The following is a 113,143-nucleotide window of genomic DNA, read 5'->3' as shown; positions in this document are numbered from 1 at the left end:
CTCGCCGCGGTCATCGGGTAGTCGCGCGGCAGACCCCATTTCTCGCGATAGGCTTCGGGCGAGAGCCCACGCAACGTCAGGTGCCGACGCAGGGTCTTGTACGGTTTGCCGTCCTCGAAGCTGACGATGTGATCGTGCGTGATCGACTTTCGAATCTGAGCCGGACTCAGCTTTTCGACCGCCGACTTCGACGTCCGTCCCGCAGTAGAGAGACTGTCTAGAGCGGCGTGGATCACGCCGATCAGGCCCGCCAGCTCCGACGACGGCACCGAATTGTTCGACACATAGGCCGCGATGATATCCACCGCGAGCTCAACATGCTCAGCGTGTCCGCCTTCTGCATTTTCACTCACGGCCCACCTCTGTCTTTGTAATGATTCGGACCGATCAATCCCTCGCGGATGCGATCGAATTCTCAAAGACAGTATCTGATTGTAGAACAAATCTCAATCGGTTCTGTCGTGACGACGGTAGGTGGTCCGGCAGACTGCAAGTGCCCACAGCCTCGGCCGTTGACGCTGCATTAACCATGAGTCCGCTAGCCTTCATTAACCATACCGATGACCTGTTTGGCTTCGGCGTGACCAGTGGATCCCAGCGATCGGTGCTCGGGACTTTGGCGGGGACCGTGATCAGGTGCGGACGGCTGGGGCTGACCGGCGGGAACGACAGGAGATGCGGCTCGCTGTCGCGGTGTTGGCGCTCGCATGCGCGGCCTCGTCGGCGCATGCCCAGCGATTCGACGCGACGAGTCCCGTCACAGGGCAGCCCGACAACCCGGGGGTCGGCCAGGACACCGCGCCGAACGGCTTGCCCGCGCTGCGGCGGCGGATCCCGGACGGTCTCTCGCGCGACGACGGCCGCGGTTCTCCGGGCGGCGACGCGACAAGCGGCGACCAGACCGGCGGCGACAGCCTGAGTTCGCCTCCGACGATCCCGACGCAGACGCAGGGGCAGCCGGGCGTTTCGCAGCTCAACACACGCATCACCAGCGGCGGTCAGCGGACCGGTGGAAGCGGCACGACCCCGAGCAATCTGGCTCCCTCGAATCTTCTCCGGACCCGGGCGGCGCCGCCGCGGCGGATCGGATCGGCGACCCGCAGGATCACCCAGGAAGTCACCCAGGTCCCGAGCCCGGCCTTACGGCTGACACCGATCATTCAGCAGCCCGTGGTCGGGGTTCCCCTGCCGCCGGCTACGGCGCCCGTCCGGACGATCCTTCCGCTCCTGGCGATCTCACCGGCCCTCGGCCTTCTGACGCCGGGCTTCATTCTCGGCACCGACTTGGCGCGCGCGATCCCGACGGATCCCGCCTACGCGCCGATCGGCTACCAGTTCGGAAGCTTCACCGTGCTGCCGACCTTCGGGCAGAGCCTCGGCTACGATTCGAACCCGGACCAGACGACCCGGCAATTCGCCAAGGGCTCGGTGGCGCTTCGCACCGACGCCTCCCTCGATTTCCAGAGCAACTGGTCCTCGAGTTCGTTCCAGGGCTCCTTGCGCGGCTCATACCTCGAGACGCCCCAGAACGAGGCCGCGAGCCGCCCGGCTGCCGACGGGGTCGTGCGCCTGCGGATCGACGCCAACCGGGACCTGCACATCGACGCCGAGGGACGGTTCCTCGTCGATACGCAGCGGACGGGAAACCCCAACCTGCTGGCCGCGACCGGCAATGTTCCGGTCGCGACCGCGACCAGCCGACCGCTGCTTGCCGTCTACGGCGCGTCGCTCGGGGCGACCGAGACCTTCAATCGACTGTCGGTCACGCTGCGCGGCTCGGTCGACCGGTCGGAATTCGACAATGCCCGCCTCTCGGACGGGACAATCGTCAACCAGTCGGACCGAAACCTGAATCAGTACAGCCTGCAGCTTCGTACCGCCTACGAAGTCAATCCGGATTTCAGCCCGTTCGTCGATGTCACCGGCGATACGCGAGTCTACGATCTCCGCCGCGATACGACTGGCGTCCAGCGGGATTCCGACGGAATTTCGCTCGCGGTTGGCGCAAGCTTCGGGCTTGCCCGTTCCCTGACGGGCGAGATCTCGGCCGGGATCCAGCATCGGACCTACGTCGATCCGACCCTGCGCGACATCAACGCGCCGCTGATCAACGCCGCCCTGGTCTGGTCGGCGAGCCCGCTCACGACGGTCCGGCTGACCGCCGCGACCGGTGTCACCGAAACGACGATCCCGGGCTCCAGCGGCATCTTCACCGATGTCGCGACGCTGGAGGTCCAACATGACCTGCTGCGCAACCTGTCGCTCGTGGTCGGCGGCTCGTTCCTGCAAAACGTTTATCAAAACAGCACGATCCGGGAGAACGGCTTCTCCGCGACCGCGCGGCTCGACTATCATTTCACGCGGTGGCTGACGCTGCGGGGCACCTACATCTACCAGCAGATCAACAGTACGCAGGCAGGTTCGAGCTTCCGGGACAACACGTTTCTGCTGGGATTGCGGGTCAACCCGTAAGCCGGATCAGAACCGCTCCACCCAGGGGCGCAGCTCGAGCTCCGACGTCCAGGCGCTTCGATCCTGGCGCAGCAGGTCGCGGTAGCAGCGCGCGATGGCATCCGGATCGAGGTGGCTGTCGGGTGCGTCTGCAGGCGCGCCGCGGTCAGGGTTCCGGATCGCGCCGTCGATGACGATGTGGGCGACGTGGATGCCCTGTGGTTGCAATTCGCGGGCAAGGCTTTGTCCCAGCCCCCGCAGGCCGAATTTGCCCATGGCGAACGGTGCCGATCCCGCGAACCCCTTCACGCTGGCCGACGCGCCGGTCAGGAGAATCGCTCCGTGGCGGTGCGGCAGCATGCGGCGCGCCGCGGCCTGCGCCACCAGGAAGCCGCCATAGGCGGACACCATCAGCGACCGGGCGACCGCCTCCGGATCCAGATCCACGATGGAGCCGCGCAGCCGTCCGCTGGCATTGTAGATCACGACGTCCGGAGCGCCCCCGAGGGCGGGCTCCAGCCGCGCGAACAGGGCCTCGACCTCGGCGGGCCGGCTCGCGTCGCAGGCATGCACGGCCGCACCGGTCTCGGCAGCCAGGGCCGCGAGCTTCTCGACGTTCCGGGCCGCGAGACCGATCTTGAGGCCGTCCGCCGCCAGGAGCCTGGCGAGCGAGGCACTCAGGCCGGAACCCGCGCCGACGATCAGGGCACGCGCATAGGTCGGAATCATCGGGCTGGCCTCCGGTTGTCCGGGAAGGTGGGGCCAGGGCCGGAAACCGCCAGGCCTATTCCCGTCTCTCCGCGAAGAACGCGCGGAGCAGCGCAGCCGCCTCGCGCTCGCGAAATCCGCCATAGACGTCCGGCGCATGATGGCAGGTCGTCTGGTTGAAGACCCGCGGACCGTGCTCGACGCCGCCGCCTTTCGGATCGGCCGCTCCGTAATAGAGCCGCCGGATCCGCGCGAAGGAAATCGCGCCCGCGCACATCGGGCACGGCTCCAGGGTAACGTAGAGGTCGCAACCGACCAGACGCTCGTCGCCGATCGCCGCGCAGGCGGCGCGGATGGCCAGGATCTCCGCGTGCGCCGTCGGGTCCAGGAGGCGCCGCGGCTGGTTATGGGCGACGGCCAGGAGGACGCCATCGCGCACCACTGCGGCACCGACCGGCACCTCACCGGCGGCGGCCGCGGCCCGCGCCGCCGCGAACGCGTGATCGAGCGCGGTCAGCGAACTCGATGCTTCCACATCCCGAGCGTGGATCGGATCAGCTGCCACGGTGTTCCTATCCCGTCGCCGATGCGGGTCTGTGCCAATGCCGCTGCTTAACACAGGGCAATGTTAAGGCCTGGAACATTCGAGCGACCGTGACCGTTTGTTGGATGAAGGCGGCGCCGCCGCAGCAACCACAAGAAGGACATCGCCATGAGCAGCACCACCGACAAGATCAAGGGCGTCGCCAACGAGGCTCTCGGCAAGGCCAAGCAGGGCATCGGCGACGTGTCCGGCAATGACAAGCTGAAGGCCGAGGGCGCCGCTCAGGAGCTCAAGGGCAAGGCCCAGGGCACCGTGGGCGATGCGAAGAGCGCTGTGAAATCGGCGACCGACAAGCTCTGATCATAGCATCAACTGGAACGGGACCCGCTTTCTGCGGGTTCCGACCATGGATCGACTTGAATAAAGCGAGGATGCCATGATCGGCTGGGCAGTCACATTTCTCGTCGTCGCCTTGATCGCCGCTCTGCTCGGGTTCGGCGGCATCGCCGGCACCGCCATGGAAGCGGCCAAGATCGTCTTCTTCGTGGCGATTGCCCTGTTCCTCATCTCGGCCGTGTTCGGCGTGATGCGCGGTCGTTCGCCCAGACTCTGACAGCAGCGCTCCATCATTCGCTGCGGGGCGGACCTTCGGGCCGCCCCTTTTGCGTTCAGGCTCGGTCCGAAGGCGGCTGCAGAACCCGTCTCGCCTGACGGTACGGGCTCTGATAAGGCCCTGGCATGAACGACGTGCCGAACGACACTACGCCGGAGGCTTCCGACCGTCCGGACCCCGAGATCACGCGCGGTAAAGGCTGGACGCCTGCAACCGACGCTGGCAGCGACGACGGTGACCGCCCCAAGGCCGGTCCGCGCAAGGTCGCCGCTGAGCCGAGGGTGCCGCGGCCCGAGCCGGAGATTTCGGCCGTCGCGGAGGCATCCGCGTCGACCCCGCCGGGCGAGCGCATCGCCAAGGCGATGGCGCGGGCCGGCATTGCCTCGCGGCGCGACGCCGAGGCGATGATCCTGGCCGGCCGGGTGAGCGTCAACGGCGAGACCCTGACCTCACCGGCCCGCAACATCACCGAGGATGATCAGGTCCTGATCGATGGCGAGCCGATGCCCTTGCGGGAGCGGAGCCGCCTGTGGATCTTCCATAAGCCGCGCGGGGTCGTCACGACGGCCCGTGATCCCGAAGGGCGGCAGACGGTCTTCGACATCCTGCCCGAGGATCTGCCCCGGGTCGTCGCTATCGGGCGCCTCGACATCAATACCGAGGGGTTGCTGCTGCTGACCAATGACGGCGGTCTCGCCAAGGTGATCGCGCATCCGGACACCGGCTGGCTCCGCCGGTACCGCGTCCGCGCGCACGGGGACACCGACCAGGCCCAGCTCGACCGGCTCGCCAAGGGCGTGACCATCGACGGCATGGAGTACGGCCCGATCGAGGCCACCCTCGACCGCGTCCAGGGCGACAATGTCTGGCTGACGCTCGGCCTCCGCGAAGGCAAGAACCGCGAGGTCAAGCGGATCCTCGAGCATCTCGGCCTCTCGGTGAACCGGCTTATCCGGCTGTCCTTCGGGCCCTTCCAGCTCGGCGACACGGAGGTCGGTCTGGCCGAGGAGGTGCGCACCCGCGTGCTCAAGGATCAGCTCGGCAAGGCGCTGTCCGAGCAGGCCGGCGTCGATTTCGAAAGCCCGGTGCGCGAGCCGATCACCCCGTTCGGCGGACCGAAAAGGTCCGATTCGGCCGGCAAGCAGGCGCAAACGCCAGCGGCTGGCCGGCGCAACGCCGCGCGGCCGGCACCGGCGCCGCAGGTTTCCACGGGCGGGTCCGGTTCCAATCCGCGCAACGCGACATGGCGGGATGAGGAACCCACGCGGCCCCGGGGGACGCGCGTGCCGCGTCGGGGTGCCGATCCGCGTGCCGCGCAGGCGAGCTCCGCGGAACGGGGCCGCGAGCGGGTCGGCTCGATCCGCGCCGGCGAGCGTCGGGTCGTCGTCGAGCGACTTTCGGCGACACCGGTCGAGGCCGCGCCCGCGGCCAAGCAGCGTCGCCGCTACGCCGAGGACGGACCATCCGAGCGACCGCAGCGTCGGGAGGGCGGTCGCCCGGGACGGGAGGCGGGGCCTTCCGGCGAGCGCGGCTTCGCGCCCCGCGGCGAGCAACGATCCGGACCGCGCAATGACCGCCGACCCGAATCGCGCGGCGAGCGCGGCGAGGGCGAACGCCCACGTCGTGACATGGCGCGGTCCGCCGAGGGTCCGCGGCCCCAGGTCCGACAGGACGAGCGCCGCGGACCGAAGCCGGAGGGTCGTCACGGGAAATCCTTCGGGGCTGCCGCATCCGAGGGTCGGCCGCGGGCCAAGGACGGTTTCCGGCCTCAGAGGTCGGAATCGCCGGGCGGCAAACCGCGCTTCGGCGGTGCCAAACCGGGCGGAGCCAGGCCGGGCGGCTTTGCCGGCAAAGGTGGCGGCGCGGGTGGCGGCAACGCGCGCCCAGGCGGTCGGCCCGGTTCGCCTCGGGGTGGTGCCAAGCCCGGCGGTGGACGACCGCCACGCGGGACACGATGAGGATCGTCGGCGGGGCGTGGCGGGGCAGACGGCTCGCCACGCCGCGCACCGATGCAATCCGGCCGACCTCGGATCGCCTTCGCGAGGCGCTCTTCAACGTGCTGCTGCATGCCTATGACGAGACCCTGGCGGGAGCGCGGGTCCTCGATCTTTTCGCCGGCACCGGGGCGCTCGGCTTCGAGGCGCTCTCGCGAGGCGCCGCCTACGCCCTGCTGGTCGATGAAGGCGCCGAGGCCCGCGCGGTCATCCGCGCCAATATCGAGGCGCTGGGCGCCGAGGGCGTGACCCGCCTGTTCCGCCGGGACGCCACGCGTTTGGGGCCGGCGGGATCGGCCGGACAATTCTCGCTCATGTTCTGCGATCCGCCCTACAGCCGCGATCTGGCGCCGCGCGCTCTCGCAAGCGCGGCCGCAGGGGCGTGGCTGGCACCTGGCGCTCTGGCGGTGGTCGAGGAGGCCGAAGGCGCGACGGTCACGTGGCCGGAGGGATTTACCGAACTTGAGCGCCGCGTATACGGCGAGACCGCCGTCGGCTTCGCCCGATTCGCTGCCTGAATCTGGTTCAGTCCGTGTCCACCGGCGCGCCGAGAGGCCCAAAATGGATCGCGAGCCAGATCGTCGGCGACTCTGTCCGCTCCACGCGATGCCGGCGATGCGCCGCGATCAGGACCGCGTCGCCCACGTTGAGGCATCGAGGCTCTGCCTCGTCGGCGAATCGCAGCTCGGCTGAGCCCACCAAGACCGTCACCCACTCAGCCTGCGGCTGGTCATAGTAGAAGCCGGGAGGGCTCGCTTGGCCGGTCGAGACGATGCGCTCCACGCGCAGCCCCGGTACGGCGAGCAGAACCGACACGATCTCCTCGGGAGAGTCGACGGGCACATCGGCCAGGAGGTTGACGACGGTCGTCGGCGACTTCATCGCCCTACCCTAGAGCAATCCGCCGATCCGGCGCGCCCGAAGCTGATCCGGCCCAAGCGGCTCGGCACAGGGCGATCAGGCGCCTTTCGCCTCGTTCTGGTCGGATTGCCGAGCCGGCGCCTCCTCGGCTGCCCGGCTCTGGCCGACACGAGCCGCAGACTTCACCAACGACAGCACGTCGCGACGCATGTGTTCGTCGGCGATCTGATTATAGGCGCGCAGCAGCTCGACGGCGCCGGAGACGCGCAGCAGAGCGGGACCGCTGTCGCCCGCGACTTCCGGCTCGGGCTCGAAGAAGCTCGACACCGGGACGCCGAGCCGCTCGGCAATCGCCTGGAGGCGGCCCGCTCCGACCCGGTTCTTGCCCGTCTCGTACTTCTGAACCTGCTGGAAGCTCACGCCCAGCGCGCTGGCCAGCGCCGACTGGCTCAGTCCGTTCGCGGCGCGCAGGAATGCGATGCGGCTGCCGACCCCGTGATCGATGGCCGTGGTCTGCTTCGGCTTGAGGGTGGGATTGGCCATGAGAGGTAGTCCGAAGGTCGTATCAGTTGGAAGGCATGCTCGGCTGGACCAAAGCCGCCGATAACAACCCTCAGGTGCTTCATCGCGCGGCTGGGATCCCGGCCTGACATCCTTTGATGCCACAGTCCCGCCGCGCGCGCAACGAATGGTTACGCTTGTGAAATCTGAGGTCACCAGCATATCCGCGCTGCCCACGATGGGGTGGACCGAGCGGCCCATGAAATCCCTGCTTGATGCTTATGGAAAACGCGCGAAAGTACGCAGAAACTGACTATCGAACATTTGATCGCGCGGAAAAAATGCGACGGCATCCGCGTGAGTGTTGAGAGATCGCTTGCTATCAACCGCGGCCTTCCCTGGACCGACTGCACGAATCCTCGAGCGGGCCGCGTCCGGTGCCGCGCTCACGCTGTCGGGCCGAGCCAATCGGTCACGATCTTGAGTTGATCGTCATCCAGCAGCGCGGGCGCGTGGCCGCAATCAGGGATTTCGATGCGCTCCGTCGGCGGGCCACGCCGCGTCATCTCATCGGCGGTCGATGCCAGGAGCAGTTCCGATTGGGCACCGCGCAGAAGCAGGACGGGACAGGTGATCGCGTCCCAGTCGCGCCACATGCTGACGCTGTAGACCCGACCGGGCCGGAACGCGTCCCCGATGCCGGGATCGTAATGCGGGCGCCAGCCGCCATTCGGCTCGCGGAAGAAGCTGTGCTTGGCGATGTGACGCCACTGCTCGTCGGTCAGCGCTCCGAATGCGGCCAGCACGGTGCGCAGACGTGATTCGCCCGAGGCGAGGTTGTGGTGCAACCGCGGCGCGTCGCGCAGGCGCGAGCCGATATGGCGGATGGGCGCCCAGGGCAGGAACGGGCCGATGTCGTTGATGACCATGCGGCGGATCGGCGTGTTGGCCGCTGCAGCCAGGACCATGCCGGTGAGGCCGCCGAGCGAGGTTCCGACCCAATCGATCTTCCCGGGGACGCGCAGATGGGCGATCAGCGCCGCCATGTCGGCGGCGTATTGCGGCAGGCCGTAATGTTCCGGATCCTTCAGCCAACCGCTGAGTCCCCGGCCTGGCAGGTCCGGGCAGACGACGCGGTAGCCCATCTTGGCCAGCCGGTAGCCCAGAGGATCGAAGTCGCGGCCCTGCCGACTCAAGCCGTGGACGCAGACGACCACGTGCGGGCTGTCCGGGTCTCCCCATTCCACATAGGCGATCCGGTGAAAGTCGTGCGGCGCGTAGGCCCAGAACTGCCCGGTCCGGAACGGCACGTCGGCGCTGCTGAGATCGTCGAGACGCGGCATCGCTTCGGCCGGACTCGCCGCGGCCTGCCCCCCCGAGAGCAAGGTCACGGTGTTTCGGTACGGGCGGCGGCCTCGCGGGCGAGGCGGCTGGTCGTCTGGTGGAGATCGACCATCTGTTCCGTCAGCCGGCGCGACTGTTCCTGCATGAAGGTGATGTTCAGCGCAGCGACTTCCCTGGCATCGGCCGCCTTGGCGACGCGCTCGGCAAAATCCAGCGTGGCGCGGACATTCGTGTCGGTCGCCACCAGCATCCGGTGTCCGATCTCGCGCATCGCCGCCATGGCATGGACGGCGTTATCCTCGAAGGCGTTGTAGAGCCGCGCGCCGGCCGCGTCCCACTGCTCGCGCACCTTGCGGGCGCCGGTGACGTTGCTATCGGTGAGCTGATGTGCGGTCTCGCGACTGGACCCCATGACCGAGCGCCAGCCCTCGAAACTCTGGGCCATCGACGCCTCGAATGCGTTGAGCGCCATCTCGCCGGCCTCCGCGAGGCGCTCATAGGACTCGCGCGCCCGCGCAACGCCGCCCTCGGCCATTGCGCGCCCGGCCTGGCCGGAGATCGCCGGCAGGTTGTCGTTGCCCAAGATCGTCCCCCGTTGCTCGCGAGACACCGGCGGCTCGCACCACCGGCATCCGTCAGCGGCGTCCTGGCGTCAACCATGCCCTGTGACAGAAGGGGACCGCGGCACGCGCTGCGGCGGCATTCGTGATTGACAGCCGGCTCTGCCGCGAAATCATCTCCGTTCGGGAGCGAACGCCACGCCCGCAGCCCGACAGAAGGCAGAACGATGCCGGAGACCTGCCCGCCGTCTTCCCAGCCGAGAGACGCCGGCCGTCATCCCTTCGAGACGGGATTGGACCGGACGCCCGCCAATTACGTGCCGCTGACTCCCGTGAGTCTTCTGGCGCGCGCCGCCGCTGCATCGGGGGCCGGGACCGCCATCATCGACGGGAGCCGGCGCCTCACCTATGCGGAGCTCTACACACGCTGTCGCCGCCTCGCCTCCGGCCTCGCCCGTCTCGGAATCGGGCGGCTCGACACTGTGGCGATCCTCGCGCCGAACGTGCCCGAGATGATCGAGGCCCATTTCGCCGTGCCGATGCTCGGCGCCGTGCTGAACCCGCTTAACACCCGCCTCGATCCGGCGACGATCGCCTTCTCCCTCGCGCATGGCGGCGCCCGGGTGCTGATCGTCGAGGCCGAGTACGGCGCGCTGGCGGCGCGGGCCCTGGCCGATCGGGCCGAGCCCATTCGCGTGGTGACGATCGGCGAGACCGGCTTGGCTGGGGCGATCCCGTACGAAGGTCTGCTTGATGCGGGCGACGCCGATCACGTCTGGACCGGCCCGGAGGACGAATGGCAATCGCTCTGCCTCCTCTACACGTCCGGCACGACCGGCGACCCGAAGGGCGCGGTCTACAGTCACCGCGGCGCCTATCTTCAGGCGCTCGGGAATGCCGTCACCTTCGGCCTGACGGCGGAGAGCGTGTATCTCTGGACCCTGCCGATGTTCCATTGCAGCGGCTGGTCGTATCCCTGGGCGAGCGTAGCCGCCTGCGCCACGCAGGTCTGCCTGCGCAAGGTCGAGCCGGCAGCGATCTTCCGGCTCATCGCCGAGCACGGCGTGACGCATCTCTGCGGCGCCCCGATCGTGCTCTCGATGATCGCACACGCGCCGGCGACGGACCGGCTGGCCTTTCCGCAGCGGGTGCGCTGCGCGGTCGGCGGCGCGGCCCCCTCATCGACGATCATCCGGACGATGGAGGAGCTCGGCTTCCAGGTGACGCATCTCTACGGCGCGACCGAGAGCTACGGGCCGGCCACGGTCTGCCTCGCACAGCCGGATTGGGTCGATCTGGCGGACGACGACCGCTACGCCCGCATGGCGCGCCAGGGCGTGCCGCTCGCGACGCTCGAGGGCGTGTCGGTCGTCGATGTGGCGACCGGCCGGCCCGTCCCGCAGGACGGCACGGCGGTCGGCGAGATCTGCCTGCGCGGCAACACGGTGATGAAGGGCTATCTCGGCAATCCCGACGCCACCGGGCGGGCGCTCGCCGGGGGCTGGTACCGGACGGGCGACCTCGCCGTCTGGCATCCGGACGGCTCCGTCGAGATCAAGGACCGGGCCAAGGACATCATCATCTCGGGTGGCGAGAACATCTCAAGCCTGGAGGTGGAGGAGGTGCTGATGCGCCATCCCTCCGTGATGCTGGCGGCGGTCGTGGCGCGGCCGGATCCGACCTGGGGCGAGAGTCCCTGCGCGTTCCTCGAAGTGAAGCCGGGCTCCGACGCACCGACCGAACAGGATGTGATCGCGTTCTGTCGCGACCGGATGGCGCGGTTCAAGCTGCCGAAGACGGTCGTGTTCGGACCGTTGCCGAAGACTTCGACCGGCAAGATCCAGAAATTCGTGCTGCGGGAACAGGCTCGGGCGCTGTGACGGGGCGCCCCGGGCCTTTCTGCCCCTTCACCCCTTCGAGGCGGCGGGCTTCCACACCCGCGCGGCATTCTCCGCTGCCGCCGTGAGGGCCGCGTGCAGATCGGGATCGGCATCGCGCATGCCTGTGCGGATCGCCTGGACGAGAGCCTCGACCGGCTCGCCGGCCAGGACGCGCTCGGCCGTCGCATTCAAGGCGTCGGACTCGACGATCTCGCGCGCGGCGATCCCGATCGCGTTGGCCACCATCAGCGCGACGTAGCGCGGTCGGCCGGTCAGGGCCGGGAGAACCTCATCGGTGAGGGCCCGGCGGGCGGCGTCGAGAAGGGCGGCGCCGGAAGGCTCGTCCTGCATGATCAGCTCCAGGCCCCGGGGGCGGTTGCCCGCAGGATGGTTCGTTCCAGGTCGGGGACCATCCGGCCGGTCAGCGCCAGCTCAAGGGAGAACTCGCGGCCGGAGACGTGGCGGGCGCCCTGCTCCAGGGCGATCACCGCCCAGCGCAGATGGGCCAGCACCTCCCAGTACGCCACGCGGTCAGGATCGATCGCGCGACCGCTCGCGGCCGTGTAGCCGCGGTAGAAGGCCCTGCGCGATCCGATCCCGCCAGCCTCCAGGTCCGGTCTGCCGAAACGCCAGCAGGCGGCACAGAACCAGCCCAGATCCTGAGCGGGATCGCCCCAGCCGGCGAATTCCCAATCGAGCACGGCGGTCAGGCCCGAGCCGTCGACCATGTAGTTGCCGGTGCGGAAATCCCGATGCACCAGGGTCGGGTCCGGGCAATCGGGGGCGCGCACCGCGCCCCAGCGCAGGCCCCATTCGATCGCCGGCCGCCGCGCGCCGATCCCGTCGAGATTCGCGCGGAGCCGCGCGATCTCGGCGCGGGCCGGGTTCGCCTCCGGCGCGCCCAGGAAGGCGAGCGCGGCGGGCAACGGCTGACGGGCGTCGAGGCTCGCGTGAATCCGGGCAAGCTCGCGACCGAGATCCTCCGCGAGACGCTCCCGGTCACCCCCGAGGCTCAAGTCTTTGGCAATCCGCGGCCCGAGGCCGACGCCTTCGACCAAGCCCATGAGCGCAAAGGGCGCGCCGACCACGGCCGGGTCGGTACAGAACCCGACCGGCTCCGGCACGCGCACGCCGGCGCTCCAGACGGCTTCCAGAATCCGGAATTCTTCCGCGCGCGAGCGGCTCGACGCGATGGTCGCGGCCGCATCCATGCGCAGCACGTAGGCCCGGACGCCGTCCCCGAAGCGGCAGCGCACCAGCCTGTTCTCCTGGATCGAGCCGCCGCCGAGTGGGCGGATCTCCTCGATCGCGAGGTCCGGGCAGCCGAGATGGTCGGCCATCCAGGCGCGCAGGCGGTTCGCGTCCATCCGCTACAGGCCCGAGACGAGGTGGCCGCCATCCACCGCCACGACGCTCCCGGTCATGTAGGCGCCGGCATCGGAGGCGAGGAGCATCAGCGGGCCGTCCAGTTCGGCCGCCTCGCCGAGCCGGCGCTGCGGAATGCGCTTGATCAGCGCCTTGCCGGCATCGGACTCGAAGAACGCGTCGTTCAGCTCGGTCTTGATGTAGCCCGGCGCCAGGGCGTTCACCCGGATCCCGTGGCGCGCCCATTCGAGAGCCAGGCTCTTGGTGAGCTGCACCACGCCGGCCTTCGAGACCGCGTAGGGCGCGAGCCCTCCGGTGACACGCAACCCTAAGATCGACGCGATGTTGACGATGCTGCCGCCGGCGCCGTGGCGGGCCATGCGCCGACCGGTCGCCTGGGCAACCAGCCACACGCCCTTCAGGTTCGTGTCGAGCACCGCATCCCAGTCGTCCTCGTCGAGGTCGAGCGCGGCCTTTGTCGCGGTGACGCCGGCATTGTTGACGAGCACTCGGACCGGACCGAAGCGCGCTTCCGCGGCCTTCAGCGCCTGCTCGATGCTCGCTGCGTTGGTCACGTCCATCACCACCGCATGGGCCTGCCCCCCCTTACCTTCGACGCGGGCGACCGTCTCGGCGAGGGCGTCGGCCCGTCGCGCGCAGAGGGTCAGCCGCGCCCCGGCCCGCGCCAGGGTCCCGGCGAAGTGGCGGCCGAGTCCGCTGGATGCCCCGGTCACCAGGACGTGCCGGCCGGCGAGATCGAAGGGGTTCGTCATCTCAGTGCAGCCGCTCGACGGCCAGAGCGATCCCCTGGCCGCCACCGATGCACATGGTCACCAGCCCATAACGCCCGCCGCTGCGAGCCAGCTCGTAGAGTGCCTTCACGGTGATGATCGCGCCGGTGGCGCCGATCGGATGGCCCAGCGCGATGGCGCCGCCGTTCGGATTGACCTTGGCGGGATCGAGATCGAGTTCGCGGGACACCGCGCAGGCCTGGGACGCGAAGGCCTCGTTCGACTCGATGACGTCGAAATCCGCCGCGCGCAGGCCCGTGCGCTTGAGCAGCCGTCGCACGGCCGGAACCGGGCCCATGCCCATCTCGGACGGATCGACGCCGGCATGGGCGTAGCCGACGATGCGGGCGAGCGGCGTGCGGCCGTCGCGCTCCGCCTTGGTGGCGCTCGACAGCACGAGGGCGGCGGCGCCGTCATTGAGGCCCGAGGCGTTGCCGGCCGTGACGCTGCCGGTCTTGGAGAAGGCCGGGCGCAGCTTGGCGAGATCCTCGGCGCGCGTGGATTTCGGGTGCTCGTCGGTATCGAACGCCACCGTCTCGCGCCTGCGCTGGATCTCGACGGGCAGGATCTGCTCGCGGAACCGTCCCTCCCGGATCGCCCGGGCGGCCCGAGCCTGGCTCTCGGCGGCGAAATCGTCCTGCGTCTCGCGGGGGATGCCGTAGCGCTCCGCGATGTTCTCGGCGGTCACGCCCATATGGCCGTTGCCGAACGGGTCGCTCAAAGCACCGAGCATATAATCGACGAGTACGGCGTCGCCCATGCGCTGGCCGGTTCGCCCGTTCTTCAGGAGATGCGGCGAACGGCTCATGCTCTCGGTGCCCCCGGCCACTGCCGTGTCGGCGTCGCCGAGCAGGATGGACTGCGCCGCCGAGACGATCGCCTGGAGGCCGCTGCCGCAGAGCCGGTTGACCGTCATGGCCGGCACCTCCTTGGGGAGGCCGCCCTCCATGGCTGCGACGCGGGCGATGTAGGCGTCCCGCGGCTCTGTCGGGATCACGTTGCCGAGGACGACGTGCCCCACAGCCTCGGGTCGCGTGCCGGACCGGCGCAGCGCCTCCGCGATGCACTGGGCCGCGAGGTCCGACGGCGGGATCGCCGCCAGCGCGCCCCCGAAAGTGCCGATCGCGGTCCGCACCGCGCCTGTGATCACGACGTCGGTCATGCTCGTCATCTCTCGCTTACGCGCCCACCGGCCACGACCAGAAGGCGTCGCCCTCGGCGTCCAGGTTCCGGTTGAGTACCATCTTGTGGACCTCGTCGGCCCCGTCCACCAGCCGCGCCTGCCGGGCGTAGCGGTAGATCCATTCGAGCGGCGTGTCGGTGGAGTAGCCCCGGGCGCCGTTGATCTGGATCGCAACGTCGGCGGCCGCGTGGAGCAGGTTGGCCACGTGGACCTTGGCCATCGAGACTTCCTTGCGGGCGAAGCTGCCCTGGTCGAGCGCCCAGGCAGCCTTCATCACAAGCAGACGGCCGATCTCGATCCGCATGGCGAGGTCGCCCAGCATGAGCTGGATGCTCTCGCGGTCGGCCAGGCGGATGCCGAAGCCGTGGCGCTCGGCCGCGTAGGCCCGGGCGATCTCGACGCAGCGCTTGGACAGGCCGAGCCAGCGCATGCAGTGGGTCAGCCGCGCCGGGCCGAGGCGGATCTGCGTGAGCTTCAGGCCGTCGCCCTCGTTCATCAGGACGTTCTCGGCCGGAATCTCCAGCCCCTCGAACAGCAGCTCGCAATGGCCGCCATGCTCCTCCGGCCCCATGATCGGGATGCGGCGCAGGATTCGCCAACCGGGCTGGTCCTTGTGGAACAGGAAGGCGGTCAAGCCCTTGCGCGCGTCGTCCGAGGTGCGCGCCATCAGGATGAAGTGGTCGGCCTCCTCGGCGCCGGTGATGTACCACTTGCGGCCGGCGACCACGTAGGTGTCGCCGCGGCGCTCGGCGCGGGTCTGGATCATGCCGGGATCCGAGCCGCCGCCGGGATGCGGCTCGGTCATGGCGAAGGCCGACCGGACCCGTCCGTCCACGATCGGCGCCAGCCAGCGTTCCTTCTGGGCGGAAGTCGCGACCTTCTCGAGCACCATCATGTTGCCGTCGTCCGGCGCGGCCGAGTTGAACACGACCGGCCCGAAGATCGAGCGGTTCATCGCCTCGTAGCAGACCGCCATGCCCACCTTGTCGAGCCCGGCGCCGCCGGTCTCGGGCTTCAGCTGGAGGCACCACAGGCCCTGCTCGCGCGCGAGGCCGCGCAGCCGCGCCAGCTCGGCGAGGCTGATGTTGCCGTGCCCGTCATAGGCCGCCGGCTCGGATTCGAGCGGCACGATGTGGGTATCCACGAAGTCGGCGATCCGGGCGCGATACGCCTCGACGCGTGGAGCGATGGTGAAATCCATGGTCGCGGCCTCCGACGGATGCCCGTGCGCGGTCGGGGGCCGCCCACCGGGCCGGGCACACCCGCTCTCGTCCGTTCTCTCCACGATCGAGACCCGGTCAGGCAACCGCCCGGCGAAACGAAGTGCCGCGGCTGTTCGGCGCCCATGCGGTCCGCGGCGGTGCTCAGCGTCGGCCGAACAGCCGCTCGATGTCGGAGAGCTTCAGCTCGATCGATGTCGGGCGCCCGTGATTGCACTGACCGGAATTGGGCGTCGCCTCCATCTCGCGGAGCAGGGCATTCATCTCCTCCGGGCGGAGGCGCCGCCCGGCGCGGATCGAGCCGTGGCAGCTCATCCGCGACAGGACGGCGTCGAGACGCCGCCCGAGCGGACCGCCCTCCGTGGCCGGCGCGCCGCCCTCCTCGTCGCCGCTCGCCTCCAGCGCGTCGAGGATGTCGGTGACGAGGTCGCGCACCGAGGCGCCGATCAGCGCCGCCGGTACCTCGCGCACCAGCACGGCGCCAGGGCCGAAGGCCTCGATCGCGAGCCCGAGCCGGTCGAGATCCGGCGCGGCCGCGACGAGCCGCTCCGCTTCCTCCGGACTCATCTCGACCACGTCGGGGATCAGCAATCCCTGACGGGCGATTCCGCCCTGCGCCCGCTCGGCCTTCATCCGCTCGTACACGAGCCGCTCATGCGCGGCGTGCTGGTCGACGATCACGAGGCCGTCGCGGGTCTGAGCGAGGATGTAGGTCTCGTGGATCTGAGCGCGTGCCGCGCCGAGGGGGTGGTCGACGGCTTCCGCAGCCTCGGAGAAGGACCGGACATCCGCATGGGGCGGGGCCTCGATCTCCGGCCCCGCGAACGGAGCCTGGGCCGCCTCGGCGAAACCGGGCGCGTCCGACAGGACGAAGGCCGGATCCGGCGCGCGCGTCGCGGGGGCGGGCCGCCAGGCGTCCGACCTGCCGTAACCCGGAGGCGCCCCGACCGACGGCGTACCGGCCGCAAACGGGCTCGGGCGCGCGGGTTGGAACAGGCTCGGCGCGGCAATCCCCGTATGGGTCGCGAGCGGTGGCCCGGCCGGCCGCAGGGCATCGAGGGTCCGGGCGGCACCGGTCGTGGCCGAACGGGCGCCGCCCCGGCGCAAGGCGTCGTGGATGGCGCTCACCACCAGGGCGCGCACGAGGCCGGGCTCTCGGAACCGCACCTCCGTCTTGGCCGGGTGGACGTTGACGTCGACGAGCTCCGGATCGCACGTGATCGTGAGGCCGAGCACCGGGTGCCGGTCGGAGGCCAGCGTGTCGGCGTAGGCGCCGCGCACCGCCCCGAGCAGCAGACGGTCGCGCACCGGGCGGCCGTTGACCGTGAGGTGGATGTGGGTCGCCGCAGCCCGGTGGTAGGTCGGCAGCCCGACATGGCCGGTCACCGCGAAGCCCTCGCGGCCGAGAGACGCCGGCAGGGCATTGGCGGCGAAATCCGGTCCCAGCACCGCAGCGAGCCGGCGCAGTTCCGCCTCCGGCCCGCTCTCTGCCGGGAGAACCAGCGGCTGCCCGGCATCGGCGCGCAGGGTGAAACGGATCCCCGCTTGCGTAACGGCGAGCCGGCGCAGGATCTCGGCGATGGCCGCGTTCTCGGCGCGGTCGGATTTCAGGAACTTGAGCCGGGCCGGCGTCGCGGCGAACAGCTCGGTCACCTCGATCCGCGTGCCGCGCTGCGCCGCCGCCGGGCGCACCGGTCCCTTCAGGCCGGCTTCCACGGTGAGGCTCGCCCCCGCCTCGGCGTCCGGGGTCCGGCTGACGATGGCGAGCCGCGACACCGCGCCGATCGACGGCAAGGCCTCGCCGCGAAATCCCAGCGTGTCGATCGCCGTGAGATCGCCTCCGGGCAGCTTGGAGGTGGCGTGGCGCTCGACCGCGAGGTCGAGGTCGGCCGGCGTCATGCCGATCCCGTCATCGACGACGCGGATCAGCCGCCGGCCGCCGGCCTCGACCGTGACCTCGATGGCTCGCGCTCCGGCATCGATGGCGTTCTCGACGAGCTCCTTCACGGCCGAAGCCGGGCGCTCCACGACCTCGCCGGCCGCGATGCGGTCGACGAGCACGGGATCGAGGCGGCGGACGGGCGGCGCGGCGGAGGTCTTGGACATCTGTCGCCACGATAAGCCCTGGGCGGCCCCGAACCAATCGGGCGCCGGCAGAGGTCCGGCGCTCAGGCGCGCCGCTTGGCTCCGCCCAGAGAGATCCGGCCGGCGCTGCCGGTCCGCGTTCCGTGGCTGGGTGCCGCGTAGGGCCGGCGGGACAAATCGTAGAGGACGTTGCCGACGAGCCCGGCCGCGCGCCGCAGGGTCGTGCCGTCGCAGGTCGCCGCGACCCGGACCCCGATCTCGTGCGTGTGGCTGCGGCCGTAGAGCCAGACGGCCAGCCGCGCCCGGGTGGTCTCCGGGATGCCTTCGAGCAGATAGGTGGCGCCCTCGGCATCGGACTGAATCAGTCGGCCCACCGTTTCGGGCGAGACGGGGCAATCGTTGGCGGGATCGTCAATGCTGAGCGCGGGGGCCTTCGTCATGTCGGAACCTGACCGTTCTGGAACTTCAGGTTGAACGTTCTTGGTTAACGAAGGGTGACCAGGAATGGCGGTCGGCATAATCCTCTGACGGCACGGGCTGCTCCAACGCGTTGCGCGGCGCAGCCCGGATCCGCAACTGCAGACCCGCTGTCAGAGCGGTCTGCGGATCATGCGTGCGATCAGGCCGACGATCCCCTCGCGGAACAGCAGCACGCAGAGGACGAAGACGCAGCCCTGGATGATCGTCACCCAGGCCCCGAACTGGGCGAGGTAGGTCTCCATCGTGACGATCACCAGCGCGCCGACGATCGGCCCGAACACCGTGCCCATCCCGCCGACCAGCGTCATCAGCACCACCTCGCCCGACATCGCCCAATGGACGTCGGTCAGCGAGGCGAGCTGGAAGACGATCGCCTTGGTGGAGCCGGCGAGCCCCGCCAGTGTCGCCGAGAGCACGAACACCGCGAGCTTGTACTGGCTGGCCCGGTAGCCGAGCGAGATCGCCCTCGGCTCGTTGTCGCGGATCGCCTTCAGCACCTGCCCGAAGGGCGAGTGGATAATCCGATAGATCAGCAGCATCCCGGCCAGGAAGATCACGGCGACGACCGCGTACATTGCCCGGTCGTCCGCGAGGCTGATCACCCCGAACAGCGCACCGCGCGGCACCGCCTGGATGCCGTCCTCACCGCCGGTGAACTTCGCCTGCAGCGCGAAGAAGTACGCCATCTGGGCGAGCGCCAGGGTGATCATCGAGAAATAGATGCCCTGCCGGCGGATCGCCAGCGCGCCGAAGACCAGCCCCAGCAAGGCCGCCGTCGCCGTGCCGGCGAGGATCGCAACCTCCGGCGTGAAGCCGAGATGCTTGGCCGTGTAGGCGCAGAGATAGCTTGCCATGCCGAAATAGGCGGCGTGGCCGAACGAGAGCAGGCCGCCGTATCCGAGGAGCAGGTTGAAGGCGAGCGCGAACAGCGCGAAGCACAACACCTTCATCAGGTAGACGGGATAGAGGATCAGCGGCGCCACGATCAGCAGGACGGCGATGCCGACGAAGATCAGGCGATGAAGCGCCTTGTCATCCCGGCTCGTCGGCAAAGCGGCGGCGATCGGGGCGGCGTCGATGGCGGCGGTGTCGGCCATTGGGGGATGCCTCAGTTCGCGGTCAGGCCGTGCGCCCGAACAGGCCGGCAGGTTTGACGAGCAGCACCAGCACCATGATGACGAAGATCACGGTGGCCGAGGCTTCCGGATAGAACACCTTGGTCAGTCCCTCGACCAGGCCAAGGGCGAAGCCGGTGATCACCGAGCCGATGATCGAGCCCATGCCGCCGATCACCACGACGGCGAAGACGACGATGATGATGTCGGCGCCCATGTTGGGGTTCACCGAGTAGATCGGTGCGGCCAGCACCCCGGCGAAGCCCGCGAGCGCCACGCCGAAGCCGTAGGTCAGCGTCAAGAAAAGCGGCACGTTCACCCCGAAGGCCTGGACCAGGGTCGGGTTCTCGGTGGCGGCGCGCAGGTAGGCGCCGAGCTTGGTCTTCTCGATCACGAGCCACGTGGCGATGCAGACGGTGAGCGACGCCACGACCACCCAGGCCCGGTAGTTCGGCAGGAACATGAACGGCAGGCGCTGGCCGCCGGACAGCTCGGCCGGAATCGCGTAGGGCAGTCCCGAGACGCCGTACTGGTTGCGGAACAGGCCCTGGATGATCAGCGCCAACCCGAAGGTCAGCAGCAGGCCGTAGAGGTGATCGAGCTTGTAGAGCCGGGCGATCAGCACCTGCTCCAGCACGATTCCGAACGCGCCCACCACCAGCGGCGCGAGGCCCAGCGCCCACCAATAGCCGAGCCCGACATAGGTCAGCAGCATCCAGGCCACGAACGCGCCCATCATGTAGAGCGCGCCGTGGGCGAAGTTGATGATGTTCAGGAGCCCGAAGATGATCGCCAGCCCCAGCGACAGGATCGCGTAGAACGAGCCGTTGATCAGGCCGAGCAGCAATTGCCCGAACAGGGCCTGCGTCGGCACACCGAAGATCGTCGTCATGGCCGTTCTCCGCGCCCCGATCGCATGCTCAGCCCTTCACGAGGGGGCAGTTGCCCTCGTTGAGCGGCCGGAAGACCTGATCGCCCGGGATGGTCTCCAGCTTCTTGTAGAGGTCCCACTCGCCCTTCGATTCGGCGGGCTTCTTGACCTCGAACAGGTACATGTCGTGGATCTTGCGGCCGTCGGCGCGAATCGTGCCCTTGCCGAACAGCGGGTCGTCGGTCGGCATCGACTTCATCTTGGCGACCGTAGCGGCGCCGTCAGCCGTCGACTTCAATTCGGCCACCGCCTTCAGGTAGTGGAGCACGTCCGAGTAGACGCCGGCATGGTTGGCGGTCGGCTTCGAGCCGCCCTTCATCTGCTTGGCGAACCGATCCGAGAAGGCGCGGGTCTGGTCGTTCAGGTCCCAGTAGAACGGCTCGGTCAGCACCAGCCCCTGGGCGACCTTGGTGCCGAGGGAATGCACGTCCGAGGAGAAGACCAGGAGACCGGCGAGCGCCTGGCCGCCCTCGGTGATGCCGAACTCGCCCGCCTGCTTGATCGAGTTGATCGTGTCGGTGCCGGCATTGGCCAGCCCGATCACCTTGGCGCCCGACCCTTGGGCCTGCAGCAGGAACGACGAGAAATCCGAGGTCGGGAACGGCGTCTTCACCGAGCCCACGACCTTGCCGCCGTTCTTGGTGATGACCGCGCTGGTGTCGCGCTGGAGGGTCTGCCCGAAGACGTAGTCGGCGGTGAGGAAGAACCACGTGGTGCCGCCGCGCTTCACCATGGCGCCGCCGGTGCCGTTGGCCAGCGCCACCGTGTCGTAGACCCAGTGGATCGTGTTCGGCGTGCATTGCGGGCCGGTGAGGTCGGCGGTGCCGGCGCCGGTGTCGATGAAGACTTTGTTCTTCTCCTTGGTGACCTGGCTGATGGCAAGCGCCACCGAGGAGGTCACGCCGTCGGTGATCATGTCGACGGCGTCGCGGTCGTACCATTGCCGGGCGATGGCGGCCCCGACATCCGGCTTGTTCTGATGATCGGCCGAGACGATCTCGACCTTGAGGCCGTGCTGCTCCGGCTTGAAATCTTCGACGGCGAGCTTGGCGGCGACCACCGAGCCTTCGCCGCTGATGTCCGAATAGGCACCCGAGCGGTCGCCAAGGATGCCGATCTTGACGTTCGTCTGCGCGGCGGCGGTGCCCATCATCAGGGCGCCGGCGAGGGCGGCGAGGGTCGCGGGCCGGGCGATACGTCCGAACATGTTCGTTTCCATCCTTGATCTTAACCCACCCACTCACGCCCACCCGGTATTCGGACTGACGGGGAGTGATAGTATTGTCTAACGTCGTCGTTCTTCTGAATTGAAGACCGCCGCCGTCACTCCGGGGCCGCGCAGCGGAACTCGAAATCCAGATCCGCCATGAGGCTGAACCGGAGCGCGACGTGCCGAACCCGCGGTGTCTCTGGATTCCGGGCCCTCGCTTGCGGCGAGCCCCGGAACGACGGCGCCTTCATCTGCCAAGATCCGTTGCTTGGACCGATCCCAGCCATGTTGTCAGACGCCGAGATAGGCGTGAAGCTTGTCGATATTGGCGTCAAGCTCGGCATTGGGGATCATGTCGACCACCCGGCCCTGCTCGATCACGAAATGCCGGTCCGCCAGCGTCTGGGCGAAGCGGAAGTTCTGCTCCACCAGAACGATGGTGTAGCCTTGAGACTTCAATTGCTGGATGGTGCGGCCGATCTGCTGGACGATGACCGGCGCGAGACCTTCTGTCGGCTCGTCGAGCAGGATCAGCTTGGCGCCGGTGCGCAGGATCCGGCCGATCGCCAGCATCTGCTGCTCGCCGCCGGACAGCTTCGTGCCCTGGCTGCCGGCACGCTCCTTCAGGTTCGGGAACAGCGTGTGGATCTCCGCCACCGACATGCCCCCCGGCTTCACCCGCGGCGGCAGCATCAGGTTCTCGTGGACCGTGAGGCTCGCGAAGATGCCGCGCTCCTCCGGCACGTAGCCGAGCCCGAGCCGGGCGATGTTGCGCGATGCCATCCGGATGGTCTCGACGCCATCGTAGACGATGGACCCGGAGCGCCGGCCGAGGATGCCGATGATCGCCCGGAGCGTCGTCGTCTTGCCGGCGCCGTTGCGGCCGAGGAGGGTGATCACCTCGCCGGCCCGGACGTCGATATCGATGCCGTGGAGCACGTGGCTCTCGCCGTACCAGCCCTCCAGGCCGCGGACGGTGAGAAGCGCGCCGGTTGCGGCCGCCGGAGCTGAAGTCTTCAGGGCCGCCTCAGGCATGTCCAGCCCCGATATACGCTTCGACCACGCGCGGATCCTTGGAGACGGTGGCGTAATCACCTTCGGCCAGCACTTGGCCGCGGGCCAGGACGGTGATGCGGTCCGACAGCGACGCCACCACCGAGAGGTTGTGTTCGACCATCAGGATGGTCCGGTCCTTCGACACCCGGCGGATCAGCTGCGCCGTCCGCTCGACATCCTCGTGGCCCATGCCGGCCATCGGCTCGTCGAGGAGCAGCATCTCGGGATCGAGGGCGAGCGTCGTGGCGATCTCCAGCGCGCGCTTGCGGCCGTAGGACAGTTCCACCGCCAACACGTCGGACAGGTCGGAGAGCCCGACGGCCTCCACCAGCGCCAGCGCCTCGCCGTTGAGACCCCGCAGAACCCGCTCGGGTCTCCAGAAGTCGAACGAATCGCCCCGCAGCCGCCGCTGGAGTGCGATGCGCACGTTCTCCATGACCGTCAGGTGCGGAAACACCGCCGAGATCTGGAAGGAGCGCACCAGCCCGAGCCGCGCGACATCGGCTGCCTTCATGCCGGTGATGTCGCGGCCCTTGAAGCGGATCGTCCCGGCCGTGGGGATGAGGAACTTCGTCAGAAGGTTGAAGCAGGTGGTCTTGCCGGCGCCGTTCGGCCCGATCAGCGCGTGGATCGTCCCGCGCTCGACCTGCAAGGCAACGCCGTTGACGGCCCGGAATCCCTTGAATTCCATCGTCAGGCCATCTGTCGCCAGGATCACGTCCTGTGCCAAGCGTCTCCCTCCCGGGGTATGAATTCTTGCCCGCCATATCGCCGATGCCGATAGGGCCAGTCCATCGCAAACGCTCGATGCAGCGCGACAATCCCCCGGGAGTGATATTCAAATGCCCGCACGGCCGACGGCCCGGATGCACCGCTTGACCGTCGGCAAACCCGCGATTAACTCAGACAAATAGCGACTGGGAGGTCCGGATGGCCGATCGCGCGGCCTACATCGCCATCGATTGGGGCACGACGAACCGTCGCGCCTACGCGATGACGCGTGCGGGTGTGGTGCTGGACAGCCTGCACGACGACCGCGGCGTTCTGGCGCTGAAACCCGGCGCGTATCCGGCCGAGATCGCGGCTCTGCGGGAGCGTCTGGGTGCCTATCCGGTGCTCGCCGTCGGGATGGTGGGCTCCAACCGCGGCTGGCTCGAGGCCCCCTATGTCTCCGCTCCGGCGACGCTGGACCGGCTCGCGGATGCCTGTACCGAGGCCGCCCCAGGCGTGCACATCGTCCCCGGCATCGCCCTCCGCAACGGCAAGCGGCCGGACGTGATGCGGGGCGAAGAGATACAGATCCTGGGCGCGATCCGTGCCGGCGCGGCACCGCCGACCGCGTTGTTCTGCCAGCCCGGCACAAACAACAAGTGGATCGAGACCGTGGACGGCGCGATCACCGACTTCACCACGGTCATGACCGGCGAGATATACGCGCTTCTTCGCGGCCAGGGCGTGCTGGCCGGGATGCTCGACGGCCCGGTCGCGGACGGCGCACCCTTCCGGAGGGGGCTGCGCCGCGGGATCGCCTCGCACAACGTCGCCGCCACCCTGTTCGAAGTCAGGGCCGGCGTCCTGCTCGGCCGGCTGGCGCCCGATGACGCCGCGGCCTATGCGAGCGGGATCCTGATCGGCGCCGATATCGGCACCCGGGAGGATCTCGCCCGCCGCTCGGTCCACGTGGTCGGCAGCGGGGCTCTGAGCGCGCTCTACGCCGTCGCCATCACGGAGGCTGGCGGAACGCCGGTGCTCGTGCCGGACGGGTCTACGACCGCCGGTATTCACGCCATCTGGAGTTTGCGGGCATGACCATCCGCGATCGGTTCGAGACCGCCTTCTCCGCCTGCCCGCTCGTCGCCATCCTGCGCGGTCTGACGCCCGATGCGGCGCCGGACGTGGGCGACGCGCTGGTCGAGGCCGGGTTCACGCTCATCGAGGTTCCGCTGAACTCGCCCGAGCCGCTGCGGAGCATCACGCTTCTTGCAGAAAGGCTGGCCGGACGCGCCCTCGTCGGCGCCGGCACGGTCCTGACACCGGCTCAGGTTGGGGCGGTCGCCGACGCCGGTGGGACCCTGGTGGTCTCACCCAATACCGATGCCGCCGTCATCGGCGCGACGGTCGGGGCGGGGCTCATCGCGCTGCCGGGCTATCAGACGCCGACAGAAGCCTTCGCGGCGCTGGCGGCCGGCGCGACGGCGCTCAAGCTTTTCCCGGCGGACGTCGCCACACCCGCTGCGCTGAAGGCGCACCGGGCGGTGCTTCCGGCGGACACGCGCGTTCTCGCGGTCGGCGGTGTCACGCTCGACAGCATCGCCGGCTGGCGTCAGGCCGGCGCCGACGGTTTCGGCCTCGGATCGAACCTCTACCGCCCTGGAAAGGCGGCGGCCGACGTCGCCCGTGATGCGGCCGCCTTCGTCGCGGCCAGCCGGCACTCCGGCTGAGTGACCGGCGCCACCCGCTCCCGTCCGGATCCCGGCTTTTACCCGGATCCTGGGCAGCCTATCAGGCTGCTGCGTCAGCGAGGATAGGAGCGGGTCGATGATCGGTAAGAGCGGGACAGGTACGGAGCGCGACGGGCTCGGCGGTCTCGACACGCCCTGCCTCGTCCTCGACGCCGACAAGCTGCACGCCAATATCGACCGGATGCGCCGGCATCTCGATGCGATGCAGGTCACCCTGCGTCCGCATCTCAAGACGGCCAAATCCCTCGACGTCGCGCGCGTCGCCATGCCGAGTCCCGGAGGGCCAGCCACCGTCTCGACCCTGCGGGAAGCCGAGTATTTCGCCGAGGGCGGGGTCCGCGACATGATCTACGCGGTCGGGATTGCGCCGCACAAGCTCGATCGGGTCGGTTCGATCCGCCGACGCTGGAACACGGACCTTGCGATCATCCTCGATTCCGTCGCGCAGGCGGAAGCGGCGGCGGCGTGGAGCCGGCAGAACCGGGACGCCCTGCCGGTGCTGATCGAGGTTGACGCCGACGGTCACCGCTCCGGCGTCGCGCCGCAGGACGCCGACACGCTCATCGCCATTGGCCGTGCGCTGTCCGACGGCGCAGCCTTGCGCGGCGTCCTGCTCCACGCGGGCGACAGCTACGGGCTGAGCGACCCCGCCGCGCTGCGTGCCGCTGCGGAGGCCGAGCGCAGAGCCGCCGTCGCGGCCGCCGCGATCCTTCGCGAAGCCGGTCTGCCCTGCCCGATCGTCAGCGTCGGCTCGACTCCGACGGCCCGCTACGCCGGGACCCTGAACGGCGTCACGGAGGTGCGCGCCGGCGTGTTCATGATCGGCGACCTGTTCCAGGCCGGCGTCGGATCCTGCACGGTGGACGACATCGCCCTCACGATCCTCACCACGGTGATCGGGCACCAGCGCGATAAGGGCTGGATCATCACGGATGCCGGCTGGATGGCGCTCTCGCGGGATCGGGGCACGGCGCGCCAGGCAGTCGACCAGGGCTACGGTCTCGCCTGTGATCGGGCCGGTCAGCCCTATCCGGATCTGATCGTGCAGGACGCCAATCAGGAGCACGGCATCCTGGCCCTGCGAAAGGGCTCGTCCGCTGCGCTGCCGGACCTGCCGATTGGCACGCGCCTGCGGATCCTGCCGAACCATGCCTGCGCGACCGGGGCCCAGCACGACCGCTACCACGTGATCCGCGGCGGCGAGGCCACCGGCGAGGTCTGGCCGCGCATCAACGGTTGGTGAAGCGGCGACGCGCGCTCAACGGCGGGCTGTCACGGACCGCACCGGAGCGGCGGATTCCGCCATGACGGTTCGGCATCCGGGGCCGAGGGTGGCGCGGCGCTCACGCAGACAGGCCGTGATCGCCCCGGCATTCGGCATCTGCGCGGCGCACAGGCGCAGAACCTCGGGTGTGCATGCGGCGCGCTCGGCCGACGTCTCCGCAAGCGCCGGCACCGCTCCGGCGGCGACGGCCAGCAATGCGAAGGTGGCGGATTTCATCGAGCCGCATCCTCACGAGCGAAGCGGCCGGCGCATGCGCGCAGGTCGGGGAGCCGGGCCAGAACGCCGGTAACCGCCGAGGTTACCGTCGAACCGACGTCCACCCTGGCGCAGAGCTTCGGTGCGCCTGCGGGCGAGCTTCAGGCTCACGGGCGCCCGGCGGGCGCGATCGCTCCGGTGATAGCGGGCTCGACCACCGCCGCGCCGAGCACTGGCGCCGTGCGCTGTCGGTCGAGCTTGTCGGCAGACACGAGTGCGGCGGCGATCAGGGCCGACACGGCGAGCGTCGCCTTCACCACGTCCCAGACCCGCGCAAGCATGGCCAAACCTCAGGGGCGTCACTGCGTGAATGCCGCGGATCCCCTTCGCAGGTCCGCGGTGCCGCCATCCTCTGGCGCAGCCCTTCCCAAAACCTTTCCGGAGTCACGGGTGGACGATGTCGGGCCCGACCTGATGCATCCAGGCCTCACCTGTGGGGTGGGCGCGTCGCGGCCTCAGCCGCCAGGGCCTCGAAGACCAGGGCGTGCCTTCGGGCCAGCGCTTCCACGTCCGACGTGTATCCGCCGCCGATCACCGCCACGATCGGAATGCCGCGGGCGCGAGCCTGCGCGACGACGAAGCGGTCGCGGGTCAGCAGGCCCGCGTCGGAGAGGGAGAGCCGCCCGAGACGGTCATCCCGGTGGGGATCGACACCGGCATTGTAGAAGACGAGATCCGGAGCGATCGCATCGAGCAGCGGCGGCAGGCGCGTTTGCAGGACATCGAGGTAGCCGGCATCATCGAGCCGGTCCGGCAGACCGATATCGAGATCGCCGGCAATCTTCTGGGCGGGGTAGTTGTTCTCGCAGTGGATCGAGAGCGTGAACAGCTCCGGACATAGGGCGAGGCAATCCGCGGTGCCGTCGCCCTGATGGACATCGAGGTCGACCACGAGGGCACGCCGGATCAAGCCTTCGGCCTGAAGCGTGCGGGCCGCGACCGCGACGTCATTCAGCACGCAGAAGCCGGCGCCCTGCTGTCGCCGGGCATGATGGCTGCCGCCGGCGGCGCTCCCGGCCAGGCCCTCCGACAGCGCCAGGCGCGCCGCCAGCAGGGTCCCGCCCACGGACGCGCGCGAGCGCCGGACAACGGCCGGATCGACCGGCAGGCCGATCGCCCGCTCAACCTCCCGCGAAACAGAGCCGGTCAGAACCGCCTCCACGTAGCTGCGATCGTGCGCGCGGACGAGGATATCGGCGGTGGCCAGTTCCGGTGTCACGAAACCGAGCGGCGCGAGTCCTTTGGCGATCAGCGTTTCGGCCAGCAGGCCGTATTTGCGCATCGGGAAGCGGTGCCCGGCCGGCAGGCTCGCCTCGTAGGCCGGATGGAACGCGATCGGGGGGATCATGCGGCCCCGTTCAGGTCGGCCACGATCGTCCGGGCCAGCGCCGCTCCGCTGTCGTAGGCGGCTTCGATCCGCGCGCCGAGGCACCAGTCGCCGGCCGCGCCGAGACCGAGAGCCGCGTCGTACAGGCTGGCCACGCCGAGGGCGGTCTCAACCTGTGCGTAGCGCCAGCGATGCGCTTCCGCATAAATCGGCCGGAGCGAAACGCGAAGATGCCGCTCTGCAGCTTCGAGAAGGCTGCCGGTGATCGACGCGCGCGGCTCCTCCAGATGGCGACGCGACCACGCGGCCGTCGCGTGTATCGTGAGGCGAACGCCTTCAGGGCGACCCGGCTTCGACGCGTCGAGGGCGATAAGGCGGATCGGATCCTCGTGCGGCTCGATCAGGTCGCCGGTCGACGCGCCCTCGGCGGCCACCATCACCGACCAGCAGGGCGCGAAGGCGGCCCGCCCGACATCGGGGAGCGCGTATCCGGATCCGTCGAGCAGCGCAGCGCTCTGCGGCGCCGGAAAGGTGATCGCCACCGCACCGAACGGGCCGTGCACCGCAGCCGCAGCGTCTTCGAGATACCAAGCCCCGTCGTCCCGTCGGATCCGCGTGATCGTGGTGGCACTGTGTACGGAGAGGTCGCCCAAGAGATCGCGAACCGGCGCGGTCATGTCGGGGACGCCGACCCGGCGCCCTGCCCCCGCCCAGGGGGCGACGATCCCCCGCCGCTCCCACGCCGCAAGGCGCGCCGCGAAGGCGGATCCGTGCGCCCGCATGAACTGGGCACCGTGGTCGAACTGCAGGGACGCGCTGCGGCGGGTCGCCATGCGGCCGCCGACCGCCCGCCCCTTGTCGAAGACCTGGACCGGCAGGCCGGCATCGGCGAGCACCCGGGCGGCGCTGGCGCCGGCCATGCCGGCCCCGAGGATCGCGACGGTTCGGCGCTTCTTCACACCCTCGATCCACTTCCCAGGTCGGCCCGCTCAGGCGCGCGCATCAGGAAGTAGGAGGATCGCGAGCAAAGTCAGGATAAAAGTCTGGATGGATGCGCCGCACCGACAAGGAGGCCTGCCGCAGACCTATCCCGATCACAGAGGCGGATGGTGCGGGTAGAGGGAATCGAACCCCCACGCCTTTCGGCTGGCGATTTTGAGTCGCCCGCGTCTACCAATTCCGCCATACCCGCGCGCCCGGCGCTCTTCGCACGAACCGGCCGCGCGGGCCAAGTGTGTTTTTCGGGCCTGCGGCCGATCTGGCCAAGAGCGGGCACCTATGCTCAAAGGACCACCGGTCTTCCCATCCAGGATGTTGAATGCTCCGCCGGCTCTACGCGTGGATCCTGGCCCTCAGCAGCCGGCCCTCCGCGCCCTACGCGCTCGGCGCCGTGGCATTCGCCGAAAGTTCGTTCTTCCCGGTCCCGCCCGACGCCATGCTGGTGCCGATGGCGGTCAGTCGTCCGGACCGGGTCTGGTTCTACGCGACCATCGCCACGATCGCGTCCGTTCTCGGGGGCCTCGTCGGCTACGCGATCGGCGCGCTGCTGTTCGATTCCCTCGGCGAGTGGCTGATCCGCCTCTACGGTCTGCAGAACTCAGCCGCGACGTTCCAAGACTCGTACGCCCGTTACGGCCATTGGGTGATCCTGCTGAAGGGACTGACGCCGATCCCGTACAAGCTCGTCACGATCACCTCGGGCTTCGCCCATTACAGCCTGTTCTGGTTCACGGTGCTGTCGATCGTGACCCGCGGCGCGCGGTTCTTCATCCTGGCCGGATTGCTCGGACGCTACGGCGTCCAGATCCGGGGCGTCCTGGATCGGCATCTCAATGCGGTGGCGGCGATTTCCGTCGCCGTCATCGTCCTCGGCTTCCTCCTCTTCAAAGTGATTCTGTAACGATGAACACGGCGGCAGCACTCCGTTTGAAGACGGCTGGCCTGTGGGTCGCGATCTTCTCCGCCATCACTGTGGGGGTCGTCCTGGTGCTGCAGTACGGGTACGGTTACGCGCCGTGCAAGCTCTGCCTGACCGAGCGTCTGCCCTTCTACGCAGCGCTGCCACTCGGGCTCGTCGCCCTGCTGGCACCAGAACGGGTCGGCCGGATCGCTCTCGGTCTTGCCGCCCTCGGCCTCCTCTACGGTGCGGGTGTCGGGGTCTATCACGCCGGCGCCGAGTGGGGGTTTTGGCCGGGACCGTCCGATTGCGGCGGCGGCACTGGCGCCAACCCCAATCAGGTCGGCGACTTCCTCAACGCGCTGGGATCAACGAAGGTCGTCGATTGCTCCGTCGCCGCGCTCCGGGTGCTCGGGATCTCCCTGGCCGGCTGGAACGCGCTCGTCTCCTTCGCGCTCGCCTCCCTCGCCGGCACCGCGGCTGCGCGCCCCTGATGGGATGCCCGACGCACTCGGGATGAGATCCGGACGGGCCTGCGCCTGAGTGGGGCCTCGACCGCCACCCCGGTACAGGCCGCGCGGGTTCAGTTTCGGTCGTCCGGCAGGATGGGAATCGCGGCCACCTCGATGCCCTCTTCGAGAAGCGCGCGGGCCTCTGCGGGGCTCGCCTCGCCGTAGATTGAGCGGCCTTCCGCCTCACCGTAGTGGATCTTGCGGGCTTCCTCGGGGAAGCGCGCACCCACATGTTCCGAATGGGCCACGACATGTTCGCGCAGCGCCCGCAGCATGGCTCGCACCTGTCGTTCCGGCTCCGCGATCACAGTCACGGATGGGTCCGACGGCGCCGGTACAACCGCAGACGAACGCTCGCGATCGGTGCGGGCGACACGCGGCACCATCAGCGCCTTGGCGACCTTGGCGCTGTCGCAGACCGGGCACGTCACGAGCCCGCGGGCGACCTGTTCGTCGTAGGAATCCGAGGACGGGAACCAGCTCTCGAAGCCGTGCCCGGCCTCGCAGACGAGACTGTACCGGATCATTCTCTTGCTTGCTGTTCTGTCTACTGTGCGGCCCGGATCTGAGGACCGACCCGTTCGACCGTGAAGGCACGGCCGTGCTTCAGCGAGGGGATACGCGCCCGGGCATCCGCGACCTGCGCGAGGTCGATCTCCGCCAGGATCACACCCGGCTCGGAGCCGCCCGCGTCGGCGAGGACCCGGCCCCAGGGATCGACGATCAACGAGTGGCCGAAGGTTTCGCGGCCGTCCTCATGGAGGCCGCCCTGGGCCGCCGAGATCACGAAGGAGCCGGTCTCGATCGCCCGCGCCCTTTGCAGGACGTGCCAGTGCGCCTCGCCGGTCTGGCGGGTGAAGCAGGCCGGCGCGGTGAGCACCTCCGCCCCCGCCTCGGCCAGTGCCCGGTACAGGCCCGGAAAACGGATGTCGTAGCAGATCGTCAGGCCGAGCAGGCCCCAGGGCGTCGCCGCGACAATGGCGCAGGCGCCGCCGGTATAGGTCGCCGATTCCCGCCAGCGCTCGCCGCTGGGCAGGTCGACGTCGAACAGGTGAAGCTTGTCGTAGGACGCGAGGATCTCGCCGTCCGTGCCGATCAGGTAGGCGCGGTTGGCGATCTTGTCGCCCGAGCGCACCGCGATCGAGCCGATCTGGACCACCGTGCCCGTCGCGCGCGCGGCCTCGCGCAGGGCAGACAGCGTCGGGTCCTGATCTTCGCCGGTCACCAGCGCGAACAGCCGCTCGCGGCTCCGCTCGACCAGCGACGTCATCTCGGGCGTCTGCACGTATGCCGCGCCGCGCGACGCTGCCTCACGGATTCCGGCCACCGCCGCATCGCGGTTCGCGCCCGGATCCCGACCGGAGCGCATCTGCACGCAGGCGGCCGTGAAGCGCGCGTCAGGCATCGGCGGTATCCTTCAGCAGCCGATCCAGCTTGCCCGCCCGATCGAGCGCGTAGAGATCGTCGCAGCCACCGACATGCGTGCCGCCGATGAAGATCTGCGGCACGCTCGTGCGGCCGCCGGCCTTCTCCACCATGGTGCCGCGTGCGCCCTGCACGCGCTCGACGTCGATTTCCTGGAAGGTGACGCCCTTCTCCTTCAGCAGGCTCTTGGCCGCCGAGCAGTAAGGGCACCAGGCCGTGGTGTAGATGGTGACCGGCTGCATGGCGTTCATCGTCCCGCGCGTGATCTCCCGCCATATAGGAGCGCGCGATCCGAATTGCCTATGCTCGTGTGGTCACAGGAGGACTCGTCCTCCTGCCGCACCGTTCCAAATGCCGGGATTCCGCTCCGCCGGACCTGCCGTCAGGCCGCCAGCAGCTTCTCGACCTCGTTGACGAGGTCGCGCAGATGGAACGGCTTGGACAGGACTTTGGCGTCCTTAGGCGCCTTGGAATCCGGATTCAGCGCGACCGCCGCGAAACCGGTGATGAACATGACCTTGATGTCGGGGTCCAGTTCGGTGGCCCGGCGCGCGAGCTCGATGCCGTCCATCTCCGGCATCACGATGTCGGTCAGCAGCAGCTCGAACGGCTCCTCGCGCAGCCGGTTGTACGCCGAGAGGCCGTTGTCGAAGGACAGGACGTCGTATCCCGCATTCTGCAGCGCCTTCGCCAAGAACCGGCGCATGTCGTTGTCGTCTTCCGCCAGCAGGATTTTCATCGGCCGGATCCGAGCCTTCGAGTCGCGTTGTTGATCCCATAAAGGGAGGCGATGGTAAACAAGGTGTTAGGATGAGGTCCGCAGCGCGTGCCGCGTGACCCTTTGGCGACGGCAACCGTCGCCGGCGCCGAGTGGACAGGCGGTCGATCGCGCCGCACAGTACGGACCTGCCGTGCTTTCACAACTGCCGGGGTGTCCACCAGCCGATGATCGCGCCCGTATCGGTCGAGCCAGACGTCTTCGGATTTGCCCCAGCCTTCGCGGTCGACGAGCCGGCGGCGCACATCCTGCCCTTCGTCTTCAATACCGGCCATTCCGGTGCCGTCTACCCCCCCGACTTTGTCGCGGCATCCCGGCTCGACGCACTCACGCTCCGCCGCTCAGAAGATGCGCATGTCGATCGGCTGTTCGCATCGGTGGTCGCCCTCGGCGCGCCGCTCTTGCGGGCAAACTTTCCGCGCGCGTTCCTCGATGTGAACCGCGAGCCCTTCGAACTCGATCCGCGGATGTTCGAAGGCCGGCTGCCGTCGTTTGCCAACACGCGCTCCATGCGGGTCGCCGGCGGGCTGGGAACGGTGCCGCGGGTGGTTGCAGATGGGCAGGAAATCTACGCGCGCAGATTGCCGGTGACCGAGGCGACCGCGCGGATCGAGGGGCTCTACAAGCCCTACCACCGCATGCTGCGCGGCCTGATCCAGCGCACGGCCCGCAGCCACGGACATTGCGTGCTCATCGATTGCCATTCGATGCCGTCCTCGAGCCTCGGGCGGGATCCTGAGATGAAGGCCGACGTGGTGTTGGGCGACCGCTACGGGACCGCGTGCGCTCCCGGCCTGATCAACGGTTTCGAGACCGCTTTTCGCGCGCGCGGTTTCCGGGTGGTTCGCAACAAACCATATGCGGGCGGCTTCATCACGGAGCATTACGGCGAACCAAATCTCGGGCGCCATGCCTTGCAGATCGAAGTCAGCCGCGGGCTCTACATGAACGAAGGTAGCCTCGCGATGACAGCGGGCTTCTACGATCTGGCAGAAGCGCTGAAATCGATCGTCGCCGAGGTCGCGTCCGATCTGGGCGATCTCACGCCCCGTAGAATGGCTGCGGAGTAGAGGCTGGACGCCGCGCATTCACCGCGAGACGGCAGCGACAAAGAAAAAAGGCCACTCCCGAAGGAGCGGCCCGAAGTCTAGGGAGGAAACGCCCAAGAAGGGCTGCGTGACCGCGACGCCATCGCGATCCCGCAATGCACAAAATAGAGTGCGCCGCACCAAACGCAAGGACAATCTGGGCTCGGCCTCCGCTCCCACTGCATACCTGAACCGCGTGCCGAATGTCGTCGCCAGTTTCCGGCGCTTACCGCGAACGCACAAAGCTTGCGGAATGGCCGCGTCGTGTAACGGGCAATGCCGACTGAGCGTCACCCAACCGCGTGCCGAGAGCGCTCTGGCCCTCTCGGCGAAACACGCGGGCGAGGATGTCGGGCGCCCGGTTCGCCGCCTTAGCCCTGCCCCTTCAGAAGCTTGGCGATCTCGGCACGCAGAGGCCCTGCGAGATCCTTCCGCTCCAGCGCGTATGCCAAGTTCGCCGTGAGGAATCCGAGCTTGGAGCCCGTGTCGTAGGTTCGTCCCTCGTAGCGCATGCCGAAGAAGTCCTGCGTCGCCATCAGGTCGATCATGGCGTCGGTCAGCTGAATCTCGCCCCCGGCCCCCTTCTTACCGTGCTCCAGGATGCCGAAGATCTCGGGCTGCAGGATGTAGCGTCCGGAAATGATGAAGTTCGAGGGGGCCGTGCCCTGCTTGGGCTTCTCGACCATGCCGGTGATCTGGAAGGACTGCCCGTAGGTCTCGCCGACGCTCACGATCCCGTACTGGTGGGTCTCCTCGGGCGCGACCTCCTCGACGGCGATGACGTTGCCGCCATGACGTTCGTAGGTAGCCAGCATCTGCTGCATGCAGCCGCGGCTCAGCATGTCCGGCAACAGCACGGCGAACGGCTCGTCGCCGACGATCTCGCGGGCACACCACACCGCGTGTCCGAGACCGAGGGGAGCCTGCTGGCGGGTGAAGCTGGTCTGACCGGCTTTGGGCAGGTCTTTCTTCAACTCCTCGTAGGCCGCCGTCTTTCCACGCTCCTGCAAGGTGTGATCGAGTTCGAAAGCGATGTCGAAATGGTCCTCGATGACCGCCTTGCCGCGACCCGTGACGAAGATGAAGTGTTCGATCCCGGCTTCGCGCGCTTCATCGACGACGTGTTGAACCACGGGTCGGTCCACAACCGTGAGCATCTCCTTGGGGACTGCCTTGGTCGCGGGCAGGAAGCGCGTGCCCAGGCCCGCGACGGGCAGGACGGCCTTGCGGATCGGTTTCATCGAAAGGTAACCCCGGCAACGGAACGGAAGAACGTGGTCAACGGTGCGGCCTGTCAGATAGGCTATCGCGAAGCGTCGCAAGAACGCTGCAGCGATAGTAAGAGGCAATCGGCCGTAAATATACCGTCTGCATGGGCGTGCGCGGGCGTGGCGAGAACGGCACCGGAGGGGGTGACATGGCGGTCCTTGTGACGGGAGGCGCCGGCTACATCGGCAGCCACATGGTTCTGGCACTGCTCGATGCCGGCCATGAGGAGGTCGTCGTCTTGGACGATCTGTCGACGGGCTTCGACTGGGCCGTCCCCGAGGGCGTCAAGCTCGTGGTCGGCGACGTGGCGGACCAAGCGCTCGTCACGCAGACGATCCTGCAGCACAGGATCGATGCGCTCGCCCATTTCGCGGCCCGGATCGTGGTGCCGGACTCCGTGTCCGATCCGCTGGGCTACTATCTCGCCAACACGGTGAAGACGCGCTCCCTGATCGAGGCCGCGGTACGTGCCGGCGTGCGGCATGTGATCTTCTCCTCGACGGCAGCGGTCTACGGTGAACCGGAGGTCGTGCCCGTCCCAGAGGATCTGCCGCTGAAGCCGATCAACCCCTACGGACGGTCGAAGCTCATGAGCGAGTGGATGATCGCCGACGCGGCGGCCGCCCACGGCTTCTCCTACGTGATCCTGCGTTATTTCAATGTGGCCGGCGCCGACCCGGCTGGCCGCTCCGGACAGTCGACCCCCAACGCCACGCACCTGATCAAGGTCGCCACGCAGGCTGCCCTCGGCCAGCGCGAGCGGCTTGACGTGTTCGGGACCGATTACGCGACGCCCGATGGCTCCTGCCTGCGCGACTACATCCAGGTCTCCGACCTTGCTGCAGCCCACAGCGTGGCGCTCGATCACCTCAGAGCGGGCGGCGAGAGCCTGACGTTGAACTGCGGCTACGGCCGCGGTTACTCGGTGCTCGAGGTCATCGACGTGGTGAAGCGGCTGTCCGGCCGTGATTTCGAGGTGCGTCTCTGCCCGCGCCGGCCCGGAGATCCGGCGCGCATCATCGCCGAGGCCGCGTTGATCCGCGATCGGCTGGGCTGGGAGCCTCGCCACGACGACCTCGACGCCATCGTCGCCCAGGCACTCGCCTGGGAGCAGCATCTCGGCAAACGCAATCGGCTCTGACCGGATGCCGTCGCGCAGAACGCTGCTTGCCGCCAGCCTCTACCTCGCCGCCGGCCCGATCCGGGGCACGGCGGCTGCGGGCAAGGAGGACGCGTTCCGAGCCTTCATTGACGCCCTGCGTCCCGACGCCGCGGCGCGCGGAGTGTCCGCACAGACGTTCGATGCGGCCTTTCGCGGGATCTCTGCGCCGGATGAGACGGTCCTGGCGCGAACCCGACGTCAGACTGAATTCGTGCGGCCGGTCTGGGACTATCTCGTCGGTGCCGTGACCGCGGGACGGATCAGTCGGGGGCGGGCGCGAGCCGCGGCGCTCGCAACGACCCTCAGGCAGATCGAGGCGCGGTACGGCGTGCCGGGACCGGTGATTCTGGCGTTCTGGGGCATCGAATCCGATTTCGGAGCGAGTGCGGGCAGCGTCTCCACGGTTCGAGCCCTGGCGACGCTCGCCCAGGCTCGGCACCGAGGCGATCTGTTCCGGGACGAGCTTCTTGCCGCGCTGACCATTCTTCAGCGCCAGGACATCACCCCCGATCGCATGAGCGGCAGCTGGGCGGGCGCCATGGGTCAGGTCCAGTTCCTGCCCACCACATATCTGGCCCATGCGGTCGATTTCGACGGCGACGGTCGTCGGGACATCTGGACGAGCGACGCGGATGCGTTGGCCTCCATCGCTGCCTATCTCAAGGATCTGGGCTGGAATCCGTCCGTATCCTGGGGCTACGCGGTGTCGCTGCCGGAAGACTTCGACCTGTCCCGCTACACGGACGACCTGAGTGCTTTTTCGCAAAGAGGCGTTCGCCGCGCAGATGGGACACCATTGCCGGCCGGCGGGCGCGCCAGCCTGTTCCTGCCGGGCGGATTGAACGCGCCGGCTTTTCTGATCACCGACAATTTCGAGGTGATCCGCGGTTACAACACGTCGGATTCGTACGCATTGGCGGTGGGTCACCTTGCCGACCGCCTGGACGGCGGTCCGCCGCTCGCATCCCCGTGGCCGGCCGCGGCAGCGCGACTCGATGGCGCGGGATTGCGGGCGCTTCAGACTGGCCTCGCCCGCGCCGGGTTCTACGATGGACCGACGGACGGCCGCGCCGGCCCGAAGCTGCGCGAGGCGGTTCGGCGCTACCAGATCAGCGTCGGCCTGCCGGCCGACGGATACGCCACGCCCGCCCTTCTCGCGCAGATTCAGGGCGGCTCAGCGGCCCGCCCGTAAGAGCGAGCGCAGGCTCTCGGCCGGAAGCCGAACCGATTTCGCTCAGCACGTTCCGCAATGTCGCCGTTCGGGATAGAGTTGCAGGATGCGCATGAAAGTCGCTGATCGGCGTCCCACGATCCGCCCCGTGCTTCACGGCCTGGCGATCCTGCTTTGCTTGGCCTGTCTGCCGCTGATCGGCAGCGCGCCGGCGCTGGCGCAATGGGGCGACGGCTACCAGCAGCCCGGGGGTGGCGCCAATTACCAGGCACCGCCGCGGCGGCGGGCCCGCGACGCCTATTACCGGGACGATGGGACCTACGGCCGCCAACCCCGCTACGCACCGCAGCCGGAGGCACCACGCCAGTTCTATTGGCCTTGGGAGGATCGGCCGCAGCCGGTCGCCCCGCAGCCTGAGCGAACCTACCGGGCACCGCGCCCGCGGCCGAATTACGCTCCGTCCGAAGCCCAGCGCCCCGCGCCTGTGGTCAAGCGCCGCGTCCGCCCGGCCCGGGCGCCGACCCCGCCCAAACCCGCCATCGCCAAGAGCGAGCCGAACGTCCAGATCGCCGTGTTCGGCGATTCTCTGGCCGATAATCTGGCGAAGGGCCTCGATAATATCTTTGAGGACAATGCCGAGGTTGCCGTCCTCGATCGCGCCAAGGGCGATAGCGGCCTGGTCCGAAAGGACGTGGTCGACTGGCCCAAGGTCGCGCAGGATTCCCTGCAGGGCAATTCCAAGATCCGCTACGCGCTGGTCATGCTGGGCGCGAACGACCGGCAGCCGATCCGGGACGGCGATGAGACCGTCGAGCCGCTGACGGATCGCTGGCGCGCCCTGTACCACGCGCGTGTCGACGCCCTCCTCAAGGTCTTCACCGACAAGAAGGTGCCGCTTATCTGGGTCGGCCTTCCCCCCGTGCAGAGCGAGGCCCTCAGCCGGGATCTCGCCTCCATCAACGACATCATCCGCGACAGCGTGACCAAAGCCGGGGCGACCTACGTCGATATCTGGCCCGGCTTCGTCGATGACCGCGACAGGTATGCCGCCTCGGGGCCGGACCCGGAGGGTCAAATTGCCAAGCTCCGCACGGCCGACGGCGTCCATTTCACTAAGGCCGGCGACCGGAAGCTGGCGCATTTCGCCGATGTCGAGCTGAAGCGGCTGATGGGCACGACGCCGCCGCCGGCCGATCAGCCGCCAACGGCCACGATCGCGCCGAGCGCGCCGCCCACGACCACAGGTCCGAGCCTTGACGGGACCCCGCAGCTCACCGACACGGCCGCGATCGACCGCCAGATCACCGCGATGCTGCCGAGCCTGCCGGAGCCTCCGGGCGTTCCGGCGCTGCCGGTGAAACCGGCAGCCGGCCCAGTCGTGCCGCTCAGCCGGGCGGAGGTCTCGCCCGGCGGCACGCTGCTGAACGGCCGGCCGCGCGAGCCGGATAATCTCGGCACGGTCGAGCGGACGCTCCAGCGCGGGAACGCGCCCATGCCGCAACCCGGCCGGGCCGACGATTTCCGCTGGCCGCCCGGTTGACGCCGGACGGCTCTGCGGATCGGCGATCGCCCTAGCGCGGCAGGACGCTCGAACCCATCAGCGTCTCGTCGATGGCGCGCGCCGCCTGCCGTCCCTCCCGGATCGCCCAGACCACCAAGGACTGGCCGCGCCGCATATCGCCGGCCGCCCAGATCTTCGAATCCGAGGTCCGGTAATCGTCCTCGTTTGCCTCGACGTTGCCGCGCTTGCTGACGCCGACGGCGGATTGCTCGAGGAGGCCCTTCTGCACCGAGCCGGCGAAACCGATCGCCATGAAGACCAGATCAGCCGGCAGAACGAATTCGGTCCCCGCGATCGGCTGGCGCTTGGCGTCGACCCGGGCGCAGACCACGCCGGTGAGTTTCCCCTTCTTGTTGCCTTCGAGGCGGAGCGTCGCTGCCTGGAACTCGCGCTCGGCGCCCTCAGCCTGGCTGGAGGAGGTCCGCATCTTCGTCGGCCAGTAGGGCCACACGGTCAGCTTGTCCTCGCGCTCCGGCGGCCGCGGCCGGATGTCGAGCTGCGTCACTGACAGGGCGCCCTGGCGGAACGCCGTGCCGACGCAGTCCGAAGCCGTGTCACCGCCACCGATGACGACGACATTCTTGCCGCTGGCCAGGATCGGCACCTCGCCGTTGCCGCGCATCGGCTCGTTGTTCACGCGTCGGTTCGACTGGACGAGGTACGGCATCGCATAGTGGACGCCGTCCAGTTCCTGTCCGGGCAGCTGCGGGTTGCGGGGATCTTCGGCGCCCCCGCAGAACATCACGGCGTCGAACTCGGCCTTGAGTTCGTCCACCGACTTCGTCACGCCGATGTTCTGGTTGTAGTGAAAGACGACCCCTTCGGCCTCCATCTGGCGCACGCGCCGGTCGATGTGGCGCTTCTCCATCTTGAAGTCCGGAATGCCGTAGCGCAGCAGGCCGCCGGCCTTCGGCTCGCGCTCGAAGACGTGAACGTCGTGCCCGACCCGGGCAAGCTGCTGGGCGGCCGCCATGCCGGCGGGCCCCGAGCCCACCACCGCTACGCGCTTGCCGGTGCGGGTCTGCGCCGGCTCGGGCTTCACCCAGCCCATGTTCCAGGCGCGGTCGGCGATGGCCTGCTCGATCGTCTTGATGGCGACCGGCTGGTTCTCGAGGTTCAGCGTGCAGGCTTCCTCGCAGGGCGCTGGGCAGACTCGGCCTGTGAACTCCGGAAAGTTGTTGGTCGAGTGGAGGTTGCGCGAGGCCTCCTCCCAATCCGACTGGAAGACGAGGTCGTTCCAGTCCGGGATCTGGTTGTGGACCGGGCAGCCCGTCGGCCCGTGGCAGAACGGGATACCGCAATCCATGCAGCGGGCCGCCTGCTTGGTGAGGTCGTGCTCGTCGAGCGGAAGCGTGAACTCGCGGAAGTGCCGAACCCGGTCGGCGGCGAGCTGGTATTTCTGCTCCTGCCGGTCGAACTCGAGGAAGCCTGTGATCTTGCCCATTAGTCAGCCCCTGGGCCGGCCAGTCTGTGACTGCGCTGCCCGCGTCGTCTCGTCTCGTGTGTCCGTGACCGGGCGGCTCACCGCCCGGCCTTGAGCGCCGGCTACTCCGCGGCCACCGGCATCCGCGCCATCTCCATCTCGCGCAGCGCTCGGCGATACTCCACCGGCATCACCTTCACGAACTTGGTACGATAGCCTGACCAATCGTCCAGGATCGCCTTCGCCCGGGGACTGCCCGTATATTTGAGGTGGTTCTTGATGAGCTGCGTCAGCCGCTCCTCATCGTGGCCGGACATGTCCGCCAGGATGTCGACCCGTCCCTTGGTCTCCAGATCGCCGTCCTGGTGGAAGCGACGCATCAGGTCGTCCTCCTCCTCGACCGGTTCCAGATCGACCATCGACAGGTTGCAGCGCGCCGAGAACGAGCCGTCCTCGTCGAGCACGTAGGCGATGCCGCCCGACATGCCGGCCGCGAAGTTGCGCCCGGTCTCGCCGATCGACACGACCACGCCGCCGGTCATGTACTCGCAGCCATGGTCGCCCATGCCCTCGACCACAGTGATCGCGCCGGAGTTGCGCACGGCAAAGCGCTCGCCCGCGGAGCCGCGGATGTAGCACTCACCGGCGATCGCGCCGTACAGCACGGTGTTGCCGACCATGATGGTCCGGTCCGGAGGCGACTTGAGCGCGTCGCTCGGCCGGATGATCAGCTTGCCGCCCGACAGGCCCTTGCCGACATAGTCGTTGCCGTGGCCGGTCAGCTCGAGGGTGACTCCTGCCGCGACCCAGGCGCCGAAGCTCTGGCCGGCGGTGCCGGAAAGCTTCACCACGATGGTGTCGTCAGGCAGGCCCTCGTGGCCATGCGCCTTCGCGACCATACCGGACAGCATCGCCCCAGCGGCACGGTCCGAGTTGCGGATCGTGTCGGTGAGGACAACCGGCTCGCCAGTCTCGATGGCGTGCCGGGCTCCCTCGATCAGGCGCCGGTCGAGGACCGTGTCGATCGGGTGGTGCTGCACATCGACATGGCGGATCGCCGTGCCCTCGGCGACCTTCGGCCGATGGAACAGTTTGGTGAAGTCGAGCCCGCGCGCCTTCCAATGGGCAATGGCCTCGACCTTGTCGAGCACATCGGAGCGGCCGACAGCTTCCTCCAGCTTCGTGAAGCCGAGCGACGCCAGGATCTCCCGCACCTCCTCGGCTACGAAGAAGAAGTAGTTCACCACGTGCTCGGGCGTGCCCTTGAAGCGCTTGCGCAGCACCGGATCCTGGGTGGCGACCCCCACCGGGCAGGTGTTCAGGTGGCACTTGCGCATCATGATGCAGCCGGCCGCGATCAGCGGAGCGGTCGAGAAGCCCATCTGGTCGGCGCCGAGCAAAGCCGCGATGATCACGTCACGCCCGGTCCGGATGCCGCCGTCGGCCTGCAGGGCGACGCGTCCGCGCAGGTTGTTGAGCACCAGCGTCTGCTGAGTCTCGGAGAGCCCGGTCTCCCAGGGTCCGCCCGCGTGCTTCAGGGACGTGAGCGGTGCCGCGCCGGTGCCGCCGTCAAATCCCGAGATCGTGATGTGGTCGGCCCGCGCCTTGGCCACGCCGGCAGCCACCGTGCCGACGCCGACCTCGGAGACGAGCTTCACCGATACGTCCGCCGACGGGTTCACGTTCTTCAGGTCGAAGATCAGCTGGGCCAGATCCTCGATCGAGTAGATGTCGTGGTGCGGCGGCGGCGAGATCAGGCCGACGCCCGGCGTCGCATAGCGGACCTTGGCGATCTTGGCGTCGACCTTGTGGCCGGGCAGCTGACCGCCCTCGCCGGGCTTGGCGCCCTGAGCGACCTTGATCTGCATCATGTCGGAATTGACGAGATATTCCGTCGTGACGCCGAAGCGGCCTGAGGCGACCTGCTTGATCGCCGAGCGGCGCGAGCGCCCGTCGGGCAGCGGCTTGAACCGCTCGACCTCCTCACCGCCCTCGCCCGAGTTCGAGCGACCGCCGAAGGAGTTCAGCGCGATGGCAAGCGTCTCGTGCGCCTCCTTGGAAATGGAGCCGTACGACATGGCGCCCGTGGCGAAGCGCTTCACGATCTCGGAGGCCGGCTCAACCGACTCGAGCGGGATCGGCGCACGTCCGATTTCGGCGGCAGACTTGAGGCGGAACAGGCCGCGCAACGTCTTCAGCTGGTGCTCCTGCCGGTTCACCAGCGCGGCGTATTCCCGGTAGCGCTCGGGTACGTTGAGGCGTACCGCGTGCTGCAGCGTCGCGACGGTATCGGGCGTCCAGGTATGGACCTCGCCGCGCAGCCGGTAGGCGTACTCGCCACCGACATCGAGCGCGTTCCGGTAGACCGGCGCGTCGCCGAAGGCGTCGCGGTGACGCCGGGCCGTCTCCTCGGCGATCTCCGCCATGCCGACTCCCTCGATGGTCGTCGCCGTGCCGAAGAAGTCGCGGCCCACGAAGGTCGAGTTCAGGCCGACCGCATCGAAGATCTGCGCGCCGCAATAGGACTGGTAGGTGGAGATGCCCATCTTGGACATCACTTTCAGCAGGCCCTTATCGATCGCCTTGATGTAGCGGTAGATGATCTCGTCGTCGGTGAGATCCGGCGGGAACTCGTCCTTCATCTCGAGCAGCGTCTCGAAGGCGAGATACGGATTGATCGCCTCGGCGCCGTAGCCGGCGAGGCACGCGAAGTGATGCACCTCGCGCGGCTCGCCCGATTCGACCACGAGGCCGACCGAGGTCCGCAGACCCTTGCGGATCAGGTAGTTGTGCACGGAGGCCGTGGCGAGCAGTGCCGGGATCGGAATCCGGTCCGGCCCGACCGCCCGGTCGGTCAGCACGATGATGTTGTAGCCGCCGCGCACCGCCGCCTCGGCGCGGTCGCAGAGGCGATCGAGCGCCCCGTCCATGGCCGCTGCTCCGGTCTCGGCCGGGTAGGTCATGTCGAGGGTCTTGGTATCGAACCGGTCCTCGAAATGGCCGATCGAGCGGATCTTCTCCAGATCCGCGTTGGTGAGAATCGGCTGGCGGACCTCCAGGCGCTTGCGCCTGGATGCGCCCTCCATGTCGAGCAGGTTCGGCCGCGGCCCGATGAACGAGACGAGGCTCATCACGGCCTCCTCGCGGATCGGGTCGATCGGCGGGTTCGTCACCTGCGCGAAGTTCTGCTTGAAGTAGGTGTAGAGCAGCTTCGACTTTTCGGAGAGCGCCGAGAGCGGCGTGTCCGTGCCCATGGAGCCGACCGCCTCTTGGCCGGTCACCGCCATGGGCTGCATCAGCAGCTTGAGGTCTTCCTGCGTGTAGCCGAAGGCCTGCTGGCGATCGAGCAGGCTGACATCGCCGCGCGACTCGCGCGGCTGGACCGGACGCAGCTCCTCCAGGACGATCTGGGTGTTCTTGACCCAGTCGGCATAGGGGTGCGCGGCGGCCAGCTCGCCCTTGATCTCTTCGTCGGAGACGATGCAGCCCTTCTGCAGGTCGATCAGCAGCATGCGGCCCGGCTGGAGGCGCCAGGATTGGACGATCTTCTCGTCCGGGATCGGCAGGGTGCCCATCTCGGAGGCGAGCACCACGAGGCCGTCGTCGGTGACGATATAGCGGGCCGGGCGCAGGCCGTTGCGGTCGAGCGTCGCGCCGATCTGGCGGCCATCGGTGAACGCCACGGCGGCGGGGCCGTCCCACGGCTCCATCAGGGCGGCGTGGTACTCGTAGAAGGCGCGCCGCTCCTCGCTCATCAGCGGGTTGCCGGCCCAGGCCTCCGGGATGAGCATCATCATCGCGTGGGCGAGCGGGTAGCCGCCCTGCACGAGGAACTCGAGGGCGTTGTCGAAGCAGGCGGTGTCGGACTGGCCCTCGTACGAGATCGGCCACAGCTTCGAGATATCGTTGCCGAACAGGTCGGAATCGACGCTCGCCTGACGGGCCGCCATCCAGTTGACGTTGCCGCGCAGCGTGTTGATCTCGCCGTTATGGGCGACCATCCGGTACGGGTGCGACAGGCGCCAGGTCGGGAAGGTGTTGGTGGCGAAGCGCTGGTGGACGAGGGCGATCGCCGAAACGAACCGCTTGTCCTTCAGGTCGAGGAAGTAGCCGCCGAGCTGCGTGACCAGCACCATGCCCTTGTAGACGATGGTCCGGGTCGACACGGAGACCGGGTAGAACTCCCTCACCCGCGGGTCGTCGAGGCCGTAGACCTTGTTGGAGATCACCTTGCGGGCAACGTAGACCCGGCGCTCGAACGCGTCCTGATCGGCAACCGAGGTCGGACGGCCGATAAAGACCTGACGGTGATGGGGCTCGGTGGCCTTCACGGCCGCGCCGAGATCTTCCGAATCGACCGGAACGTCGCGCCAGCCGAGCAGCGGCAGGCCCTCGGCGGCGAGGACCGACTCAACGATCTCCTGAATGATCGCCCGGGGCTCCTCGGCCTTGGGCATGAAGAACTGGCCGATCGCGTAGGCGCCGGCCGGCGGAAGCTCGAAGCCGAGGCGCGAGCATTCCTCGGCGAAGAACCCGTGCGGGATCTGCGTGAGGATGCCGCAACCATCGCCCATCTTGGGATCGGCGCCGACCGCCCCGCGATGATCGAGGTTCTCGAGGATCTTCAAGCCCTGCTCGACGATGGCGTGCGTGCGCCGATCGTGCATGTCGGCGATGAAGCCGACGCCGCAGGCATCGCGCTCGTTGGCGGGATCGTAGGCACCCTGCGCTTGCGGCAAGGCGGGATCGCGCACCGTGAGCGGCATCGGGCCGCCGCGCGGAGCGACAGACTGGACCGTGGAAGCAGCAAACTCTTCAGAGGGTCTGCGATGTGACATGCTTCGTCTCGTCCCTAACCTCGACACCGTCCGCCGAACCTTCGGCTCACGAGCACGTTTCGTGCCCGCCTGCCGTCGGTGCCCGCCGCTCCGACCTCATGTCGCAGGCCATCCGGCCGGTCCCTCCCGGGGCACGTCCGCCAACCCGCGTTCATCGAGGACCCAGACCGCCCGAGGAGCGGTGCGCTGGCGCGCCCTTATCCGTCTGCCGGATTTCTCGCTCGCGCGCGAGACGGCGACGGCCGGGATGCACGGCCGATGGGACAGTTCTGCTGTCCTAAGTCGCGAAATTGCCAGATTGAAATGTTTTCAGCAAGTGACCGCGAGACGCAGCGGAGCGGTCGCTGTCGATCGTGGGTCCGGCCCTGCCTTTCCGCCTCCGTAATCTCGCCCGAATCGCAGGTTCTACCCGGCTCGCCGAGCACAAGCGGCATGCGGGGCAACGACCTCGCCGGCATGGTCGTGGTCCGGATCAACCGGTCCGGGCCATGCCGGAACCGGGTACTCTGCCGGGTCTCCAGAACGGGAACGCACCAGAGTGACAATGACGCTCAGAACGGCTTCGACGCTCAGAACGGCTTCACGCTTTCGGATCGCCGCGCGGACGGCGGTCTGTGCTGCCCTCGTGTCGGGCGCAAGCGTTCTTGGGTTTTGTCAAAGCGCGAACGCCCAATTCGCCTTCGAGGAAGAGGTTTTGCCGCCGCGGGTCGTGGCCTGGCGCCTCGCCGACCGCGGCTTCACGGGTGTGGGTCGCCCGCGCTTTGACGGGCGAGTCTACGTGGTCGATGCGGTCAGTCCGACCGGCGTGCCCGTAAGGCTGTTGGTCGATCCGGGCATGGGAGCGATCGTGGGCCGGCAGCGTCTCGGCGCTCCGGAGACCTATGCCAGGCTCGAGCGTCCGGCTCCCGGCTTCGGCTGGACCGAGGAGGAGGCCGGACCACGGGGCGTGGCGAGGCCGCTGTCCCCGGAGAACAACCCGGCCCCGCGACCTCAGCGCCGGCCCGCGGGCGAGGCCCTGCGTCCTGAGCCCAATCCCGATGGTGTGAACCCCGACAATATCGGACGGTCCGCGCCGCCGCGGAAAACCGTCCGGGCGAACCCGGTCCGCCCCCTCGAAAAGCCAGCCCACCGCGTCAGCCCCGAGGCACCGGCTCCGAAACTGGCGCCCGCCGAATCCGCCAAGACCGAGCCGGGCACGGATGCGAAGCCGGAGACCAAGTCGGCTGCCATCGACAAGGCGGCGCCGGCTACGCCCGCCCCCGCCGCGGCGGCCAAGACCTCCGAAAGCACCTTGGCCGCCGCCTCGAAGCCGCCGGCTCAGGACTGGAAGGATCCGCCGCCCGACAAGAAGCCCGTGCGGGTGATCGGGGGCGCCACCATCGTTCCCGGTACCGCCGAGAAGGAACAGGGCGCGGCACAGTGATCTGCTAAGGCAGGAGCAGACGTTCCGCGCCGGTGAAGACCGTGACCGTGTCGGCGCGCGCGATGGCGCAAAGCGTGATCCCGTTGGCCCGAGCGCGTTCGAGCGCCAACGCGGTCGGAGCCGAGATGGCGACGATGACCGCCGCGCCCAGGCTGGCCGCCTTCTCGACCATCTCGAACGAGCAGCGGCTGGTGATCACCAGGAAGCCCTGATCCACCGCCGCGCCGGACCGCATCAGAGCGCCGATCAGCTTATCCAGAGCATTGTGTCGGCCAACATCCTCCCGGACGGCCTCCACGGAGCCGTCGAGCCGCGCCCAGGCAGCCGCGTGGACCGCCCTGGTCTCGGCGCCGAGAACCTGCGCCGCATCGAGGCTCGTGAGCGCGGCGGCGATCGCCGGCAGCGGGACTCGGATATCGGGAGCATTCCGCAGCTGTGCCTGCGGGAGCTGCGCCAGATCCTCGATCCCGCAGACACCGCAGCCGGTGCGGCCGCTGATCGCACGTTTGCGCGCCAGGTGTTCGCGGAGGCGGCCTGGCGCCAGCTCGACATGCAGTCGCAAACCATCGGCGCCGACCTCGATGCGTGTGGACCGGATCTCCGACGCGCTCTCGATGATGCCTTCCGTCAGGCTGAAGCCGTAGGCGAAATCCTCCAGATCGGCCGGCGTGGTCATCATGACGGCATGCGGGACGCTTCCGTAGACGAGATTGACCGGCGCTTCGGCCGCGAGGGCCCGCGTGTCGGAGCGCGGCGGTGCGCCGGTATAGGCCACGATCTGCATGGGGACTCGCACCGAGGCGGGGGGCAGATCGGTGGGCTGGCTGTCGGCAACCGTCGACATTAGAAACTCCGATGGCGGGCATGAACCGTATTCATCAGCCGTTCGGCGACGCAACGGCCGGGGTACGCATTGCACACTATGCCGGTGCGACCACGCCACGGACGGTCTTGAAGTGCCTGGAAAGCGCGTGATGCGACGCTTGTGCGGTTGCACCGCGTCGGCCCTTGTGGTCTGAAGCGCCGGTCGGATAATGCCGGGTGACACAACCGGTACTCCGTCACGTCGGTACAATCCCGCGCGCAATCAAGACGGGAAGGTCCGGCGTCGGCCAGATTGTCAGGGGAGCCACGAGAGGCAGATGCGGACGGTGCGGACGATAAACCGGTCACTCTGGAGCCTCGCCGCCTTTGGCGCCCTGCTCTCCCCGATATCCCTCGCCCATGCCGCGGGCTTCGGTCAGCCCGAGCCGTGGGAGATGAGCCGCCAGGTTCAGGTGACCGAGAACGGTCGCGACATCCTCAGCTTCGAGATCGGCCTGCACTGGCTCTCGCTGGCCATTTCGGTCTTCGTTCTGGGCCTGATCCTGTGGTGCGTCTTCCGCTTCGGCGAGAAGCGCAACCCGACGCCGTCGCGCACCACCCACAACACGGCCATCGAGGTCGCCTGGACGATCGTTCCGGTGCTGATCCTCGTCGCGGTGGCGATTCCCTCCTTCCGTCTGCTGCGCACGCAGCTCTCGGATCCGAAGGCCGACATGATCGTCAAGGTCATCGGCCACGCATGGTACTGGTCCTACGAGTACCCGCAGACCGAGGCCGGCGGCGGCTTCACCTTCGACGCCAACCTCGACGAGGACAAGCAGCCGCGCCTGCTTCAAACCGACAACGAGATGGTGGTCCCGATCGGCAAGATCGTGAAGATCCAGGTCACCGCCGCGGACGTCCTGCATTCCTGGGCGATGCCGGCCTTCGGCTTCAAGATCGACGCCGTGCCCGGCCGCCTCAACCAGATGTGGTTCAAGGCCGACAAGGAAGGCACCTTCCACGGCCAGTGCTCCGAACTGTGCGGACAGCGCCACGCCTACATGCCGATCGTCGTCCGCGTGGTCAGCGAGCAGGCTTACGCCGACTGGCTGAAGGAGGCGAAGACCAAGTACGCCCGCATCGACAACGGCACGAGCTTCGCCGAGGCGCGCTGAGCCCCGGCTGACCGAACCGCACCCATCCGATTCACAAGGCACCCGAATCCATGGCTACAGCCGCAGCCCATGCCGAGGCCCACGAGGTCCACGACCACAAGCCCTCGTTCTTCGCCCGGTGGTTCCTGTCGACGAACCACAAGGACATCGGCACCCTCTACCTGCTGTTCGCGTTCTGCGCCGGCATGATCGGCGCCTTCCTCTCCTTCGGTATCCGGATGGAGATGGAGCAGCCCGGCCTGCAGTACTTCTCGAACCCCGCGACCTACAACGTGTTCGTCACGGGCCACGGCCTCATCATGGTGTTCTTCATGGTGATGCCTGCGCTGATCGGCGGCTTCGGCAACTGGTTCGTGCCCCTCATGATCGGCGCGCCCGACATGGCGTTCCCGCGCATGAACAACATCTCGTTCTGGCTGACGGTGGCGGGCTTCTGCTCCCTGCTCTGCTCGCTGTTCGTCGAAGGCGCGCCCGGCGCGTCCGGCGCCGGCACCGGCTGGACCGTGTACCCGCCGCTCTCGACCGCTGGCCACCCCGGCCCGGCCGTCGACTTCGCGATCTTTGCCCTGCACCTCTCCGGCGCGGGCTCGATCCTCGGCGCGATCAACTTCATCACCACCATCCTGAACATGCGCGCCCCCGGCATGACGCTGCACAAGATGCCGCTCTTCGCCTGGGCCGAGCTGGTGACCGCGTTCCTGCTGCTTCTGTCGCTGCCGGTGCTCGCGGGCGCGATCACGATGCTGCTGACCGACCGCAACTTCGGCACGACCTTCTTCGATCCGGCCGGCGGTGGTGACCCGATCCTGTACCAGCACCTGTTCTGGTTCTTCGGTCACCCCGAAGTCTACATCATGATCCTGCCGGCCTTCGGCATCGTCTCGCACATCATCGCCACGTTCTCGCGCAAGCCGGTCTTCGGCTACCTCGCGATGGCCTATGCCATGGTGGCGATCGGCGTGGTCGGCTTCGTCGTGTGGGCTCACCACATGTACACGGTCGGCCTGTCGCTGCAGACCCAGTCCTACTTCGTGTTCGCCACGATGGTGATCGCGGTGCCGACCGGCGTGAAGATCTTCTCGTGGATCGCCACGATGTGGGGCGGCTCGATCCGCTTCACCGCCGCGATGCACTGGGCGGTGGGCTTCATCTTCCTGTTCACGGTCGGCGGCGTCACCGGCGTCGTGCTGGCCAACTCTGCCGTCGATAAATACCTGCACGACACCTACTACGTGGTCGCCCACTTCCACTACGTCCTGTCGCTGGGCGCTGTGTTCATCATCTTCGCCGGTGTCTACTACTGGTTCCCGAAGATGACCGGTCACATCATCCCGGAATGGGCCGGCAAGCTGCACTTCTGGCTGGCCTTCATCGGCGCGAACGTCCTGTTCTTCCCGATGCACTTCCTCGGCTTGGCCGGCATGCCGCGTCGTTACGCCGACTATCCGGACGCCTTCGCCCAGTGGCACAAGGTCTCGACCTACGGAGGCCACATCTTCGGCCTCAGCATGTTCGTGTTCGTCATCGGCGTGGTCCTCGCCTTCCGTTCCAAGGAGCGGGCTGCGGACAACCCGTGGGGCGAAGGTGCGACGACCCTGGAGTGGACGCTCCCCTCGCCGCCCCCGTTCCATCAGTTCGAGACGCTGCCCCGCATCGTCGACGAGCCGGGCGTGCACTGATACATCACCTGCGAGGGCCGCGTCGGCGGCCCTCGCCCTTCCCCGGAGGCCGGATCCCGACCTCCCGGCAAGGGCGAGCGATAAGGGCGATACGCCCGGGCCGCACGAAACGCGCGCGCCCACCCTTGGAACAAGTCGATTTCGAGAGACGACTCGGCCGTGACGCGCGCGGCCGGGCGCCGGCACAGCAGCGGCAGACGCGATGACAAGCCTCACGAACAGCATCGGACCGGACGTCCCGGCTCCCGCCCTCTCGGCGGCCGGCGGCGACGTTCCGGACTATTTCGCCCTGCTGAAGCCGCGGGTGATGGTGCTGGTCATCTTCACCGCGCTCGTGGGCATGGTCGTGTCGCAGGGCCATGTGCAGCCGGCGATCGGCGCGATCTCGCTCCTCGCCATCGCGATCGGTGCCGGTGCGTCGGGCTGCCTCAACATGTGGTGGGACGCCGACATCGACGCCGTCATGAGCCGCACCGCGACCCGGCCGATCCCGTCGGGCCGGATCACCTCGGAGGAAGCCCTTGGCTTTGGCCTGTTCCTCTCCGTTGCCTCCGTTCTGGTGCTCGGGCTGACGGCGAACTGGCTGGCCGCGGGGTTGCTGGCCTTCACCATCGTGTTCTACGCGGTGATCTACTCGATGTGGCTGAAGCGGGCGACCGCGCAGAACATCGTCATCGGCGGCGCCGCCGGTGCCCTGCCGCCCGTGATCGGCCAGGCGGTCGTGACCGGTTCCGTCGGCATCGAGTCGCTGATCCTGTTCGCGATCATCTTCATCTGGACGCCGCCGCATTTCTGGGCTCTGGCGCTGATCAAGGCCGACGAGTACGCCCGCGCCGGCATCCCGATGATGCCGAACGTCGCTGGCCCGGCCTCCACGCGCCGCCAGATCGTGTGGTACTCGCTGTTCCTGGCACCGCTGGGCTTGGCGCCGGTCGCGCTCGGATTCGGCGGTCTGCTCTACGCGGTGATCGGCCTCGTTGGCGGCCTCGGCATGATCGCCTTCAGTATCCGGGTGCTCCGGAACAACGAGGGCGAGGCCGAGAAGCGTGCAGCCATGGGCATGTTCGGCTTCTCGATCCTGTACCTGTTCGCACTGTTCTCGGCGTTGCTGGCCGAGCAGAGCTTCGGGCTGTTCCGTCCGGTCCTGGGCTGATCGCCATGCCCGAGCCCGACGTCCAGTACCGCCCGCTGACCCCCGCCGAGGAGGCACGCCGCCGGAAGCGCTCGGTGGCGATCGCCCTGGCGCTCGGCGCCTGGGTCCTGCTGTTCTTCGTCCTGACGATCGTCAAGCTCGGGCCGCAGATCCTCAGCCGGCCGCTCTGAAGAGGTCGCGATGACCGCATCCCGTCCCGATCCCGCCCGCGGCGCAACACGGACCGCGCTCGCTTGCGCCGGGCTCGCCGTCGGCATGATCGGCCTCGCCTTCGCGTCGGTGCCGCTCTACGACGCCTTCTGCAAGGCCACCGGCTACGACGGCACGCCGCGCCAGGGGCCGGCACTCGCGGCTTCGGCGGCGCACACCGACGACAGCATGGTCGTGCATTTCGACACGAACGTCGCGCCGGGGCTGCCCTGGAAGTTCGCGCCCGAGGCGAACAGCATCGAGGCGAAGCTCGGAGAGACCAAGACCGTCTTCTTCCGGGTGCAGAACACCGGCAGCAAGCCGTCTACCGGCGTCGCGACGTTCAACGTCCAGCCCGGCCTGATGGGTGGCTACTTCGTCAAGATCGCCTGCTTCTGCTTCAACGAGCAGACGCTGCAGCCGGGCGAGACTCTGGACGTGCCCGTGGTCTTCTATGTCGATCCGGCGGTCCGCGACGATTCCAACACCGCGCATCTCTCGGAGATGACGCTGTCCTATACGTACTTCGCTTCGAGAAACGGTCAGCCGGTGACGGCCGCCGTGGCGAATTCCGGTTCTACGGGCACGAAGCGGGATTTCTGATCGCGGACCCGTGACAAGACGGGCTCGCACCGACTACACGTGCGGACAAGCTTGGGTGCGGTCCGTATCGCGCCCGGCCAACAAGTCTGCCAAGAGCAAGCGACAGGCCGGAAGCCGGGAACGGCGCGGGGCGCGAGGGTGAGGAGCGACGGGACGATGGCCGAGGCGCACGCCAAGAATCACGACTTTCACATCCTGAATCCGAGTCCGTGGCCACTGATCGGCGCCTTCTCGGGCTTCCTGATGGCGTTCGGCGCCGTCTTCTGGATGAAGAGCCTCCAGATCGGCACCCTGACTCCGGGCCCGTACATCTTCGGTGCCGGTGCAGTCGGCGTCCTCTACACGATGTTCTCGTGGTGGAAGGACGTGGTGCACGAGGCCAATTCCGGCGATCACACCCGCGTTGTCCAGCTTCATCACCGCTACGGCATGATGATGTTCATCGCCTCCGAGGTGATGTTCTTCGTCGCGTGGTTCTGGGCCTATTTCGAGGCTGCCCTCTACACCGCCGACCCGATCCAGGCCTCCCGTGTCGAGTTTACTGGCGGCGTCTGGCCGCCGAAGGGCATCGAGGCATTCGATCCCTGGCACCTGCCCCTGCTCAACACGCTGATCCTGCTCACCTCCGGCACGACGGTCACCTGGGCCCACCACGCCCTGCTCCACGGCGATCGGAAGGGCCTGAAGTACGGCCTGTGGCTGACCATCGTCCTCGGCGTGCTGTTCACCGCCTGCCAGGCTTACGAGTACAGCCATGCCGAGTTCGGCTTCTCGGGCAGCATCTACTCGTCGACCTTCTTCATGGCGACGGGCTTCCACGGCGCCCACGTCATCATCGGCACCATCTTCCTGGCCGTCTGCCTGTTCCGCGCCTATGCAGGCCAGTTCACCCCGCGCCAGCACCTGGGCTTCGAGTTTGCTGCTTGGTACTGGCACTTCGTCGATGTCGTGTGGCTGTTCCTGTTCGCCGCCATCTACGTGTGGGGCTCTGGCATCTTCCACGGCGGCGGCGCCCACTGAGGCGATCCATCCCGCCGCTGCATGGCGGGTTTGCGAAGGGCGGCTCCGGCCGCCCTTTTTCGTATCCGGCCGCCGTGAATCCCCATATCGCGGTGGAGGGCCCGGATGCTGCGTGTTCGCGGCGTCCCCGGTCCGGTCTGGAGTGTGCCCGTGGATCAACGACATTATGCGCCGCCGCCCCCGATCCCGACGGGCTTGCGGGGTCGCTGCCCACGCTGCGGCGAGGGCCATCTGTTCAAGGGTTACCTGACGTTGCGCCCGTCCTGCGAGGCGTGCGGGCTCGATTACACGAGTTTCGACTCCGCGGACGGTCCGGCCTTCTTCGTGATGTCGATCGTCGGCCTGATCGTGGTCGGCCTCGCCCTCTGGATGGAAATCACATACGAGCCGCCAATCTGGGTTCACGCGCTTGTGGCTGGGACCCTGTCGATCGGTCTCAGCCTGATCCTGGTCCGGCCGCTCAAGGGCATGTTGGTCGCGCTGCAATACAGCAACAAGGCCGAGCAGGGGCGCTTCGAGCCGTGATCGGATCTGGACGCGCTGCGTGGCGGGCCCTCGTCGCGCCGGGCCTGGCCGCCCTGGTTGCCCTGTCGATTCTCCTCGGCCTCGGGACGTGGCAGCTCGAGCGCAAGGCCTGGAAGGAGGATCTGATCGCCCGGATCCTGCGGCAGAGCCGGGCGGAGCCCGTGGCGCCGCCGGCTCCGGATGCGTGGAACGAAGCCCGGGACGAGTTCCGCCACGTCCGTGTCTCGGGCCGGTTCCTTAACGACCGCGAGACACTGGTCCACGGCCTCGCCGCGGGTGAGACGCCCGGCCGCGCCCTGCAGGGCTATTACGTCCTCACGCCGTTCGCGCGCGCCGATGGCGGCACGGTGCTGGTCAATCGCGGCTTCGTGCCGACGGAGCTCAAGGCCGTGGCCGACCGGCGCGATGGTCTGATCGAGGGGCCGACGACCGTCACCGGGATCCTGCGCGCCAGCGAGGTCCGCACGATGTTCGTGCCTACGCCGGACCCCGCGCGCGGCGAGTGGTTCAACCGCGATGTTCCCGGCATCGCGGCCGCCCGGGGCTTGGCCGATGTCGCGCCTTACCTGATCGAGGCCGACGCGGTTCCCGGCCAGACCACGTGGCCGCGCGGCGGCCAGTTGCGGGTCGACCTGCCCAACAACCACTTGCAATACGCATTCACGTGGTTCGGCCTGGCGGGCTGCCTGATTGCGGTCTTCTCGGTCTTCGCGTGGCGCCGCCTTCACGAAACCGACGCACCGCGGATTGCATAGGACAAATCTGCGGCCGGCACCCCACACGGCAGAAAAGTGTCGCCTGTTGCCGGGTTAAAAAAGCATCGTATTCCTTTGACCTGCGACGATCGCGGCTGAATACTTTCGGTGTTCTAAAGCAATCGACCGCAGGCTGCATAGTGTATTCAGTTTGCGGCGATCATCCGAAGAGAACACGGCGCGCCGACGTCGTGCAATCATAGGTTACGCCGGATGACCAGCCATTCCGCCGACCAAATCCCGCGGGAGCCGATCCGCTTCGCCTACTGGGTGCCCAACGTGTCGGGCGGGCTCGTGATCAGCAAGATCCCGCAGCGGACGAGCTGGGACGGCGCGTACAACCGTCGCCTCGCGCAGATCGCCGAGGAGGCCGGGTTCGATTACGGCCTGACCCAGATCCGGTTCACGGCCGGCTACGGCGCCGAGTACCAGCATGAATCCGTGGCCTTCAGCCATGCCCTGCTGGCGGCCACATCGAAGCTGAAGGTGATTGCCGCGATCCTGCCGGGGCCCTGGAACCCGACGCTCGCCGCCAAGCAGATCGCCACGATCTCGCAGCTCAGCGGGGGGCGGATCGCGGTCAACATCGTGTCGGGCTGGTTCTCGGGCGAGTTCCGGGCGATCGGCGAACCGTGGCTCGATCATGACGAGCGCTACCGCCGCTCCGAGGAGTTCATCCGCAGCCTGCGCGGGATCTGGACACAGGACAGCTTCACCTTCCGCGGCGATTTCTACCGCTACAGCGACTACACGCTGAAGCCGAAGCCCCTGGAGCCGCTGCCGGAGATCTTCCAGGGCGGGTCATCGCGTGCGGCGCGCGACATGGCAGCCCGGGTGTCCGATTGGTATTTCACCAACGGCAACACGCCGGAGAACATCCGCCTCCAGGTGGACGACATCCGCGCCAAGGCGGCTGAGACCGGCAATCATCCGCGGATCGGCGTGAACGCCTTCGTGATCGCGCGCGAGACCGAGGAAGAGGCCCGGGCGGTCCTGCAGGAGATCATCGATCACGCCGATCCGGATGCCGTGAAGGCCTTCGGCCACGAGGTGAAGAATGCCGGCAAGGCCTCGCCGGAGGGCGAGGGCAACTGGGCGAAATCCAGCTTCGAGGATCTCGTCCAGTACAATGACGGCTTCAAGACCAACCTGATCGGCACGCCCGACCAGATCGCCGAGCGCATCCTGGCCCTCAAGGATGCCGGCGCCGACCTCGCGCTGCTCGCCTTCCTGCATTTCCAGGAGGACGTGGCGTATTTCGGCCAGCACGTCATTCCGCGGGTCCGCGCCCTCGAAGCCGCGCGCGAGAAGCGCGCCGAGGCGGCCTGACCGGCCGACGCTGAAGCCACTTGTCTGTCGGAGCCGCCATGAACATCGCCGTCGATGCCCGCACGCTCGAACCACAGCGCCACCCGGGCGCACCCGGTCCCACGCGTCCGCCCTCCCCCGCCCACGTGATCCGTGATGAGTCGGAGGCCCTCGCCGTCGCTCAGCGCCTCGCCGCGGATTTCAGAGCCGGCGCCTCCGAGCGCGATCGGGATGCGGTCCGGCCGCTCGCCGAGCTCGACGCGTTTTCCCAGAGCGGCTTATGGTCGATCAACGTGCCGCGCGCCTATGGCGGTCCGGAGCTTTCCTACCGAACGCTCGCCGCCGTCATCGCTCTCATCGCGGCGGCCGATCCCGCGATCGCGCAGATCGCCCAGAACCATCTGGGCATCGTGGCGGCGATCCGGACCGTGTCGGACGAGGCGCAGAAGCATCTCCTGTTCGGCGAGGTCCTGCGCGGCGCGCGGTTCGGGAACGCCTTCTCCGAGCGGGCCACGAAGCGGGCGGCCGATTTCGACACCCGCTTCACTGATCACGGCGACCACGTCGTGGTGCGCGGCCAGAAATTTTACGCCACCGGGGCACTCCTCGCGCATCTCGTGCCGATCGTCGCCCTCGATGATCAGGGGCGTGCCTGGTACGTCATCGCCGAACGGGACGCGCCGGGGCTCACCGTCATCGACGATTGGTCGAGCTTCGGCCAGCGGGGCACGGCGAGCGGCACGGTGCTGATCGAGGATGTGCGGGTGCCCAGGACCCATCTGGTCCCGGCCTGGAAGGGGTATGAGACGCCCACCGCCGACGGGGCCGTGTTCCAGATCATCCAGGCAGCGGTCGATGCCGGGATCGGCCGGGAGGCCCTGGACGACACGGTCCGGTTCGTCCGCGAAAAGGCACGCCCCTGGATCGACAGCGGTCTGGAGCGCGCCTCCGATGATCCCTACACGATCCAGGCGATCGGCGACCTCACCATCCGCCAGCACGCCGCCGAGGCGCTCTTGGACCGGGCCGGTCTTGCCCTCGACGCGGCGGTGACCCAGCCGAGCGCGGAGAGCGTGGCGGCGGCGCAGCTCGCCGTGGCCGAAGCGAAGGTTCTGACCACCGAGGTCGCGCTGGCGGCCGCCAACAAGCTGTTCGAGCTGTCCGGCACCCGCTCGACGCTGGCGGCCGAGAATCTCGACCGGCACTGGCGCAACGCCCGCACGCACACGCTGCACGATCCAGTACGCTGGAAATATGCGATCATCGGCAACTACGCCCTGAACGGCGTGACCCCGCCGCTCCACGCCTGGAGCTGAGGCAGGACCGTCACGCGGCGCCGAAGCGCGCCGGAGATTTAAATCACGAGGCGGCGCGGAAGGCCCCGCGTCGTCGCTGCGTCAGCAGGATCTTCCCGTTCACCGGCCCGACGCTCTTCGGCACCGGCACGCTGTCCGCGTCGTGATTGGCATTCAGATACAGGGTTGGCCCGTCGCACAGGTCCAGCAGTTGCACCACGATCAGGGTTTGGGCCGACTGGTCGCTGACGGCCGCGCTGCCGTCGATGATCAGCCGGCCCACGGCAGGTAGGTCGCGCCCGGCATAGTGCGGGCATTGTTGCTGATCATGCGGTACCCGCGCAGCGGTTTGGACGTAGGTCCGGGCGGCGATAGCGACGTTGCCGGCGGCGGACCCTACCCATGTCGCATGACGGTGCCGCTAGAGGACGGGCACGCCCCGCGCCTTCGCCTCTTCGCCGGGCTCGACGTGGATCGTCACGACCGCCCCGGGAATCGTCGTCTCGAGCGCCGATTCCAGCCGGTCGCAGATGGCGTGCGAATCCTCGACCGTCATCGCGCCCGGCACCACGAGGTGGAAGTCGATGAAGGTCGCCTGTCCGGCCGATCGGGTCCGCACGTCGTGAGCTTCCAGGGCTCCCTCGCCATGGCGCGAAATGAGCGCGCGGATCTCCGAAACCATCTCGGCGGGGGCAGCCCGGTCCATCAGGCCGTCGACTGATTCGCGCACCATGCGGAAACCTGACCACAGGATATTGAGGGCGACCAAACCGGCTACGGCAGGGTCGAGAATCGCATAGCCGGTGAGCACGACGGCACCGACGCCGACGAGAACCCCGCCGGACGTGACCACATCTGCGAAGACATGGCGCGCGTCCGCGATGAGAGCCGGGGAACGCCACCGGCGGCCCCACCGCATCAAGGCGACCGCCCAGACGGCGTTGACGATGCTCGCTCCGACATTGATCGCCAGTCCGATGGCCGGCGCATCGAGGGGCTTGGGCGCGAGCAGCCCGAAATACGCTTCGCGCAGGATCATGAGCGCGGCCACGGCGATCAGCGCACCCTCGATCACAGCCGAAAAGAACTCGGCCTTGTGGTGGCCGTAGGGGTGATCCTCGTCGGCCGGGCGTGCGGCGACCCGTAGGGCCACGAAGGCGCCGATCGCCGCGACCACGTTGATGATGCTCTCCAGCGCGTCCGAGTACAGCGCGAGACTGCCGGTGAGCCACGCGGCGTAGAACTTCAGGGCCGTGACGGCGAGGCCGATACCGGCGCTGAGCAGGGCGGCTTTCTGGGTGCGGTCCATGGGATCTGCCGAGCGGGTGTCGACGGGCCCATACGGGAACAGCGGCGGCCAAGGCCACGGCAAAGGTTCGACGCTGTCGAATAGAAATTAGCCTCGGCTAAGCCTTTGGGTCGCGCGACGCGGGATCGCGAGCGGCCTCGCGCGCGCGACTTACCTGCGCCTTGGCGCGCGCGGCCTCGGCCTTTCGCAGGTAGCGGCGGCGCTGCCACGCAAAGCGTGCGCTTTCGGCCAGACCGTCCAGCCGCTCAGCCTCGCGCTCCCAGTAACCGAGGAGCTGCCCGTCCAGGGTGATTCTGCGCGGCCGTCCCGCCATTGTCATTGCCTTAGCCCCGCTCGGCGGGCGGCTCGCCCGTCTCCGACACGAGCAGCGCGTCCGGATCGTTGCGGAAGCTGCCGGCCCCGGCATCGGGCACCGGCACCGCCGGGCTTCCGAAGGGCTGGCTCGGATAGGCCGTCCTAAACTTGTCCCGAGCCTCGTCCGGATCTTCGGCCTTGAGGACGATCTCCGCCGTCCCGGGCAGAGGCCACCGAGGATCGGCTTCGTCACGGGGGCGCACGGCGAACCAGGGCATCGGGGAAGCGTCTCGTGTCTCGGTGAGGCGTGAAACGGACGGGCTTCAAACCGGTTCCGCGGTTGAAACCCGGTGCCGCCTGGTGCAGGCAGCCGGCGATGCGCGTGGACCTGTTCGATTTCGACCTGCCGGAGACCAGCATCGCCCTGCGTCCGGCCGAGCCTCGTGATGCTGGGCGGATGCTGGTCGTGCGTCCCGGCGAGGCTCCGCTCGACCAATTCGTGCGCGACCTGCCCGGCGCCCTCAGGCCCGGCGATGCTCTGGTGTTCAACGACACGCGGGTGATCCCGGCCCGGCTCAACGGCGTGCGCACCCGCCCCGGTGCACCCGGTCAGCGGACCGAGGTGCTGCTGCACCTGCGCGAGGCGGCCGACCGCTGGCGCGCCTTCGCACGCCCGGCCAAGAGGCTGAGCCCCGGGGATGCGCTGCGTTTCGGCGAACTGATGGCCACGGTGGTCGAGAAAGCCGAGGCCGGCGAAATCGTGCTCGCCTTCGACCGGGCCGGCCCGGACCTCGACGTCGCCATCGCGGCCGAGGGCGCCCTGCCGCTCCCGCCTTACATCGCCGGCAAGCGCGCCACCGACGCGCGCGACGTCACCGACTACCAGACGGTCTACGCAAGGCATCCCGGTGCGGTGGCCGCACCGACCGCCGGCCTCCATTTCTCGGAGGCGCTCCTGGCGGATATCGACGCGGCCGGCCTGCGACGCCACCACGTCACGCTGCATGTCGGCGCCGGCACCTTCCTGCCCGTCAAGGCCGAGGACACCGACGGGCATCGGATGCACGCCGAGATCGGGCAGCTGGACGCGGCCACCGCCGAGGCGCTCAACGCCACCCGGGCCGCCGGCGGCCGGATCGTCGCGGTCGGCACCACGGCGCTGCGCCTGCTCGAGAGCGCCGCCCACCCGGACGGCACGCTCGCGCCGTTTTCCGGCCCGACCGACATCTTCATCACCCCGGGCTATCGCTTCCGCGCGATCGATGCCCTGGTGACGAACTTCCACCTGCCGCGCTCGACCCTGTTCATGCTGGTTTCGGCCTTCTCGGGACTCGAGACGATGCGCGCGGCCTACGCGCACGCGATCCGGGCCGGCTATCGGTTCTATTCCTACGGCGACGCCAGCCTGCTCTTCCCGGGTCCCGGCGCGGAAACCCCATGACCGATCCCGTCTCCTTCGGCTTAACCCTGCTGGCGCAGGACGGCACGGCGCGCACCGGCGAGATCGCGACGCCGCGCGGCATCATCCGCACGCCGGCCTTCATGCCGGTCGGTACGGCCGCGACCGTCAAGGCGATGTATCCCGGGCAGGTCCGCGAGCTCGGCGCCGACGTGGTGCTCGGCAACACCTATCACCTGATGCTGCGCCCGGGCCCCGAGCGCATGGAGCGGCTCGGCGGCCTGCACCGGTTCATGAATTGGGACAGGCCGATCCTGACCGATTCCGGCGGCTTCCAGGTCATGTCGCTCTCGGCGCTGCGGAAGATCGACGAGCAGGGCGTGACCTTCCGCTCGCATATCGACGGGACCGCCCACCACATGAGCCCGGAACGCTCCATCGAGATCCAGGGCTTTCTGGGCTCCGACATCCAGATGCAGCTTGACGAATGCGTCCGCCTGCCGGCGGATCACACGGCGATCGAGAAGGCCATGCACCTGTCGCTGCGCTGGGCCGAGCGCTGCCGGGTCGCCTTCGGCGAGCAGCCCGGCCGGGCGCTGTTCGGGATCGTGCAGGGTGGCGATGTGCCGGCGCTTCGGGTCGAGAGCGCCCGCGCCCTGACCGAGCTCGACTTGAAGGGCTACGCGGTTGGCGGCCTCGCGGTGGGTGAGCCGCAGGCTGTGATGTTCGCCATGATCGAGACCGTGGAGCCGCACCTGCCGCAGGCCAAGCCGCGCTACCTGATGGGCGTCGGCACGCCGGACGACATCCTGGGCGCGGTCGCCCGAGGCATCGACATGTTCGACTGCGTGATGCCGACCCGCGCCGGCCGCCACGGCCTCGCCTATACCCGCCATGGACGGGTCAACCTGCGCAACGCGCGCCATGCCGAGGACACGGCGCCGCTCGACGAGGCCTCGACCTGCCCGGCAGCGCGGGACTATTCCCGGGCCTACCTGCATCACCTCGTCCGGTCGAACGAGATCCTGGGCATGATGCTGCTGACCTGGAACAACCTTGCCTACTATCAGGACCTGATGAAAGGCGCCCGGGCCGCGATCCGCGCGGGCCGGTATGCGGATTACTGTGCCGAGACCCGCGAGGGCTGGGCACGGGCGGAGCGCGCCGCCGCCTGAGCGTTCGCGTCAGGGATGCGCGAGCACTCGGTAGACGCCGTCCGGATCGTCCGCGCCCGTCGTCACTGCGGCTTTGAGATCCGCCACAATTCCGGCCGCCACCGGCAGCCGGTAATGGAGCGCGTCCCAGTAATTCGCGTCCCGGGTCGTGAGCGGCGAGACGCGGCGGAAATCCACCACCACCGCGCCGCGGCGCGCACCGATCGCCGCGACCCGCGCCTTGCACGCCGCCTCGCGCCGGCCGGCGGGCGTGCCGGGCGCGCCCTGGGCCACAGCGTGCACCGGCATGAAGGCGACGAGCTTCAGCGCTTCCGCCGGTACGCGGTCGAGGAATACGTCCAGCCGGGCGAGGGCCGGCATAAGATCGTCCGGCGCGTCGGCTTTCGCGGCCGGGTCGGCGGCGCCGGCGCCGATATGGGCGCGGGCCCGCTCCGGATCGTAGCGGTCTTCCGGCGGCGTGAAGACCGCGTAGCCGTCGCGGCGAATGCGGGGACGCGCGAGGCCGAGACGGGCGAGTCCGGCCTGCGCCGCGACGGTGGCGGAACGCAGGTTGACCTGCCGCAGCATGCCCCACGGCGCGCCCTCCGCGTAGAGCCAGTCCGGGAACGCGTTGGCGGTCCGCGCCGGCGGATCGGCGGCGCACCACGTGACGTCGAGCCCGAACAGGATTGCCCGCACCGGCCGGCGCGCCAGGAACAGGTCGGCGAGGCGGATCTGCTCGTCGGGGGTCGCGGCGTTCACCGCCAGGTTGGCGAACCGCGCGTCGAACGCGGCGTCAAGGGCGGTGGGATCGAGCAGGCGCGACGTCGAAGTCCCGAAGACCGCCGCGTCGATCCGGCCGCCGCGGGCGATCTGTGGATAGGAGAGCCGCTGGTTGGTGTCCATGATCGGCCCCGGCGGCCGTCCCGGCGCGGCCCGCAGGCCGTAGGGATCGAGCATGGCGATGAAGGCGACCGAAGCCAGGCCGACCAGGGCGGCGCAGCCGATGAGGGTGCGTGCGAAGGTGGACCAATCGGCGGCCGAGGCCGCTACGGTGTCGGGCGCAGGCGTGCCCGTCGACCCGGATGAGCCGCTTTGATCCATCTGCTGAGACTGGCGGGAAATCTTGGTCGGAGTGGCAGGATTTGAACCTGCGACCCCCACGTCCCGAACGTGGTGCGCTACCAGACTGCGCTACACTCCGAAGGCCGACCTGCGTGTCCGCCAGGGCCGGCGAGCGGGTGTATAGCCGTGCCTTTCCCGGGCCGCAAGCACGCTCTTGCGGGATTCAGCTCAGATCATCCGGCCAATCCGCCGTCAGCCGGTGCGACGTCACCTCCGCTTGGGCGGACCGGACCGCGACCGTCGCGGCATAGCCGGGGCCGACTTTAACCTCCGCCAGCGTCCATCCGCCCGCGCCCGGCCACCGCAGCAGGCGCGGCGGCGAAGGAGGCAGGGTGACGCTGAAGCGGTCGAGGGGTAGCGACAGGCCCGTGCCGTGCGCCTTCACCACCGCTTCTTTCCGGGTCCAGAGACCATAAAACACGCGCTCGATCTCGTCCGGCGGCAGGGCCAACAACGAGGACGCCTCATCGGCGGCAAAATGCGTCCGCGCGATCTGTCCCGCGTCCGAAATCGGCCGGATCAACTCGACATCGACCCCGATCGCGGCCGTGGGAGCAAGGCCGATCAGCGCACGCTCTCCAGAATGGGACAGGTTGAAATTCAGGGCGCCCTGCGCCGATCCGGCAAGCTCCGGCTTGCCGCCCGATCCGGCCGCGAACCGGATCTCGGCCGGATCGCAGTCGAGCGGTTCGGCGAGGATCCGCCGGAGTGCGGCGTGGCTCGCCACGTAGCGCGCCCGATCGACCGGCCGCAGGAAGCGATCCGCCCGGTCGCGCTCGGATCGGTCGAGCACGGTCCAGCACAGGTCGAGCCGATCCGGAGAGACGGCGAGATCGACGATCCAGACGATGGCCGCGCTCACGCGACGCCTCGCCGCGGCGCTGGGCAGGGGCTAACGTCGTCGTAGTGAGGCGGCACGGGGGACGCGTCCGGTGAGAGCGGGATGAGGAGCATCGTCGTCCCACGCCTGGCCGGCAAGGGCCGCGGGACGTGAGCACCCCGTCGGACGCTCTGATCCGCAGCGCCGCCTGGACGCTGCCGAGCCTGGCTACACGCCGCGCCCGCTACAGCGTCTTCTTCGCGACCTATCTGTATCAGGGTCTGATCGCCGGCTTCTCACTGACCGCGCTCGCCAATCACCTCGCGGCGCGCGGTGTCTCGGCGGCGGAGGTCGGGTCTCACTTCGCCCTCGCGGGTCTGCCCTGGACCCTGCAGCCTATTCTCTGGGGGCCGGTGATCGACCGGGCCGGCGATTTCCGGATGGGACGGCGCCGCCCGTTCGCCGTTGCGGCGATCCTGGGCGCTCACGCCACGCTCGCGCTTCTTCTCTTGGCGCGACCCGATCAGGTCGGCCTGCTGGGGCTGATCTTCCTGGCGCACAGCCTGTTCGCCTCGCTCCTCGATACCGCCTGCGACCGCATGATCATGGACCATGTTCCGGCTCTGGAACTCGGCCGGGTCAGTGCCTGCACGCGGGCCGGCTTCGTGGCCGGCACCAGCCTCAGCGCGGCGATCTTCTCCTGGACGCTCGCCACGGCCGGACTCGCCGCGAGCGCGCGCTGGCTGCTCGCCGCGGCCGTACTGGCGAGCCTGCCGATGCTGCTGATCCGCGAGGCGCCCGGCGATGCGTTCGCCGCGCCGGGCCGACGCGGGCCGGTGCCGCGGCGTCTGCCCTTCCGTCGCTTCCTGCGTCGGTTGGGCACCGCCCTGCGGCGCCCCAGGGCCCTGCGGCTCCTCGCCCTCTGCTTCGCGCTCGACGGGGTGCTCGGCCTGTTCGAGCTGCCCTTCTCGGTCGATCTGCTCCAACGCCAAGGCTGGGATCCCGCCGCCCTCTCGCGTCTGCAGGCGGGGCTGACGCTGGCGAGCGGTACGGCCGGTGCGCTGGCGATCGGGCTCTGGGCGGACAAAGCCGGCGCGGTCCGGCCACTGAGCGCACTTCTGCTTGCCAGTGCCGCCGCCTTCGCGCTGGCGGGCGTCATGATCGGCGCAGGCCTTGTGGGACCGGCCGGGCCGATGATCCTTGCACTCACCGACATGCTGCCGGGTCTGCTGATCGTCGCACTGATGCCAGCCTTGCTGCAGGCCAGCCGTGGACGCGCCGGGGCGGCCACGCAGTTCGAGGTCTACATGGCGGCGATGAATCTGGGCTCCGTCGCCGGGACGACTCTTGCCGGCTGGCTCGCTCCAGTCCTGCCGCTTCCGGCCGCGGCCGCCTTCGTGGCGTTCGTGTTCGTGGCGGCGGCCCGAATGATCAGCCGCGGCGATCTGCTCAGCCCCCGCGGGTGAGGGAAACCGGGGATGCCGACCCACCGCCGGCTCCCGGTGCGCCCGCGATGCGTTAAAAGCCCATCATGGCCGCCGTGAAATCCGAAACGCCCGATCTCGACCTGACCGCGGAGGAGGCGGGCGTCGAACATGCACGCCTGTCCGAGACGATCCTTGAGGCCGATCGGCTCTACTACCAAGAGGACGCGCCCGAGATCTCGGACGCGGAATACGACCGTCTGCGGCGGCGTCTGGAGGACATCGAGACCCGCTTCCCGGATCTCGCCGGGACAGGTGCAGCGAGCGCCTCAGTCGGCGCCAAGCCGTCCGAGAAGTTCGCCAAGGTGCGGCACGCGGTGCCGATGCTGTCGCTGGGCAACGCCTTCGACGACGCGGAGGTGGCCGAGTTCGTCGCCCGCGTGCGCCGCTTCCTCGGCTGGCCCGACGAGACCCCCCTCGCGTTCACCGCCGAGCCCAAGATCGACGGCCTGTCCCTGTCGCTCCGCTATGTGAACGGGCGCCTCGACACCGCAGCGACCCGCGGCGACGGCGAGGTCGGCGAGAACGTCACCGCCAACGCCCGCACCGTGCAGGATATCCCGGCGGCGCTCGCCGGGTCCGGATGGCCGGAGATCTGCGAGGTGCGCGGCGAGGTCTACCTGTCCCACGCCGACTTCGCCGCGATCAACGCCCGCCAGGAATCCGCCGGCAAGCCGCTCTTCGCCAACCCGCGCAACGCCGCAGCGGGCAGCCTGCGCCAGCTCGATCCGGGGATTACCGCGTCCCGGCCGCTCAAGTTCTTCGCCTATGCCTGGGGCGAGCTCTCGGCGCCAGTCGCGGTGACGCAGTCCGGTGTGCTGCAGCGCTTCGCGTCCTGGGGCCTGCCGGTGAACCCGCTCACCGAGACCTTCACCGACACCGAGGCGATGCTCGCGCATTACCGCCGGATCGAGGCGGACCGGGCCGGGCTCGGCTACGACATCGACGGCGTCGTCTACAAGGTCGACGACCTCGCCCTCCAGAAGCGGCTCGGCTTCGTCTCGCGCTCGCCGCGCTGGGCGCTCGCTCACAAATTCGCCGCGCAGGAGGCGACGACGGTCGTCGAGGACATCGTCATCAATGTCGGCCGCACCGGCTCGCTGAATCCGCTGGCCAAGCTGAGGCAGGTGACTGTCGGCGGCGTGGTCGTGTCCAATGCGACCCTGCACAACGAGGGCTACGTAAAGGGTGTCGGCGCGGACGGCGAACCGATCCGCGACGGCCGAGACATCCGGGTCGGCGACACGGTGACGGTGGTTCGGGCGGGTGACGTGATCCCGAAGGTCATGGATGTCGATCTGTCGAAGCGTCCGGCCGATTCGCAACCCTTCGCCTTCCCGGAGACCTGCCCGGCCTGCGGCAGCCGCGCCGTGCGCGCGATCAATCCGCGGACCGGCCGTGCCGATGCGGTGCGCCGCTGCACCGGCGGCCTGATCTGCCCGGCCCAAGGGATGGAGCGGCTCAAGCACTTCGTGTCGCGCAACGGCTTCGACATCGAGGGCTTCGGCGAGACCTATATCGAGGTGCTGTTCGAGGCCGGGCTCGTGCGCCAGCCGGCCGACCTGTTCCGGCTCGATTTCGAGAAGCTGAAGGCCGCCATCGTGGCGCGGCGCGAGGCGTTGTCGGCCGAGCGGCGGGCGGGATCCGGAGCGGCCGAGCCGCCCAAGAAGGTCGCCAAGAAGAAGGGCGAGGAGGAAGACAAGGCGATCAAGAACCTGCTCGCCGGCGTCGAGGCGCGCCGCCGGGTTCCGATGAACCGCCTGCTCTTCGCCCTCGGCATCCCGCAGATCGGCGAGGCGACCGCCAAGGCTTTGTCCAAGCGCTTTCCCGACATGCCGGCGCTGATCGCGGCGATCCGCGCGGCGTCATCCGCACAGCCGGGCCCCGACTGGGTTGAGCTGACCGCTATCCCGCGGGTCGGCGGAACGACCCGGGATCGCCTGCTCGATCTCGGCTTTCCAGATGAGACCGCGACGCCGGTCAAGGAGCGTGCCCGCCTGAGCGCCGTGCAGCGTGAGAATCTGCTCGCGCATTATGGCGATGCCGACGCCGTGCGCGCCGCTTTGACCCGGGCCGCCGAGCAGAGCCCCGGGGATGCCTACCGGCACTTCGCAGATGACGGAGAGATCGGCCCGGTGGCGACCGATGCACTGCTGCTGTTCTTCTCCGAGCCGCACAACGCCGATGCGGTCTCGGCCCTGCTCGATTTCATCGAGGTCGAGCCGATGGAGCGGGCCGCTGCGGCCTCCACCTTCGCGGGCAAGACCGTCGTCTTCACCGGCACGCTGGAGAAGATGACCCGCAACGAGGCCAAGGCTGTGGCCGAGCGCCTCGGTGCCAAGGTCTCAGGCTCGGTCTCGGCCAAGACCGACCTCGTCGTCGCCGGGCCGGGGGCCGGGTCGAAGCTGAAGGACGCCGAGAAGCACGGCGTGCGGGTGGTCTCGGAAGACGATTGGCTCGGGATGGTCGCGCAGGGTTGAAGCCGGAGTCTCGGAAGCCTAGACCTCTCGGGGAACACCCCGAGAACTCCCGCCCGCCATGGTTGACCTCCGATGACGGTCCTGGCCCTCGATTTCGAGACGGCCAACGAACGGCGTGACAGCGCCTGCGCGGTCGGTCTCGCCTGGATCGCGGACGGCCGGGTGGTGCGCCGGGAATCGCACTTGATCCGGCCGCCCGAGATGCGGTTCGCGCCAGGCAACATCCGGGTCCACGGGATCCTGCCATCCAACGTCGCCGACAAACCGGGCTTCGGCGTCGTGATGGCGCCGTACCTCGATGACCTCGCCCGCGGGCTCATCCTCGCTCACAACGCGAGCTTCGATATCGGCGTCCTGCGCGCCGGTCTTGGGCGGGCTGAACTGCCAGTGCCGGATCTTTCTTATCTCTGCACCGTCCAAGTGGCGCGGCGGGTGTTCCCGGCGCCCGAGGGTTGCGGGCTCGGCAAGGTGGCGCGACGCCTCGGCATCCGCTTCGAGCATCACGATGCCGGAGAGGACGCCTATGCCTGCGCGGAGATCGCCCTCGCGGCGATGCGCGACAGGGAGGCCGCGGATGTCCACGGTCTCGCGGCAACCATCGGCCTGCCGATCACGCGGGCGACGGGCGGCCCTGCCCTGCCCCGCCGTGACCCCGGAGGGATCAGCGGGCGGGCTCTGGCGGCCTTCCCGGCAGCGTCCGCGGCGCTGAGCTTCACCATGCGCGGATCGACCGGTAATCGCTACAACGTTGCGTTCGAAGAGCGACCGGGCGGTCCGCAACTGCGCTGCACCTGCACGGCTGGCCGCTACGGCATGCGCTGCCGCCACGTGAAGGCGCTGGAAGTCGGCGACATCACCGACCTTCTCTCCGACAACGCCTCCGATGTGGTGCTGTTGGCCCGCATGCTCGGCGGGAAGGTGCGGGCTGTCGGAGCGGCCTGAGGCGCCGCTGACAGCGTACGAGATGGCGGCGATCCTGCCGACCGGGAGCGGGGCCATCGAATGGCGCGGCCGGTGCGCTTAGCCCCACTGTCCCCGCCCTTCTGAAGCAGTCTGTGCGGCTGCCGGACGCCCCCGCGGGGCATCCGGCAGATTGGCCTTATGCGGCGCGCCGCTCGGCCTCCGCGTAGAAGGTGCCGCCACGCTCGGCCATGGCGGACAAGTTGTCCGGGACGTGGAAGCGGGGACCGTGCTTAGCCTCGAGCCGGCGGGCGAGATCCACAAACGCTGGTGTGCCCATGAAGTCGATATACGACAGGGCGCCCCCGGTGAACGGTGCGAAGCCGAAGCCGAGGATCGAGCCGACATCGGCCTCGCGCGGATCCGTGACCACGCCCTCGCCCACCGTGCGGGCGGCTTCCAGCGCCTGCACCACCAGCAGCCGCTGCTTCAGCTCGTGGAAATCGACAGCATCCGGGTCGAGCCGGCTCGGCTGAAGGTCCTTCAGGCCGGGCCAGAGACGCTTCGGCGCGCCCTCGGGATAGTCGTAGAAGCCCTTGCGGTTCTTCCGTCCGAGTCGGCCCTGACGCTCGACCATTTCGGACAGGATCGCCTTCTGGGCGGGGTCGACGGCGCCCTGCCCCACCTGCGCCTCGGTAGCCTTGGCGATCTTGAGCACGAGGTCGAGGGCGACCTCGTCGTTGAGCGAGAGCGGACCGACTGGCATGCCGGCCTGACGGCCGGCGCTCTCGATCATCGCGGGCGGCACGCCCTCGGCCAGCATCTTGTGGCCTTCGAGGATGTAGGCGCCGACGCAGCGGTTGGCGAAGAAGCCGCGGGCGTCGTTCACGACGATCGGGGTCTTCTTGATCAGCCGCACGTAGTCGAGGGCGGTGGCGAGCGCCACGTCGCCGGTCGCCTCGCCCTTGATGATCTCGACCAACATCATCTTCTCGACAGGCGAGAAGAAATGGATGCCGACGAACTGCGCCGGCCGCTGCGAGCTCTTGGCCAGCCCGGTGATCGGTAGTGTCGAGGTGTTGGACGCGAAGATCGCGTCGGGACGGATCACCGCCTCGACCTTTTGGATCACCTCGGCCTTGACCTTGGGGTCTTCGAACACCGCCTCGACGACGAGGTCGCACTCTGCCAGCGCAGCGTAATCCGCCGTTGCTGTGATGCGGCCGAGCAGCAGGTCACGATCGGCGGTCTTGGCACGGCCCTTGTTGATCTGGCCGGTGATGAGCGCATGCGCATAGGCCTTGCCCTTCTCGGCAGCCTCGACCGACTGATCGACCAGCACCACCTCGATACCGGCCTGTGCGGTGACATAGGCCACGCCCGCGCCCATGAAGCCCGCACCGATCACGCCGACACGGCGGAGGTTCGTGGCCGGCACATCCTTCGGCCGGCGCGCGCCTTTGTTCAGTTCGCCCATGGAAATGAACAGCGTGCGGATCATCGCCGCCGCCTCGGTCGAGCGCAGGATGTGGGCGAAGTAGCGGCTCTCGACCCGCAAGGCGAGGTCCATCGGCAGCTGGAGGCCCTCGTACACGGAGGCCAGGATCGCCTTGGCGGCCGGGTAATTGTCGTGCGTCTCACGCCGGTAGATGGCATTGGCCGGCGGCCAGATCATCATGCCGGCGGGCGAGTAGACCTTGCCGGACGGCGCCTTGAACTTCGGCACGTCCCAGGGTGCCACCGCCGAACCGCCCTCGCGGATCCAGGCCTTGGCCCGCTCGACGATCTCGGCTTGCGGCGCCACGGCGTGGATCAGCCCCATGCCCTTCGCCATGGGCGCGCGGATCTGCTCGCCCTTGAACAGCATCTGCAGCGCGTCGCCGGTCTGCATCAGCCGGGCGACCCGCTGCGTACCGCCGCCGCCCGGGAACAGGCCGACCTTGATCTCCGGCAGGCCGACCCGCGTTTTCCCGTCGTCGGACGCGACCCGGTGATGGCACGACAGCGCCAGCTCGAAGGCGCCGCCCAGGCACAGGCCCTGGATCGCCGCCGCGAAGGGCTTGCCGCAGGTCTCGAGGCGGCGGAACAGCAGCGAGAGCCGCCGGGACGCCTCGAAGAAGTGGCGCATCGCCACCTCCTCGCCCTGCTCGGCCTTCAGCTGCTCATAGGCCCGGCCGAGGCCCTGCAGCATGGTGAGGTCGGCGCCGCCGGAGAAGTTGTCCTTGCCGGTGGCGATGACGCAGCCCTTGATCGCCGGATCGGAGGCGACCTGCTCGATGATCTGCTCGAGCTGGTCCATCACGCCTTCGGTGATCACGTTCATCGAACGACCGGGCATGTCCCAGGTCGCAAGCGCGATGCCGTCGGGATCGGTCTCGAAGCGGAAATCGGTCAGCGTCACGGTGCCGTCCTCCCAGGAAAGCGTCAGCGGGATACCAACGCGGCCACGTTAAGGTTGTGTAGAGCGTGTACGTCCAGGGTCATCCAGCCGGGGGGTACCGACGGACGCTGCACATGACGAAGGACACCGGATGCCGCGCCTGCCGCGCCGGCACCAAACTCGGCTTCGATTTCACGATGGCCTTCCAGCCGATCCTCGACCTGGCAGACGGGTCCGTCTGGGCCTACGAGGCGCTGGTGCGGGGCCTCAACGGCGAGCCGGCCTACACGATCCTCGATCGCGTGACCGATGAGACCCGCTACCAGTTCGATCAGGCCGCCCGCGTCAAGGCGATCGAGCTCGCCGGCCGCCTGTTCCCCCGAGAGAGCGGCACGCGGCTGTCGATCAATTTCATGCCGAACGCCGTCTACGAGCCGAACGCCTGCATCCGCGCATCCCTGGACGCTGCGCGCCGGGTCGACTTCGCACACCAGCGCATCATGTTCGAGTTCACCGAGCAGGAGCGCTTCCGCGACATCGCGCATGTGAAGCGCATCGTCGCCGCTTACCGGAAGCAGGGTTTTCTCACCGCGCTCGACGATTTCGGCGCCGGCTTCGCGGGTCTGAGTCTCCTGGCAAATTTCCGCCCCGACCTGATTAAGATCGACATGGAGCTGCTGCGCGGCCTCGACGCCGATGCCGCCCGCCACGCGATCGTCTCGGGCGTGGTCGCGATCGCCCAGGCCCTGGGCGTGACAGTGCTGGCAGAGGGGGTCGAGACCGCGGCGGAACTCGACGCCCTGCGCGGCCTCGGGATCACGCTCGTGCAAGGGTATCTTTTCTCCAAGCCCCTGCTGGAGAGTCTGCCTCCGGTCGCGGGCTTCACCCCGATGACCGCGCGCGCGGCCTGAGGCCAACGGGGCGCGCGCGGCCTGCATCGTCTTACTTCTGGGCCGGCGCCGCGGCCGGCGGCACGGGCGGCTGACCCGGCTGAGGCGAATTGTCGGTCGCCGAGGCCACGGCCAGCATGTTGAGCAGCTTGGTGACCGAGTTCTGCGAGATTGCCGTCACCGACGAGTTCGGGTCGGCGTTCATCGTCTGGAACTTGAGATAGGTCGGATCGGAATAGATCTCATCGAGATGCTTCAGCTCGGCGAGGCTGAACTTCTCGGCGTAATCCTTCGAGAGCCCCTCGATCATGATGCCGCGCTGCTTGTCGAACTCGGCCGTCAGTTCCTTGCGGACCGCTTCGGCGCGAGCTTCCGGCATCGGCGCGACGGTCTTCTCCAGAGCGACGTTGAACCCGGTCTGAAGATTCTTGATCAGGGTCTTGTTGACGAGGGTCGAGGCCGCGGCGACGCGGTCCGCAGCCTCGTCGGCGCGGGCAGCGACCGGCAGGCTCAGTGTGACGCCCAGGCAGAGCGTCGCGATCAGGCGGTTCAAGGGCTTGTCTCCCATCGATTTATCGTCCGGCCCCAGTACGGGCCGATCGTCGCCCGCGCCTCTAGCAGCGTTCCCGGACTTTGGGGAGCGGCGCCACGCCGCTCCCAGGCCAAGGCCGCTCAGACTCGCTCGATGACCGTGGCGGTGCCCATGCCGGCGCCGATGCACAGCGTGATCAGGGCCCGCTCCTTGCCGGTCCGCTCCAGCTCGTCCAGTGCCGTGCCGAGGATCATCGCTCCCGTCGCGCCGAGCGGATGGCCCAGGGCGATGGCGCCGCCGTTGACGTTGACCGCCTCGGGATCGAGGTCGAACGCCTGGCAGTACCGCAGCACGACGGCCGCGAAGGCTTCGTTGACCTCGAACAGGTCGATGTCGGACAGGCTCAGCCCGGACTTCGCCAAGACCTTGCGGGTGACGTCCACCGGTCCGGTGAGCATCAGCGCAGGATCCGAGCCGATATTGGCGAAGGCGCGAATCCGCGCGCGGGGGCGAAGGCCTGCCGCCTCGCCGGCTGCCTTCGAACCGATCAAAACGGCGGCCGCGCCGTCGACGATCCCGGAAGAGTTGCCGGCGTGGTGGACGTGATCCACCGTCTCGACGTCCGGATGCGCGTCGGTGGCCACGGCATCGAAGCCGCCCATCTGGCCCATCTGCACGAAGGACGCCTTCAGCGCGGCCAGCGACTGCATGTCGGTGCCGGGCCGCATGTGCTCGTCCCGGTCGAGCAGCGTGATGCCGTTCACGTCGCGCACCGGCACCACGGAACCCCTGAACAGACCCTCGGCCCAAGACTTGGCCGAGCGCTCCTGCGAGCGAACCGCATAGGCGTCGCAATCGTCGCGGGTGAAGCCGTACTTGGTGGCGATCAGGTCGGCCGAGACACCCTGCGGCATGAAATAGGATTTGATGGCGATCGCCGGATCCACCGGCCAGGCGCCGCCCGAGGCGCCGATGCCGATGCGGCTCATCGATTCGACGCCGCCGCCCACCGCCATCTCGTGCTGGCCGCTCATGACCTGCGCGGCTGCGAAATTCACCGCATCGAGGCCGGAGGCGCAGAAGCGGTTGATCTGCACGCCCGGAACATGCGCCCCGTAATCGGCGACCAGGGCCGCGGCGCGGGCGATGTCGCCGCCCGCCTCGCCCACCGGGTCGACGCAGCCCAGGACAACATCGTCCACCAGGCCCGTGTCGAGCCCGTTACGGTCCTTGAGGGCGCGGAGCGCAGTCTCGGCCAGCCGGAGGGCGGTCACCTCGTGGAGGGAGCCGTCCGCCTTGCCGCGCCCGCGCGGCGTGCGAACGTGGTCGTAGATGAAGGCGTCCGTCATCAGCTTTCCCCCGGGGCGTCGGTTCTCGCCGGTCGGCGACGCGGCCTTACAGGGCCGTCTCGGTTCGCGCCAGTGTGCCACGGTGCGCGCGCCCTCGGCCAGCCCCGAAATGGTCGGGACCGACGGAGAGCGCGTGACAACGCGGAGCTTTTGGAAGTGATCGTCCGGCCGGCGCGCCGATCGGAGCCGATCGAGAGCCGCCGCGCATGGACCAGGACGGCACCGTCGCCGGACGTGGAAGAGTATAGCCTCCAGCGACGTGCGTTTTACTTCAATCCTGAAGCATGCGCTTCAAGAGCTCGACCTCATCGCCCAGGACCGAATCTTCGCCGATCTGCTTCTCGATCTTGCGCACGGCGTGGAGCACCGTGGTGTGATCACGCCCGCCGAATCGGCGGCCGATCTCGGGTAGCGAGCGCAGGGTCAGCACCTTCGAGAGGTACATGGCGATCTGGCGCGGCTTGACCACGGCGGCGGTCCGCCGCTCCGACAGGATGTCCGACCGCGAGACGTTGTAGCGCGAGGCGACGAGCTTCTGGATATCCTCGATCTTGATCCGCTTCGGCTCGCGGTTCTTCACGAGGTCACGGATCGCGCTCTCGGCGGTCTCCATGGTCACGGCGGTGCCGGTGAGCGTCGCGTGGGCCAGCAGCCGGTTTACCGCACCTTCGAGATCGCGGCCGTTCGCCGTGATCGCGCGGGCCACGTAAGAGGCCACCTGCGGCGAGACGTCGAAGCCCGGATGCGAAGCCCGCACGGCGGCCAGACGCGCCGACAGGATCGAGACGCGCAGGGCCTCGTCGAGGGCGGTGATCTCGACGACGAGGCCGCCGCCGAGCCGGGAGCGGACGCGCTCGTCGAGGGCTTCAAGCTCGGTCGGGGGCCGGTCGGAGGCGACGACCACCTGGCGACCGGCATCGATCAGCGCGTTGATCGTGTGGCCGAACTCGGCCTGGATCGACTTGCCCTGAATGAACTGCACGTCGTCGAGGATCAAAAGGTCGATGCCGCGCAGGCGCTCCTTGTAGGCCAGCGCCGACTGGGTCTTCAGGGCGTTGACGAAGCCGTACATGAAGCGGTCGGCCGTCAGGTAGATCACCCGGCGCCCGGCTTCGCGGGCGGCATGGCCGATGCCGTGCAGCAGGTGAGTCTTGCCCAGGCCGACGCCGGCATGGAGGTAAAGGGGATTGTAGAGCGCGCCCTCACCCTGGTGGTTGGCCACGCGCTCGGCGGCGGCATGGGCCAGGGCGTTGGAGCGCCCGATCACGAAGCTCGCGAAGGTCAGCCGGTTGTCGAGGGGGGTGCCGCTGAGATCGCCGCCGGCGTCCGCGTTCCGAGCATCCGGTGCAGGCGTGACAGCCGCGACCGGCACCGGAGTGCCGGCGGCGTGGAGGCGCGCAAGTGGCCCGCTGGCCGGATTGGGCTTGGCGGATCCCGCAGTGACCGGCCGGACCGGTGCACCGGTCCCGCGCACGCCGACCTCGATCCGGACGATCTCCTCGACCTCGGCCTTGAAGGTGTTCAACACGCGATCGAGGTAGTGCGACTCGATCCAGCTCTTGAGGAAGCGGGTCGGCACCGTGAGGCGGGCCGCGCCGCCCGCAACCGACTCGAGCTCCAGGCGGGCGAACCAGCTGGCGAACACGTCCTCGCCGAGTTCCGCGCGGAGCCGGCGCTTCACCCGCGCCCAGGCCGATCCGTAATCCGGTCCGCCGCCGCTGCGGCCACCCTCGTCGTCGCTCGCCACCGTTCCGTCGACACGCATCATTGGCTCTCCCGACGCTGCCCACGGAAATCCGCAGGCCGCGCGTACGCACGAATTACGCCCTCAGCGTCCCGCACGAACGGGCGGGACAGAGTCCAACTCATGGAGTCAACCCCTCCACGGGGACCATTTGCCGATTGGAAGAGCCTATCAACAATTACCTACAGTTCCTTTAACACTGGGACTTGCGGGGATGGCGCGGAGCGCTGTCGGCAAGTGTTCCCAAGGGCGCTCAACACGGTCGCTAGAGTCTTGGCGAATCAGATTGATTCGGCGGAGTCCCGAAATCGCAGTGTTTTGCTTGTGGAGTGTCAGTTTCTGTTAAGCTACACGCCGATCCCAGACTCTGCAATCGCGTCGATTCTTGGATAGGGTTAACGGTTCGGGATCAAGTGCGCGGCCGAGCCCCGCCCGGAAAGCGCGCACGAAAAAGCCCGGCGCGATGGCCGGGCTTGAAACCGTCTGGACTGTGTGGGTGCGTTAGGCGGCGAGCGCCTTCACCCGGGCGGCGAGGCGCGAGACCTTCCGCGAGGCATTGTTCTTGTGAACGATGCCGTGCTGCGCGGCGCGCATCATCTCGGGCTCGGCGGCGCGGAGAGCGGCCAGCGCATCCTGCTGGTTGCCCGTGGCGATGGCCTCTTCGACCTTGCGGACGAAGGTGCGCATGCGCGAGCGGCGCGAGCGGTTGATCGCCGTGCGCTTGGCGATCTTGCGGGTCATCTTCTTGGCCGAAGCGGTGTTGGCCATGTACGTCCTCGTGTTTCTCGTCGGGCGATGCCGACGGGCCGGCTGTGCCGGAAATCGGTCGTCGCGTCAGGTTGTCTGGCGATGGCCGAGACGCAGCGCGCGCGAAAGCGCGGCCCCTCGGCGAAGCGGTCTCTATAGTGAGGGGCGCGCGCTGCGTCAACGCGGAACAGACCGCACGCCACGGAACGAGCCACGTGTCTTAGATCTTGACATTTGTCCTATATTTTTTTGTTCCGGTCGAACCGCGGAATGGCGGAGCGAGGCGACGATGCGCGACCAGTCTCGACCGCACGGCGAGGCGATCGTACTGCGCAACGTTCTTGCCGGCCTCGCCCTGGAGACCAAGCTGATCCGGCTGCAGCGGCAACTCCGAGCCGAAGACTGGGTGACGCAGCCGCGCGCACCAGCGGGACAGCCAAACGGCGGTGAGTGGGTGCAAGGCCCCAGCGATGGCCAATGGGCCTCACTCCACGAGGATCGGCCCGGCGGCCCCTCTCCTCAAGAGCCGCCCCCGCGAAACCACAACGCTGGAAGATGGGACACGCGTCCTGTCGCTCCGAAGACACGCGGGGCGAACGCCCTTCGCCAAACAACACACGGTTATCGCGCCGGACGGCGAAAGCCGGATCTTCGAGACATCCGGGGAAACGCAGACGATCCGGGACGGACAGACCGGTGATGTGCTGTCGCGCAGCACGTTTACGGCGACGGACCTCGTCTCGGCACCTCTCGTACAGCCCGCCCTCCTGCCGGCCGTTCCGCTAGCGATCGAAGGCGCTCTTGCCGCCGTCAAGGCGGTGCGGACTCTTCAACTCGATCCTGACGGTCCTGACACCCTGGGTCGGGACGCTCAATCAGCAGGCTCTCGACGGCGCATGCCCGCGCAATGGAGAAGTCTTGGCCATCGTCGACGATGTCACGCAGTCAGTCCGCGCATCAGGTAATTACCGCAATCCGACTAAATTCGGCAGCCAAGTTCATATTGAAGTGGCACGACGTGTTAATTCGCAGAAGGATCCCGATTTCACAGCAGAAATCCTAATCAATCCCTTCGGACGCCCACTAAACCCTCGAAACCCCGGCAACGTCCGGCTCAATCTGTTGGAAAACGTCACGGCCACACAGACCGTGTGTGCCTATGATCGTAAGACAGGACATTCTCAGATCACAATGGCGCGGGCAGCACAGCTCGCCGCAACTGCGCTCAGGAAGTATCCTTATCCCAGTCACTCACTGGACCCGTTATATTCGAATCCACAACAGACCAAAGAGGGGCTATTTCACAGTCGACTGGTGGATCGATACTCGATTTGAGCCAGGCCATTACGCGTTCATCAGTCTGAGCGGCGCGTTCGCGCTGTTGGGCCGATCGCTTCAATACAATCCTAAGGGACAGACCGGGCTCTGCGAATGGGACGACCCCACCAGGCCCGGCGACTTCGTCGATCAAGTCCAAGCCAGGATCCTGCCGGTGTTCTCTTCTCTCGATACGTTGGAGATGACGATCGCCCATCTTCGTTCACACGAGCACAATTCCTTTGCTCAACATCCGCCTTGGAAGACGGTGATGCATGTCGCGCTGGGCGAAATTCCGGTCGCGCAGGCCGAGTGACAATCTGTGAAGCACAAGTATGTGCCGGGTATAATTACCCCAGATGCTTCGAGCCAATACGTCTACGACCAGTGGTGCTTATTAACCGAACCGCTGATGGCTGGCGACCGCGTGGCGCTGGCGCGGTTGCTGCACGACTGGGAGACCACCAACATCATCGGCATGAAACTCGAACCCTATTGGCTCTCAACGCCGTTTCCTCTGGAACATACCCTATGATGTACGGTCGGCTAAATCAGCGATCATATCGGTCGAAATCAAGCAATCAAAGCAGTTCATCGCGGTCCTGAAACCCGATGACAACGTATAGATGATGCTATTCGCTGGGGCAGTATTTTAAATGATGAGCTTGAAATATCGAGAACGTGACGATTTTTGAGATCTTGAAGATGCTGTAGGGGGCTAAAATTTCCTTTCGGCTGGCGCGGGATCGGCCAGATACGATCAACGTCGACACAACGCTCTATGGGTTGCGCCTCGAGATCGAGTGCTTTGACGACGACAACGTCGAGGAATCGACCTTCCGAGGGACGGAAGACATCGACGGGGATTACGAGTGCTTTCTGAAATTATAAGCTGACCCTCCGCTGGATTAGATGTCTGCGCTTTGATGTGACGATCTCCGGCCCGACAGCGCTCGATCGTCAAGCCTCACTCCGGCCACCGCAAAGCCGCCGCCGCCGCCAGCGTTCCGACCACGGCGGCGATCAGCGTCAGCGCGGCCAGCACGGCCAGGGGCACGAGGAACGGCACCGTCCCGCCGCTCGCCGCCTGCGCGGCCGAGACGCCGAAGATCAGAGTCGGGATCATCAGCGGCAGGACCAGCACGGCTAGGATCAGGCCGCCCCGGCGAATGGAGGCGGTCAGCGCCGCGCCCACCGCGCCGATGAAGCTCAGCGCCGGCGTGCCGGCCAGAAGCGTCAGGGACGTCGCACCCATGGCGGTGCCGTCGAGGGCGACCAGGAGACCGAAGAGCGGCGCGGCGAGGGCGAGCGGCAGGCCGGTGGTCAGCCAGTGCGCCGTCACCTTGCCGAGCACCACGAGTTCGAGCGGCACCGGCGCGGCGGTCATCAAGTCGAGGGAGCCGTCTTCCTCGTCGGCCTGGAACAGGCGGTCGAGCCCGATCAGCGTCGCCAGCACCGCGGCGAGCCACAGGATCGCCGGGCCGATCCGCGACAGCAGGTTGAGGTCGGGCCCGAGGGCGAAGGGCACCAGCGCGACGATCATCAGGAAGAAGACCAGCGACAGGGCGCCCGAGCCGCCGACGCGGCCGGCGAGTCGCAGGTCGCGGGCGATGAGGGCGAGGCAAGCCCGAATCACGCCCATTCCTCCAGCACGTCCGCCAGTGGCACCACGGCGGCTGCGTCGATGCGAAGTTCGGCCGCGCCGGCCAGGCCGAGGGATTGGTGGGTGGCGGCGATCACGAGGCCGCCGCCGGCCCGATGTCCGTCCATCAGCTCGGCGAGCACCGCCTGCGAGGCCGTATCCAAGGCCGCACTCGGCTCGTCCAGAAGCCAGAGCGGCCGGTCGCAAACCAGCAGCCTGGCGAGGGCCACGCGCCGCCGCTGGCCGGCCGAGAGGTAAGCCACCGGCAGGTCGTGCGCATGGCTGAGGCCGAGGCGCTCCAGCGCGGCGTGCGGGTCGAGGCGCGGCGCACCGAGGAGACGCTGCGCGAACAGGAGATTCTCCCCCGCCGTCAGGGAAGATTTCAGCCCGTCACGGTGGCCGACCGTGTGCAGGCATTCCTGAAGGCCTGCCTCCCCGACATCTGCGACCGTGATCCGCCCGGCATCGGGCCGAAGGCGGCCCGATAGGATGGCGAGCAGGCTCGACTTGCCCGCGCCGTTCCGCCCGGTCACCGAAAGGGCGTCACCCGGTCCGAGGGCGAAGGACAGGTTGGCGAAGATGCGACGCCCGGAGCGGCGGCAAGCCAGATCGTCCACGCTGAGCCGCACTCGTTCCCCCGCCCTCGTCCCGTCGCCCGCCGCTGTTTCGCGAAGTGTCGTCTCCATGCCCGATTGCGCCGTGGAACGGAACCGCACGGTTCAGCTGCGCTTTCGTTCTGCAACGGAGGATTGCCCATGGCCGAGGCGAGAAACCCGAGCGAGGCGGACGCCGCCGCGACGCCCGATGCGGTGGCCGGCCGCGCCAAGGTCGAGGCGCGGATGGCCCAATGCACCCTCGAGGAGCAGGCGGCGTTCTGGGAGGCGGTTGGCCGCTGCTTCGGCGGCGGCACCCCCCCGGTAATGGAACCGGCCTCCAGCTGATCAGCCGCCCTTTCGCGTCAAGGCCCGGAGCGCGCCGCGGAATGTCCGCACGTCCTGCTCGGTCAGGCTCATGCGGTGGAGCATGTCGCGCATGTTTCGGGCGATGATCTCCTTCTTCTCCGGCGGGTAGAAACCGGCTTCGTCCAAAGCGCCCTCTAGGCTTCCGAACAGCGCGATCAGCGCCTCGCGGGTCGCCGGCGGCGAGAGCAGCTCGCCCGAGAAGGGCAGCTGCGCCCGCCCGCTCGCCTGCCGCCACGTGTAGCCGACCAGCAGTACCGCCTGAGCGAGATTCAGCGAGGGAAAATCCGGTGACACCGGAAAGGTGATGATCGCGTCGGCGAGCGACACCTCGTCGTTGGTCAGCCCGACCCGCTCGCGCCCGAACATCACCGCGGTGCGCTGGCCGTCGCGGGCCACCAGTTCGCCCATGGCCTCTTCGGGCGCGAAGACCCGCTTCATCTGCCCGCGCTCGCGCGCCGTGGTTGCCAGGACGTAGCGGCAGTCGGCGATGGCCTCGGCGACGCTGCCGAAGATCGTGGCGCCGTCCAGGACATGCGTCGCGCCGGAGGCCGCCTCGCGGACGCCCTTCTTGGGCCAGCCGTTCTTCGGGTTGACGAGGCGCAGTTCCGAAAGACCGAAATTCGCCATGGCGCGGGCGGTCATGCCGATATTCTCGGCGAGCTGCGGCTCCACCAGGATGACGGCCGGGGCGACCCCAGGCGGGATCTCGGTAGCCTTCCTCGGGGCGTCTTCCTGTGAATCGCGGCTCGTCATGTCGGCCGTCTGGCATGGTCGGCCCTCGCCCGTCGAGGGTTGGGTGACGAAGCCGGCCGGATGACAGTGCGCGCCTTCCGTCGCCGGAAGGCCCGCGCTATGTCGCGGGGCGATTCCGGCCCGGGACGCCGGAAACGGCTCTCAGGGCGGCGACCGCACGGCGCTTGCATGCCGTGCACCGGAACAAGGCGGGAAGGCATCGGCCCATGGCGAAGATCAAGGTAGCAAACCCCGTCGTCGAACTCGACGGCGACGAGATGACCCGGATCATCTGGGCCGAGATCAAGAACAAGCTCATTCACCCCTATCTCGATGTCGACCTCGAGTATTACGACCTCGGCGTCGAGCACCGCGACGCGACCAACGACAAGGTGACGGTCGATGCCGCCGAGGCGATCAAGCGCCACGGCGTCGGCGTGAAGTGCGCCACCATCACCCCCGACGAGCAACGGGTGCAGGAATTCGGCCTCAAGGAGATGTGGCGGTCGCCGAACGGCACGATCCGCAACATCCTGGGCGGCGTGATCTTCCGCGAGCCGATCATCTGCAAGAACGTGCCGCGCCTCGTCCCCGGCTGGACCCAGCCCTTCGTGATCGGCCGCCACGCCTACGGCGACCAATATCGCGCCACCGACTTCAAGGTGCCCGGCAAGGGCCGCCTGACCATCAAGTTCGAGGGTGACGACGGCACGGTCATCGAGAAGGAGGTCTTCAAGTTCCCGGAGGCCGGCGTCGCCATGTCGATGTACAACCTCGACCAGTCGATCATCGACTTCGCCCGCGCTTCGTTGAACTACGGGTTGGCGCGCAAGTACCCGGTCTACCTGTCGACCAAGAACACCATCCTCAAGGCCTATGACGGCCGGTTCAAGGACCTGTTCCAGAAGGTCTACGAGGAGGAGTTCGAGGCCAAATTCAAGCCGCTCGGCATCACCTACGAGCACCGCCTGATCGACGACATGGTCGCCTCGTGCCTGAAGTGGTCGGGCGGCTACGTCTGGGCATGCAAGAACTATGACGGCGACGTGCAGTCGGACACGGCCGCGCAGGGCTTCGGATCGCTCGGCCTGATGACTTCGGTGCTGATGACGCCGGACGGCCAGACCGTGGAGGCCGAAGCCGCCCACGGCACCGTCACCCGCCACTACCGCGAGCACCAGAAGGGCCGCGAGACCTCGACCAACTCGATCGCGTCGATCTTCGCCTGGACCCGCGGCCTGTCCCACCGCGCCAAGCTCGACGGCAACGACGATCTGGCGAAGTTCTCAGCCACCCTGGAGAAGGTCTGCGTCGACACGGTCGAGGCTGGCTTCATGACCAAGGATCTGGCGCTGCTGGTCGGGCCCGAGCAGAAGTGGCTGTCCACGACGGGCTTCCTCGACAAGGTCGACCAAAACCTGAAGACCGCCATGGGTGCGTGAGGCACGCGTCGGACCTCGAGAGCGGCGGGCGTTCCGGACGCCCGCCGCTCTCGTCGTTATCGTATCCTAGAAGAATGATGCGGCTGGGCCGCGGGTCGAACAGGCGCTCAGGCGGCAACCAGCAACGCGGCGCCGGCGACGCCGGACAGAACCAGCCGCAGCCGGCCCAGCCAGAGCGGTGTAAGGCCGCGGCGGGGCAGGTCCTGATCGATGAGGCCCCAGGCCAGCACCAGACCGCCGAGGATGCGCAGGTCCCAGGGCGCTGGCGCCGCCATGGCGGCCCAGGCCACCAGGGACGGGACGATCGCCACGATGTAGTCGCCGTTCCCGGCATTGCGCGCGGCTGCGGCACCCCACCGGATGCCGCCCAGGAAGGAGGCGATCACAGCCCCGTAGGCGGAGAGGATGGTGCGCGGCGCCAATCCGATGCTGCTCAACCCGCCATCGGTGCCGGAGACCGCCAGGGCCGCGAATCCGACAAACGGGATGAGGCCGGCCACACCCAGAACGATGGCGCTGATCGGGACAGGGTTCCGGTGCGGCATCCATCCTCCGAGCAGCGGCCAGGGCGGGTCACCCGCACGATCCGCAACCGGTCCGACGCCGCCCGGCCGGAGCGTTCCCGCATCGCGGCACGGCGGTCAAGCTCGGATCCAGGGCCTGTTGGAGCGGCGGCTCGCCGCTAGGTCCGCCGTGCCGGCGCGGAGAATGCCACCGTGTTCGGCGCTGGTGCGCCGAGGAGCGACATCGGCGCGCCTGCGCCGGCCTTCGGGGCCGGCGGCTCGTTGACGGCCGCGTCGATCTTTCGCGGCTTGAAGCCCGCCGCGAGGCTTTTCGCCTTCGCGAGGTCGGCCGGACTCAGCTTGTTGGCGACATCGTCCCGCTTCTTGGCGGCGTCCTCGTCACCTTGAGCCGCGGCCGCCGCGAACCACGCGTACGACTGCGCCAGATCCTGCGTCAGACCGAGGCCCCGCGCGTACAGCACGCCGAGATTGTACTGGCTGTCCCGGACGCCGAATTCGGCGCCCTGGCGGAACCACGAAGCGGCGGAGGCGAAATCCGGCTTGCCGTTGGCGGCGGGATTTTCGGCGTAGAGCACCGCGAGATTGTGCATCGAGCGGGCATGTCCCTGCTCGGCGGCGCGGCCGTACCACAGCTTTGCCTTGTCGAGATCCCGGACGAGTCCGGATCCCTTCTCGTACTGACCGCCGAGCTTGTACTGGGCCGGCGCGTAGCCGGCCGTGGCCAGCTTCTCGTAGAGCTTGGCCGCAACGGCGAGATCACGGGGCATGCCGCGACCGTCGGCCTCTCGGCTGGCGAGATCGAAGATCGCCGCGCCGTCGCCGTCGAGTGCGGCTCCCTTCAACTTCGCGAGAGCCGGCGGCAGGTTGCCGAGATCGGCCTGCAGGCTGTTCATCCCGGAGATCTGCGGCACCGCTGCCTTGGGAGCCGGCGGGCGCGCCTCGGCCGAAGGCGGGGTCGGCAGGGCCTGGGTGGTCGTCGGGTCGTTGATCGGCGCCTTCGCGGCGGTGGTGTCCTTCGGCGCTTCCTTGGTCTCGTCGCGCCCGGCATCCGGCACAGCCGCCTTGGCCGGCTCCTCACGGACCGAGGCAGCTTGGCTCGCGACGGCCGGACGCGGCTCGTCCGTGCCGCGCATGGTGATCGCCTGAAGCGCGCCCAGGGCCAGCACGATGGCGGCGAGGCCCAGCAGCAGCGGCCGGCGGCGGCGGTCGATCTCGGCGCGCAGGCGCGCGAAGCGGCCGTCTTCCGCTCCTTCGGCTGGGAGCACGATCTCCTGGGCGCGCGTCCCGCGGCGTTCGGCCGGGGCTTCCGCAGCGAGTTCCGCCTGAGCGGCTTGCGCGGCGCGGCGAGCCGCCGCGATGAAGCTGGTCTTGATGTCGGTCTCGGAGGCAGCCGTCTCGGTCGCGCCGGCCCGGATCGGGTCGGCGGCGCGCTCCGTCACGGAGCGGCGGGGACCGGCCTCCCGGCCCGCACGCGACGCGCGGTTGGGCCGCCCGCTGCCGGGCTCAAGGAGGTCGTCGGAGATCCGCAGGGTCTCGGCGCCGTCCTGCCGGACAGAGGCCCTTGCCTCCAGGGGAGCCAGGGCCGCCTCCGGGCTGGTCGAGGATTTCAGGCGCTCGTCGAGAGATGGCGCCCGCACGCCGCTCGCATCCACCGGGCCGAGGCGGTCGATCAGCCGCTCGAGCGCGGATTGCACGCCGTTCAGCGTGGCGCCGAGGCGCTGATCCGAGGTGACCTGCCGCGCCTGCATGTCCGCCAGGCTGGCCCGCAGCAAGCCGATCTCGCCGCTGTCGATCCCCATCGCCGAGCCCTTGAGGGTCTGGGCCACGGCGCTTCGCGCGGCGCGTTCCACCGCAGCCTCGCTCGGCGCGTCTTCGCGCAGGGCCGTCACCTGCCGCAGCAGCTCGCCCATCGTATGCTCGAGGCTGGCGAGCGCCGGATCGGAGACGCGCGGTGCGTCGAGCCGGCCGGCCAAGGAGACCACCTGCTTCTCGAGCGCATCGAGCCCTTCGTGCTCCGAGCGGATGCCGACCTGATCGACCTTCTCGGCGAGGCTGCGCAGCATGGCGTGGATGGACGCCATCTCGCCGGACCGGGCGGCCGTGCCGTCCCCGGCATGCTCGGACCAGTCGTCCCGCGCACAGAGGAGGTCGACCTTGCCGGCGAGCGCCTGGATCTGCTCGGTCAGGGCCGCCGGTGCGGCGATCTTCACGTCGCTGCGGATCTCCTCGAGCAGCGGACGCAGGTCCTGGCCGGCCCCAACCCGCTGCAGCTGCGCGATCTGCGCGCTCACGGCCTGCAGGCTGTTCGCGAGACTTTGTATCCGCTCAGGACCGGCAAGGGTCCCGATCAGGCGGCGGATCTCCTCGAGTTCGGCGAACAGTCCGGCGAGGGTCGGCCCGTCGGGATCCGCGGCGCCGGTGGCGGCGATCGTGTCGAGGCGCTCGGCAAGGCGGCGCACATCCTCGGCGACGCGGCTGTGAACGTTCTCGGCCACCTCTTCGGCCAGGCGTTCGACCTGAGCCCGGACCTGCTCGATCGGGACGGCGATGGCAGTGAGATCGGTCCCGGCCTGGGCGCGCTCGATGCCGCTCGCCAGCGAGACGACTGCCTGCTCCAGCGCACCGATATCACGGCTCGTGGCCAGCTGGTTGATCGCCTCACGCAGACGCGCCGTTTCGTCCTGCAGCTCGGACAGGGCCGCAGAGGGAGCGGCAACCTCCTCGATTCGGGCTTCGAGCCGGCGGGCGAGGTCCAGGCGCATGCTGGCGACGACGCCGCCATCCGAGGCGGCCTCGATCGCGGGCGCGGTTACGACCTCGTCCGACAGCTCTCGCTGCCGCTGGCGGATATCCTGGATCGCGTTGCGGAGGTCGGCGGCAGCGGGACGTGCGCGGCGACCCGGCTGGCGGGTGGCGGCGACCTGCTCGCCGAGCTGCGACATCCGGCGCTCGATATCGCCGAGCCGGTCGGTGACCTCCTGGACGGGTGCAGCCTTCAGGGCCCGCTCGATGCGCGCCTCGATCTCGGCAAGCCGACGCGACTCGGCCTCCTGGGCGCTGCGCCGTTCCTCGTCGAGCACCCGGTTGAGGCCGTCCAGGCGGTCCATCAGGGCGTCGATGCCGTCGCCGTAGCCTTCGGCTGGCTCGGCCCTGGCCGTGCGGCGTTCCTCGGCGGGTGGAGTCGCAGTCTCGGGCCGGCTGGTGGTGTGCGCGAGTTGCTCGGCGCGATGACGGCGCCGGTGACGCCGATTGCCTCCCGGAGCCGCCTGCCCCTGCGGCATGACCGAGGCGATCCAGGTCTCCAGCGGAACGCCCGCCCGCGCCGCGACGTCCCGGGCTGCGTCCAGCACCTCGGGATCGAAACTGTCGAGCTGCGGCATCGCGTTGCGGGTCATCGGTGGCCTGTCGTCGGCAGCGTTCGGCAACCGATCCTGTGCGCGAAGGAGGAAGCCTGGCTGGGTATCCGTGGAACGCGCACATCGGATCGTTCGAACGTGACGATTAACTTTCTTGGTAAACACGAGGTTAAGGGTTGGACGGTCCGGTAATCACCAGGCTTGAGCGCGGATGATGGCGGAGGCGAGCCGTCACCGTGCGGCAAGGCTTTCCCGTTGCTCGCCAGGCGGACGACCGTTTACATGCGGCCAACGCGGCGGATCGCGACAACAGATCCACGCACAACCGGGGGAATCCAGAGATGCCGCAGTATCGCGCACCGGTCGAAGACACGCTCTTCCTGCTTACGGACGTCCTGGGTTTCCATGCGCGCGACAACCTGGCCGGGTTCGCCGACGCCTCACCGGACGTCGTCGAGGCGGTCCTGCGCGAGGGTGCCAAGCTGGCGGAGGAGGTGCTGGCGCCGCTGAACCGGACGGGCGATGTCGAGGGCTGCCGCCGGGAGGCCGACGGCACCGTCCGGACGCCGACCGGCTTCAAGGCGGCCTACGATACCTACGCGCAGGGCGGCTGGATGGGCCTCTCGGTTCCCGAGGCCTATGGCGGTCAGGGATTGCCGCACACGCTCAACACCGCGATCCAGGAGTTCGCCTCCGGAGCCAATCTCGCCTTCGGGATGTATCCCGGCCTGACCCAGGGGGCGATGGCCGCGCTGCTTGTGCACGGCACGGAGGCGCAGAAGGCGCTCTACCTGCCCAAGATGGTCGAGGGTGCCTGGACCGGCACCATGAACCTCACCGAGCCGCATTGCGGTACGGATCTCGGTCTGCTGAAGACCAAGGCGGTGCCGAACGGCGACGGCTCCTACAGCCTCACCGGCACCAAGATCTTCATCTCGGCCGGGGAGCACGACCTGGCCGAGAACATCGTGCACTTGGTCATCGCCCGGATCGAAGGAGCGCCCGCCGGGACAAAGGGAATCTCGCTCTTCGTCGTGCCCAAGTTCTTGGTGAATGCGGACGGTTCGCTCGGCGCGCGCAACGGCGTGTCCTGCGGCTCCCTGGAGCACAAGATGGGCATCCACGGGAATGCCACCTGCGTCATGAACTACGACGGGGCGACCGGCTGGCTGGTCGGCCAGGAGAATCGCGGCCTCAACGCCATGTTCGTGATGATGAACGAGGCGCGGCTTGCCGTGGGTGTCCAGGGGCTTGGGCAATCCGAGGTCGCCTACCAGAACGCCGCTGCCTACGCGAAAGACCGCCTCCAGGGCCGGGCTTTGACCGGCGCCAAGGCCCCCGAGAAGGCCGCCGACCCGATCATCGTCCACCCGGACGTGCGCCGCACGCTGATGCAGATCCGCGCCTTCAACGAGGCAGCGCGCGCCCTGATGCTCTGGACCGCGCTCCAGGCCGACATCCTGCACCGCTCCGAGGATGCCAAGGAGCGGCAGGCGGCCGACGATCATCTCGGCCTGCTCACGCCGGTGGTGAAGGGTGTACTCACCGACCGGGGGTTCGCCAACGCGGTGGAGGCGCAGCAGCTCCTCGGCGGCCACGGCTATATCGAGGAATGGGGCATGTCGCAGTTCGTGCGCGATGCCCGCATCGCCATGATCTACGAAGGCGCCAACGGCATCCAGGCCATGGATCTGATCGGCCGCAAGCTGCCGAAGGACGGCGGCCGGGCGATGATGGCCTTCCTGGGCGAGGTCCAGACCTTCCTGAAAGATCACGGCGAGGACCCGGCCATGGCGCCGTTCGTCAAGCCACTCCAGGCGGGCGTGAATGACCTGCAGGGCGCCGTGATGTGGCTGATGCAGAACGCGTTTGCGAAGCCCGACAATGCCGGAGCGGGCGCCGCCGACTTCATGCACCTCTTCGGCCTTGTGGCCCTGGGTTACATGTGGGCGCGGATTGCCAAGGCGGCGCTGGCCAAGCAGGCCGAGGCGCCGGCCCCGCGCTGGGAATCCAAGCTTGCCGGCGGCCGGTTCTTCATGGAGCGGATGCTGCCGGAGACCAGCCTGCGCCTGACGCGGATCAAGACCGGAGCCGAGAGCACCATGGCGCTGGAGGCGGACGCATTCTGAGCGTCTCGCCGACCGCACCATTCCGTACCGCGGCCGGCTCTCGTTCCGGTCTTGAGACCGGCCGCCGCCTTTGCGATCGGCCGCGAAGCAATCTCGTCAGCGCCACGGTTTCTACCCTCGCGGTGCCTCGGGTCGCTTCGCTGCGCGCGTGAAGACGCTCCGGATCAGCCGCCCAAAGCGCCGTCGAGATCCTCGATCAGGTCCGCCGGATCCTCCAGGCCGATCGACAGCCGGACCACGTCCGGCCCGGCTCCCGCGGCGGTTTTCTGCGCGTCGGTCAGCTGGCGGTGGGTGGTTGAGGCCGGGTGGATGATCAGCGAGCGGGTGTCGCCGATATTGGCGAGATGCGAGAACAGCTGCAGATTCGAGACGAGCCTGACGCCGGCCTCATAGCCGCCCTTCAGCCCGAAGGTGAAGACCGCCCCTGCCCCGTTCGGCGTGTAGCGCCGGGCCAGCTGGTGGTAGCGGTCGCTCTCCAGCCCGGGATAGCTGACCCACGAAACCGCCGGATGCGTCGACAGGTGCTTCGCCACCGTCAGCGCGTTGTCGGAATGACGCTGCATGCGCAGCGGAAGCGTCTCGATCCCGGTCAGGATCAGGAAGGCGTTGAACGGCGACAGCGCCGGTCCGAGATCGCGCAGGCCCAGGACCCGGCAGGCGATCGCGAATCCGAAATTGCCGAAGGTCTCGGCCAGCACCATGCCGGAATATTCCGGCCGCGGCTGGCTCATCATCGGGTAGCGCGCATCGCCCGCCCACTGGAACGAGCCGCCGTCGACGATCAGGCCGCCGATCGAGTTGCCGTGGCCGCCGAGGAACTTCGTCGCTGAATGCACGACGATATCGGCACCGTGTTCGAAGGGCCGGATCAGGTACGGCGTCGCCATGGTGTTGTCGACGACGAGCGGGATGTTGTGCCTCTTGGCGATCTGCGACAGTGCCGCAATGTCGGTGATGACGCCGCCGGGATTCGCGATCGATTCGCAGAAGATCGCTTTCGTGCGCGGGGTGATCGCCGCCTCGAAGGAGGCCGGATCGTCGTTCTCGGCCCAGGCCACCGACCAGCCGAAGTTCTTGTACGAGTGATTGAACTGGTTGATCGAGCCGCCGTAGAGCTTGTTCGAAGCGACGAACTCGTCGCCCGGCTGCATCAGGGCGTGCATGGTCAGGAACTCGGCGGCGTGCCCGGAGGCGACCGCCAGGGCGGCCGTCCCGCCTTCGAGCGCCGCGATGCGCTCCTCCAGCACGGCGTTCGTCGGATTGGTGATCCGCGTGTAAATGTTGCCGAAAGCTTGGAGCCCGAACAGCGAGGCGGCGTGATCGACGTCGTCGAACACGAAACTCGTGGTCTGGTAGATCGGCGTCGCCCGCGCGCCCGTGGCGGCATCGGGTGCGGCGCCCGCATGGATCGCCAGCGTGTTGAAGCCGGGCAGGCGGTCGGTCATCGTCGAGTCTCCTCGGAATACCTGAGCCTGTACGCCTGCGCGGGAGCGTGGCGCAAGGTCGAGCCTCGCGCGACGCCGGGCCGAGACCGCTACGGATCAGGCGCGTATCCGATGTCGACGTGGGGTTGTCCGGCATCCACCAGGGCGCGGTCCACGGCCTCGATGGCGAGGAGCGTCCGAGTCAGATCCTCGGCCATCGAGATCGGCGCCACGTCGAGGCCACTTAGCCGCCGCGCGATGGCGTTCCGCTGCCGCGCCAGCGCCGCACGGGCCCGGTTCAAATCCTCGATCTCCTCGGCCGTCATCTGCACTCCTTCACCGCGTCGGTGCCCATTTAGCCGCCCGGCGCCCAATCGATATTCGGTCGCTGTGACAGCATCCGTTCAAAATAGTTGGCTACCGCTTGAGCACCATCGGTGTGCATCATCGCGACGGGATGCGCGAGATAGGCACGCGCGAGATCCAAGGGGATCCGGCCGGATTGGAGCGCATTCAGCACCTCATCAATGAAGGCGTCGTTGGCTTCATTGAAGTCGCTCGACAGCTTCTTCCGCTCGTTGATGGCCTTGATTGGCATGCCGCGTCCTTGTCGCTCGGTCTTGATGTCGAACCCCATCACTCCCGTCCCGCCCGAACGGGACGGAACACCCGATGGTTCCGGGCAGCGATACCGGACCAGGTCCCATGTGTGCAGAGCCACGTCTCAGTAACTGTCCGACCATTGCGATTGGAGCGGAATGCGGTTCCTGAACGTTGATCCAGCATGCCGATCGAATCTGCCCGCACCCACTCCATCGAGATCGTCCCCTGCCTGGATGATCCCCGGTGTTACCGCTGGATCATCCGCGCTCGCAGCGGCGCGGTCGTTGAGCACTCGCCCTATGCGTTCGTGACATCCAACGGCGCGCGCATCTCCGGTGAGTGCTGGATGCGCGAGCATTTCGATGAGACGCGCGGCGGCTAGCGGCAGCCTTCACTGCATCGCGACCCGACAGGTGCCACCTGGGTGACCAAACGTGGCCCCGTCCTGAAGGGAGCGCGAACACGCATTCGGCGCTTCGATTCGCGGTGCGGGTCACGAGGACCCGCACCCGGGACGATGCTCTGGGTTGCAGGCGAGACCGATGTCCCGGCTTCTGGGTGGCCTTGGATCGCCGACCAAGCGGGCGGCGCGCGTGCGATGCAGGTCCGGACGCGATCCGCACCTGACCACCGACCGGAGGGCCAAGGCCGCCGCCAAAATCCGCAGGATCGGAGAAGCCGGACGCGGCATCGTCAGCGTATGGGCGAGGAACCATCGCGTGTCGCAACGTTTGCGTACGCTGCGGTGCAACTCTTGATACAGGCGGGATTGTAAACCACACCACTCGATGATCAGAGTAGGTAACGATTAATCATTCTGCCTTCTCAACCACATCTTTGTTGGATCTTTAATATCGCTCGTGCAGTCTCGGCAGACTTCCGAGAAGCGGCCGAGGATTGAGTGATGCTGAGCGCCGACAGGATGGTCCGGGATGGGGCGCCCATGGCTCGAACGGGTTCGGTGACGTCCATCGACGGATCCAAGGTTCACCTCGCCCTCGCCGGCCAGCATGGCCGTCCGGACGTGCGCGTGACCGTCGGCAACTTCGTCCGGATCCACGCCGGAAACGCCGTTCTCGTCGGCATCATCACGACCCTGTCATCGGGCAGTGACCATGGGCGCCAGCCCGGTGCCTATGCCAGTCTCGACCTCCTCGGCGAGATCGTGATCGAGGAGGGAGCGCATCGCTTCCGCCGGGGTGTCGCCGCCTATCCGGCCATCGGCGACTCGGTCGATCTGCTACCTCCCGCAGACCTGCGCGTGGTCTATCAGGCTACGGCTTCCGACACGGCTGCTGTCGGCGCGCTGTATCAGGATCCGGATATCCCGGCCTGCATCAAGGTCGAGGACCTGCTCACGAAGCATTTCGCGGTGCTGGGCACGACCGGTGTCGGCAAGTCGAGCGGCGTCGCGGTCATCCTCGATCAGGTGATGCGCGCACGACCGAGCGTGCGCATCTTCCTGCTGGACGTCCACAACGAGTACGCCGCCTGCTTCGGTGACCGCGCCAGCGTCATCAATCCACGCAACCTCAAGCTTCCGTTCTGGCTGTTCAACCTGGAAGAGATCGCCGACGTGATCTACGGCGGCCGTTCGCCGGTCGACGAAGAGATTGAGATCCTCGCGGAAGTGATCCCGCTCGCGAAGAGCAAGTACGCCCAATACAAGGAGGCGAGCGACCGACAAATCGTCAAGCGCTCCATCGGCAAGGGCGCCGGCTACACGGTCGATACGCCCGTCCCCTACATGCTGCAGGACCTGATCGCGCTGATCGATGAGCGGATGGGGCGTCTGGAGAACCGCGTCTCGCGGATGCACTATCACCGCCTGATGACCCGGATCGAGGCGATCCGGAACGACCCGCGCTACGCCTTCATGTTCGAGAACGCCAATGTCGGCGGCGACATGATGGGCGAGATCCTGGCGCATCTGTTCCGGCTCGATCCGGACGGGCGCCCGATGACGATCATGCAGCTGGCAGGCCTGCCGATGGAGGTGGTCGACGCGGTCGTCTGCGTCCTCTGTCGCCTCGCCTTCGAGTTCGGAATCTGGAGCGAGGGCGCGATCCCGCTGCTGTTCGTGTGCGAGGAGGCTCACCGCTACGCCTCGGCCGACCGCTCGGTCGGTTTCACCCCCACGCGTCGCGCGCTGTCGCGGATCGCCCGCGAGGGCCGCAAGCACGGCATCCATCTCGGCCTCGTGACGCAGCGCCCTGCCGAGCTGGATCCGACGATCATGTCCCAGTGCAGCACGCTGTTCGCCATGCGGATGACCAACGACCGCGACCAGGCCTTCCTGGCGGCGGCCGTCTCGGACGCGGTCAATCTGCTTACCTTCGTCCCATCTCTCGGTACCGGCGAGGTCATTGCCTTCGGCGAAGGCGTGCCGATGCCGGCGCGGATGACCTTCCATTCCCTGCCACCCGAGCGGCAGCCGCGCAACGACATGAGCGGACGTGCGCCTGAGGACGGCGAGACGATCGCCGGCGCGGCCTTCGTGGGCGCCGTCGTGGAGCGCTGGCGCGGGGCGACTATGAGCAAGACGAGCGGGCTCGAGGCAGACCAGACAGCGCTGTCGCGCCTCGGCCGCGAGGCGGGCAGCGACGGCGGACACGGCGCCGCCCTCGAGCAGGTGCATCGCCGCCTGCTCCGACGCCCCCTCGATGGCAGCGACGCCGCTGCGGAGGCCGGTCTTCGGTCTGCCAAGACGCTTTGGCAGCAGGGCTGAGCGTGAGCCAATCCCTGTCCAGTAACCGGCAAAATTTGCTGGAAGCCGCGATTCAGACGCTTCCTGTCGGCGTGGTGGTCCACGACGCGCGCGGCCTCTGCGTGCTGGCCAACGCCGCGGCGCGCGCCCTTGGGCCGACAGCCATTCACGACCTGCCGGATGCGGCCTGCAGCCAGCCCGAGGGCATGGTGGTCGAGGAGATCGGCGAGCGCGTGGTCGAGGTGCGGGCTCTGGCGCTACACGCTGAGCGGGACGCCTTCACACTCACCACCATCGCCGACGTTACGCAGCATCACCGGATCCAGCGCGAACTGATCGCGCGGGCATTCATCGATTCCCTGACGGGGCTGCCCAACCGCACGATGTTCGAGCAGAGCATCGAGGAACTTCTAGGAGAATCTGGGCTGGCGGATCGCTTCGCCCTGGCCTTCATCGATCTCGATAACTTCAAGCATATCAACGACTATTACAGCCACGATGCGGGCGACGCGCTGCTGCGCAAGGTCGCCGACCGGGTCCGCGGCGCATTGCGGCCCAGCGATTTGCTGGCGCGGATCGGCGGCGACGAGTTCGTGCTGCTGATCAACCCGATTTCCGATCGGAGCAACACCCTGGCGACGGTTCAGGGCATTTCCGAACGCCTGAAGCAGCCGTTCTTCATCGACGGTCACGAGATCTTCGCTTCGGCCTCGATCGGGCTGAGCCTGTTCCCGGAGCACGGGACCACTTACGAGGTGCTGCGCCGTCAAGCCGACAACGCCATGTACCGGGTGAAGGGCGGCGTGAAGGGCGGCGTCAGCGTCTTCGAGGAGACGATGAGCCACGCCGCCACAGCCCGCATGGCGGTCGAGCAGCGGCTCAGGCTGGCGATCCGTGACCGCTGCTTCTGCTGCGCCTACCAGCCGAAGGTCGACATGCGCACCCACGCGGTACTCGGCGTCGAGGTGCTGCTGCGCTGGCGCGACGAATTGGGCGTGATCCAGGCTCCCGGCGACTTCATCGAACTCGCCATCGAATTGGGCCTGATCAACGAGATCACGCTCCAGGTTCTGGCCGAGACCGTGCGGGCGATGCCCGACATCGACGAAGTGTTCGGGCCTGACGTGTCGGTAAGCCTCAACATTGCCGCCAAGCAGGCCTGCGACGTCCCGTTCATGGCGGCCTTCTGCGACGCCCTCGGCGAGACCGGTCTGGCACGGCGCTTCGTGCTCGAACTCACCGAGGAGGCGTTCTTCACGAAGGGCCGCTTCCAGCGCGATGTCCTGCCGCGGATCCGCGCCATCGGCGCGCGGGTCTCCATCGATGATTTCGGGGTCGGCTATTCGTCGCTCGCGGCGCTCGCGGAGATCACCGCGGACGAATTGAAGATCGACCGTTCGTTCATCACCGACATCGACAAGCGGCCGCGCAGCCAGATCGTCCTCAAGGCCATCGAGTCCCTCGGTCTGGCGCTGGGCATGTCGGTGGTGGCCGAGGGTGTCGAGACCTTCGAGGAGGTCGCCTACCTGCTGGGAGCGACCCAGATCCGCTGCGCGCAGGGCTTCTACTACGCCAAGCCGATGCTGATCGATCAGATCCGCCTGTCGGAAGAGCGGGCGGTCGGGCCGCGAGCCACGATTGCGCACAGCCGGAACTCGGATTTCCGGTCTCCGAACCTCCTGAGGCGGGCCTAGATGGCCGCCGGGAGGTTCGGACGCAGAGAGCGCCCCATGCGCCCCTCACGGGAGCTGCGTGATCCCGCCTCTGACGTCGGTCCGATCTGCGCGATCGGCGTTCGGATTCGCTTCCGATGCGGATTTCCGCGGCTGCGGATGCGCTGATCGGTGAGCCAGGCCGTTACGGCTGACAGCCCAGCCGTCGCTCCGTACCTCGGATTTGCGCGACACGCTCCCGCTGACGCGCCGACAGCGGCACATCGGCCTCGTCGTCGAACTGGCAGCCGGCATTGCCGAAGGTCCGGATGCCGCGTGACGAGCGGAAGCAGTAGCCAGCCGCCTTGAAGGTGGCGTTGCGCTCGTACCAGAGGTCGTCACACGACGACCCTGCGGATCGGACGCCCTGCAGGCCCGGCGCCGCCTCCGCAGTTCGGCAGCAACCGACATACCGAGCGCTCACCCATCCGGTCTGCCCAGACGGCAGACGAATGTTTACCCAGCCCCCCTGCCGCCCGATTTCGACGAACAGCGTGTCCGGTCCGAGCCGCGCCAGGCGGACACCGTCGGTCCCGCTCGGCAAACTGCGCAGGGCCAGGAAGTTGTCACCGTCGGGGTCGAGGCCGACGGGATAGCTGTAGGTTTCCTGCTGGACCTGAGCCGAGGCCGGAACGGCGCTGAGGCCGAAAGCGATGAGCACGATTCCGGCGAGACACGCAGCGATTTTGGACACGATAACGGCCCCGGACGCCCCCGATCGAGGCCCCGCGATCTTGCGACAGTTAAATCTGATTGGTCCATCCGGCTGGCAAAAGGAAACGCTGCCACGAACGGCCAAAAACGACAAAGACCGCAGAGATGCGGCCTTGCAAGTCGTTCGTCTGGTCGGGAAAACTGGAGCGGGCGAAGGGATTCGAACCCTCGACCCCAACCTTGGCAAGGTTGTGCTCTACCCCTGAGCTACACCCGCTCACTAGTGCCGCGCCGCCCGGACTTTCGTGCCGGCGGCCCCGGCGGCGCTCTCTAAACACCATTCCGCCGGGCGACGCAAGCGCCTCTTTCGCGAACCGTGACGATTCACCAGTTCGGGTCCGGCGGAAGCGCCTCGCGGATCTCGCGCAGGCGGGCGCGGGTCCCGCGGGTGGTGCCGTCGGGCAGGGCATCCACCGGAAAGAATTCGCATGCGGCGATCTCCCGGTCCGGCGCTTTGGGGCGTAGCATCGTGAAGGCCGGCAGGACGAACAGGGCGACGTGATCGCGCGGCGCGGCGACGACGTTTCGGTAGAGCCCGTGCAGGCGTGGCTGCCCCTCCGGGACGATCTCCGCCTCCTCGCGGAACTCACGCACCATCGCGTCGAGCGCGGTCTCGCCGCGCTCGACGCCGCCGCCAGGCAGATGCCAGCCGCTGACATAGGTGTGGCGAACCAGCGCCACCCGGCCGTTCGGATCGATGGCGATCCCGCGCACGCCCAGGGTCATGCCGCGGGAGGCGAGCGCCCCGAGATGGAACAGGTGCCGCAGCAGGCGCCGATCGAGGAGCATGCCGGTCAGACGACGTCCAGGGCGATTTCGCCAAGGCCTTCGACCGCACCGACCATGCGCTGGCCGCGCTCGACGGGGCCGACACCCGACGGGGTCCCGGTGAAGATCAGGTCGCCCGGCTGCAGCTCGAAATAGCCCGACAGGTACGCGACCTGCTCGGCCACCGACCAGATCATGTCGGCGAGGTCGCCCTTCTGGCGCGTCTCGCCATCCACGGTGAGGGTGATCGCGCCGCGCGCCGGATGTCCGATCAGCGAGGCCGGATGGAGCGCGCCGATCGGCCCCGACCCGTCCGCGGCCTTCCCGGTATCCCAGGGCCGGGACATCTTCTTGGCCTCGTCCTGAAGGTCGCGCCTGGTCATGTCGAGGCCGACCGCGTAGCCGTAGACGTGATTGAGGGCGCTCTCCACCGGGATGTCGCTGCCGCCGCCCGCGAGCGCCGCCACCATCTCGATCTCGAAATGGTAGTTGCGCGTCTTCGGTGGATAGATGTGCTTGACCGGCTCGGAGCCGACGACCTGCAGCGCGTCAGCCGGTTTCATAAAGAAGAACGGCGGCTCGCGATCCGGATCGGCCCCCATCTCTCGGGCATGGGCGGCGTAGTTGCGCCCGACGCAGTAGACGCGGCGGACCGGGAAGAGATCGCTGCTGCCGGCGATCGGGAGGGCGATACGGGGCGGGTTCTGGATGACGGAGAGCATCTCTGCCTCTGCGGTGGATCGTCCGGATGGCCGGGCGCTGAGCCGCCCAAGACCTAGAGGATCGTTGTAAGGTGCGCATCGCCGCGCGCCATAGTGGCGCTTGCCAAGATGGCGTCCTGGCCTACAAAATTTTATCGATGGCTCCGATCGCGGTCTCCCCAGATAGCTCCCACGACACCCTGCTCGCAGCGCTGCGTGACGCGCTCGGCGCGCGGCATGTCCTGACCGACCCCGGGGACCTGGCGCCCTACCTCGTCGAGACGCGGCGGCTGTTCACCGGCTCGGCGCTGGCGGTGCTGCGGCCGGCGCGGACCGAGGAGGTCGCCTTCGCGGTCCGGGCCTGCACGCAGGCGGGCATCGCCGTGGTCCCGCTCGGCGGCAATACCGGGCTGACCGGCGGCGGCGTGCCCGGCGGTGGCGTGGTGCTCTCCCTCGAGCGGATGACCCGCCTGCGCGCGGTCGATCGGGTGTCCGCCACAATCACCGTCGAGGCCGGGATGATCCTGCAGGACGTGCAGGACGCGGCGGATTCGGCCGGCATGCTCTTCCCGCTCTCTTACGCGTCCCGCGGCTCGGCCCGGATCGGCGGCGGGATCAGCACCAATGCGGGCGGGATCGCAGTTCTGGCCTACGGCAACGCCCGGGATCTCGTCCTCGGGCTGGAGGTGGTGCTGGCCGACGGGCGGGTCTGGAACGGGCTCAAGGCCCTGCGCAAGGACAATGCCGGCTACGACCTGAAGCAGCTGTTCATCGGCTCCGAGGGAACGCTGGGCATCGTCACGGCGGCGGTCCTCAGGCTTTTCCCCAAACCCCGCGCGACCAGCGTCGCCTTCGTCGGGCTCAATTCGGCGCAGGCCGCCCTGGACCTGTTCGTGTCCCTGCGGGCGCGGATGGACCGCGACCTCACGGCGTTCGAATACCTGCCGCCCTTCGCGCTGGAGATCGTCCTGCGGCATGTTCCGGGCACCGTACGCCCGCTCGACGGCGCCCACGGCGCCTACGTGCTGATCGAGGCGGCCTCGGCGCGTCCGGATGCGGACATCCATGCCGAGCTGGAATCGGCATTGGGCCAGGCGCTCGAGGATGGCCTGATCGCCGACGCCACGATCGGGGCGAGCGGCGCGCAGAACGACGCCCTGTGGCGCCTGCGCGAGGGCGTGCCCGAGGCGCAGACCCGTGAGGGCGCCTCGATCAAGCACGACATCTCGGTGCCGCTGTCGCGCCTGCCGGCGTTTCTCGACCGCGCGAGTGCCGCCTGCATCGCCGCGATGCCGGGTCTGAGACCCTGCGGGTTCGGCCATTTCGGCGACGGCAACATCCACTTCAACCTGACGCAGCCCACCGACATGGAGTCGGCCGAGTTCCTGGCCGAATGGGGCCGGTTCAACCGGATCGTCCACGACATTGTGCATGATCTCGGCGGCTCGATCGCGGCCGAGCACGGCGTCGGGCTGATCAAGCGCGACGAGCTGGAGCTTTACGGCGATCCGGTCGGGCTCGACCTGATGCGGCGGCTCAAGGCCGCCCTCGATCCGCACAACCTGCTCAACCCCGGCAAGGTCATCGCTGCCCAGGAACACGACGCCGCGCAGTCCTGAGAAATTGTGCGGCGCGCCATAATTCGGCGCCTCGACGGGTGCAGGACTGTCACGCAGCGTCGCGTTCTGCCGCGGACACACGGGGTGTTAAGCGGCTGCTAACGCTTCGGACTGACCTTCAATTGGAGACGACGGGGACGTGTCCGTCAGCGCCAGGCATGGCATTTGCTCCCGGCACCACCTATCTCGCAGATGCGAGATTGATCGACGACCCGTCAACGACAGACAGCCTCTCAATCTTCTGGAGACCGACGGAATGCCCACCTCACAGGCCCGCGTGCAGACCACGGAAGCGAGCCGCTACCTGCAGCAGCTCTGCCGGCACTGGAGCCACAAGTTCAAGGTCGAGGCGACCCCCGAGCATGGCACCGTGCCGTTCGGCGAGGACCGTGTGTGCACGTTCGATGCGGAGCCGGACGCCCTGGTAATGCGCATCGACAGCGCCGACCCGGTCAACCTGACCCGGTTGGAGAACGTGGTCTCCGACCACCTCGCCCGCTTCGCCTTCCGCGAGAGCCTCGGCGATATCCGCTGGTCCCGCGCCGCCTGACGACCTGAACGCGGCCGGTCTGATCGGCTGATCCGTCCGCGCCCGGTGTCATGCCGGGCGGGTTTTTGCGTTTGCGGGCGCCGGAACGCTTGGCTGATGGCGTAGCCTTTGCAAACGTCGGACCGCGCGCGCCTCCGTCGGGCGCATCGGGGACCGATCGATGAAGCGACGCACGCTGCTGCGGGGCGCCGGCGCCCTGGTTGCCGGGACGCTCGCCCGGCCGGCGCTGGTCCAGGCAGCCTCCGCGACCACGTTGAGATTCGTCCCCTACGCCGATCTCGCGCTGCTCGACCCGATCATCACCACGAACTACGTCACGCGCACCCATGCGCTGATGGTGTTCGACACGCTTTACAGCCTGGATTCGCAATATCGCGCGCAGCCCCAGATGATCGCGGGACATCGGGTGTCGGACGACGGCCTGACCTGGGATCTCACGCTGCGCGATGGCCTGCGCTTCCACGACGGCACGCCGGTGCTCGCCCGCGACGTGGTTGCGAGCCTCAAGCGCTGGGCGGTGCGCGATTCCTATGGGGGAGCGCTGTTCGCGACGGTGAACGAGCTGACCGCACCGTCCGACACGGTGGTGACGTTCCGTCTGAAGCAGCCCTTCCCGCTCCTGCCGGACGCGCTGGCGAAGCCGACCTCCTACATTCCCGCCATCATGCCCGAGCGGCTGAGCACGACGCCGGCCACGCAGGCGGTCCCGGAGATGGTCGGCAGCGGACCCTATCGCTACGTCGCGGACGAGCGGGTGCCCGGATCGCTCAACGTCTACCGGCGCTTCGAAGCGTACCGCCCCCGCGAGGGCGGTACGCCGAGCTTCACGGCGGGGCCCCGGATTGCGCATTTCGACCGCGTCGAGTGGCGCACGATTCCCGACGGCGCCACCGCGGCCGGCGCCTTGCGCTCCGGCGAGATCGACTGGTGGGAGCAGCCTCTGGTCGACCTCGTGCCCGACTTGGTGCGGCAGCGCGCGGTGCGCGTCGATCTGGTGGAGACGGCCGGGCTGATCGGGCAGATCCGCCTCAATCACACGCTGCCGCCCTTCGACAACCCGGCGATCTGCCGGGCCCTCCTTTCGGCTGTCGATCAGGCCGAGATGATGGATGCGGTTGCCGGCAGCGATGGCGCGATCCGACGCGGCCCGGCGGGCGTGTTCACGCCCGCCGGGCCGATGGCGTCCGAAGCCGGCCTCGCGGCGCTCGGCGGCCCGCGCGACCTGTCGGCGGCGAAGCGCGCGCTGGCGGAGGCGGGATACAAGGGCGAGCGGGTCGTCCTGCTGTCCGGGACGGACGTGCCGCGGATCAACGCGATCTGCGAGGTCATGGCCGATCTCTGCCGCAAGCTCGGGATGAACCTCGACCTCGTCGCGACCGATTGGGGCACGGTGAACCAGCGCATCCTGAGCCCGAAGCCCCTCGACCAGGGCGGCTGGTCGATGTTCGGGATCTTCTCCGGCGGCCTCGACCACCTGTCACCGGCCAACCACTTGGTCATCCGCGGCAACGGTCGCGCCGGCGTTCCGAGCTGGCAGACCGACACCGCGTTGGAAGAGTTGCGCAGCGCCTGGTTCGCGGCGCCAGATCTCGCATCGCAGAAGGCGGTGGCAGCGCGGATCCAGGCGCGCGTGCTTGAGATCGGCGCCTACATCCCGTGCGGCCAGTACTTCCAGCCCACCGCCTACCGGCGGGACCTCGAGGGCATGCTCACCGGCCTGCCGCTGTTCTGGAACCTGAGGCGGTCGGCCTGATCGCCGGCGCGGCCATCAGCCGACGCTCATCAGGCTGGCATTGCCCCCCGCCGCGGCCGTGTTGGTCGCGGTGGAGAGCTCGTCGACCAGCCCGATCGCGCTGTACAGGTCGCCCCTGGCCAGCACCTCCGGTGTTCGGGCCTGGACCGGCAGGATAGCCCCGTCGCGTGCCGCGACGGCCCGGTTCAGAGCCCGCAGAGAATCCGCAGTGCCCTCGAACAGGATCGCGTCGACGTCGCCGGCCGTCTCGATGGCGGACGCACCGTCGATGCGCGCCGCGCAGGCCTGCGGCAGACCTTGAAGCGCCGCCCGGATCGGCTCCGGCGCAATGACGACGGCGCGATTGGCGCATGCCAGGACCGCGCCGAGCTGGAGGAGGAGGCCCAGTTCCGTCGCGGCGATGGCCGCGACACGGCCGCGGGCGCGGAGCGCGTAGAGGTTGCGCTCGCCGACTGGCCCCGGGCAGTCGATCTCCACGGCGGCCGGATATCGGGCGAACACGAGGGCCTCCGCCACCCGACCGTGCCCTTTCGCCCGCAGCCACGCCAGGTAGGGAGCCAGGAGCGCTCGGTCGGTCGGACGCCCATTGAGGGCTTCGTCCGGCGGTCTCCGGACCAAACGGCCGAGATAAAGGGGACCGCCCGCCTTCGGGCCCGTCCCCGACAGCCCGGATCCGCCGAAGGGCTGCAAGCCCACCACGGCGCCGATGATGTTGCGGTTCACGTAGCGGTTGCCAGCCCGGATGCGCCCGAGCACATGCGCGATCGTCTCATCGATACGGCTGTGCAGGCCGAAGGTGAGGCCGTAGCCGGTGGCGTTGATGGCATCGAGGAGCGGGTCGAGATCCGCACGACGGTAACGCAGCACGTGCAGCACGGGCCCGAACACCTCGCGCTCGATATCCGCGACGCGGCCGATCTCGATCAGGGTCGGCGGCACGAATGTTCCGCCGGCCGTCAGTGCCGGTAGCGCCACAGTCTCGACAGCAAAGCCGCGGTCGCGCATCGCCGCCACATGGTTGGTGATCGTGTCGGCGGCCTCGGCGGTGATCACCGGACCGACATCGACGGAGAGGTGGCGCGGGTCCCCGATCTCGAGCTCGCGCAAGGCGCCTCGAAGCAAATGCAGCGTCCGGTCGGCGATCTCTTCCTGAAGACAGAGGAGGCGCAGCGCGGAGCAGCGCTGGCCCGCGGAATCGAAGGCGGAGGCGATCACATCCGCCACCACCTGCTCGGCCAATGCCGAGGAATCGACCACCATCGCGTTCTGGCCGCCGGTCTCGGCGATCAGCGGCACCGGCTCGCCATGGCGGCTGAGGCGCGCGGCGAGGATGCGCTGGATGCCCTTGGCCACCGCCGTCGAGCCCGTGAACATCACCGCCTGGACACGCCCGTCGCCGACGAGGGCAGCACCCGCGGCGCCGTCGCCGGGCACAAGCTGGAGCGCATCTTCCGGGACGCCAGCCTCATGCAGCACCCTGACTGCTTCCGCAGCAGTCAGCGGCGTCTCCTCGGCCGGTTTCGCGAGGACCGGATTGCCCGCCGCCAGGGCCGCGGCGACCTGCCCGACGAAGATCGCCAGCGGGAAGTTCCAGGGCGCGATACAGGTCACGGGCCCGAGCGAAACCTGCGCGCCATCCAAGGTCCGCTCTGCCTCGGCCGCATAGTAGCGCAGGAAGTCCACGGCCTCGCGGATCTCGGCCACGGCGTTCGCGTAGGACTTCCCGGCCTCGCGGACGATCAGCCCGATCAGCACCGGCATCCGCGCCTCGAGCGTGTCGGCGGCGCGGCGCAGGCATTTCACCCGCGTGGAAGGCGGCGTCAAAGCCCAGGCTTCGGCGGCTGACTGGGCGCGTGCAAGCGCCGCATCGATCTCCGGCAGTGTTGCCGGGCGCCAGAACCCGACCACGTCCCGATGATCGGCGGGATTGCGCACGGGTCTGTCCGCCGACGCGGGATCCGAACCGGTCGGGACCGCGCGTCGCGGCATCCGGCCGCTCGCCGCCAGAGCTTCGAACAACCGGATCAGCGCGGCCTCGTCGGCGAGATCGAGGCCGGCCGCGTTGGCCCGGGCTGAGCCGTAGAGGGTAGGCGGGAGCGCGATGCCCTCGTGAGGGGTGCCGGGTCTCGGCATGGCTTCCACTGTCGCGACGGGATCGGCGATCAGAGTCTCGATCGGCACGGAATCATCGGCGACCCGGTTCACGAAGGACGTGTTGGCACCGTTCTCCAGAAGCCGCCGGACCAGATAGGCGAGCAGCGTCTCGTGCGTGCCGACCGGGGCGTAGATCCGGCACGGCCGGCGCAGGTCGGTCCCGCCGACGACGGCTTCGTAGAGCGCCTCACCCATCCCGTGCAGACATTGGAACTCGTACTGCCCGAGCCGAAACGCCGGGCCCGCCATCTCGACGATGCCGGCCAGGGTCTGCGCATTGTGGGTCGCGAATTGCGGGAACACGGCGTCGGGCGCGGCGAGAAGCCTGCGCGCGCAGGCGAGGTACGACACGTCGGTGTGGACCTTGCGGGTGAAGACCGGGAAGTCGGCCAGTCCATCCACCTGCGCGCGCTTGATCTCGCTGTCCCAGTAGGCCCCCTTCACGAGGCGCACCATCAGACGGCGCCGGCTGCGACGGGCAAGATCGATCAGCACGTCGATGACGAACGGGCAGCGTTTGCCGTAGGCCTGAACGACGAAGCCGAGCCCGTCCCAGCCGGCAAGCGCCGGATCCAGCGCGAGGGCCTCGAGGATGTCCAGGGACAGGTCGAGGCGGTCGGCCTCCTCGGCGTCGATGTTGAGGCCGATGTCGTAGCCCTTCGCCAGAACGGCGAGCGCCCTCACCCGGGGAACCAACTCGGTGAGGACACGGCTGCGCTGGGACCGCACATAGCGGGGATGGAGCGCCGACAGCTTGATCGAGATCCCCGGCCCGCGGAGTACGCCTCGTCCGGCGGACGCCTCGCCGATGGCCCGGATCGCCACCTCGTAGGAACGGGTGTAGCGCTCCGCATCCGCGGCGGTGAGCGCGGCTTCGCCGAGCATGTCGTACGAGTAGGTGAAGCCCTTGGCCTCCATGCGGGCGCCGTTGCGCAGGGCTTCCGCGATGGTCCGTCCGGTCACGAACTGCTCGCCCATCATCCGCATCGCGAGATCGACCCCTGTGCGGATGACCGGCTCGCCGCCGCGCGCGATCAGCCGGCTCAGCGCGGCGGAGAGACCGGCCTCATCGCGCGTTGCAGCCAGGCGACCGGTGACCAGTAGCCCCCAGGTGGCCGCGTTGACGAAGGGCGACGGGCTGTGCCCGAGATGCGCCCGCCAGTCGCCGCCTGCGATCTTGTCGCGGATCAGGGCATCGCGGGTCGCCGCGTCGGGGATGCGCAGAAGCGCCTCGGCAAGGCACATCAGCGCGACGCCCTCCTGGCTCGACAGCGCGTATTCGCGGATCAGGGCCTCGACCCCGCCGCGGCGGGTCTGACGACGCAGGGCCTCGACCAGGTGCCGGGCCTGTTCGGCCACGCGCCGGGCGGCATCGGGCGACAGGCGCGCCTGATCGAGGAGGGGCGCCACGCAATCCGGCTCGGGCCGGCGGCAGGCCGCGACGACGGCCGCCCGGAGCGGCGACAATTCTGGCAGCGCCGCCGCGAAGGCGTCGAACGGCCCGGCGGTATCGTCGATCGCATGGGATGCGCGCATGGATCATCCCCCAAGACGGCCGGCCATTTCCAACGCCGGCCCGGAGGCACGCTACGCCGTCTCCCGCCGCGGTTTAAGCGTCTCCCACCGACCTCGGATGCGTCGTGCGATCACGGGGCGGCACGGGCGGTATCCGGGATTGCGGTCCGCACCGATCGCGCCCCTCGCGCCGCAGACACGGGCCGCGCGTTTTGACGCCGGCGGAAGCGGTGGCAGAAGCCCGGCATGACGACGATCATGATCTACGGCGCCAACGGCTATACCGGGCAGCTCCTGGCCGAGCACGCTGTCGCCCAAGGTCTGCGGCCGATCCTGGCGGGTCGCGATCCGGACAAGTTGCAGCCGCTTGCCGCGCGCCTCGGGCTCGATGCACGCCTGTCGCGCCTCGACGATCCCCAACGCCTGCGCGCCATCCTGGCCGGGGTCACGACGGTGATCCACGCGGCCGGTCCGTTCTCCAGGACGGCGCGGCCCATGGCCGAGGCCTGCCTCGCTGCGGGCACGCATTATCTGGACATCACTGGCGAGATCGATGTTCTGGAATCCCTCGCCGCGCGGGACGTCGACGCGAAGGCGGCTGGGATCGTCCTGCTTCCAGCCGCCGGCTTCGATGTGGTTCCGAGCGACTGCCTCGCGGCCCATGTCGCGCGCCGGCTGCCAAGCGCGACGCACCTGCGGATCTCGATCGGCGGCTTCGGCGGGTTCAGCCGCGGCACCGCCCGCACCATGGTCGAGGGCATCGCCTGGGGCACGCGGGTGCGCCGGGACGGCCGCATCGTCGAACTGCCTCGCCCGCCCCGCGGCAGCGCCGATTTCGGCCGCGGACCTCGGCGCACCGTCGGGCTCGGCTGGGGCGACGTGTCGAGCGCTTGGTATTCCACCGGCGTCCCGAACATCGACGTGTATTTCGAGGCCTTCCCGGCCATGGCGGCCGCCGCCGGATTGCCGGCCGGCCTCCGGAAGATCATCGCCGGCAGCACCGCGCAACGTCTGATCAACCGCGGCATCGATCGGCTGCCGGCGGGTCCGGCAGCCTCGGCACGGGCCGCGGCGCGCAGCACCTTCCTGGCGGAGACCTGGGACTCTGCGGGCCGGCGGATGGCGAGCCGCATGGTGACGCCCGAGGGCTACACCCTGACGACCTGGACGGCGGTGGAAGTCGCCCGGCGCCTCGCCTCCGGCACGGTGCCGGCGGGCTTCCACACGCCGGTCTCCGCCTTCGGGCCGGACTTCATCCTGGGCTTTCCGAACGTGGTGCGAACGGATCTCTGACGATCGTCATCCCGGGCCCGCCTTCGGCATCTCGGTTTGACGGGGCGAATGATCGGAATTGAACCGAAACGCCTCTAGGACGAGGGTTTCGAGGTATCCCCGAGGGCGCGGACGACACGCAGCGAATCACACCGTAGCGCCGATCTGCCAGGGCGCGAATTCCGACGCGCCGAAATCGAACTGCTCGCTCTTCGTCCGCTCGCCGCCGGCGACCTGCAGGATCAGATCGAAGATCCGGCGCCCGGCCTGCTCGACAGTCTCCTCCCCGTCGAGGATCGTGCCGCAATTCACGTCCATGTCCTCCTCAAGGCGTCTGTACATGGCCGAGTTCGTGGCGATCTTGATCGAGGGCGCCGGCTTGCAGCCGAACACACTGCCGCGGCCGGTGGTGAAGCAGACGAGATTGGCCCCGCCCGCCACCTGCCCGGTCGCCGAGACCGGGTCGTAACCGGGTGTGTCCATGAACACGAAGCCCTTGGCGGTGACCGGGTCGGCGTAGCGCAGCACGTCGACCAGGTTGGTGCTCCCGGCCTTCGCCATTGCGCCGAGCGACTTCTCCAGAATTGTGGTCAGGCCGCCCGCCTTGTTGCCCGGCGACGGGTTGGCGTCGATCTCCGAGCCCTCCTTGCGGGTATATTCCTCCCACCAATGCATCAGGTCGACGAGCTTCTGTCCGACCTCGGGTGTCACCGCACGGCGGGTGAACAGGTGCTCCGCCCCGTAGGTCTCGGTCGTCTCAGACAGGATCACCGTGCCGCCGTTCTGCACCACGAGGTCGCTGGCGATGCCGAGCGCCGGATTCGCTGAGACGCCCGAATAGCCGTCCGAGCCGCCGCATTGCAGGGCGACGATCAACTCGCTCGCCGGCACCGGCTCCCGATGGACCACATTCGCCTCGGCCAGGATGCCCTTCACGAACGCGATGCCGGCCTCGACAGTCTTCCGGGTCCCGCCCAGGCTCTGGATGTTCATGCTGCGAATGCGGTCGCCGAGGCCCTGCTCCTCCAGGAACGCGCCGATCTGGTTCACCTCGCAGCCGAGCCCGATCATCACGATGTGCGAGAAGTTGACGTGCCGCGCGTAGCCCGCCAGCGTCCGGCGGAGGAGCCGGAGCGGCTCACCCATGGCCATGCCGCAGCCGGTCTTGTGGGTCAGCGCCACGACGCCGTCGACGTTCGGATACGGGGCCAGCGGATCGAGCCCGAGGATCGGGTGGCGCCGGAACGCGTCGGCGATCAGGTCGGCGACGTGGGCGCTGCAATTCACCGAGGTGAGGATGCCGACATAGTTGCGGGTCGCCACGCGGCCGTCGGGGCGACGGATGCCCTGGAAGGTGGCGGGCGGCGTGACCAGCCGCGTCGGCCTGGCATCGAGGCCGAACGCGTAATCGCGAGCAAATTCGCCCATCCCGAGATTGTGGACGTGAACGTGTCGGCCGGCCGCGATGTCGTCCTTCGCGAAACCGATGATCTGGCCGTACTTGGTCACAGCCTCGCCGCTCCGGTGCGGACGCACCGCGACCTTGTGGCCGGCCGGGATCCGCTCGGCGGCCGTGACGCCGTCGGCGACCGGCGTGCCCGGGTCGATCGCACCGCGGGCGACGGCGACACCGTCGTCGGGGCGGAGGGTGATGACGGGATAGGCAGGCATCGGTCTCTCCAGTCGAGCGGCTAGGGGACGTTCACCGCAGGCGCATCTCATCGGACGCGGCGGTGTGCCCGATCCCGGGCCTGTCTTGAACGTCGCTTCTCCGATCCTCAGCCTCGTCGGCAATGCCACGACGGCGAGGTGTCCAGTCAGAAGATTCAATCCCGATAGGCGTTTCCGTCGAGCCCATGCGGACGTCCGGCCGCGAGCAGGGTTTCCCAGACCGGCTCCGGCAGCGGGACGCCCTCGGCAAGGCGCTCGGCCCGCATCCGGCGCTCCGGCTCGCCGGGCAGCAGCACCTCGGCGCCGGGCATCGGCTTGGCGCTCTTGAAGAAGTCGAGATAGGTCCGCGCCTCTGCGGCGAGAGCGTTCTCGGTCCCGAACGCCTCGGGCATCACGTAGATCGACAGCATGCCGTTGCAGATCCTCCGCTGGCCCGGCCCGGCAGCGCCGGACCCGGTGAACGCCCCGGCGAGCAATTCGCAGATCAGCGCCAAGCCCGAACCCTTGTGCTCGCCGAAGGCCCGGATCGCGCCGGCGCCGCGCTGGTTGTCGCGTTCGACGCCCTCCAGCGGTCCGAAAAGCGTGGCCGGATCGGCACTGAGAGTTCCGTCCGGCTCGATCAGCGCGCCCTCAGGAAGCGGCTTGCCGCCCCGGGAGGCGACCAGCACCTTGCCCTCCGCCACGGCCGAGGTGGCGAAGTCGAGGATGACCGGATCTGCCCCCGGAACCGGAAAGCCTGCGGAGAACGGCGCCGTCGAGAACCGGCGTTCCACCGAGCCGAAGGGGGCGACCAGCAGGCTCCCCGCCACGTTGACGAAATGGACCGAGATCAGACCGGCCGCAGCGGCGCGCTCCGCCCACTCGCCGATACGTCCAAGATGGCCCGCGTGGCGCAGCGCGACGACGGCGACGCCCGTCTCCTTGGCCTTGGCGATGCCGAGGTCGGTGGCGTACGGCCCCGCAGTCTGACCGAAGCCGTATTGCGCATCGAGGAGCGCGAAGGACGGAGCGTCGGTGATGATCTCGGGCGTTCGGCCGGCCTCGACCTCACCCGACCGCAGCCACTCCACGTAGCGGGTGACGCGGACGACGCCATGCGAATCATGGCCGGTGAGATTGGCGGCCACGAGGAAACGGCCGATCCGCTCGGCCTCGGCCTCCGCGCAGCCCTCGCGCACGAAGATGTCTCGCACATAGGCAGACAGCCTGTCGGCCGAAATCCGCATTCCGTGTCCTCCCAAGCCGCGCCTCGTCGGGCGCATGCGGGGTCAACCTAGCGCCCTCACCCGTGCTGCGCGAGCGCCCGCGGTGACGGCACAGCGGTGGATGTCGTCCCGGTCACGACACCGGGTCCGGCGGGTCACCGTAGGGAAAGAAGTCGGCTGCCTTCATCTGGGTAGAGGGCAGATGATCGAGGCGGACCGTGCCGAGGAACGGCTCCAGCGGCTCGACCAGCAGGATCGTGCGGGCGTAGCCGCTGTCATCGAAGCCGCGGCGAAAATGGACCCGCGACTTGATCGCAACCACGTCGAACGCGGTTGGGTCGAGGCCGAGGCTCCAGAGCTCGGCGGGCTCGACGATCTGGGCGAGTTGCGGGCTGAGCACCAGGACGTTGCCGGATCCGAAGCCGATGCAGAGCCAGTGACCGCCCCCGCCGCCGCTCCCGGCGACGCCCGGCGCCGGCGCGGCGACCACCTGCAGCACGGTTCCGGTGATCCGCACCGGCTCACCGGCGGACGGGTCGGCACCGCCGCCCAAGGCCGCATCGAAGGCGTCGCCCGGCCCGAGACCTCGCGCCAGAGCGTCCGCGACGATCTCGGCCGACGCGACGGTGGCGACGAGGGTGCGCGTCAGGCCCTGCGCCACGATCTCGCGCAGCAGCCATGTGGCCTGCCCGGAGCGGTCGCTGTGGTCGGCCAGCACGACGGGGCCATCTCCCGCGGCGACGGCCTCGCGGGCGAGCCCCACGCCCTCCGCAATGGGGTAGATGCGCGCCGCGTCCAGCAGCCCGTGACGGTGGCGCCACGCGAAAGCGGCGACATCCCGGGCCACCCTGTCGGCGAGGTCGGGATCGCCGTTGGTCATCGCCTGCACGGTCATGCCGCAATCCACCGCATCGCCCCAGGGGAAGCCGAAGAAGACGTTGACGTAGACGTCGGGCTCGCGCGCCTCCCAGACCAGTGCCCGCTGGATGAGGTCGGACCAGGGCGCAGCACCGGTCCACTGGACCACAGTGGGCGATAGGATCGGGACCTTGATCACCCTGTGTGCCGGCCGATAGTCGCCGCGCACGGCCCGGACCAGCATGCGGGCGGCCCGCTCACCCTGAAGATGACCGTCGTAGTGGGGGAAGTACTTCACCGCGAACGCCATGTCGGCGTGGGCGAGGAACGCGTCATCCTCGTTACCGTGCAGGTCGAAGGTGCCGACGATCACGGCCCGCTCACCGACCGCGTCGCGGATCTGCCGGGCGATGTCGGCCTCCGGGCGGGGGACGCCGCGTACCGCCATCGCGCCGTGCAGCGCCAGAAAGACGCCGTCGAAGGGCCCCTGCCTGCGCAGCTCCGCGACAAAGTTGCCGAGGAAGTAAGCGTAGGCGTCGGCGGTGATCCAGCCCGAGGCGGTCCCGGTGCGCGGCCAGAGCGGCGATGTGATCCCGACGAGTTCGACGCCCGGGTACTCGCGCGCCACCCGTACGAAGCCGCCCATGTAGCCCTTCGGATCGGTGGCGAGCAGCGCCTCTCCCGAGGCGGGCGAGCCCGGATAGATGAAGTCCTCCCGGGTCGTGTCGTTCGGCAGGAAGGTCACGGTCTCGTGCGTGAACTGGAGCACGGCAATGCGCATCGGGGGAGATCCTTGATGGTCCGGGAGCGCGTCAGGAGATCTCGCGCACCAGCTTGGCGATGAGGGCGCGCCCGAAGGCCGCGAAGCTCTCGGCGCTGATCACGAAGGCCCCTTCGCCGCCGATCACGACGGACCGGTAATAGGCCGCCAGACCACCGGCTGGATTGGTGTGCTCCTTCAGGAAGCCGGGCATCCCGTCCGGATCGGTGAGGATGACGATGCCGTTGACGGTGGCGCCGGCCGCCACGGCCGCGTCCCGAGCGTCCGTGACGGACGGGCCGGCATTGCCGGTGCCGTCGCCGGAGATGTCGATCACCCTGCGATCGGTCCGATACGGCGCCTGGGCCAGAAGCGTGGAGGCGAAGCGGATCGCCGAGCCGATCGCCGTGCGGCCGTAGAACGGTCGCGTCGCGGCGGCGAGCCTGGCGGCGAAAACGTCCGCGTCCCGCGCGGAGGCGATTACCATCCAGTCCACCGCGATCTTCTGCTCCCCGGGTCCGGCCCAGTCGAACAGCGCGACCCCGATGCGGCCGGTCGGTCCCTCGCCGATGGCGCGCAGGACGCGCGGATCGCGGAACGCCTCGGCGTAGCCGCGCCGTTCGAGTTCGTACCTGTCCTCGCTGATGCTCAGCGACACATCGACGGCGAGGACCAACAGGACATCGACCGACTGCTCGGCGGCACCGGCGCGGCGGCCCGCCAGCGACAGGGCGGCGAGCATCCCGGACAGAAGGTGGCGTCGCCGCATGGCCGACACTCGGTGAGGGGCGCCCGCACGGGACGGCGGACGGTCACTTTCATGCAACGAGCCTGCCGCGCCTCCGGTTCGGCTCGGGCCGTGGCGGGACGGCAGGGCGCTGTGCCGCAAGCCCGGAAAGTTCCGCGTGTGGCGATCGGGGCTGTGCCGCTTTCCGCCTCCTCCTGACCGCACGCCGACGCGCTACCTCGCTCGCTCAGCGGTGCGCTCGGCACCGTGTCCAGCCAAGTGTGCCACATGCGGATTGTTCGGCGGATCGGACGCGTCATCGAGAGCCTCGCGGTCGGAGGCGTCACCGGTACGGTCGCGCTGGTCAGCCATGCGCTCGACGCGACGATTGGGCGCGTTGGCCGCCTGTCCGCGCGCCTGGATGCGCGACTGGCGGAACTGGCCCGCGAGTCCAGGGCGCGGCATCGGCAGCAGGGCCGCCGACAGATCCATCCCGTCACCCTGAAATGAATTCTGCGCGCCGATGGCCCGTGGCTACAGCCCCGGGCCCTTGGCCGCCCCGAAGATGCGGCCCGGGCGACCATCCGCGGCGCCCTGCAGCAACACCACCCAGCTGTCTGCGTCGGCCGTCTTCGTCTGCGTAAAGGGCACGTCGAAGCGCGACGCCTGACCGGTCCAGGACCCGAGACGCTGCATGCCCCGCACGACGTTGACGTAAGTCGCCGTGCGGCCGCCATTCTCGCCGCCCTGAATCGCGATCGCCCGGCTGCGCAGGACGGGAACCAGCCAGACGTCGCCGTGCAACTCGGTCTTGCCCTCCGGCGCGGCTCCGACCTCCACGAGGATTCGGTCACCCTGTCGCTCGCTCCGCACCGGCACCGGCAATCCGCCATGCTGCGCGGCCTCGCGGAGCAGCCGATCCAGAGTGCTCCTGTCCGAACCCACCGCGAAGGCGCTGCCGTCGACCACGATCTGCGGGGTGAAGACCTGGCGCGCCCCGCGACCCCGTGCATAGGCACGCTGCCGCTCGGTGAGCGGGCGCAGGGCCAGCGTGTCCTTCCAGCCGAGATAATCCCAGTAGGTCACCGGCAAGGTCAAAGCGATCACCCCGGGTTGGCGGGACAGATCGCGCAGCACCGGATCGGCCGTGCGGCAGGCTCCGCAGCCCTGGCTGGTGAACAATTCCACCACAGCGCGAACCGGCTCGGCCCGCGCCGCGGACGCCAGCATCAAGGTGGAAAACAGAACGGCAGCGCAGAGCGCGCGGCTGTCGCGGGTCAGGGCGCGGTGCCGAGGCGTCATCGGGGTATCAGAACGTCTGGGACGCCGTCTGTGAAATCACGTTGGCTTGAGAGACCTCTACCATCGGTTGAGGCGCCGGCGACGAGGGCCTCGGTTTCGGCAGCATGTCCGGCCGCCAGCGTCGGTGCATCCAGAGCCACTGGCCGGGATTCTCGCGCACCCAGCCCTCGACCACGGCCGTCATCGCCTGCATCGCGCCCACCACGTCGATGGTTCCATCGGCGGCGCGCGGAAGGTCGAGGGGCGGCGTCAGCTCCAGCCGGAAGCGCCCTTCGGGCAGTCGTACGACGCGGACGCCGTGCACCGGGCAATCGTAGTGCCGGGCGAGCTTGGCCAGGAGCGGATTGGCCAGGCACGGACGACCGAGGAACTGGACCACAACACCGCGGGTGAAATGCTGGTCGATGAGCTGGCCGAGGTGGCCTCCATTCGCCACGACATCGCGCATGGCGAACACGGCGCCCGGCGTCGAGGCGGCCAGCCCGCCCATGGACCGGCGGCGGACTTCCTGGACGAGGCGGGCAGCGGCCGGATTGTTGGGCGGTCGAAACACGGCGGTCGCATCCAGGCCGAACCGGGCGGCGCAGATGGCCGGCAGCTCCCAATTTGCGAGATGCGCCGAGAAGATCAGGCCCGGCTCGCCGTCGTCGCGCAGGGCGAAGAAATGCTCGATCCCGGCGACCTCGGTCCGCGTGGGCGCCGTGGCCGCGGGATCATAGTCGAACAGGCTGTCGAGATGGGCGTACTCAGCCCCGGTCCGGCCGAGATTGTCCCATGCCTCGAGGGCGATCCGCTTCCGATCCGCCTCGGTCATATCCGGAAAGGCGGCCCGGAGGTTGGCCAGGGCGATGCGGTGCGCCGGCAGGAGTGGGCCGACGACCCGTAGCAATGCGGCCCCGAGCGCGGTCGACCGCGCCGGCCCAAGGGCCCGCGCGATCCAGACCAGCGCGCGGATCAGGGGAATGGTGGCGAAACCGGCGAGGCGCGGATACGACCGTTTCAGCAGGAGAGCGAGACGCAGCACAATCGAATCCTGGGCCTGACACGGGCGGCCCCCCGACGCGTCCGTAGGGCGAAGCTTAAGCCATGTCTCCTGCGGGGCGAAATGGGCTCCGGCGGTCCGGTCGGCTTTGTGATGAA

At 68.5% G+C, this 113,143-nt stretch carries 105 protein-coding genes and 3 tRNA genes (1 of these 108 cut by a window edge); 46 read left to right on the top strand and 62 right to left on the bottom strand.

All coding sequences use genetic code 11. From position 1 onward, the window contains the following. A protein-coding gene (locus JOE48_RS22855) for a MucR family transcriptional regulator (RefSeq protein ID WP_210033097.1) crosses the window boundary here: on the bottom strand, positions 1–353 show its 5' portion. It extends 148 nt beyond the left edge of the window; 353 of the gene's 501 nt are visible here — the first part of the coding sequence; its start codon is at positions 351–353; the stop codon falls past the left edge of the window. A gap of 322 nt (positions 354–675) precedes the next feature. Between JOE48_RS22855 and JOE48_RS22850 the strand changes: the two genes are divergently transcribed. Continuing rightward, a complete protein-coding gene (locus JOE48_RS22850) occupies positions 676–2,472 on the top strand; it encodes an outer membrane beta-barrel protein (RefSeq protein WP_210033096.1) in 1,797 nt (598 codons plus the stop codon). 6 nt (positions 2,473–2,478) lie between these two features. Here the strand turns inward: JOE48_RS22850 and JOE48_RS22845 are convergent, their stop codons facing one another. Both JOE48_RS22845 and JOE48_RS22840 read right to left on the bottom strand, forming a co-directional pair. Then, positions 2,479–3,180: an SDR family NAD(P)-dependent oxidoreductase gene (locus JOE48_RS22845; RefSeq protein ID WP_210033095.1), complete on the bottom strand. Its 702-nt coding sequence runs from the start codon at positions 3,178–3,180 to the stop codon at positions 2,479–2,481. Positions 3,181–3,235: 55 nt separating this feature from the next. Next, on the bottom strand, positions 3,236–3,724 hold the full coding sequence (locus JOE48_RS22840; RefSeq protein ID WP_210033094.1) for a nucleoside deaminase: 489 nt from the start codon (positions 3,722–3,724) through the stop codon (positions 3,236–3,238). A gap of 147 nt (positions 3,725–3,871) precedes the next feature. Between JOE48_RS22840 and JOE48_RS22835 the strand changes: the two genes are divergently transcribed. The 4 genes from JOE48_RS22835 (at position 3,872) to rsmD (ending at position 6,828) form a co-directional block, all read left to right on the top strand. Beyond that, the gene (locus tag JOE48_RS22835) at positions 3,872–4,063 is read left to right on the top strand and encodes a CsbD family protein (RefSeq protein ID WP_210033092.1); all 192 of its coding nucleotides are present in this window, start codon (positions 3,872–3,874) and stop codon (positions 4,061–4,063) included. Positions 4,064–4,139: 76 nt separating this feature from the next. After that, entirely contained in the window at positions 4,140–4,316 is a 177-nt protein-coding gene (locus JOE48_RS22830) for a DUF1328 domain-containing protein (RefSeq protein ID WP_010683547.1), read from the top strand. A 125-nt stretch (positions 4,317–4,441) separates the two neighbouring features. Beyond that, complete coding sequence (locus JOE48_RS22825; RefSeq protein WP_210033090.1) at positions 4,442–6,274, top strand: pseudouridine synthase; 1,833 nt, start codon at positions 4,442–4,444, stop codon at positions 6,272–6,274. Further along, positions 6,271–6,828, top strand: coding sequence for a 16S rRNA (guanine(966)-N(2))-methyltransferase RsmD (rsmD, locus tag JOE48_RS22820; protein ID WP_210033089.1), 558 nt, complete (start codon positions 6,271–6,273; stop codon positions 6,826–6,828). The genes JOE48_RS22825 and rsmD overlap by 4 nt, the downstream gene beginning before the upstream one ends. Positions 6,829–6,835: 7 nt before the next feature. Here the strand turns inward: rsmD and JOE48_RS22815 are convergent, their stop codons facing one another. The 4 genes from JOE48_RS22815 to JOE48_RS22800 all read right to left on the bottom strand — a co-directional run bounded on the left by JOE48_RS22815 (position 6,836) and on the right by JOE48_RS22800 (position 9,599). Next, positions 6,836–7,192, bottom strand: a complete 357-nt coding sequence (locus JOE48_RS22815) for a cupin domain-containing protein (RefSeq protein ID WP_210033088.1) — start codon at positions 7,190–7,192, stop codon at positions 6,836–6,838. A 75-nt stretch (positions 7,193–7,267) separates the two neighbouring features. Then, entirely contained in the window at positions 7,268–7,714 is a 447-nt protein-coding gene (locus JOE48_RS22810; RefSeq protein ID WP_210033087.1) for a helix-turn-helix domain-containing protein, read from the bottom strand. A 404-nt stretch (positions 7,715–8,118) separates the two neighbouring features. Further along, the gene (locus tag JOE48_RS22805; RefSeq protein WP_312893350.1) at positions 8,119–9,063 is read right to left on the bottom strand and encodes an alpha/beta hydrolase; all 945 of its coding nucleotides are present in this window, start codon (positions 9,061–9,063) and stop codon (positions 8,119–8,121) included. Continuing rightward, complete coding sequence (locus JOE48_RS22800; protein WP_210033086.1) at positions 9,060–9,599, bottom strand: phasin family protein; 540 nt, start codon at positions 9,597–9,599, stop codon at positions 9,060–9,062. The genes JOE48_RS22805 and JOE48_RS22800 overlap by 4 nt, the downstream gene beginning before the upstream one ends. A gap of 204 nt (positions 9,600–9,803) precedes the next feature. Between JOE48_RS22800 and JOE48_RS22795 the strand changes: the two genes are divergently transcribed. Continuing rightward, positions 9,804–11,456 carry an AMP-binding protein gene (locus tag JOE48_RS22795; RefSeq protein ID WP_210033084.1) on the top strand — a complete coding sequence of 551 codons (1,653 nt, stop codon included), beginning with the start codon at positions 9,804–9,806 and terminating at the stop codon, positions 11,454–11,456. Between the two features lie 27 nt (positions 11,457–11,483). Here the strand turns inward: JOE48_RS22795 and JOE48_RS22790 are convergent, their stop codons facing one another. From JOE48_RS22790 to JOE48_RS22735, 12 genes are all read right to left on the bottom strand, one after another. Continuing rightward, positions 11,484–11,807: a DUF6285 domain-containing protein gene (locus tag JOE48_RS22790; RefSeq protein WP_210033083.1), complete on the bottom strand. Its 324-nt coding sequence runs from the start codon at positions 11,805–11,807 to the stop codon at positions 11,484–11,486. Between the two features lie 2 nt (positions 11,808–11,809). Then, on the bottom strand, positions 11,810–12,823 hold the full coding sequence (locus JOE48_RS22785) for a phosphotransferase family protein (RefSeq protein ID WP_210033081.1): 1,014 nt from the start codon (positions 12,821–12,823) through the stop codon (positions 11,810–11,812). A 3-nt stretch (positions 12,824–12,826) separates the two neighbouring features. Next, on the bottom strand, positions 12,827–13,594 hold the full coding sequence (locus JOE48_RS22780) for an SDR family NAD(P)-dependent oxidoreductase (RefSeq protein WP_210033079.1): 768 nt from the start codon (positions 13,592–13,594) through the stop codon (positions 12,827–12,829). A 1-nt stretch (position 13,595) separates the two neighbouring features. Next, positions 13,596–14,774, bottom strand: a complete 1,179-nt coding sequence (locus JOE48_RS22775) for an acetyl-CoA C-acyltransferase family protein (protein WP_210033077.1) — start codon at positions 14,772–14,774, stop codon at positions 13,596–13,598. Between the two features lie 16 nt (positions 14,775–14,790). Next, complete coding sequence (locus JOE48_RS22770; protein ID WP_210033071.1) at positions 14,791–15,996, bottom strand: acyl-CoA dehydrogenase family protein; 1,206 nt, start codon at positions 15,994–15,996, stop codon at positions 14,791–14,793. A 163-nt stretch (positions 15,997–16,159) separates the two neighbouring features. Beyond that, positions 16,160–18,121, bottom strand: coding sequence for a DNA mismatch repair endonuclease MutL (gene mutL / locus JOE48_RS22765; RefSeq protein ID WP_210033069.1), 1,962 nt, complete (start codon positions 18,119–18,121; stop codon positions 16,160–16,162). A gap of 62 nt (positions 18,122–18,183) precedes the next feature. Beyond that, positions 18,184–18,540, bottom strand: coding sequence for a hypothetical protein (locus tag JOE48_RS22760; RefSeq protein ID WP_210033067.1), 357 nt, complete (start codon positions 18,538–18,540; stop codon positions 18,184–18,186). A 150-nt stretch (positions 18,541–18,690) separates the two neighbouring features. Further along, positions 18,691–19,677, bottom strand: a complete 987-nt coding sequence (locus tag JOE48_RS22755) for a branched-chain amino acid ABC transporter permease (RefSeq protein WP_210033063.1) — start codon at positions 19,675–19,677, stop codon at positions 18,691–18,693. Positions 19,678–19,699: 22 nt separating this feature from the next. Next, positions 19,700–20,587 (bottom strand): branched-chain amino acid ABC transporter permease, encoded by an 888-nt coding sequence (locus tag JOE48_RS22750; RefSeq protein WP_210033062.1) that lies wholly within the window; start codon positions 20,585–20,587, stop codon positions 19,700–19,702. Positions 20,588–20,615: 28 nt separating this feature from the next. Further along, positions 20,616–21,833: an ABC transporter substrate-binding protein gene (locus tag JOE48_RS22745; RefSeq protein ID WP_210033061.1), complete on the bottom strand. Its 1,218-nt coding sequence runs from the start codon at positions 21,831–21,833 to the stop codon at positions 20,616–20,618. Between the two features lie 294 nt (positions 21,834–22,127). Further along, positions 22,128–22,871 carry an ABC transporter ATP-binding protein gene (locus JOE48_RS22740; RefSeq protein WP_210033060.1) on the bottom strand — a complete coding sequence of 248 codons (744 nt, stop codon included), beginning with the start codon at positions 22,869–22,871 and terminating at the stop codon, positions 22,128–22,130. After that, positions 22,864–23,622 carry an ABC transporter ATP-binding protein gene (locus JOE48_RS22735; protein ID WP_210033059.1) on the bottom strand — a complete coding sequence of 253 codons (759 nt, stop codon included), beginning with the start codon at positions 23,620–23,622 and terminating at the stop codon, positions 22,864–22,866. The genes JOE48_RS22740 and JOE48_RS22735 overlap by 8 nt, the downstream gene beginning before the upstream one ends. Before the next feature lie 200 nt (positions 23,623–23,822). On the opposite strand from JOE48_RS22735, the gene JOE48_RS22730 reads away from it, so the two are divergent. From JOE48_RS22730 to JOE48_RS22720, 3 genes are all read left to right on the top strand, one after another. Beyond that, positions 23,823–24,701, top strand: coding sequence for a 2-dehydro-3-deoxygalactonokinase (locus JOE48_RS22730; RefSeq protein ID WP_210033058.1), 879 nt, complete (start codon positions 23,823–23,825; stop codon positions 24,699–24,701). Beyond that, complete coding sequence (locus tag JOE48_RS22725; RefSeq protein ID WP_210033057.1) at positions 24,698–25,333, top strand: 2-dehydro-3-deoxy-6-phosphogalactonate aldolase; 636 nt, start codon at positions 24,698–24,700, stop codon at positions 25,331–25,333. The genes JOE48_RS22730 and JOE48_RS22725 overlap by 4 nt, the downstream gene beginning before the upstream one ends. 97 nt (positions 25,334–25,430) lie before the next feature. After that, a complete protein-coding gene (locus JOE48_RS22720) occupies positions 25,431–26,597 on the top strand; it encodes an alanine racemase (RefSeq protein WP_210033056.1) in 1,167 nt (388 codons plus the stop codon). A 15-nt stretch (positions 26,598–26,612) separates the two neighbouring features. Here the strand turns inward: JOE48_RS22720 and JOE48_RS22715 are convergent, their stop codons facing one another. The 5 genes from JOE48_RS22715 to JOE48_RS22695 all read right to left on the bottom strand — a co-directional run bounded on the left by JOE48_RS22715 (position 26,613) and on the right by JOE48_RS22695 (position 29,413). Next, positions 26,613–26,855, bottom strand: coding sequence for a hypothetical protein (locus tag JOE48_RS22715; RefSeq protein WP_210033054.1), 243 nt, complete (start codon positions 26,853–26,855; stop codon positions 26,613–26,615). A gap of 146 nt (positions 26,856–27,001) precedes the next feature. After that, complete coding sequence (locus JOE48_RS22710; protein ID WP_210033053.1) at positions 27,002–27,175, bottom strand: hypothetical protein; 174 nt, start codon at positions 27,173–27,175, stop codon at positions 27,002–27,004. Between the two features lie 146 nt (positions 27,176–27,321). Further along, positions 27,322–28,242: a histone deacetylase gene (locus JOE48_RS22705; RefSeq protein WP_210033052.1), complete on the bottom strand. Its 921-nt coding sequence runs from the start codon at positions 28,240–28,242 to the stop codon at positions 27,322–27,324. Further along, positions 28,239–29,180, bottom strand: a complete 942-nt coding sequence (locus tag JOE48_RS22700) for an NAD(P)-binding protein (protein WP_312893348.1) — start codon at positions 29,178–29,180, stop codon at positions 28,239–28,241. The genes JOE48_RS22705 and JOE48_RS22700 overlap by 4 nt, the downstream gene beginning before the upstream one ends. A gap of 148 nt (positions 29,181–29,328) precedes the next feature. Further along, positions 29,329–29,413: transfer RNA gene (locus tag JOE48_RS22695), tRNA-Leu, on the bottom strand. 126 nt (positions 29,414–29,539) lie between these two features. On the opposite strand from JOE48_RS22695, the gene JOE48_RS22690 reads away from it, so the two are divergent. Continuing rightward, positions 29,540–30,121 carry a YqaA family protein gene (locus JOE48_RS22690; RefSeq protein ID WP_210033051.1) on the top strand — a complete coding sequence of 194 codons (582 nt, stop codon included), beginning with the start codon at positions 29,540–29,542 and terminating at the stop codon, positions 30,119–30,121. 2 nt (positions 30,122–30,123) lie between these two features. Then, positions 30,124–30,612 carry a disulfide bond formation protein B gene (locus JOE48_RS22685; RefSeq protein ID WP_210033050.1) on the top strand — a complete coding sequence of 163 codons (489 nt, stop codon included), beginning with the start codon at positions 30,124–30,126 and terminating at the stop codon, positions 30,610–30,612. 89 nt (positions 30,613–30,701) lie between these two features. Here JOE48_RS22685 and JOE48_RS22680 read toward each other — a convergent pair whose 3' ends face one another. From JOE48_RS22680 to cpdR, 4 genes are all read right to left on the bottom strand, one after another. Continuing rightward, on the bottom strand, positions 30,702–31,157 hold the full coding sequence (locus tag JOE48_RS22680; RefSeq protein WP_210033049.1) for a DUF1178 family protein: 456 nt from the start codon (positions 31,155–31,157) through the stop codon (positions 30,702–30,704). A 20-nt stretch (positions 31,158–31,177) separates the two neighbouring features. Beyond that, positions 31,178–32,035, bottom strand: a complete 858-nt coding sequence (locus JOE48_RS22675) for a carbon-nitrogen hydrolase family protein (RefSeq protein ID WP_210033048.1) — start codon at positions 32,033–32,035, stop codon at positions 31,178–31,180. Continuing rightward, positions 32,028–32,297, bottom strand: coding sequence for a glutaredoxin 3 (grxC, locus tag JOE48_RS22670; RefSeq protein ID WP_210033046.1), 270 nt, complete (start codon positions 32,295–32,297; stop codon positions 32,028–32,030). Before grxC ends, JOE48_RS22675 begins: the two co-directional genes overlap by 8 nt. Positions 32,298–32,437: 140 nt before the next feature. Beyond that, complete coding sequence (gene cpdR / locus JOE48_RS22665) at positions 32,438–32,794, bottom strand: cell cycle two-component system response regulator CpdR (RefSeq protein WP_003603128.1); 357 nt, start codon at positions 32,792–32,794, stop codon at positions 32,438–32,440. A 206-nt stretch (positions 32,795–33,000) separates the two neighbouring features. Between cpdR and JOE48_RS22660 the strand changes: the two genes are divergently transcribed. Beyond that, positions 33,001–33,903, top strand: a complete 903-nt coding sequence (locus tag JOE48_RS22660) for an N-formylglutamate amidohydrolase (RefSeq protein ID WP_210033044.1) — start codon at positions 33,001–33,003, stop codon at positions 33,901–33,903. A gap of 389 nt (positions 33,904–34,292) precedes the next feature. On the opposite strand, the gene galU is transcribed toward JOE48_RS22660, so the two are convergent. Continuing rightward, positions 34,293–35,162, bottom strand: a complete 870-nt coding sequence (galU, locus tag JOE48_RS22655; protein ID WP_210033042.1) for a UTP--glucose-1-phosphate uridylyltransferase GalU — start codon at positions 35,160–35,162, stop codon at positions 34,293–34,295. A 176-nt stretch (positions 35,163–35,338) separates the two neighbouring features. Here galU and galE point away from each other — a divergent pair, with 176 nt between their 5' ends. The 3 genes from galE (at position 35,339) to JOE48_RS22640 (ending at position 39,063) form a co-directional block, all read left to right on the top strand. Then, the gene (gene galE, locus JOE48_RS22650) at positions 35,339–36,331 is read left to right on the top strand and encodes a UDP-glucose 4-epimerase GalE (RefSeq protein WP_210033041.1); all 993 of its coding nucleotides are present in this window, start codon (positions 35,339–35,341) and stop codon (positions 36,329–36,331) included. A 4-nt stretch (positions 36,332–36,335) separates the two neighbouring features. Next, complete coding sequence (locus JOE48_RS22645) at positions 36,336–37,544, top strand: lytic murein transglycosylase (RefSeq protein WP_210033039.1); 1,209 nt, start codon at positions 36,336–36,338, stop codon at positions 37,542–37,544. 85 nt (positions 37,545–37,629) lie between these two features. Then, positions 37,630–39,063: an SGNH family hydrolase gene (locus JOE48_RS22640; protein ID WP_210033037.1), complete on the top strand. Its 1,434-nt coding sequence runs from the start codon at positions 37,630–37,632 to the stop codon at positions 39,061–39,063. Between the two features lie 31 nt (positions 39,064–39,094). Here JOE48_RS22640 and JOE48_RS22635 read toward each other — a convergent pair whose 3' ends face one another. Both JOE48_RS22635 and gltB read right to left on the bottom strand, forming a co-directional pair. Beyond that, positions 39,095–40,528: a glutamate synthase subunit beta gene (locus JOE48_RS22635; protein ID WP_210033034.1), complete on the bottom strand. Its 1,434-nt coding sequence runs from the start codon at positions 40,526–40,528 to the stop codon at positions 39,095–39,097. A 101-nt stretch (positions 40,529–40,629) separates the two neighbouring features. Then, positions 40,630–45,345: a glutamate synthase large subunit gene (gene gltB, locus JOE48_RS22630; RefSeq protein WP_210033033.1), complete on the bottom strand. Its 4,716-nt coding sequence runs from the start codon at positions 45,343–45,345 to the stop codon at positions 40,630–40,632. A 694-nt stretch (positions 45,346–46,039) separates the two neighbouring features. Between gltB and JOE48_RS22625 the strand changes: the two genes are divergently transcribed. After that, positions 46,040–46,768, top strand: coding sequence for a hypothetical protein (locus JOE48_RS22625; RefSeq protein WP_245252923.1), 729 nt, complete (start codon positions 46,040–46,042; stop codon positions 46,766–46,768). Between the two features lie 4 nt (positions 46,769–46,772). Here JOE48_RS22625 and fdhD read toward each other — a convergent pair whose 3' ends face one another. Then, positions 46,773–47,612 carry a formate dehydrogenase accessory sulfurtransferase FdhD gene (fdhD, locus tag JOE48_RS22620; protein WP_210033032.1) on the bottom strand — a complete coding sequence of 280 codons (840 nt, stop codon included), beginning with the start codon at positions 47,610–47,612 and terminating at the stop codon, positions 46,773–46,775. 298 nt (positions 47,613–47,910) lie between these two features. On the opposite strand from fdhD, the gene coxB reads away from it, so the two are divergent. From coxB to JOE48_RS22570, 10 genes are all read left to right on the top strand, one after another. Continuing rightward, positions 47,911–48,750, top strand: coding sequence for a cytochrome c oxidase subunit II (gene coxB / locus JOE48_RS22615; protein ID WP_210033031.1), 840 nt, complete (start codon positions 47,911–47,913; stop codon positions 48,748–48,750). Between the two features lie 50 nt (positions 48,751–48,800). Beyond that, positions 48,801–50,429, top strand: a complete 1,629-nt coding sequence (gene ctaD / locus JOE48_RS22610) for a cytochrome c oxidase subunit I (protein ID WP_192706857.1) — start codon at positions 48,801–48,803, stop codon at positions 50,427–50,429. A gap of 202 nt (positions 50,430–50,631) precedes the next feature. Beyond that, positions 50,632–51,582, top strand: a complete 951-nt coding sequence (locus JOE48_RS22605; protein WP_210033030.1) for a heme o synthase — start codon at positions 50,632–50,634, stop codon at positions 51,580–51,582. A gap of 5 nt (positions 51,583–51,587) precedes the next feature. Further along, positions 51,588–51,752 (top strand): hypothetical protein, encoded by a 165-nt coding sequence (locus JOE48_RS22600; RefSeq protein ID WP_192706855.1) that lies wholly within the window; start codon positions 51,588–51,590, stop codon positions 51,750–51,752. Between the two features lie 10 nt (positions 51,753–51,762). Next, positions 51,763–52,374: a cytochrome c oxidase assembly protein gene (locus JOE48_RS22595; RefSeq protein ID WP_210033029.1), complete on the top strand. Its 612-nt coding sequence runs from the start codon at positions 51,763–51,765 to the stop codon at positions 52,372–52,374. A 156-nt stretch (positions 52,375–52,530) separates the two neighbouring features. Then, complete coding sequence (locus JOE48_RS22590; protein WP_210033028.1) at positions 52,531–53,394, top strand: cytochrome c oxidase subunit 3; 864 nt, start codon at positions 52,531–52,533, stop codon at positions 53,392–53,394. Between the two features lie 150 nt (positions 53,395–53,544). Further along, the gene (locus JOE48_RS22585) at positions 53,545–53,919 is read left to right on the top strand and encodes a DUF983 domain-containing protein (protein ID WP_210033026.1); all 375 of its coding nucleotides are present in this window, start codon (positions 53,545–53,547) and stop codon (positions 53,917–53,919) included. Next, complete coding sequence (locus JOE48_RS22580) at positions 53,916–54,674, top strand: SURF1 family protein (RefSeq protein ID WP_210033024.1); 759 nt, start codon at positions 53,916–53,918, stop codon at positions 54,672–54,674. The genes JOE48_RS22585 and JOE48_RS22580 overlap by 4 nt, the downstream gene beginning before the upstream one ends. Positions 54,675–54,887: 213 nt before the next feature. Continuing rightward, a complete protein-coding gene (gene sfnG / locus JOE48_RS22575) occupies positions 54,888–56,003 on the top strand; it encodes a dimethylsulfone monooxygenase SfnG (RefSeq protein WP_210033023.1) in 1,116 nt (371 codons plus the stop codon). A gap of 38 nt (positions 56,004–56,041) precedes the next feature. After that, complete coding sequence (locus JOE48_RS22570) at positions 56,042–57,298, top strand: SfnB family sulfur acquisition oxidoreductase (RefSeq protein WP_210033022.1); 1,257 nt, start codon at positions 56,042–56,044, stop codon at positions 57,296–57,298. Between the two features lie 43 nt (positions 57,299–57,341). Here the strand turns inward: JOE48_RS22570 and JOE48_RS22565 are convergent, their stop codons facing one another. The 3 genes from JOE48_RS22565 to JOE48_RS22555 all read right to left on the bottom strand — a co-directional run bounded on the left by JOE48_RS22565 (position 57,342) and on the right by JOE48_RS22555 (position 59,158). Next, positions 57,342–57,560, bottom strand: coding sequence for a hypothetical protein (locus JOE48_RS22565; RefSeq protein WP_210033021.1), 219 nt, complete (start codon positions 57,558–57,560; stop codon positions 57,342–57,344). 138 nt (positions 57,561–57,698) lie between these two features. Then, entirely contained in the window at positions 57,699–58,586 is an 888-nt protein-coding gene (locus JOE48_RS22560) for a cation diffusion facilitator family transporter (protein ID WP_210033020.1), read from the bottom strand. Between the two features lie 323 nt (positions 58,587–58,909). Next, a complete protein-coding gene (locus tag JOE48_RS22555) occupies positions 58,910–59,158 on the bottom strand; it encodes a hypothetical protein (protein WP_210033019.1) in 249 nt (82 codons plus the stop codon). Positions 59,159–59,256: 98 nt separating this feature from the next. Between JOE48_RS22555 and queA the strand changes: the two genes are divergently transcribed. Both queA and tgt read left to right on the top strand, forming a co-directional pair. Next, on the top strand, positions 59,257–60,321 hold the full coding sequence (gene queA, locus JOE48_RS22550) for a tRNA preQ1(34) S-adenosylmethionine ribosyltransferase-isomerase QueA (RefSeq protein ID WP_210033018.1): 1,065 nt from the start codon (positions 59,257–59,259) through the stop codon (positions 60,319–60,321). Next, a complete protein-coding gene (tgt, locus tag JOE48_RS22545) occupies positions 60,318–61,454 on the top strand; it encodes a tRNA guanosine(34) transglycosylase Tgt (protein WP_210033016.1) in 1,137 nt (378 codons plus the stop codon). Before queA ends, tgt begins: the two co-directional genes overlap by 4 nt. Positions 61,455–61,463: 9 nt before the next feature. Here the strand turns inward: tgt and JOE48_RS22540 are convergent, their stop codons facing one another. The 3 genes from JOE48_RS22540 to JOE48_RS22530 all read right to left on the bottom strand — a co-directional run bounded on the left by JOE48_RS22540 (position 61,464) and on the right by JOE48_RS22530 (position 63,420). Next, entirely contained in the window at positions 61,464–62,537 is a 1,074-nt protein-coding gene (locus tag JOE48_RS22540; RefSeq protein ID WP_210033014.1) for a hypothetical protein, read from the bottom strand. A 23-nt stretch (positions 62,538–62,560) separates the two neighbouring features. Further along, positions 62,561–62,637, bottom strand: a tRNA-Pro gene (locus tag JOE48_RS22535). An 84-nt stretch (positions 62,638–62,721) separates the two neighbouring features. After that, positions 62,722–63,420, bottom strand: coding sequence for a 4'-phosphopantetheinyl transferase family protein (locus tag JOE48_RS22530; RefSeq protein WP_210033012.1), 699 nt, complete (start codon positions 63,418–63,420; stop codon positions 62,722–62,724). 128 nt (positions 63,421–63,548) lie between these two features. On the opposite strand from JOE48_RS22530, the gene JOE48_RS22525 reads away from it, so the two are divergent. From JOE48_RS22525 to JOE48_RS22515, 3 genes are all read left to right on the top strand, one after another. Further along, entirely contained in the window at positions 63,549–64,844 is a 1,296-nt protein-coding gene (locus tag JOE48_RS22525) for an MFS transporter (protein ID WP_312893347.1), read from the top strand. 65 nt (positions 64,845–64,909) lie between these two features. Continuing rightward, positions 64,910–67,342 carry an NAD-dependent DNA ligase LigA gene (gene ligA, locus JOE48_RS22520; RefSeq protein WP_210033010.1) on the top strand — a complete coding sequence of 811 codons (2,433 nt, stop codon included), beginning with the start codon at positions 64,910–64,912 and terminating at the stop codon, positions 67,340–67,342. Between the two features lie 72 nt (positions 67,343–67,414). Then, positions 67,415–68,284, top strand: coding sequence for a 3'-5' exonuclease (locus JOE48_RS22515; protein WP_210033008.1), 870 nt, complete (start codon positions 67,415–67,417; stop codon positions 68,282–68,284). Between the two features lie 157 nt (positions 68,285–68,441). Here the strand turns inward: JOE48_RS22515 and JOE48_RS22510 are convergent, their stop codons facing one another. Then, positions 68,442–70,643 (bottom strand): 3-hydroxyacyl-CoA dehydrogenase NAD-binding domain-containing protein, encoded by a 2,202-nt coding sequence (locus JOE48_RS22510; protein WP_210033006.1) that lies wholly within the window; start codon positions 70,641–70,643, stop codon positions 68,442–68,444. A gap of 113 nt (positions 70,644–70,756) precedes the next feature. Between JOE48_RS22510 and JOE48_RS22505 the strand changes: the two genes are divergently transcribed. Then, positions 70,757–71,533 carry an EAL domain-containing protein gene (locus JOE48_RS22505; RefSeq protein ID WP_210033005.1) on the top strand — a complete coding sequence of 259 codons (777 nt, stop codon included), beginning with the start codon at positions 70,757–70,759 and terminating at the stop codon, positions 71,531–71,533. Positions 71,534–71,564: 31 nt separating this feature from the next. On the opposite strand, the gene JOE48_RS22500 is transcribed toward JOE48_RS22505, so the two are convergent. The 4 genes from JOE48_RS22500 to rpsT form a co-directional block, all read right to left on the bottom strand. Continuing rightward, on the bottom strand, positions 71,565–72,065 hold the full coding sequence (locus tag JOE48_RS22500; protein ID WP_210035995.1) for a hypothetical protein: 501 nt from the start codon (positions 72,063–72,065) through the stop codon (positions 71,565–71,567). Positions 72,066–72,184: 119 nt separating this feature from the next. Beyond that, positions 72,185–73,393, bottom strand: coding sequence for an acetyl-CoA C-acetyltransferase (locus JOE48_RS22495; RefSeq protein WP_210033003.1), 1,209 nt, complete (start codon positions 73,391–73,393; stop codon positions 72,185–72,187). A 271-nt stretch (positions 73,394–73,664) separates the two neighbouring features. Beyond that, the gene (gene dnaA / locus JOE48_RS22490; protein WP_210035993.1) at positions 73,665–75,158 is read right to left on the bottom strand and encodes a chromosomal replication initiator protein DnaA; all 1,494 of its coding nucleotides are present in this window, start codon (positions 75,156–75,158) and stop codon (positions 73,665–73,667) included. 480 nt (positions 75,159–75,638) lie between these two features. Next, positions 75,639–75,905, bottom strand: a complete 267-nt coding sequence (rpsT, locus tag JOE48_RS22485) for a 30S ribosomal protein S20 (protein ID WP_007561677.1) — start codon at positions 75,903–75,905, stop codon at positions 75,639–75,641. A gap of 897 nt (positions 75,906–76,802) precedes the next feature. Between rpsT and JOE48_RS22480 the strand changes: the two genes are divergently transcribed. The 3 genes from JOE48_RS22480 (at position 76,803) to JOE48_RS22470 (ending at position 77,736) form a co-directional block, all read left to right on the top strand. Further along, on the top strand, positions 76,803–77,219 hold the full coding sequence (locus tag JOE48_RS22480; protein ID WP_210033001.1) for a hypothetical protein: 417 nt from the start codon (positions 76,803–76,805) through the stop codon (positions 77,217–77,219). 157 nt (positions 77,220–77,376) lie between these two features. Continuing rightward, entirely contained in the window at positions 77,377–77,517 is a 141-nt protein-coding gene (locus tag JOE48_RS22475; RefSeq protein ID WP_210032999.1) for a hypothetical protein, read from the top strand. Between the two features lie 6 nt (positions 77,518–77,523). After that, positions 77,524–77,736 (top strand): hypothetical protein, encoded by a 213-nt coding sequence (locus JOE48_RS22470; protein ID WP_210032998.1) that lies wholly within the window; start codon positions 77,524–77,526, stop codon positions 77,734–77,736. A 432-nt stretch (positions 77,737–78,168) separates the two neighbouring features. Here the strand turns inward: JOE48_RS22470 and ccmB are convergent, their stop codons facing one another. Both ccmB and ccmA read right to left on the bottom strand, forming a co-directional pair. Further along, positions 78,169–78,843, bottom strand: coding sequence for a heme exporter protein CcmB (gene ccmB, locus JOE48_RS22465; protein WP_245252920.1), 675 nt, complete (start codon positions 78,841–78,843; stop codon positions 78,169–78,171). Next, positions 78,834–79,472: a heme ABC exporter ATP-binding protein CcmA gene (gene ccmA / locus JOE48_RS22460; protein WP_210032996.1), complete on the bottom strand. Its 639-nt coding sequence runs from the start codon at positions 79,470–79,472 to the stop codon at positions 78,834–78,836. Before ccmA ends, ccmB begins: the two co-directional genes overlap by 10 nt. Positions 79,473–79,598: 126 nt before the next feature. Between ccmA and JOE48_RS22455 the strand changes: the two genes are divergently transcribed. After that, a complete protein-coding gene (locus JOE48_RS22455; protein WP_210032995.1) occupies positions 79,599–79,784 on the top strand; it encodes a hypothetical protein in 186 nt (61 codons plus the stop codon). On the opposite strand, the gene JOE48_RS22450 is transcribed toward JOE48_RS22455, so the two are convergent. Continuing rightward, a complete protein-coding gene (locus JOE48_RS22450) occupies positions 79,785–80,558 on the bottom strand; it encodes an RNA methyltransferase (RefSeq protein ID WP_210032994.1) in 774 nt (257 codons plus the stop codon). It abuts the gene before it with no gap. A 206-nt stretch (positions 80,559–80,764) separates the two neighbouring features. Between JOE48_RS22450 and JOE48_RS22445 the strand changes: the two genes are divergently transcribed. Next, positions 80,765–81,979 carry an NADP-dependent isocitrate dehydrogenase gene (locus JOE48_RS22445; RefSeq protein WP_210032993.1) on the top strand — a complete coding sequence of 405 codons (1,215 nt, stop codon included), beginning with the start codon at positions 80,765–80,767 and terminating at the stop codon, positions 81,977–81,979. A 107-nt stretch (positions 81,980–82,086) separates the two neighbouring features. Here the strand turns inward: JOE48_RS22445 and JOE48_RS22440 are convergent, their stop codons facing one another. Further along, positions 82,087–82,524 carry a DUF3429 domain-containing protein gene (locus JOE48_RS22440; protein ID WP_210032992.1) on the bottom strand — a complete coding sequence of 146 codons (438 nt, stop codon included), beginning with the start codon at positions 82,522–82,524 and terminating at the stop codon, positions 82,087–82,089. A gap of 137 nt (positions 82,525–82,661) precedes the next feature. Beyond that, positions 82,662–85,898, bottom strand: a complete 3,237-nt coding sequence (locus tag JOE48_RS22435) for an SEL1-like repeat protein (RefSeq protein ID WP_210032991.1) — start codon at positions 85,896–85,898, stop codon at positions 82,662–82,664. Positions 85,899–86,200: 302 nt separating this feature from the next. On the opposite strand from JOE48_RS22435, the gene JOE48_RS22430 reads away from it, so the two are divergent. Further along, positions 86,201–87,988 carry an acyl-CoA dehydrogenase C-terminal domain-containing protein gene (locus JOE48_RS22430; protein ID WP_210032989.1) on the top strand — a complete coding sequence of 596 codons (1,788 nt, stop codon included), beginning with the start codon at positions 86,201–86,203 and terminating at the stop codon, positions 87,986–87,988. A 164-nt stretch (positions 87,989–88,152) separates the two neighbouring features. On the opposite strand, the gene JOE48_RS22425 is transcribed toward JOE48_RS22430, so the two are convergent. From JOE48_RS22425 to JOE48_RS22415, 3 genes are all read right to left on the bottom strand, one after another. Continuing rightward, positions 88,153–89,433: an O-acetylhomoserine aminocarboxypropyltransferase gene (locus tag JOE48_RS22425; protein WP_210032988.1), complete on the bottom strand. Its 1,281-nt coding sequence runs from the start codon at positions 89,431–89,433 to the stop codon at positions 88,153–88,155. Positions 89,434–89,522: 89 nt separating this feature from the next. Continuing rightward, positions 89,523–89,738, bottom strand: a complete 216-nt coding sequence (locus JOE48_RS22420; RefSeq protein WP_210032987.1) for a hypothetical protein — start codon at positions 89,736–89,738, stop codon at positions 89,523–89,525. Between the two features lie 29 nt (positions 89,739–89,767). Further along, positions 89,768–90,010 carry a hypothetical protein gene (locus JOE48_RS22415; RefSeq protein ID WP_210035991.1) on the bottom strand — a complete coding sequence of 81 codons (243 nt, stop codon included), beginning with the start codon at positions 90,008–90,010 and terminating at the stop codon, positions 89,768–89,770. Between the two features lie 186 nt (positions 90,011–90,196). On the opposite strand from JOE48_RS22415, the gene JOE48_RS22410 reads away from it, so the two are divergent. The 3 genes from JOE48_RS22410 (at position 90,197) to JOE48_RS22400 (ending at position 94,416) form a co-directional block, all read left to right on the top strand. Continuing rightward, positions 90,197–90,397, top strand: a complete 201-nt coding sequence (locus JOE48_RS22410; RefSeq protein WP_210032986.1) for a hypothetical protein — start codon at positions 90,197–90,199, stop codon at positions 90,395–90,397. 561 nt (positions 90,398–90,958) lie between these two features. Next, complete coding sequence (locus JOE48_RS22405; protein ID WP_409518608.1) at positions 90,959–92,743, top strand: ATP-binding protein; 1,785 nt, start codon at positions 90,959–90,961, stop codon at positions 92,741–92,743. A gap of 2 nt (positions 92,744–92,745) precedes the next feature. Next, positions 92,746–94,416, top strand: a complete 1,671-nt coding sequence (locus tag JOE48_RS22400) for an EAL domain-containing protein (RefSeq protein ID WP_210032984.1) — start codon at positions 92,746–92,748, stop codon at positions 94,414–94,416. A gap of 163 nt (positions 94,417–94,579) precedes the next feature. Here the strand turns inward: JOE48_RS22400 and JOE48_RS22395 are convergent, their stop codons facing one another. The 4 genes from JOE48_RS22395 to JOE48_RS22375 all read right to left on the bottom strand — a co-directional run bounded on the left by JOE48_RS22395 (position 94,580) and on the right by JOE48_RS22375 (position 96,638). Then, positions 94,580–94,807, bottom strand: a complete 228-nt coding sequence (locus JOE48_RS22395) for a YARHG domain-containing protein (RefSeq protein WP_210035989.1) — start codon at positions 94,805–94,807, stop codon at positions 94,580–94,582. A 483-nt stretch (positions 94,808–95,290) separates the two neighbouring features. Next, positions 95,291–95,365, bottom strand: a tRNA-Gly gene (locus tag JOE48_RS22385). 107 nt (positions 95,366–95,472) lie between these two features. Then, a complete protein-coding gene (locus JOE48_RS22380; RefSeq protein WP_210032983.1) occupies positions 95,473–95,937 on the bottom strand; it encodes an NUDIX domain-containing protein in 465 nt (154 codons plus the stop codon). Between the two features lie 5 nt (positions 95,938–95,942). Then, positions 95,943–96,638 (bottom strand): fumarylacetoacetate hydrolase family protein, encoded by a 696-nt coding sequence (locus JOE48_RS22375; protein ID WP_210032982.1) that lies wholly within the window; start codon positions 96,636–96,638, stop codon positions 95,943–95,945. A 137-nt stretch (positions 96,639–96,775) separates the two neighbouring features. Between JOE48_RS22375 and JOE48_RS22370 the strand changes: the two genes are divergently transcribed. From JOE48_RS22370 to JOE48_RS22360, 3 genes are all read left to right on the top strand, one after another. Next, the gene (locus JOE48_RS22370; RefSeq protein ID WP_210032980.1) at positions 96,776–98,236 is read left to right on the top strand and encodes an FAD-binding oxidoreductase; all 1,461 of its coding nucleotides are present in this window, start codon (positions 96,776–96,778) and stop codon (positions 98,234–98,236) included. Positions 98,237–98,492: 256 nt separating this feature from the next. Continuing rightward, the gene (locus JOE48_RS22365) at positions 98,493–98,786 is read left to right on the top strand and encodes a DUF2218 domain-containing protein (protein ID WP_192706816.1); all 294 of its coding nucleotides are present in this window, start codon (positions 98,493–98,495) and stop codon (positions 98,784–98,786) included. Between the two features lie 160 nt (positions 98,787–98,946). Then, positions 98,947–100,539, top strand: a complete 1,593-nt coding sequence (locus JOE48_RS22360) for an ABC transporter substrate-binding protein (protein WP_210032979.1) — start codon at positions 98,947–98,949, stop codon at positions 100,537–100,539. A 15-nt stretch (positions 100,540–100,554) separates the two neighbouring features. Here the strand turns inward: JOE48_RS22360 and putA are convergent, their stop codons facing one another. Further along, a complete protein-coding gene (putA, locus tag JOE48_RS22355) occupies positions 100,555–104,229 on the bottom strand; it encodes a trifunctional transcriptional regulator/proline dehydrogenase/L-glutamate gamma-semialdehyde dehydrogenase (protein WP_210032978.1) in 3,675 nt (1,224 codons plus the stop codon). A gap of 225 nt (positions 104,230–104,454) precedes the next feature. Here putA and JOE48_RS22350 point away from each other — a divergent pair, with 225 nt between their 5' ends. Continuing rightward, positions 104,455–105,501, top strand: coding sequence for a trans-acting enoyl reductase family protein (locus tag JOE48_RS22350; RefSeq protein WP_210032977.1), 1,047 nt, complete (start codon positions 104,455–104,457; stop codon positions 105,499–105,501). A 126-nt stretch (positions 105,502–105,627) separates the two neighbouring features. On the opposite strand, the gene JOE48_RS22345 is transcribed toward JOE48_RS22350, so the two are convergent. From JOE48_RS22345 to JOE48_RS22330, 4 genes are all read right to left on the bottom strand, one after another. Next, entirely contained in the window at positions 105,628–107,151 is a 1,524-nt protein-coding gene (locus JOE48_RS22345) for a UxaA family hydrolase (RefSeq protein WP_210032976.1), read from the bottom strand. Between the two features lie 155 nt (positions 107,152–107,306). After that, a complete protein-coding gene (locus tag JOE48_RS22340) occupies positions 107,307–108,377 on the bottom strand; it encodes a malate/lactate/ureidoglycolate dehydrogenase (RefSeq protein ID WP_210032975.1) in 1,071 nt (356 codons plus the stop codon). A 112-nt stretch (positions 108,378–108,489) separates the two neighbouring features. Beyond that, positions 108,490–109,995, bottom strand: coding sequence for a M81 family metallopeptidase (locus tag JOE48_RS22335; protein WP_210032974.1), 1,506 nt, complete (start codon positions 109,993–109,995; stop codon positions 108,490–108,492). A gap of 31 nt (positions 109,996–110,026) precedes the next feature. Continuing rightward, positions 110,027–110,743, bottom strand: coding sequence for a DUF1194 domain-containing protein (locus JOE48_RS22330; protein WP_210032973.1), 717 nt, complete (start codon positions 110,741–110,743; stop codon positions 110,027–110,029). 246 nt (positions 110,744–110,989) lie between these two features. Here JOE48_RS22330 and JOE48_RS22325 point away from each other — a divergent pair, with 246 nt between their 5' ends. Beyond that, complete coding sequence (locus tag JOE48_RS22325; protein WP_210032972.1) at positions 110,990–111,211, top strand: hypothetical protein; 222 nt, start codon at positions 110,990–110,992, stop codon at positions 111,209–111,211. 24 nt (positions 111,212–111,235) lie between these two features. Here JOE48_RS22325 and JOE48_RS22320 read toward each other — a convergent pair whose 3' ends face one another. Beyond that, positions 111,236–112,003: a thioredoxin family protein gene (locus JOE48_RS22320; RefSeq protein WP_210032969.1), complete on the bottom strand. Its 768-nt coding sequence runs from the start codon at positions 112,001–112,003 to the stop codon at positions 111,236–111,238. A gap of 7 nt (positions 112,004–112,010) precedes the next feature. Beyond that, positions 112,011–113,027, bottom strand: a complete 1,017-nt coding sequence (locus tag JOE48_RS22315; RefSeq protein ID WP_210032967.1) for a lipid A biosynthesis lauroyl acyltransferase — start codon at positions 113,025–113,027, stop codon at positions 112,011–112,013. Positions 113,028–113,143 lie beyond the last annotated feature (116 nt).

The organism is Methylobacterium sp. PvR107 (assembly GCF_017833295.1).
Classification (GTDB): Bacteria; Pseudomonadota; Alphaproteobacteria; order Rhizobiales; family Beijerinckiaceae; genus Methylobacterium.
Note: the sequence above shows the minus strand (reverse complement) of the source record. Positions and strands in the feature narration are given on the sequence as shown.

Bases quoted from the DNA above. Each gene is read 5' to 3' on its own strand.
- JOE48_RS22850 (WP_210033096.1), top strand. From the start codon at position 676: ATGCGGCTCGCTGTCGCGGTGTTGGCGCTCGCATGCGCGGCCTCGTCG.
- JOE48_RS22845 (WP_210033095.1), bottom strand. From the start codon at position 3,180: ATGATTCCGACCTATGCGCGTGCCCTGATCGTCGGCGCGGGTTCCGGC.
- JOE48_RS22835 (WP_210033092.1), top strand. From the start codon at position 3,872: ATGAGCAGCACCACCGACAAGATCAAGGGCGTCGCCAACGAGGCTCTC.
- JOE48_RS22830 (WP_010683547.1), top strand. From the start codon at position 4,140: ATGATCGGCTGGGCAGTCACATTTCTCGTCGTCGCCTTGATCGCCGCT.
- JOE48_RS22825 (WP_210033090.1), top strand. From the start codon at position 4,442: ATGAACGACGTGCCGAACGACACTACGCCGGAGGCTTCCGACCGTCCG.
- rsmD (WP_210033089.1), top strand. From the start codon at position 6,271: ATGAGGATCGTCGGCGGGGCGTGGCGGGGCAGACGGCTCGCCACGCCG.
- JOE48_RS22815 (WP_210033088.1), bottom strand. From the start codon at position 7,192: ATGAAGTCGCCGACGACCGTCGTCAACCTCCTGGCCGATGTGCCCGTC.
- JOE48_RS22810 (WP_210033087.1), bottom strand. From the start codon at position 7,714: ATGGCCAATCCCACCCTCAAGCCGAAGCAGACCACGGCCATCGATCAC.
- JOE48_RS22795 (WP_210033084.1), top strand. From the start codon at position 9,804: ATGCCGGAGACCTGCCCGCCGTCTTCCCAGCCGAGAGACGCCGGCCGT.
- JOE48_RS22790 (WP_210033083.1), bottom strand. From the start codon at position 11,807: ATGCAGGACGAGCCTTCCGGCGCCGCCCTTCTCGACGCCGCCCGCCGG.
- JOE48_RS22785 (WP_210033081.1), bottom strand. From the start codon at position 12,823: ATGGACGCGAACCGCCTGCGCGCCTGGATGGCCGACCATCTCGGCTGC.
- JOE48_RS22780 (WP_210033079.1), bottom strand. From the start codon at position 13,594: ATGACGAACCCCTTCGATCTCGCCGGCCGGCACGTCCTGGTGACCGGG.
- JOE48_RS22775 (WP_210033077.1), bottom strand. From the start codon at position 14,774: ATGACCGACGTCGTGATCACAGGCGCGGTGCGGACCGCGATCGGCACT.
- JOE48_RS22770 (WP_210033071.1), bottom strand. From the start codon at position 15,996: ATGGATTTCACCATCGCTCCACGCGTCGAGGCGTATCGCGCCCGGATC.
- mutL (WP_210033069.1), bottom strand. From the start codon at position 18,121: ATGTCCAAGACCTCCGCCGCGCCGCCCGTCCGCCGCCTCGATCCCGTG.
- JOE48_RS22760 (WP_210033067.1), bottom strand. From the start codon at position 18,540: ATGACGAAGGCCCCCGCGCTCAGCATTGACGATCCCGCCAACGATTGC.
- JOE48_RS22755 (WP_210033063.1), bottom strand. From the start codon at position 19,677: ATGGCCGACACCGCCGCCATCGACGCCGCCCCGATCGCCGCCGCTTTG.
- JOE48_RS22750 (WP_210033062.1), bottom strand. From the start codon at position 20,587: ATGACGACGATCTTCGGTGTGCCGACGCAGGCCCTGTTCGGGCAATTG.
- JOE48_RS22745 (WP_210033061.1), bottom strand. From the start codon at position 21,833: ATGTTCGGACGTATCGCCCGGCCCGCGACCCTCGCCGCCCTCGCCGGC.
- JOE48_RS22740 (WP_210033060.1), bottom strand. From the start codon at position 22,871: ATGCCTGAGGCGGCCCTGAAGACTTCAGCTCCGGCGGCCGCAACCGGC.
- JOE48_RS22730 (WP_210033058.1), top strand. From the start codon at position 23,823: ATGGCCGATCGCGCGGCCTACATCGCCATCGATTGGGGCACGACGAAC.
- JOE48_RS22725 (WP_210033057.1), top strand. From the start codon at position 24,698: ATGACCATCCGCGATCGGTTCGAGACCGCCTTCTCCGCCTGCCCGCTC.
- JOE48_RS22720 (WP_210033056.1), top strand. From the start codon at position 25,431: ATGATCGGTAAGAGCGGGACAGGTACGGAGCGCGACGGGCTCGGCGGT.
- JOE48_RS22715 (WP_210033054.1), bottom strand. From the start codon at position 26,855: ATGAAATCCGCCACCTTCGCATTGCTGGCCGTCGCCGCCGGAGCGGTG.
- JOE48_RS22710 (WP_210033053.1), bottom strand. From the start codon at position 27,175: ATGCTTGCGCGGGTCTGGGACGTGGTGAAGGCGACGCTCGCCGTGTCG.
- JOE48_RS22705 (WP_210033052.1), bottom strand. From the start codon at position 28,242: ATGATCCCCCCGATCGCGTTCCATCCGGCCTACGAGGCGAGCCTGCCG.
- JOE48_RS22690 (WP_210033051.1), top strand. From the start codon at position 29,540: ATGCTCCGCCGGCTCTACGCGTGGATCCTGGCCCTCAGCAGCCGGCCC.
- JOE48_RS22685 (WP_210033050.1), top strand. From the start codon at position 30,124: ATGAACACGGCGGCAGCACTCCGTTTGAAGACGGCTGGCCTGTGGGTC.
- JOE48_RS22680 (WP_210033049.1), bottom strand. From the start codon at position 31,157: ATGATCCGGTACAGTCTCGTCTGCGAGGCCGGGCACGGCTTCGAGAGC.
- JOE48_RS22675 (WP_210033048.1), bottom strand. From the start codon at position 32,035: ATGCCTGACGCGCGCTTCACGGCCGCCTGCGTGCAGATGCGCTCCGGT.
- grxC (WP_210033046.1), bottom strand. From the start codon at position 32,297: ATGCAGCCGGTCACCATCTACACCACGGCCTGGTGCCCTTACTGCTCG.
- cpdR (WP_003603128.1), bottom strand. From the start codon at position 32,794: ATGAAAATCCTGCTGGCGGAAGACGACAACGACATGCGCCGGTTCTTG.
- JOE48_RS22660 (WP_210033044.1), top strand. From the start codon at position 33,001: ATGATCGCGCCCGTATCGGTCGAGCCAGACGTCTTCGGATTTGCCCCA.
- galU (WP_210033042.1), bottom strand. From the start codon at position 35,162: ATGAAACCGATCCGCAAGGCCGTCCTGCCCGTCGCGGGCCTGGGCACG.
- galE (WP_210033041.1), top strand. From the start codon at position 35,339: ATGGCGGTCCTTGTGACGGGAGGCGCCGGCTACATCGGCAGCCACATG.
- JOE48_RS22645 (WP_210033039.1), top strand. From the start codon at position 36,336: ATGCCGTCGCGCAGAACGCTGCTTGCCGCCAGCCTCTACCTCGCCGCC.
- JOE48_RS22640 (WP_210033037.1), top strand. From the start codon at position 37,630: ATGCGCATGAAAGTCGCTGATCGGCGTCCCACGATCCGCCCCGTGCTT.
- JOE48_RS22635 (WP_210033034.1), bottom strand. From the start codon at position 40,528: ATGGGCAAGATCACAGGCTTCCTCGAGTTCGACCGGCAGGAGCAGAAA.
- gltB (WP_210033033.1), bottom strand. From the start codon at position 45,345: ATGTCACATCGCAGACCCTCTGAAGAGTTTGCTGCTTCCACGGTCCAG.
- fdhD (WP_210033032.1), bottom strand. From the start codon at position 47,612: ATGTCGACGGTTGCCGACAGCCAGCCCACCGATCTGCCCCCCGCCTCG.
- coxB (WP_210033031.1), top strand. From the start codon at position 47,911: ATGCGGACGGTGCGGACGATAAACCGGTCACTCTGGAGCCTCGCCGCC.
- ctaD (WP_192706857.1), top strand. From the start codon at position 48,801: ATGGCTACAGCCGCAGCCCATGCCGAGGCCCACGAGGTCCACGACCAC.
- JOE48_RS22605 (WP_210033030.1), top strand. From the start codon at position 50,632: ATGACAAGCCTCACGAACAGCATCGGACCGGACGTCCCGGCTCCCGCC.
- JOE48_RS22600 (WP_192706855.1), top strand. From the start codon at position 51,588: ATGCCCGAGCCCGACGTCCAGTACCGCCCGCTGACCCCCGCCGAGGAG.
- JOE48_RS22595 (WP_210033029.1), top strand. From the start codon at position 51,763: ATGACCGCATCCCGTCCCGATCCCGCCCGCGGCGCAACACGGACCGCG.
- JOE48_RS22590 (WP_210033028.1), top strand. From the start codon at position 52,531: ATGGCCGAGGCGCACGCCAAGAATCACGACTTTCACATCCTGAATCCG.
- sfnG (WP_210033023.1), top strand. From the start codon at position 54,888: ATGACCAGCCATTCCGCCGACCAAATCCCGCGGGAGCCGATCCGCTTC.
- JOE48_RS22570 (WP_210033022.1), top strand. From the start codon at position 56,042: ATGAACATCGCCGTCGATGCCCGCACGCTCGAACCACAGCGCCACCCG.
- JOE48_RS22560 (WP_210033020.1), bottom strand. From the start codon at position 58,586: ATGGACCGCACCCAGAAAGCCGCCCTGCTCAGCGCCGGTATCGGCCTC.
- JOE48_RS22555 (WP_210033019.1), bottom strand. From the start codon at position 59,158: ATGCCCTGGTTCGCCGTGCGCCCCCGTGACGAAGCCGATCCTCGGTGG.
- queA (WP_210033018.1), top strand. From the start codon at position 59,257: ATGCGCGTGGACCTGTTCGATTTCGACCTGCCGGAGACCAGCATCGCC.
- tgt (WP_210033016.1), top strand. From the start codon at position 60,318: ATGACCGATCCCGTCTCCTTCGGCTTAACCCTGCTGGCGCAGGACGGC.
- JOE48_RS22540 (WP_210033014.1), bottom strand. From the start codon at position 62,537: ATGGATCAAAGCGGCTCATCCGGGTCGACGGGCACGCCTGCGCCCGAC.
- ligA (WP_210033010.1), top strand. From the start codon at position 64,910: ATGGCCGCCGTGAAATCCGAAACGCCCGATCTCGACCTGACCGCGGAG.
- JOE48_RS22515 (WP_210033008.1), top strand. From the start codon at position 67,415: ATGACGGTCCTGGCCCTCGATTTCGAGACGGCCAACGAACGGCGTGAC.
- JOE48_RS22505 (WP_210033005.1), top strand. From the start codon at position 70,757: ATGACGAAGGACACCGGATGCCGCGCCTGCCGCGCCGGCACCAAACTC.
- JOE48_RS22495 (WP_210033003.1), bottom strand. From the start codon at position 73,393: ATGACGGACGCCTTCATCTACGACCACGTTCGCACGCCGCGCGGGCGC.
- dnaA (WP_210035993.1), bottom strand. From the start codon at position 75,158: ATGCGTGTCGACGGAACGGTGGCGAGCGACGACGAGGGTGGCCGCAGC.
- rpsT (WP_007561677.1), bottom strand. From the start codon at position 75,905: ATGGCCAACACCGCTTCGGCCAAGAAGATGACCCGCAAGATCGCCAAG.
- ccmB (WP_245252920.1), bottom strand. From the start codon at position 78,843: ATGGGCGTGATTCGGGCTTGCCTCGCCCTCATCGCCCGCGACCTGCGA.
- JOE48_RS22455 (WP_210032995.1), top strand. From the start codon at position 79,599: ATGGCCGAGGCGAGAAACCCGAGCGAGGCGGACGCCGCCGCGACGCCC.
- JOE48_RS22450 (WP_210032994.1), bottom strand. From the start codon at position 80,558: ATGACGAGCCGCGATTCACAGGAAGACGCCCCGAGGAAGGCTACCGAG.
- JOE48_RS22445 (WP_210032993.1), top strand. From the start codon at position 80,765: ATGGCGAAGATCAAGGTAGCAAACCCCGTCGTCGAACTCGACGGCGAC.
- JOE48_RS22440 (WP_210032992.1), bottom strand. From the start codon at position 82,524: ATGCCGCACCGGAACCCTGTCCCGATCAGCGCCATCGTTCTGGGTGTG.
- JOE48_RS22435 (WP_210032991.1), bottom strand. From the start codon at position 85,898: ATGACCCGCAACGCGATGCCGCAGCTCGACAGTTTCGATCCCGAGGTG.
- JOE48_RS22430 (WP_210032989.1), top strand. From the start codon at position 86,201: ATGCCGCAGTATCGCGCACCGGTCGAAGACACGCTCTTCCTGCTTACG.
- JOE48_RS22425 (WP_210032988.1), bottom strand. From the start codon at position 89,433: ATGACCGACCGCCTGCCCGGCTTCAACACGCTGGCGATCCATGCGGGC.
- JOE48_RS22420 (WP_210032987.1), bottom strand. From the start codon at position 89,738: ATGACGGCCGAGGAGATCGAGGATTTGAACCGGGCCCGTGCGGCGCTG.
- JOE48_RS22415 (WP_210035991.1), bottom strand. From the start codon at position 90,010: ATGCCAATCAAGGCCATCAACGAGCGGAAGAAGCTGTCGAGCGACTTC.
- JOE48_RS22410 (WP_210032986.1), top strand. From the start codon at position 90,197: ATGCCGATCGAATCTGCCCGCACCCACTCCATCGAGATCGTCCCCTGC.
- JOE48_RS22405 (WP_409518608.1), top strand. From the start codon at position 90,959: ATGGCTCGAACGGGTTCGGTGACGTCCATCGACGGATCCAAGGTTCAC.
- JOE48_RS22380 (WP_210032983.1), bottom strand. From the start codon at position 95,937: ATGCTCCTCGATCGGCGCCTGCTGCGGCACCTGTTCCATCTCGGGGCG.
- JOE48_RS22375 (WP_210032982.1), bottom strand. From the start codon at position 96,638: ATGCTCTCCGTCATCCAGAACCCGCCCCGTATCGCCCTCCCGATCGCC.
- JOE48_RS22370 (WP_210032980.1), top strand. From the start codon at position 96,776: ATGGCTCCGATCGCGGTCTCCCCAGATAGCTCCCACGACACCCTGCTC.
- JOE48_RS22365 (WP_192706816.1), top strand. From the start codon at position 98,493: ATGCCCACCTCACAGGCCCGCGTGCAGACCACGGAAGCGAGCCGCTAC.
- JOE48_RS22360 (WP_210032979.1), top strand. From the start codon at position 98,947: ATGAAGCGACGCACGCTGCTGCGGGGCGCCGGCGCCCTGGTTGCCGGG.
- putA (WP_210032978.1), bottom strand. From the start codon at position 104,229: ATGCGCGCATCCCATGCGATCGACGATACCGCCGGGCCGTTCGACGCC.
- JOE48_RS22350 (WP_210032977.1), top strand. From the start codon at position 104,455: ATGACGACGATCATGATCTACGGCGCCAACGGCTATACCGGGCAGCTC.
- JOE48_RS22345 (WP_210032976.1), bottom strand. From the start codon at position 107,151: ATGCCTGCCTATCCCGTCATCACCCTCCGCCCCGACGACGGTGTCGCC.
- JOE48_RS22340 (WP_210032975.1), bottom strand. From the start codon at position 108,377: ATGCGGATTTCGGCCGACAGGCTGTCTGCCTATGTGCGAGACATCTTC.
- JOE48_RS22335 (WP_210032974.1), bottom strand. From the start codon at position 109,995: ATGCGCATTGCCGTGCTCCAGTTCACGCACGAGACCGTGACCTTCCTG.
- JOE48_RS22330 (WP_210032973.1), bottom strand. From the start codon at position 110,743: ATGCGGCGACGCCACCTTCTGTCCGGGATGCTCGCCGCCCTGTCGCTG.
- JOE48_RS22325 (WP_210032972.1), top strand. From the start codon at position 110,990: ATGCGGATTGTTCGGCGGATCGGACGCGTCATCGAGAGCCTCGCGGTC.
- JOE48_RS22320 (WP_210032969.1), bottom strand. From the start codon at position 112,003: ATGACGCCTCGGCACCGCGCCCTGACCCGCGACAGCCGCGCGCTCTGC.